Origin of the sequence: Nonomuraea terrae (genome assembly GCF_044465245.1) — a bacterium.
GTDB lineage: Bacteria > Actinomycetota > Actinomycetes > Streptosporangiales > Streptosporangiaceae > Nonomuraea > Nonomuraea terrae.
In genome coordinates this window covers 55,550-170,892 of the sequence record NZ_JBITLL010000007.1, presented here as the reverse complement: position 1 = coordinate 170,892, position 115,343 = coordinate 55,550, and the positions used below count along the sequence as shown (strand labels likewise).

The window sequence follows — 115,343 nt, the reverse complement described above, 5'->3', positions numbered from 1 at the left end:
TCGGGGATGCTGAGCCTGGTCATGATCATCTCGACCCTGGCCGAGTTGAACAGACGCATGAGGTCGTCGCCGAGCGACAGGTAGAAGCGCGACTCGCCGGGGTCGCCCTGACGGCCGGAACGACCGCGCAGCTGGTTGTCGATGCGACGCGACTCGTGCCGCTCGGTGCCGAGGACGTAGAGGCCGCCGAGCTGGGTGACCTCGTCGTGCTCGGCCTTGACCGCCGCGCGCGCCTTCTCCAGCGCCTCGGGGTAGGCCTTCTCGTACTCCTCCGGCGTCTCGACCGGGTCGAGGCCGCGCTGGCGCAGCTCCTGGTCGGCGCGGAACTCGGAGTTGCCGCCGAGCATGATGTCGGTGCCTCGACCGGCCATGTTGGTGGCCACGGTGACGGCGCCCTTGCGGCCCGCCTCGGCGATGATGGAGGCCTCACGCTCGTGGTTCTTCGCGTTGAGCACCTCGTGCGGCACGCCGCGTCCCTTGAGGGCCCTCGACAGCCGCTCGGACTTCGCCACCGAGGTCGTGCCGACGAGCACCGGCTGGCCGCGCTCGTAGCGCTCCTTGATGTCCTCCACGACCGCGTCGAACTTGGCGTCCTCGGTCTTGTAGACGACGTCGGGCTGGTCCTTGCGGATCATCGGCCGGTTGGTCGGGATCGGCACGACGCCCAGCTTGTACGTCTTGTGGAACTCGTTGGCCTCGGTGACCGCCGTACCGGTCATGCCGGCCAGCTTCTCGTAGAGGCGGAAGTAGTTCTGCAGGGTGACCGTGGCGAGCGTCTGGTTCTCGTCCTTGATCTTGACGCCCTCTTTGGCCTCGATGGCCTGGTGCATGCCCTCGTTGTAGCGGCGGCCGTGCAGGATGCGGCCGGTGAACTCGTCGACGATCAGGACCTCGCCGTCGGCGACGATGTAGTCCTTGTCCTTCTTGAACAGCTCCTTGGCCTTGAGAGCGTTGTTCAGGAAGCCGACGAGGTGGGTGTGCTCGGGCTTGTAGAGGTTGTCGATGCCGAGCCAGTCCTCGACCTTCTCGACGCCCGCCTCGAGGATGCCGACCGTGCGCTTCTTCTCGTCGACGACGTAGTCGCCGGTGCTCTCCTCGCCGGGGTTCCTCGCCTCGACGCCCCTGCGCAGGCGCGGCACGATCTTGGCGAACTCGGTGTACCACTTGCCCGACTGCTCGCCCGGACCGGAGATGATCAACGGGGTGCGGGCCTCGTCGATGAGGATCGAGTCGACCTCGTCGACGACCGCGAAGAAGTGGCCGCGCTGCACGCACTCTTCGAGCGACCAGGCCATGTTGTCGCGCAGGTAGTCGAAGCCGAACTCGTTGTTCGTGCCGTAGGTGATGTCGGCCTGGTACTGCTTGCGCCGTTCGTCGGGCTGCTGGCCGGAGATGATGCAGCCGACCTCGAGGCCCAGGAAGCGGTGGACGCGGCCCATCGTCTCCGCGTCGCGCTTGGCCAGGTAGTCGTTGACCGTGATGACGTGGACGCCCTCGCCGGCCAGCGCGTTGAGGTAGGCGGGCAGAGTACAGGTCAGCGTCTTGCCCTCACCGGTCTTCATCTCGGAGATGTTGCCCAGGTGGAGGTTGGCCCCGCCCATGATCTGCACGTCGTAGGGCCGCTGGCCGAGCACGCGGCGGGCGGCCTCGCGCACGGTCGCGAACGCCTCGGGAAGCAGATCGTCGAGGGTTTCGCCGTCCTTGTAGCGCTGCTTGAACTCGTCCGTCAGCGCTCGCAACTCCGCGTCGGACAGGCTCGTGAAGTCGTCCTCGATGGAGTTGACCTGGTCTGCGATCCGCCTGAGCTTGCGCAGGATCTTGCCTTCGCCGGCACGTAGGATCTTGTCGAGAATGGCTGCCACTTTATGTAAAGCTCCTCGCAGGTCTACCCCGGCGGCGCCGCCAGGAGGAGAGGCCGAGACAAACTTCCCCGCCTGCCATCGTAGGCGGTTCTGCAACCAGACACAGCCACCGTGCCGACGAGGGCACGAGCCCTGTCTGGGAGAATGGGTTTCAGGCAGAGGGTATGCCGGTTGAGAGCCGGCTCGCACGGGTAAGCGGGATAACCGGCAAAGGAAGGATGAGTCATGGTTGAGGGGAAGAAGTCGGAGCAGACCGAGAATCTCGGCAGCCACGGAGGGCGCGCGTCCTCGTGGCTCGCGGTGACGGTGATGCTGGTGGGCACCATCGTGGCGGGCTTCGGCCTCACGGCCGCCAACTGGACGCTCGTCTGGATCGGCGCCGGTGTGTTCGTCGTCGGCGGAATCCTCGCCCTCGTCTTCGATATCTTCACCGACGTCGTGATCGACGCGCCCCGCGTGGGGATGCACGCGGAAGATCACCGCTGAAACGGTTTCACCGGCGGGCGCCCGACATCCGGGTCGCCCGCCGTTTCCATGTCCGGCAGTCGAATGTCCGCGTTCGGCCACGTAATGTCCATGCTCCGGTCGGGAATGTCCTGTCGTGACCTCCGGGCGTGTCGCCCCGGGCATACGACCGCACAACGGCGCCGCCTTACGGAACGTGCGCCCATTCTCGCGGAATGCGATTCGCTCGTCTTTCACGGATGAAACGCCGGCGCCTCCCGCACGACGACCGCCTGGCGATACCGACCGGTTACTCGTTCGACCTGGACGGCGCCACCCTGTATCTGTCGATCTGCGTCCTTTTCCTCGCCCAGGCGCTCGGGGTCGGCCTCAGCGTCGGGGAACAGATCACCGCCTGCCCGTCCTGATGCCGACGTCCACGAGCATGGCGGGTGTGCCGGAGCCGTCGTTCCTGGCCCTGTCGGCGACGGTGAGCGCCATCGGCCACGCCCTCCCGGTCGCGGCCGTGGCGCTGCTGCTCGGCGCCGACCGGATCACGGACTCGATGCGGGTCTCGGTGAAGATGCGCGTCACGGACTCGATGCGGGTCTCGGTGAAGATGCGCGTCACGGACTCGATGCGGGTCTCGGTGAAGATGCGGGTCACGGACTCGATGCGCGGCTCGGACTCGATGCGCGGCTCGGTGAAGACGCGGGTCTCGGTGAACATGATCGGCCGCTGCGTCGCAGCCCTCGTCGTCGCGAACCGGGAGGGCCGCCTCGACCCACGCGGTTCTCTCCGGCACCTCCCGTACCACAGCTCTTCTCCCGCGAGATAGGGCTCCAGCCGGGCGTGGATCAGGCGCAGCATGCGTCGCCCGGAGGCCGGGGTGCTGCCCGCGACGTGGAAGGGAGTCTGGGCCATGTCGCGGGAGTCCATGCGGGGTGATCAGCACGCCGGGAGCGCTCCACAGCGGGTGATCCTCGGGCAGCGGCTCGGGCGCCGTCACGTCGAGCGCGGCCCGCAGCCTGCCGGTCTTGAGCTCCGCGACCAGGGCGTCGGTGTCGACGACGCCGCCCCGCGCGGCGTTGACCAGCACGGCGCCGTCCTTCATCCGGGCGAGGAACTTGGCGTCCACCATCCCCGCCGTGTCAGGCGTGGCCGGCACACCAGCAGCTCCGTCTCGAGCCGGACCCGCACCTTCACCGAACCCCGGACGGCCCCGACAGCCCGGCCCGACCACCCGCCTGACCCACCTGGGCCCCGACGCACGACCGGTCCCAAGCCGATCCCGCCCGCGACGCGGCGTGCCGCCCCTGGAGGTCCAGCAGCCGGAGGCGTCGTGCCGGGATGTCCCGGGGCGTTCGGCCCCGACGCGGGCGCGTTTATTGTCGGTGGGCGCCGTTAGATTGCTCGCATGCATCGCCGTACGGAAACGCCGTCATGATCGACCTGACCGCCGACGAGGCGCGCCGCGTCATCCTGCGGGCGCAAGGGCTGATCGGCGCCGACGCCCGCAAGGGCGGAGTGCAGGGCATGCTGCGCCGCCTGGGCGCCGTGCAGCTCGACACCATCTCCGTCCTGGCCCGCTCCCACGAGCTGGTCGCCTACGCCCGGCTGGGCGCGGTGGGCCGGCCGACGGTCGAGCGCGCCTACTGGCACAATCCCGCGCGCAGCTTCGAATACTGGTGCCACGCCGCCTGCATCCTGCCCATCGAGCACTGGCCCCTCTACTCGTTCCGCCGCCGCGCCTACCGCGAGCGGCGCTACCGCTGGCACGAGGTCCCCGACGGGGTGGAGAAGCTGCTCGACCAGGTCCGCGACTCCGGCCCGCTGACGACCTCCGACGTCGGCGGCGCCAAGAACGGCGGCCCCTGGTGGGACTGGTCCGACGCCAAGATCGGCCTGGAGTGGCTGCTCGACATCGGCGAGCTGGTCTGCACCCGCCGGGTCGGCTGGCGCCGCGTCTACGACCTGGCCGACCGCGCGGTCCCCGCCGGCCTGCTGGCCGAGGACCCGTCCGACGAGGAGTGCATCACCCGCCTGGCCGCCATCGCCGGTCGCTCGCTGGGCGTGGCCAACCGCAGCGACCTGCTCGACTTCCTGCGCCTCAAGGGCCGCTACGCGGCGATCCTCGACGAGGTGCTGCTCAGCGGGGCCGCCGGGCTCGTTCCCGTGACCGTCTCCGGCTGGCCTGCCGGCAAGAAGGGCCAGGGCAACGCGTGGGCCGACCCCGCCGCCGTCGCGTCCGAGCCGCGCGGGCGTCACCGCACGACGCTGGTGTCGCCGTTCGACTCGCTCATCTGGCATCGGGGCCGCACCGAGCGGGTGTTCGGGTTCACCTACACGCTGGAGCTCTACGTCCCCAAGCACAAGCGGGTGCACGGCTACTTCACGATGCCGGTGCTGGCCGGAGGCCGCCTGATCGGCCGCGTCGACCCGGCGCGTGAGGGCTCCACCCTGGTGGCCCGGCAGGTCCACCTGGAGCAGGGCCTGTCCCCCGCCCGGTGGGCCGACGCCGTGCGCGAGGCGCTGTGGTCGGCCGCCGACTGGGTGGGCTGCGACGCCGTACGCGTCGAGCGCGCCGACCCGCCGGAGCTGATCCCTCTGCTCAACGCATGAGAGCGGCGGCCGACGCCGGCCGCCGCTCCCGGGGGGCGGTCAGGTGATCTCGAGCATGCGCTCCCTGACCGCGTAGACCACGGCTTCCATCCGCGAGTGCAGCTGCAGCTTGTCGAGAATGTTGCGGACGTGGTTCTTCACGGTGTTCTCGGAGATGAAGAGCTGCTTGGCGATCTCACGGTTGTTCATGCCCTTCGCCACCAGCCGCAGGACCTCCATCTCCCGTTCGGTCAGACGGGGGACGGGAAGTTGGGGCGGGCGTTCGGACTCCTTGCGGCTCATGGAGGCGAACTCGTTGATGAGCTTCGCCGCCATCGCCGGGTTGATTAACGACTGGCCTTCGTGCACGCCGCGGACCGCGGCGGGGACGTCGTTGATCTGGACGTCCTTCAGCAGATAGCCGGTCGCTCCCGCCTTGATGGCCTCGAAAAGATCCTCTTCCTCGTCGCTCACCGTCAGCATGATGATGCGGGTGCTGGGGACGGAGGCCTTGATGCCCTTCGCCGCCTCGATCCCGTCCTGCCGGGGCATGCGCACATCCATGAGGGCGACGTCCGGCATGAGGCGGTCGGCCAGTTCGACCGCCTCCTGCCCGTCGCTCGCCTCACCGACCACCTCGATGTCGGGCTCGGCGGCCAGCGCCAACGCCAGGCTCCGCCGGATCAGCTCGTGATCGTCAACGATCAGCACGCGGATCGGCTCGTCAGCTGACGTGCGGGACTCGCCAGACTCTGTCACGAGGCCTCCTTGATGCGCCTCGCGACCGTCTTTCCCTCGCTTCGCTCGCTCACCTGAACCTGACTGAGCTCGCTCACGTCTCCTCCTCGTCGGGGGCCAGAGCCGTTGAACCGCCATGATGGCACGTACCCGCGGTTCTCGGGTGGTCGAGAAGATCTTTTAGCGCGCGATCAGGGCTCTACGAGCCGCAACACGCCGTAGTTGTACCCGCGTCTGTTGTAGACGACGCAGGGCTGGCCGCTCTCCTTGTCACGGAAGAGATAGAAGTCGTGGCCGACCAGCTCCATCTCCAGCAGGGCCTGGTCGATCGTCATGGGTTCGGCTCGGTGGAACTTCTCCCTGACGACGAGCGGACCCTCGCCGTCCATCTCGATGGGGACGATGTCGTCGTAGAGCTGGTCGTTCTTCTGCTGGTACTCGTCCTCGTCAGGCTCTGCCTGCTTGGGGACGGCGGGTTCGGTGCGGGGCTCGGGGCCGGCGGCGGCCGGAAGCGTCGCGGTGATCTCCGCCAGCGAGGGCGGGCAGTGGTTGCCGTGGTGGACCTTGCGCCGGTCGGCCAGCCTGCGCAGGCGGCCTTCCAGCTTGTCGAGGGCGAGGTCGAGGGCTGCGAACCGGTCATCGGCCGAGGCTTCGGCGCGGATGGCCGGCCCTCGGGAGTGAATGGTGAGCTCTACGCGCTCGCGCTGGTCGGCGAGTCGCGGGTTACGTTCCTTCGAAACCTCCACGTCGACTCGGATGAGTTTGTTGTCCAGACGTTCGATCCTGGCCAGCTTGGTCGTCACGTGGTCTCGGAACCGATCACTCACACCTGTGTGCCGGCCCTTGACGATGATGTCCATGCAACAGCCCCCCTTCGTCTAACGACTGAGCAAGAGCGCCCGACCACCTGCGCGCCGGGCGGGGTCTTCTGTCTGCCTTTCTCTCACCGTTCCCCTCTTCCGACTCGGGGTCACCGGGATCTCTGATGGCACCCGTCCGGCCGACCTGGTCTTCGACCCCACATCCGCCTGCTGAGGATTTCGCGGCTCTGATGCCACTACTGCCCTTCTCTTCTGACGGGGGACATCTGGACCCCCGGGAAGGCAGGACTTACCCCTAAGCCGCACCGTGATCGGTCGACAAAGAGTCGCCTTACGTGGACCGTTTTGCCTGCGGCTGGCATCGGCTAGCAGAGTCGGGGACCCCGACCCTGCGCAACCACGGACCCGAACGGGTGCCATGTCAGAACGCTATCCGCATCCAGGACGAATGTCAGCCGGAGGATCGGCCGAAGGATCACTTTCCGTGGTTTCCCTCAGGGTGGTAAGCGCCTTCCCATGCCGGGTTCAACCGGTCGGCACCTCTTGCCGGGGCCTGTTTCCCGTACGCCACCAGGCGCGAAACATGTACGGGGATAGAGACATGTGACCAGTGGGCCAGTGTCGCGGGCGCAGCCCGTTTTCACGCACGGTCACCGTAATGTCTTAGCAGATCTTCGGCGTGTCGCTGCGACGGTGACGGCGAGCGGGACCGCGGCGCCCGTCGCGCGCAGCACCCCGGCGGCCTCGGCCAGGGTGACCCCGGTCGTGACAATGTCATCCAGAAGCAGCACAACCGGCGCTGGAGGGACTTTCACGGCGTGGCGCACCTGGAGTGACCCCGCGAGATTGGCGACTCTCTCCGCGGAGCTCAGCCCCGCCTGGTCGGCCACGCCCCGCACCTGCCGTAGCGCGGGCCACAGCACGGCTTCCAGCCCCAGCCTCCGCAGCCGTCGCGTGACCATCACCGCCAACCGCCCCACGGGATCATGCCCTCGCGCCCGCACCCGACGCCCGCCACTCGGCACCGGCACGACAGCGAACCGCCCGCCGACATATGCAGCCGCGTGCGCGTCGGCCCCCACCGCCGTGACGGCCGCGCTCACCACAGCCTCGGCCAGCACACCGGCGAGCGCGACGGCACCCCGCTCCTTGTAAGCCACGATCGCCGTACGCACCACCCCCTCGTAAGGGGCAGCGGACCAGCAGTCGGGCAGGCCGGCCAACACCGGAACGGGCCTGCGCCTGGCAGGCGCGCCCATCAAGGCGACACGACACCCCGCACACCACGACGCCCCCTTGCTCCCGCACCCCACGCAGGACGCCGGCAGAACGAGATCGAGAACAGCACCCAGCACACCCCCACCATGCCGCCGCCCACCGACAATTCCCGGCCACCCACCCCGCTCGACGACCACCGACGCCCCCTGCCGACCAATTGGGCCTGTCGCGGGGTGAGACCCGCGGCAACGCGGCACGAACCGCGCCGTCCCCACCGCGAGGGCTGAGGCGGACTCGGATCGTTCGCCTGAGGACAGCCGACGCACACGGGCCAGGGCCGCTCACCCGGCAAAGGCGCGCGGGCCAGGGCCGCTCGACTGAGAAGCGCTGAGGCGAACTGGGGCCGTTCGGATGAAGGTGGTGGACGCGGACTGAGGCCGTACACGGGCGGGCGAGTCGGCCTCGGAGGGGCCGTACGGCTGGGGGCTGTGGAGGCGGGCTGGGCCGTCGAAGTGGCCGGGGTGTTCGCTGGTGGGCGGGAACGGGGCAGGGCGTTCAGGCGCGCGTTGACAGGCCCGGTCGCCCCCGGCCAACCGGCCGGCCAGGGCTCGTTGACACGCGGGTGGGCCGCTGTCGGGCCCGAGGGGAGCCCCGGTCGTTGGGGCTGAGGCGAGTACCCGGCGTGCGGAGCCCCCAGCGAGTACCCCGCTCGTGGAGCCCCCAGCGAGTACCCCGCTCGTGGAGCCCGCAGCGAGTGCCCCGCTCGTGGAGCCGGGTGAGTTGCGCCGTCGGAGCCGGAGGGCCGGTTGGGTCAGCCGAGGGGGAAGAGGGGGGCGCCGGCGTCGGTTTCGAGCTTGGTGGCCCAGGTTTGGCGGTCCTGGTTGAGTTCGAGGAGTTTGGTGCCTTTTTCGGTTTCGGCCTCGGCCAGGATGCGGTCGTCCAGCGCCGCCACCGATTCGAGGCGGTCCTTCAGCGGCACCCCCGTCGTCTCCCCGTCGCCGACGTTGATCTCGTTGAGGATCTGTCCCGCCTTGGTCTGCACGAGCACGAGCAGGTGCTCGTCGTCGCCCCACGCCACGTCGGTGATCTCGGAGCCCATCTCGATGGTGGTCAGCAGCTGCAGGTTGCCCAGCATCGTGCCGCCGCCGGTGAGGGCGCCGATCTGGACGGTGTTCTTCCCGGTCGTCACCGCCACCCGGACGCCGTCCCTGGCGATCCGCAGCCGTGTCACGTCGAGTTTCTCCACCTCGGGCGCCGACACGCGCTCCGGCGCCTGCCCGTGGGCCGGGTCGTAGCGCAGCAGGACGGCGTTGTCGCGGTCGTACGTCCAGAGGGACCCGTCCCGATGCCAGGTCGGCGGCGTCAGGGACTCGCCGTGGATGACCTCCTGCCAGCGGCCGTCCGGCGTCAGCGAGGCCACCGAGATGCCGGTGGTGGTCAGCGCCGCGACCTGCGGGGGGCCGTCCTTGGACAGGGACATCGCGAAGTCGGAGTACCCCTCGCGCGGCTCGCCGGCCGCGCCCGGCACCACGCCCTCGGGGCGGTCCTTGCCGAGGTGGCGGACGGCGCCCCGGCTGACGTAGTAGGCGTGGTCGCCGCTGTCGTCGAGCCAGTGCTCGTCGGAGTTGGGCCGGTCGACGGCGTACGGCTCGCCGTTCACCTGGATCTCGATGATGCGGCCCTTGGCCACGTCGTTGTTGTTCAGGGTGTAGCGAATCTGCGCCCTGAGCGCGTCCTCGGCGCTCAGGTCGAGCGGGTCGAGCGGGCTGGCGAGGTCGATGACCACGCGTTCCTCGCCCGACCTCACCGACTCGATCGCGGTGCCCGGCGGGAAGCTGGTGGACACCGCGCCCTGCAGGGCCGCGGTCGGCTGCTGCAGCAGGCGTTCGAGCACGGTCTGGGCGAAGCGCTCGGTGGTCTTCATCCGCAGGCGTACGCGGTCGACGACCAGCCGGTCCTGGGTGCTGCGGTTGAGGTAGTAGAGATTCGTCGGCCGGTAGGCCCGGTCGACGTCGGAGGCGGTGAGCAGCAGCCCGGGGGGCAGCGCGTTGACACGGTAGCCGCCGCCGGGCGCCTTGACCAGCTCGTACGGACGCTCCCACGCCCCGGCCGTGGGCACGTACGAGTCGTCCTCCTTGATGGAGGCCACCGAGCTGCCCTTGAGCGTCACGGTCTGCACGGTCTCGGTGCCGTCGCCCGGCGGGGGCGCGACGATCTCGAAGGCGTCGTCGATCACCGTCACCGGTCCGGAGGCGTTCCACGTGGCCTTGGCCTCGGGTGTCAGGTACTGCTGCAGGACCGACGGGTCGTCGGGGTAGGCGGCCATGGCGGCCTGCATGCCCTTGATCGTCTCCTCCGGTCCCCATTCGCGCTGCGGCCCGATGGCGATCATGCGCTGGAACGGCCTGCCCAGCGGATCGCCCGCGCCGACGTCGCTCACCGCGATCGGGCCGCTCAGCGGTATGACGGTGCACCCGGAGCCCGCGCACGTCACGGCGGCCATGATCGCCGTCACCGCGGCGAAGCGTCTAGTCCTCGTCATAACCGCCCCCGTCGGCGACCGCCGGCAGCAGGACCGGCGTCATGGACGTACGCCAGGTGCGCCGCATCTCGATCTCCGGCGGCACCAGTGGCAGCGGCGAGCCCTTGAGGTCGGCCCCTGCGGTGCGCGGCAGCGTCAGCCGGAACTGCGAGCCCTCGCCGGGCTGGCCCCACGCCTGGAGCCAGCCGCCGTGCAGGGCGGCGTCCTCGCGGGAGATCGCCAGCCCGAGCCCGGTGCCGCCGATGGTGCGCGCCCGTGACGGGTCGGCCCGCCAGAACCGGTCGAAGACCAGGGTGTCCTCGCCGGGTTTGAGGCCGATCCCGTGGTCGCGTACGGCCACCGCCACCGCGTCGCGGTCGCCGCCCACGGTGACCACGACGTCGCGGCCCTCGCCGTGCTCGATGGCGTTGAACAGCAGGTTGCGCAGGATGCGCTCGACCCGCCGGTTGTCGACCTCGGCCATGCAGGGCTCGTTGGGCAGCCGCAGCTCGAAGCGGGTGGAGTGACGCTCGGCCAGCGCCTCGGAGTCGGCGATGGCGCGCAGCACCAGGTCGCGCACGTCGACGGGGTCGAGGTCGAGCGTGGCGGCGCCGGCGTCGTAACGGCTGATCTCCAGCAGGTCGGCCAGCATCGACTCGAACCGCTCCAGCTGCGCCTGCATGAGCTCGGCCGAACGGGAGGCCATCGGGTCGAAGTCCTCGCGAGCGTCGTACAGCAGGTCGGCGGCCATGCGGACGGTGGTCAGCGGCGTGCGCAGCTCGTGGGAGACGTCGGAGACGAACTGGCGTTGGACCTGCGACAACTCCTCCAGCTGGTGGATCTTCAGCGCGAGGTTGGCGGCCATCTCGTTGAACGAGTTGGCCAGCCGGGCCAGGTCGTCCTCGCCGCGCACCTTGAGCCGTTCGTCGAGCTTGCCCGCGGCCAGGCGCTCGGCGGCCTGGCGGGCCAGGCGTACGGGGGTGACGACCTGGCGGGTGACGAGGTAGGCGATGGCGGCGAGCAGCAGCACGAGCCCGAGACCCACCACGACGATGGCGAGCCGGACGTTGACCAGCAGCTGTTCTTCCTCGTCGAGCGGGAAGAAGTGGTAGACCTCGTAGCTCTCGCCGCTGGTCGGCACGTGGACGACGCCGCCGATGACGTACGTCAGCCGCGACTGCCCCTCCTCGGCGAACCGGATCTTTCCCGTGATCGCCAAGGGCTCGTCGTACTGCTGGTCGCGGATGTTGCGCTGCAGGCCCAGCTGGAGGTTGGCCGGCACGTCGCCGGGCACGACCGTCCCCGACCCCCGCGAGGCGCCGGGGAGGTGCCGGTTGAGCACCAGCATGTCGTAGCGCTTCTCGGTGCCGCCCTCGCCGGAGCCCGTGATGGTGTCCATCACCTCGTCGAGCGGGTTGGCCGAGCCCTGCTTGCCGCTGTCGGTGGTCTTGTCCTGGTCGTCGGTCTCGGGGGCGAGCGCGTCGGCGATCTGCAGCCGGTCGGCGAACGCCTCACTGTTCGAGGACTCCTGGGTGCTGTCGACGACCGACTTGCTGATCTGCCCGAACAGGAACGTGCCGAGCACCACCACGACGATGACCGAGATCACCATCGTGCTGGTGACCACCTGGAGCTGCAGCGAGCGCCGCCACGTGCTGCGCGCCTTGCCCGCCGCACGACGCACCCGCCGGCGGACGCCGCCGAGAATCTGGCGGAACGTCCGTCGGGAGCGGCGCTGGGTCGTCGGGGGCATGGCGGGGTGTCGGAAGCTCAGGCAGGGCCGGCTTTGTAGCCCACGCCGCGGACCGTGACGACGATCTCAGGGTGCTCGGGGTCCTTCTCGATCTTCGCCCGGAGCCGCTGCACATGCACGTTGACCAGGCGCGTGTCGGCGGCGTGGCGGTAGCCCCACACCTGCTCGAGCAGGACCTCGCGGGTGAAGACCTGGCGCGGCTTGCGGGCCAGCGCCACCAGCAGGTCGAACTCCAGCGGCGTCAGGTTGATGGTCTCGTCGCCGCGCTTGACCGAGTGGCCGGCCACGTCGATGGTGATGTCGCCGATCTGCAGGATCTCGGGGGTCGGCTCGTCGGTGCGGCGCAGCCGCGCCCGCACCCGCGCCACGAGCTCCTTCGGCTTGAACGGCTTGACGATGTAGTCGTCGGCGCCCGACTCCAGCCCCAGCACCACGTCGATCGTGTCGCTCTTGGCGGTGAGCATGACGATGGGAACCCCCGACTCAGCCCTGATCCTGCGGGCGACGTCGATGCCGTCGGCTCCCGGCAGCATCAGGTCGAGCAGGACCAGGTCCGGGCGTGTATCCCGGAACGCGTCGAGGGCCTTGTCGCCGTCGGAGACAAATGACGGCTCGAAGCCCTCTCCCCGCAGCACGATCCCGAGCATCTCGGCGAGAGCGGCGTCGTCGTCAACGACCAGCACGCGACCTTTCATGGCCCCTCATTCGTTTCTACGCATTGTGGGACATACCCGCACGATCACTGAAGGTTACCCTTGGTAGGCCCATGTGCGACACATGAACCTGACGAGCGGCGAACGTGCCGCCCGCCCCCGCGACCGCCTTCCCAGTCTGCGGTAACAGAGCAGCTTTCGGCCATCCCTGGATGTCAACCGCGCCCGGATTCGCCGGAGAATGCGGGCGAGATCGGGCGACGAATCTCCTCCGTGACACCAAGCTCCCGCCCAGCATGCCAGGATTGGGATATGTCAGACGGTCACGGTCCCATGCCCGAGACGCCATCAGGCTGGTCGGCCGAACAGCCCCCGCCGTACAGCGCCCCGCCGGCCTCCCCATGGACCGCGCCCGGCTCGCAGCAGCAGGTGCCCTACGGCGGCCAGCCGCACGGCCAGCCGCACGGGCAGCCGCCCTATCAGCAGGCGCCCGCCGGCCACGGGCCGGGAACACCCTATCCCCCCTATCCAGGCCAGGGTCCCGGATACGGCTACATGCCGCCTCCGCCGGCGCTGCGGCCCGGCATCATCCCCCTGCACCCGCTGCGCCTCGGCGACGTCCTCGACGGCACGATCAAGCTGATCCGCTCCAACCCCAAGTCGGTGCTGGGCCTGTCGGCCGCGGCCGCGCTCGTGGTCTCCGTGCCGGTCGCACTGGGGCAGGCGTACGTGTTCGACTCCGCGGCGAGCATCGCCGCCGACCCCGGCAGCGTGACCACCGGCGACCTGTACGGCAGCCTCGCCGTCCAGTACGGCGGCACCCTGATCTCGCTCGCCGTGCAGTTCGTCGTCGTCACCATGCTGACCGGCGTGCTGACCCGCATCCTCGGCCGGGCCGTCTTCGGCGGCACGGTGAGCGCGGGCGAGGCCTGGCGGCTGGTCAAGGGCCGGGTGGGGGCGCTGTTCGGCGTGGTGGCGCTGATGGCCGTCATCATGGTCGTGCCGTTGATCGTCTTCGTGCTGCTCATGGCGGCGCTCGCGACGACGGGTGAGTTCACCCTGGTGGCCGTCGCGACGCTGCTGTTCATCGTCGCCTACTTCGTCTACTACCTGTTCTTCAAGACGCGCTTCGCGTTCGCCCCGGCCGCCGTGGTGCTGGAGGGCAGGGGGCCGATCGACGCCATGCGGCGCTCGTGGCAGCTGGTGACGGGCGACTTCTGGCGGGTGCTCGGCATCCTGCTGCTCACCTGGATCCTCGTGGGCATCGTCTCGACCGTCCTCGCCTTCCCGTTCTCGCTCGCCGGCACGATGTTCAGCGCGATGGGCGCGGGCACGGCCGCCACCGCCATCGTCTCGGCGCTGTTCCTCACCATCGGCTACACGATCGGCTCGATGCTCACCTACCCGTTCGAGGCGGGTGTGGCCGGCCTGCTCTACGCCGACCGGCGCATGCGTGCCGAGGCCTTCGACCTCGTGCTCCAGACGGCCGCCATCGAACAGCAGCGCCAGGGCTGGGTGCACTCCTCGGCCGACGACCTGTGGCACCCGTCCAACTCCGCCAGACCGTGAGCCCGATCGGCAGGGACGAGGCCGCCCAGAGGGCCGCGACCGAGCTCCTCGACCCCCAGTACGCGAAGGAGTCGCTGCTCGACCTGATCTACCGGCGGGTCATGCAGTTCCTCGGCGACCTCATCGACGCGGCCACCGGCGGCGGCACGGCCGGCGGCGTCATCGCCGCCGCGGCGATCGTTCTCATCCTCCTCAGCGTGATCACCCTGGTGGGCTGGCAGCTGCGCAGGACGACTCGCAGGAAGGCGCTCTTGACGGGCGGGCTGTTCGGCGAGCAGGCGATGACCGCGGCCGAGCACCGGCGGGCCGCCGAGGGCCTCGCCTCGGAGGGCCGCTGGGCGGAGGCCGTCCGCGAGCGTTTCCGTGCCATCGCCCGCGACATGGAGGAACGCGCGCTGGTCAGCGGCATGCCGGGGCGTACGGCCGGCGAGCTCGCGGCGGAGGCGGCGGTGTCGCTGCCGGCGTTCGCGGCGGAGCTGTCGGCCGGGGCGCGGTCGTTCGACGACGTGACCTACGGCGGGGTGCCGGGCACCAGGGCGGCGTACGACGCGATGACCTCGCTCGACACCCGCCTCCAGCAGGCCCGGCCGGTCCTCGCGACCGTGGGGACGGCCGGGTACGGCGGAGGTGCGGAGTGAGCGTGGGGACGCCCGGCTACGGCGGAGGTGCGCGGTGACCGTGGAGACGCGTCCGCCGCAGGCCGGGGAGTCGTACGCGACCTCACCCACCGTGCGCTCGGTCTGGCGCTCCGGGCGCGGCATCGCGCTGGTGGGCGTCCTGGCCGTGATCGCCGCCGTCATCGGGCTGCTGATCGGCCCCGACCGCGGGCCTGCGCGCCCGCTCGATCCCGACGACGTCTCGCTCTCGGGCTCCAAGGCGCTGGCCGAGCTGCTGCGCGACCGCGGCGTCACCGTCGACAGGGTCGACTCGGTGGCGGCCGCCGCCGCCAAGGCCGCCATCGGCGACCGTGTGCTGGTGATCACCGACACCGCCTACCACGACGAGTTCGCCCTGACCGCGATCCCCGGTGACCGCCTGATCGTCGGCGACCTGCTGGGGCTGCCGGTCCTCGCCCCCGGCGTCCGCATGGAGCCGGACTTCGCACGTCCGCGCTCCCGCGAGCCCGCGTGCGGGCTGCCCGCCGCGACGGCCGCGGGAAGCGCGTACCTCGGCGGGCCGGTCATGCGCGGGCCCGCGGGCGCGACCGCCTGCTACCCGGCCGGCGACGGGCACCTGCTGGTCAGGTTCACCCACGGCGGCGGCGTCACCACGGTCGTCGGCGACGGCGGCTTCATGACCAACCAGCGCCTGGCCGAAGACGGCAACGCGGCCCTGGCACTCAATCTCATCGGCACCGGCAAGCCCGTCACCTGGCTGGTGCGCCCCGACGAGCCGCCGGCCCTCGACCTGCCGGGCGAGCAGGGCCGGTCGATGCACGACCTGATGCCCGACAACATCCGGTGGGCCGTCTACATGGCGATCACCGCCCTGGCCGTCACCGCGTTCTGGCGGGGCAGACGGCTCGGGCCCGTGGTGGCCGAGCGGCTGCCCGTCATCGTCAGGGCGGCCGAGACCGTCGAGGGGCGGGGCCGCCTCTACCGGGCCAGGCGTGCCAGGGGACGCGCGGCCGACGCGCTGCGCGAGGGCACGATCGACCGGCTCGTCCCCCGGCTCGGGCTCGCTTCGGGCGCCGGGCGGCACGAGGTCGTCGCCGCGCTCGCGGCGCGTACCGGCCAGGACCCCCAGCAGCTCGGCGCCGTGCTCTACGGGCCGCCGCCGGACCACGACGCGGGGCTCGTCGCGCTGGCCGGACACTTGGACGCGATCGAAAGGCAGGTCATTGAACCCTGAGGAGACGTACCACGCGACGGTCCCGGCCGACTCGGCGAGGGAGGCCCTGGCGGCGCTGCGCGCGGAGGTGTCCAAGGCCGTGGTCGGCCAGGACTCCGTGGTGACGGGGCTGGTCATCGCGCTGCTGTGCAGGGGGCACGTGCTGCTGGAGGGCGTGCCCGGCGTGGCCAAGACGCTGATGGTCCGCACGCTCTCGGCGGCGCTGTCGCTCGACTTCAAGCGGGTGCAGTTCACCCCCGACCTGATGCCGGGCGACGTGACCGGGTCGCTGATCTACGACTCGAAGACGGCGGAGTTCGAGTTCCGCGAGGGGCCGGTGTTCACGAACCTGCTGCTGGCCGACGAGATCAACCGCACCCCGCCGAAGACCCAGGCGGCGCTGCTGGAGGCGATGGAGGAGCGGCAGGTCACCGTGGAGGGCTCGGCCCGGCCGCTGCCCGACCCGTTCGTGGTGTGCGCGACGCAGAACCCCGTCGAGTACGAGGGCACCTACCAGCTGCCCGAGGCCCAGCTCGACCGGTTCCTGCTCAAGCTGACCGTGCCGCTGCCGCCGCGCGAGCACGAGATCGCGGTGCTCGACCGGCACGCCCGCGGCTTCGACCCGCGCGACCTGTCGCAGGTCAAGGCCGTGGCCTCGGCGCGGGACCTGGCAGCGGCGCGGGAGGCGGCGGCCACGGTGCACATCGCGCCCGAGGTGCTCGGCTACATCGTCGACGTGGCCCGCGCCACCAGGAACTCCCCGTCGCTGCAGCTCGGCGTCTCGCCGCGTGGGGCCACGGCGCTGCTCGCGGCCTCGCGGGCGTGGGCGTGGCTGTCCGGGCGGCCGTACGTCACGCCTGACGACGTGAAAGCGGTGGCCAGGCCGGCGCTGCGGCACCGGATCCAGCTGCGGCCGGAGGCCGAGCTGGAGGGCGCCACCGCCGACGGCCTGCTCGACGGCATCCTCGCCTCGGTCCCGGTCCCGCGCTGATGGCTCTGACGGGACGTGCAGGGCTGCTCGCGGCGCTCGGGATCGCGGTGGTGCTGTTCGCGCCGCGGCCCGGAGCCGCGCTGGCCGGGGTCTGCCTGCTGCTGGCCGCCGGGATCCTCGTGGACCTGGCGTTCGCCGGCGCGGTTCGGCCACTGCGCTTCCACCGCTCCGGCGACACCCTGATACGCCTCGGCCAGCGGGCCACGGTGGAGCTGGTGGTGGAGAACCCGGGCGGCAGGCGTGTGCGCGGCCTGCTGCGCGACGCCTGGCCGCCCTCGGCGGGCGCGACCCCGCGCACGGCCGCCATCGACCTGCCCGCCGGGGAACGCCGCAGGATCGTCGTGACACTCGCCCCCACGCGGCGCGGCGACCGCTCGTCCGCGGGGGTCACCGTGCGCTCGGTCGGGCCGCTGGGGCTGGCCGCCCGCCAGGGCAGCCATCAGGCGCCGTGGACGGTGCGCGTGCTGCCGCCGTTCCTGTCCCGCAAGCACCTGCCCTCCCGCCTGGCCCGGCTGCGCGAGCTGGACGGCCGGCACCCCGCTCTGGTCCGCGGCCAGGGCACCGAGTTCGATTCCCTGCGCGAGTACGTGGTCGGCGACGACGTGCGGTCCATCGACTGGCGGGCCACCGCGCGCCGCAACGACGTGGTGGTGCGCACGTGGCGGCCCGAGCGCGACCGCCGGGTGCTGATCGTGCTCGACACCGGCCGCACGTCCGCGGGCCGGGTGGGCGAGGCGCCGATCCCCATGGCGGGGGCCGCTCCCACGGGCGGCGGCCTGCTGGCCGGGCCGGACGCGCTGCCCACGCCGGGCTGGCCGCGGCTCGACTGGTCGATGGACGCCGCGCTGCTGCTGGCCGCGCTGGCGGCCAGGGCCGGCGACCGGGTCGACTTCCTCGCCCACGACCGGGCCGTACGCGCCTGGGTGAGCGGCGCCTCGCGCACCGAGCTGCTGTCGTCACTGGTCAGCGCGATGGCGCCGATCGAGGCGGAGCTGGTCGAGGCCGACGCGCAGGGCATGGTGGCCGCCGTCCTGTCGCGCGCCAAGCGGCGCTGCCTGGTCGTGCTGCTGACCGACCTCAACGCGGCGGCCCTGGACGAGGGGCTCATGCCGGTCCTGCCGCAGCTCTCCTCGCGCCACCTGGTGCTGGTGGCGGGGGTGTCCGACCCGCGGGTGGCCGCCATGGCGGGCCGCCGGGGCACGGCCGAGGAGGTGTACGACGCCGCGGCGGCCGAGCAGGCCCAGCTCGGGCGCAGGCGCATCACGGCCAGGCTGCGGCGGCACGGCGTGGAGGTCGTGGACGCGCCGCCGGACGACATCGCGCCCGCGCTCGCGGACGCCTACCTCGCCCTGAAGGCCGCCGGCCGCCTCTGAGGCAGGCCCCCTGAGGCAGGCCCCCTGAGGCGGGCGCTGAGGCGGGCGTTGTGTCAGGCGCTGGGGGCGACGTCGGGGGCGCGTTCGAGGTCTCCGGTCTCGTTCCTGGCCACCGCGCGGCGGCCGAAGACGATCACGTACGCGAGGAAGGCGACCTCGGCGAGCACCCCGATGCCGACGCGCGCCCACGTCGGCAGCCCGGAGGGCGTCACGAACGCCTCGATCAGCCCCGACAGGAACAGCACCACGACGAGCCCCAGGGCCACGCTCATCACGGCCCGGCCCTGCTCGGCCAGCACCTCGACGCGCCTGCGCGGGCCGGGGTCGATGACCGTCCAGCCGAGCCGCATGCCGACGGCCGCCGCCAGGAACACGGCGGTCAGCTCCAGCAGCCCGTGCGGCAGGATCAGGCCGAAGAAGATGTCGAGCTTGTCGCGGGAGGCCATGAGCCCGGCGGAGACGGCGACGTTCTCGGCGTTGGCGTAGAGCACGTACGGGATGGGCAGGCCCAGCACCACCGCGTAGCCGATCGTCTGAACCGCCAGCCAGGCGTTGTTGGTCCACACGCGCCCGGCGAAGGAGGCGGCCGGGTGCTCGGAGTAGTAGTCGGCGAAGTCCTCCTCGACAAGCTGGGTGATCTGCTCGGGGCTGGCGATCGACGCCTGCACGTCGGGGTTGGCCGCCACCCACGCCCCGATCACCCAGGCGACCGCCACGAACGCCAGCGAGCTGGCCAGCCACCACCACCGCGCCCGGTAGGCCACCACGGGGAACGACACCGTGAAGAAGCGCACCAGCTCACGCCAGGCCGGCGCGTGCGCGCCCGTCACCGCCGAACGAGCCCTGGCCACCAGCGCCGACAGCCGTCCGACCAGCATGGGGTCGGACGAGGACGAGCGCACGATGGACAGATGCGTGGACACCCGCTGGTACAGCTCCACCAGCTCGTCCACCTCGGTGCCCGTCAGTGACGAGCGGTGCTTGACGAGATGGTCGAGCCGGTCCCACACAGGGCGGTGTGCCGTGACGAATGCATCGATGTCCACCCGAACATTCTGGCCGCTCGAACACCCACGGTTAGCCGTTAGGCTCCACATATGTCAGAGGTTGTGACGGGCGACGCGGTAGTCGTCGAGGTGCGCGTGGCCCAGATGCCCTCGCGCGCGCTGGCGATCCTCATCGACCTCGCCGTCCAGTTCGCCGTGCTGATCGGCGCGTACGCCCTGTTGAACGCGTTCGCCCCGATCACGGACGCGGCCATGTTCAGCACGGTCATGGTGGTGTTCGTCGTGCTGGTGATGGTCGGCTACCCGGTGGTCTTCGAGTCCCTCAGCAGGGGCCGCAGCCTCGGCAAGCTGGCGCTCGGCCTGCGCGTGGTCGGCGACGACGGCAGCCCCGAGCGTTTCCGTCAGGCGTTGTTCCGCGGGGTCGCCGGAGTGGTGGAGTTCTGGCTGCTGTGGGGGGCGCCGGCGCTGATCGCGTCGCTGGTCTCGCAGCGCGGCAAGCGGGTCGGCGACGTCTTCGCCGGCACCATCGTGATCTCCGACCGGGCGCCGCGCGACTCGTCCCCGCCGGTCGTGATGCCGCCGCAGCTCGCGGGGTGGGCGGCCACACTGGAGCTCTCCCAGCTGCCCGCCGAGGTGGCGCAGGCCGCCCGGCAGTACCTGTCGCGCTGGCACGACCTGTCGCCGCTGGTCCAGCACGAGATGGGGGTGCGCATCGCGAACCAGGTGGCGGGATACGTCTCGCCGGCCGCGCCGGCCGGGGTGCCGCCGCACGCGTACCTGAGCGCGGTCCTGGCCGAGCGCCGCCGCCGGGAGGAGGCCCGCTTCGCCCAGCAGCTCGGCCTCGCCACTCCGCCCCCGCCGGCCCCGCGCACGCAGCCGTTCCCCCATCCCCCGCCCGGCCCTTCGGCCCAACCCGGCGAACACCCCCAGCCCGGCCCGTACACCCGACCTGACCAGCACACCCAGCCCGGCCCGTACACGCAGCCAGGGCCTTTCACGCAGGAGGCCCCGCCGCGGCAACAGCCGCGGCAGGGCCCCTATCCCCCGCCGGAGCCGCCGCAGGCGACTCCGGGCGGGTTCGCACCACCTCGCTGACGCGGAGGAGTCAGTGACGGCCTCGGCCGTACGACTCCTGCGTCTGCACGTTCAGGTGGTCCATGCGGACGCCCTTGGCGCCGTCCGTCAGCCGGTCCTTGATCTGGACGATGTCGAACCCTTCGTTGAAGTCGGCCGCGTAGATGTAGCCGTTGTAGTAGTACGCCGACCAGATGCCGCCGCCGGAGCCGTCCGAGCGCGGGCCGCGCTCGAAGTAGCCGATCTCCCGCGGGTTGGCGGAGTCGGTGAAGTCCCAGACCGACAGGCCGCCCATGTACCAGGCCTGGACCATGATGTCCTTGCCCTTGACCGGGATCAGCGAGCCGTTGTGGGCGACGCAGTTCTCGGTGTCGGCCTGGTGGCGCGGGATCTTGAAGTAGCTCTTGAACACGAACTCGCCGTCCACGATGTCGTAGATGGCGTCCGCGCCGCGGTTGGGGCCGACCGTCGCGTTGCAGGTCGCCGCGCCGCCGCCGCCGAGCTCGTCGGTGAAGACGACCTTGGTGGCGTCGTTGTTGAACGTGGCGGAGTGCCAGAACGCGAAGTTCGGGTCCGTGGTCCGCGCCGTGACGACGGGGTTCATCCGGTCGGAGATGTCGAACAGCACGCCGTCACCCATGCACGCGCCCGCCGCGATGTCCTTCTCGGCGTAGACGGTGATGTCGTGGCAGCCGCTGGTCGGCAGGAGCAGGCCGGGCTGGGTCTCGTTGCCGCCGTCGGGGAAGACGACCGGCGTGGCCGCGACCTGCGCGGAGGCCGGGCTCTTCAACGGCACCTTGATGACCGAGATCTTGTCGTGCGGCGGCTGGCAGTCGGGGAAGTTCGCCGACGGCGAGTACGAGGAGACGTAGACGTAGACGTTCTCCCGGGCGTCGCGGCCCTTGCCCGGCACGACGGTCAGGGTGTGGGAGCCGCAGTTCGTCTCGACCGACTTGATGTAGCGCGGGTGCGCCTTGTCGGAAATGTCGAAGATGCGGACGCCCTCCCAGGATTCCTCCTCGGTGGCGGGCAGGCCGGTGCTGTTGCAGGAGTCGTCGCTGCGGGGATTGTCCACGGCGCCGAACAGCAGGTTGCCGTAGACGCTGACGTCCATCTGGGAGCCCGGGCAGACGACGGAGCTGACGACCTTCGTCTTCTTGGGGTTCTTGATGTCGTAGATCGAGAACCCGCCGTAGTTGCCGACGTAGGCGTAGTCGCCCTGGAAGGCGATGTCGGTGTTGATCGTGGCGGCGATCGAGGCGGGCTTCGGGACGTTCTGCACGTGGGTCACGTTGGGGCTGGTGACCACGGTGTCGGCGGGCGGGATGTCGGCGGCCAGCGCCGGCATGCCGACCAGCGCTAACGCGGCGGTGGCTGCCGCCGCGACGGCGACGGCACGACGAGTGAGGGACACTCGGGATCCTCCTTGATCACGGTTGGACTTCCGGAGAACGACTGCGGTGAGGGCCGGGTCACGGCCCTCACCGCGGGGGGGGAACGGTCAGCGACCGCGCTCGGGGTACGAGCCCTGCGTCTGCGTGTTGAGGATGTCCATCTTCACGCTGTTCGCCTGGTTCGTACGCGGGTCGTTGATCTTCAGCACGTCGAGGCCCAGGTTGAAGTCCGAGCCGTAGATGTAGCCGTTGTAGTAGTACGCCGACCAGAAGCCGCCATCCAGCGGGGGCGCGGTGTTGTCCGGGCCGCGCTCGAAGAAGGCGATCTCCTGCGGGTTGGCCGAGTCGGTGAAGTCGACGACCGAGATGCCACCCTGGTACCACGCCTGGACCATGATGTCGCGGCCCTTGACCGGGATCAGGGAGCCGTTGTGAGCGACACAGTTCTCGCTGTCGGCCTGGTGACGGGCGATCTTGAAGTAGCTCTTGAACACCATCTGCCCGTCGACGATGTCGTAGTAGGCGTTGGCGCCCTTGTCCGGCCCGATGGCCTCGTTGCAGGTGGCCCGGGTGCCGCCGCCGAGCTCGTCGGTGAAGATCACCTTCGTGCCGTCGTTGTTGAACGTGGCGGAGTGCCAGAAGGCGAAGTTCACCTCGTCGCGGACGGTCGCGGTGACCTTCGGCTGCTCCGGGTCGCGGATGTCCATGAGGATGCCCTCACCCATGCAGGCGCCCGCCGCGATGCCCTTCTCCGGGTAGGAGGTGATGTCGTGGCAGCCCGTCGTCGCCGACTTGCCGACCGGGTACGACCCGGGCACGCCCGGGAACCCGCCGTCGGGGAACAGGTTCGGCGTGGCGATGACCGAGGCCGCCGTGGGGTCGGCCAGCGGCACCTTGATGATCGAGATCAGGTCGTGCGGCGGCTGGCAGTCGGGGAAGTTCGCCGACGGCGAGTAGGAGGAGACGTAGATGTAGACGTTCTCGCCACTGCTGTCGGGCACCAGCGTGTGGGTGTGCGAGCCGCAGTTCGTCTCGACCGACTTGATGTACCTCGGGTTGGCCTTGTCGGAGACGTCGAAGATGCGGACGCCCTCCCACGAGTTCTTGTCGGAGGCCGGCTGCGAGGTGGCGCTGCACGAGTCGTTGTTCAGCGACGCGTCGACGGACCCGAACAGGAGGTTCCCGTAGACGCTCATGTCCATCTGCCCGCCGGGGCAGACGACCGAGCTGACCACGGACGTCTTCTTCGGGTTCTTGATGTCGTAGATCGAGAACCCGGAGTAGTTGCCCACATAGGCGTAGTCGCCCTGGAAGGCCATGTCGGTGTTGATGTCGGCCAGCGCCCCGGGCTTGGGAACGTTCGTGACGTGGCTGATGTTGGGGCTCATGACGATCTCGCCAGGAGCCGGGATGTCAGCCGCCTGCGCGGCCGGCACGGTAGTGCCGGCGAAGGCGACGAGGGCCGCGACGAGAACGGCGGCCCTTCGGGGGGTGAACACTCGGAACCTCCGATAAAGGGGGCATAAACCTACGCAATCCTTACCTCCTTCGCGTTCGCAGGCCAGCGTCCAACGTGTCAATTTTTGTTCCGATTCGACCCCTTTCAATTGCGGCGTTCTTCACCTAAAGTTCCCATTCCCACCGAGTCAGCAGGGAGGTTGAGTGCGCGCCGCGCTCATCGTCATCGTGGGCACGGTCGTTGCCCTCTCCGGTTGCAGCTCCAGCGCGACGCCGCAGACGCCCCGGGCCGACTCGACCGCGCCCGTCATCGCTCCCGGACGTCCTGGCGAAGAGGCCAGGACGCTGTCTCCCAGCGAGGCCGCGACCGCCGTGCCCTCGCCGACCGCCAACGCGGCCGACATCACGTACGTCCAGGACATGATCGTCCACCACCGGCAGGCCCTCGACATGGCGCTGCTCGCCCCCAACCGGGCGGAGTCGGCCAAGCTGAAGAGCCTGGCCGACCGGATCCAGGCCGCCCAGGGCCCGGAGATCCAGTTCATGACGACCTGGCTGCGCGAGCAGGGTCAGCAGGCGCCCGAACACCACGCCGCGCACGAGGGCATGCCGGGAATGGCCACGCCGGAGCAGCTGGAGGCGCTCAAGGCGGCCAAGGGCAAGGACTTCGACCGGATGTTCCTGGAGCTGATGATCAACCACCACCTCGGCGCGATCAAGATGTCCGAGCAGGTCCTGATGAGCGGCACGCACATCCGGGTCGAGGAGCTAGCCGGCGACGTCAACGTCACCCAGACGGCCGAGATCCGCCGCATGCAGGAGATGCAGGCCGAGCTCTGACCGGCCCCGCCTACATCGGCACGCCGTGCGCCGAGTCCAGCTCGGCCTGGAGCCGGGCCGCGTCCCGGGCGGGCGGCAGCCCGTACATGCGCCGGTATTCGCGGCTGAACTGCGAGGCGCTGTCGTACCCCCGCCGTATCCGACCGTCACCACGTCGTGCGGCGCCGAGATCAGCGTGATCCGCGCCTCCTGGAGCCGGAGCTGTTCTCTGGCACCGCCGCGGGCTCATCGCCGTGACCGCCAGGAAGTGCCCGCTGCGTCGGCCAGGACCTTCACCCGGTTGCAGCGCGGCCGAATCCATCTGATGGCGCGGGCGACGAGGCCCACGCGGCTGTCGGCCGAGCCGATCTGCCGGACCATGTCGCCCCGCGGTCCGTTCGAGCGCCCTCCCGAACGCCTGGAACGACGGGCCGCGCTGCGCTTGCCGACCGGCGCTGGGCGACGGCCGGCGCCTCGGTCACCAGGAGTTGATGGACACCGAACGAGTTCTAGGAGCCCACTCTCCAGGAGTGCAGGTAGGCCTCCTGGTCGGCGGTGAGGGTGTCGATGCCGATGCCGGCGGCCTCCAGCTTGAGCCGGGCCACCTCATGGTCGATCTCCTCCGGCACGTCGTACACGCCGGGCGCGAGGCCCGCCCGCTCCCCCGCCAGCCAGGCCACGGCGAGGGCCTGCGCGGAGAACGACATGTCCATGACGGCCGCCGGATGCCCCTCGGCGGCGGTCAGGTTGACCAGGCGGCCCTCGGCCAGCAGCAGCAGGCGGCGGCCGTCGGGCATGACGTACTCGTCGGTGTTGGGCCGCACGCCCCGGTGCACCTCGTGGGTCAGCTCGTCCAGCGCCCGCACGTCGATCTCGACGTCGAAGTGGCCGGCGTTGGCCAGGATCGCGCCGTCCTTCATGACGGCCAGGTGCTCGGCCCTGATCACGTCGCGGTTGCCCGTCACGGTGACGAACAGGTCGCCGATCATGGCGGCCTGGGCCATCGGGCGCACCTCGTAGCCCTGCAGGGTGGCGTCGAGCGCCTTGACGGCGTCGATCTCGGTGACGATCACCCGGGCGCCGAACCCCTTGGCCCGCTCGGCCACCCCGCGCCCGCAGAACCCGAACCCGGCCACGACCACCGTCCGGCCGGCCAGCAGGGTGTTGGTGGCCCGCATGATGCCGTCGAGCGTCGACTGGCCGGTGCCGTACCGGTTGTCGAACATGCGCTTGGTCCGGGTGTCGTTCACCGCCACGACGGGGAACCGCAGGGCGCCCTCCGCCGCCATCTGCCGCAGCCGGATGATGCCGGTGGTCGTCTCCTCGCACCCGCCGCCGACGCCTTCCAGCAGGTCGGTACGTTCGGTGTGCAGGATGTTCACCAGGTCACAGCCGTCGTCCAGCACCAGGTCGGGCCCGACGTCGAGCGCCTGGTGGATGTGGCGGTAGTAGGTGGCCCGGTCGACCCCCGCGCGGGCGTGCACCGCGATGCCGTAGCCGCGCAGCGCCTCGGCCACGTCGTCCTGCGTCGACAGGGGATTCGACGCGGCCAGCGCGATCTCGGCCCCGCCCGCCTTCAGCGCCCCCATGAGCACGGCCGTCTCGGCGGTGACGTGCAGGCAGGCCGCGATGCGCAGCCCGTCGAGCGGCCGTTCGAGCGCGAACCGCTCGCTGATCGCCGTCAGCACCGGCATCGAACGCGCGGCCCAGGAGATCTGCCGCTCACCGCTGTCACTCAGATCCATGGGGTGCCTCAACCGAAGAACGCGGCCAAGAACCCGCTCCGTCACGGCGCCCGGCCCGTGAGCCTTCACGACCGGCCAGGACCGACGGCAAGGGGCTACGGCGCGTGCGGGTGACTTGGCCTGCCGTAAAGGATGGACAGGGGAAAGCCCCGTGAGACGGGAACCCCGGGAACGGGGAGCCTCCCTGCCGTGAAGGGAAAGCTCCGGAAGGAGAGCACCCCTCCCGGAGCTCTTCGATCGATCAGTACCGGTACTGGTCGGACTTGTACGGGCCCTCGACGTGGACGCCGATGTAGGCGGCCTGCTCCTTGGTCAGCTCCGTGAGCTTGACGCCCAGAGCGTCGAGGTGGAGCCGGGCGACCTTCTCGTCGAGGTGCTTCGGCAGCGTGTAGACGCCGAGCGGGTACTCGGAGGTCTTGGTGAACAGCTCGATCTGCGCGATCACCTGGTTGGTGAACGAGTTGGACATCACGAAGCTGGGGTGACCGGTGGCGCAGCCCAGGTTCATCAGGCGGCCCTCGGCGAGCACCAGGATCGAGTGGCCGTCGGCGAAGACCCACTCGTCGACCTGCGGCTTGATGTTGCGCCGCTCGATGCCCGGCAGCTTGGCGAGGCCGGCCATGTCGATCTCGTTGTCGAAGTGGCCGATGTTGGAGACGATCGCCTGGTGCTTCATCCTCGCCATGTGCCCGGCGGTGATGATGTTGAAGTTGCCGGTGGCGGTGACGAAGATGTCGGCGATGCCGACGACCTCGTCGAGCGTGGTCACCTGGAAGCCGTCCATGGCCGCCTGGAGCGCGCAGATCGGGTCGATCTCGGTCACGATGACCCGGGCGCCCTGGCCGCGCAGCGCGTCGGCGCAGCCCTTGCCGACGTCGCCGTAGCCGCAGACCACGGCCACCTTGCCGCCGATCAGGACGTCGGTGGCGCGGTTGAGGCCGTCGATGACGGAGTGGCGGCAGCCGTACTTGTTGTCGAACTTCGACTTGGTGACCGAGTCGTTGACGTTGATCGCCGGGAAGAGGAGCTGGCCGTTCTTGTGCATCTCGTAGAGGCGGTGCACGCCGGTGGTCGTCTCCTCGGTGACGCCCTTGATGCTCTCGGCGATCCTGGTCCACTTCTTGTCGGCGCCGACCGTGCGGGTGAGCAGGTCGATGATGACGTGCCACTCCTCCGGGTCGTCGGCGGTGGCGGGCGGCACGGCGCCGGCCTTCTCGTACTCGGCGCCCTTGTGGACCAGCAGCGTGGCGTCGCCGCCGTCGTCGAGGATCATGTTGGGAGCGTCGCCGTTCGGCCAGGTCAGGGCCTGCTCGGTGCACCACCAGTATTCCTCGAGCGTCTCGCCCTTCCACGCGAACACCGGCACGCCCTTCGGGTCGTCGGGCGTCCCGTCGGGGCCGACGACGACCGCGGCGGCGGCGTGGTCCTGCGTGGAGAAGATGTTGCAGCTCACCCAGCGGACCTCGGCTCCGAGCGCCACCAGCGTCTCGATGAGCACGGCGGTCTGGATGGTCATGTGGAGCGAGCCCATGATCTTCGCGCCGCGGAGGGGCTGAGAGGCCGCGTATTCCTTGCGGACCGCCATGAGGCCGGGCATCTCGTGCTCGGCGAGCCGGATCTCCTTGCGGCCGAAGTCGGCAAGTGAAAGGTCTGCGACCTTGAAGTCCATCGGGTTTCCCCTCGCGTCACTGATGTTGTCTGCGACGAGTGTAGGCGCCGCTCGCGCGGAGTCGCATCTCAAGCAGGCCGAAACTGACGTAAGAATGTAAGGATGCGCATCACGGAAGCGGCGAAACGGCTCGGCATGTCCCCGCGGATGCTCCGATACCGGGAAGCCCTGGGTTTGCTGCCGCCGGTCAGGGAGCAGGGGGCGCACCGGCGCTTCGGCCCCGACGAGCTGGCGGCCGTGGCCCAGGGCGTGGAGCTGGAGAAGCGGTTCGACGTGTCGCCGGCCGAGCTGGCGTTCGCGCTGCGGGTGCTGACCGAGCCGGCGGTGGCGGCGGCCGTACGCGACCTCGGGGTGCGGATCGGCCGCATCCAGGTGCCCCGCAGGGCCCTGGATTTCGAGAAGGAGAAGGCGCTGCGCCTCCTGCGCCCCTCGGACGGCCCCCGCCGCCCCGCCTAGGACGCCGGAGTGCGCGACCTGTCGAGGTCGGGCTCCAGGTAGATCACCCGCGCGATCGGCACGGCCTCACGGATGCGCCGCTCGGCCTCGTCGATGCTGCGCGCCACTTCGGCGGCGGTCTCGTCGTGGGCGACCGCGATCTTGGCGCCCACGAGCAGCTCCTCCGGCCCGAGGTGCAGCGTGCGCATGTGGATGATCCGCTCGACCTCGGGCGCGTTCGCCAGCGCCCCGCGGATCTGCTCCTCCACGTCGGGCGAGGCGCCCTCACCGACGAGCAGCGACTTGGTCTCGATGGCCAGCACGATCGCGATCACGGCCAGCAGCACGCCGATCATCAGGGTGCCGATGCCGTCCCAGACGCCGTCGCCGGTGAGCACCGCCATCGTGACGCCGAACAGCGCGAAGATCAGGCCGAGCAGCGCGCCCAGGTCCTCCAGCAGGATGACCGGCAGCTCGGGCGACTTGGAGCGGCGGATGAAGGCCCACCACGACTGCTGCCCCCGGACGGCGTTCGACTCCCTGATCGCCGTACGGAACGAGAACGCCTCGGCGATGATCGCGAAGATCAGCACGCTGAACGCCCAGATCGGCGCCTCCACCGGGTGGGGGTCGGAGAGCTTGTGCACGCCCTCGTAGATGGAGAACGCGGCACCGATCGTGAAGAGCACCACCGCCACCACGAAGGCGTAGAAGTAGCGCTCGCGCCCGTAGCCGAACGGGTGCTCCCGGGTGCTCGCCCGGGCCGCCCGCTTGCCGCCGACCAGCAGCAGGATCTGGTTGCCCGAGTCGGCGACCGAGTGGATGCCCTCCGCCAGCATCGAGGAGGACCCGGTGAAGAACGCCGCCACGAACTTGGCCACCGCAATGGCCAGGTTCGCGGTCAGGGCCGCAATGATTGCCTTGGTACCGCCGCTCGCGCTCACCGATCTACTCCACTCAACATGATCACGATAAAGGCCTGATAAGCGATACTATGGGGAAGTTCGGGCCTTCATCTCCGTGATCGCTGACACAGCCGTCGGGTCTGTCCCATATCCCAGCGCGAGATACGTGCTCGCGTAGTCGCCCAGCATGATGAGCGAGGCCATCCGCTCCAGCGGGTGCTCGCCCTCGGCCGCGAGCTCAGTGACCGGGATGTCGCGATCGCCCGCCAGCCTCAGCGCCGCCTTGCGCTGCCGCGTGACTTGCGGGTGCTCCTCGACGTCGCGCATGACGACCAGCCTGAGCGTACGCCCGGCGGCGTCGGCGAAGATGTCGCGCTCGGCCAGCGGCCCGTCGAAGGCCGCGACCTGGTGGTGCGCGGCCTCGGGCAGCTCACCGTGGACGGCGGGGTATTTGGCGTTCGCGGCGAGCTGACACACCAGCCGGTAGGCCGCGACCGATGTCGGCGCCGACGCCCCCCACACCATCGGCACGCTCTCGGCGAGGTCCATCGCCAGCGACTTGCCCGGGTTGATGAACGAGTCGCTGGACGGACGGCAGCGGTTCGCCAGGTCCTCCAGCGACTTGGCCACCCGCTCGAACAGGCCGGCGTCGGCCGGCACCAGCCGCAGCGCCGCCGCCGCCTCGATCACCGGCACGGCCAGCAGCCACAGGCCGGCCCGCGACTGCCCGGTCACCGGCACCGGCACGTAGCCGGCCGACGCCTGCGTGGCGATCGCGTGCAGCGGGGAACCGGCCGGGCCCACGCCGAGCAGCGTGCAGCCCCTGCGGACGGCCTGCGTGGCGACGGCCAGCGTCTCCTCGGTGCGACCGGAGCCGGAGACGGCGACCACCAGGTCGGTGGCGCCCACCCAGCCGGGCAGCTGGTAGGAGCGCAAGGTCACGATCGGCAGCGGCGCGCCGTTGCCGGCGACCGCGGCGAGCATGTCGCCGACGATGCCCGAGGCGCCCATGCCCGCCACCACGATGGCGCGCGGGCGGCCATGGCCGGCCAGCCGGTCGAGGCCGGCCTCGACGGCGGCGCGGTGGCCGGTGCGTACGTGGGCCGCCGAGGCGGCGACCGCGGGCAGCATGCCCTCGGGGTCGGCCTCGCTGAGATGACGCTGGTCGTCGAGCCTCTCCGGCTCCCAGGTCACGGCTTCCTGGCCTCGTCGACGAGCAGGACGGGGATGTCGTCTCGGACCGGGTAGACCAGGCCGCAGCCCGTGCAGGCCAGCTCGTCGGCCTCGGCCTCGGCGCGCAGCGGGGCCTTGCAGGCCGGGCAGGCCAGGATCTCCAGCAGCCAGTCGTCGATCTTCACTCTGACACCTTTCCCACGATCGTGAGGACCTCGTCCCTGATCGCCGTCATCTTGGCTTCGTCGGCCGCCTCGGCGTTGAGCCGGAGCAGCGGCTCGGTGTTGGACGGCCGCAGGTTGAACCACCAGCCTTGACCGGTCACGGTGAGCCCGTCCGTCTCGTCGAACTCCCCGCGCGCGGCGAACGCCTCGCGCACCCGGCGCAGCGCCTCGCCCTGGTCGGAGACTGTGCTGTTGACCTCGCCCGAGGCGTGGTAGCGCGAATAGGCCGACACGACCTGTGACAGCGGCCGATCCTGCTCGCCCAGCGCGGCCAGCACGTGCATCGCGGCCAGCATGCCGGAGTCGGCGAACCAGAAATCCCTGAAGTAGTAGTGGGCCGAGTGCTCGCCCCCGAACACCGCGCCCGTGCGCGCCATCTCGGCCTTGATGAACGAATGCCCCACCCGGGTGCGCACGGGGACGCCGCCGTGCTCGCGGACGATCTCGGGCACCCCGAGCGAGGTGATCAGATTGTGGATGATCGTCGCGCCGGGGTATTTGGCCAGCTCACGCGCCGCGACCAGGGCCGTGATCACCGACGGCGAGACCGACGCGCCGCGCTCGTCGATCACCCAGCACCGGTCGGCGTCGCCGTCGAAGGCGAGACCCAGGTCAGCGCCGCTGTCGAGGACGGCGCGCTGCAGGTCGACGAGGTTCTGCGGCTCCAGCGGGTTGGCCTCGTGGTGGGGGAAGCTGCCGTCGAGCTCGAAGTAGAGCGGCACCAGCTCGATCGGCAACCCCTCGAACACGGCCGGCACGGTGTGGCCGCCCATGCCGTTGCCCGCGTCGACGACGACCTTCAGCGGCCGGCCGCCGCTCAGGTCGACCAGGGTGCGCAGGTGGTGGGCGTAGCCGCTGAGCAGGTCTTTCTCGATCAGGGAGCCGCTGGGCGTGGCGGTCACGCCGACCAGCTCGGCCGCGCGGTCGCGGATCTCGGTCAGGCCCGTGTCACCGCCGATCGGCACCGCGCCGGCCCGGCACATCTTCATGCCGTTGTAGCGCGCCGGGTTGTGGCTGGCGGTGAACATGACGCCGGGCAGCCCGAGGCTGCCGCTGGCGTAGTAGAGCAGGTCGGTCGAGCCCAGACCGGCGTGCACGACGTCGGCGCGGCGCGAGCGGGCGCCGCGGATGAACGCGGCGGCCAGCGGCGGCGACGACTCGCGCATGTCGTGTGCGACCACGACCGACCGGGCGCCGGTCACCTCGACGAAGGCCGCCCCCACGGCCTCGGCGGTCGGCTCGTCGAGCTCGTCGGGCACAACCCCGCGAACGTCGTACGCTTTGAAGATCTTGGCGAGGTCGCCCACTCTCCAGCTCCGCCCTTAGGTCGTTCTCCTCCGTGTAAAACGAGCCTACCGGTCGCGGTGCTGCTGGGCCGACCTCAGAACGCGCAGGTGCCCGCGGCGGCCGACCTCGACCCCCTGACCGACCGGCTCCCCGCTGCCGGACGTCGTGGGACGCGCGGCCTCCCTGACCGCGTTGGCCAGTGCCTCGAGATCGTCGGAACTGGGTGAAGCGCCGTCGGTCGGCAGGCGGACCACCTCCCAGCCGCGGGGGGCGGTCAGTCGCTCGGCGTGTTCGGCGCACAGGTCATAACAGTGTGGCTCCGCGTACGTCGCCAGGGGGCCGAGAACAGCGGTCGAGTCGGCGTATACGTACGTGAGCGTGAAGACGGCAGGCTGGCTGCAAGCGGTGCGGGAACAACGGCGGACGGGGCTCACGGAGGGACCGTATCCGGTAAGAGTGCGAGGCGCCACTATCTGAGCGCTCTTAACGAGCGTGTCGCCACAATTCGGACACCTGTCGCAGCCTTTCCACCCACATGCCCCGAAGTCACCGGGCCTCGTGCCGGCCGTCCCACCCCGGGCTTGCCCATCTCACCACCTGCCCAATCACCCGAACCCCACCGATCTTGCCCCAGAACCGCGGCTCCGCTCCCGGTGACGCGGGAGGCGGGCCCGTACACTTGCTGGCGTGACAAACAAGCGCGGTCCCCGACGGCGCGATCGGCACGGTCGCGGCCTGCGCGGCCCGCTCGCTCCCTCCCACGTCCCGGTGGCCAAGTCGCGCAGCGAACGTTTCGACGACCTGGTGCTCGACGCCGTCGACCGGCTCCGGCCGCGGTGGGAGAAACAGCTGTCGGTGGTGGAGTTCGCGGTGGAGGAGGTGCCGCCGCTGAGCGAGCTGGGCGACGGGCCGCAGCTGAGCTCCGACCCGATCCCGTTCGGCCGCGCCGACGCCGCCACCGGCCAGTCGCCGGCGTCGGTGGTGGTCTACCGCCGCCCGCTGGAGGCCAGGGCCCGCGACCGCGAGACGCTGGGCGCCCTCGTCCACGACACGGTGGTGGAGCAGGTCGCCACCCTGCTCGGCCTCTCCCCGGAGACCGTCGACCCGGGTTACGACGACCGCCGCTGAGGCGGCGCCGGACTCCACGCTCCCCGACGGCAACGCGCTGGAGGCCGTCGGGTGACGCCTCAGGGCGCGACGACCCTGGGGGTGTCGGTGAGGGGCGGCAGCAGGGTCCACGAACGCGCCGGCGCGAGCGGCTGGACGGTGAGCAGCACGGCGTTCCCCGCGCGTTCCTCCACCACGCGGGCGCCGTAGACCTCGCCGGCCACGGGAGTGACGGACACCGCGAAGTCGCCCTTCGCCGCCAGCTTGACGTTCTTGGTGCGCCCGGCGGGGATGTCCACCTCGAACGGCTCCGCCGCCTCGCCCCCCGCCGGCAGCACCTGCACCCGCACCTTGCCCGGCTTGCCGAGCGCCGTCAGCACGAGCCGGGAGCCGGCGCCGTTGCGGGCCACCGCGCTGCCCAGCTCCAGGGACGGGGTGCCGGCCGTGAAGGCGACGTCCCCCGGCTGGCCCGTGCTGGTGACGACCAGGCCGGCCACGACGGGCGTCGGCGACGAGAGCACCAGCGCGGCGGACGAGCCGGCCAGCGTGGTGGTGACGTCGAGGGCGACGACGCTGCCCGCCGGCACGGACACCGTCTCGCGGCCGCGCATCGCGTACTCGGCGTCCTCGCTGACGGCCGTGAGCCGCACGAGGGCGTCCGTCTCGCCGGGCGCCGCCACCAGCAGCCTGCGCTGACCGCCGCCCCCGGGGATGCCGGGGACGACCACGCGGGTGGCCGGGGGCCCGGCCGACGGCAGCCAGTCCACTCCCCCGGTCTCCATCGTGGTCCTGGCGAAGGCGGCGACGCGGCCGAAGATCGTGGTGACGCTGACGGCCATGATGTCGGCCGACGGGGCCAGCGTCCGCAGGTCGATCTCGCGGTGCTGGCCGGGGGCGATCTCCAGGCCGACGCCCTTGTCGCCCGAGACCGGGCCCTCGGCCGCGTACACCTGCACGTCGGCCAGCGCCGGCGCCTTGTCGGCGTTGACCAGGTGCAGGCGCACGTCTGCGTGCACCGGCCCCGGGCCCACGAGCCAGGTCTCTGGGACCGGCTCCGTGCAGCGGACCCCGGCCAGGCCGCGGGACTCCCCTGCCGTGGCGCGGACGAGGTAACCGGCCTCCAGGCCGCCGGGGCCCTTGGTGACGTACGGGTCGCCGTTCTCCAGGGTCTCGGCGTTCAGGGTGCCGGGCAGGTAGACGTTGACCTGCTGGCCCTTCGCCCCTGGGCAGACCGCGGTGACCGACTCGACGGCGACCCGCTTCGGGGTCTGCGCGGGCGGGGACGGCGGCGTGGGGCGGGTGACGAGCGCGACGCCGTACAGGGCGAGCAGGGACACCACGACGAGCACGAGCAGGCCGAACCTGTGCTCCACGAACCTGCTCATCGCGCCACCGCCACGGCCGGCTCGGTGCCCTCGGCCTGGCGCCGGCCCGGCGAGGCCAGGATCACGATCACGATCACGAGCGCGCCCTGCACCCACAACCACGGCGTGTGCAGCACGCTCGCCGGCTGGGCGGGCACGCGGGTGACCGGTTCGGTCAGCAGCCACAGGCCGCCCGCGTCCGACAGGCTGAGGCGCTGCAACGACGGCTGCGAGTCGAGCGTCCTAGCCAGGGCCGGTGAGATGGGCGGAGCGACGGCGACCATCGCGATGCCGTTGCTCGCCAGCGTGGCCGCGTCGCCGCCGCGCCCGCCGACCAGGCCCTGCACCGCCGCCTCCACCCGGGAGCGGGCCTCTGAGGCCACGGGCAGCTCCGCTTCGCCGATCACCGGTGTACGCCCGTGCAGGATGGTGAAGGACGAGCCCTCGATCACGAGAGTGCGTTCTCCGTTCGTGGTCCTGGCCGCTGCCAGGGCGGGCAGCACGTCGGGGGCGTCGCCGACGAGCGGCCCCCGCACGCCGGTGGCCATCCAGTGGCCGGCGGCCAGCAGCGGCGTGCTGAACGCCACCGCCACCACCGCCGTCGCCCCCACCCGGCGCAGGCCGCCCCCGGCGCGGATCTCGCTCAGCCGGTGGGCGGTCAGGCCCACGAGGACCACCAGCCCCGCGCCCGCGAACGCCAGCGGCACTCCCGGCCAGACCCGCACGCCGTCGACGGCGACCCGGCTGACCAGGATGGCCGCGCCGACGCCGTAGAGCGCGACGCCCCAGCCGATGGCGACGATCACGCGCTGGCGGCGCATGGACAGCGCGGCCAGCGCCGCCGCCACCAGCCCGGCCGTCACCCAGAACGGCGGCAGGCCGGGCCCTCCGGGGCTGAGCGCCAGCAGCGATTCGGGGCCGAGTGACGGGTCCACCAGGGCCGGATCGTGCAGGCCGGCCTCCAGGAGGAACCTGCCCGGGTCCGTGACCAGGCTCGCCAGCCAGGGCATGAGCAGCACGAGCGGCACGGCGAGCGCGATGCCCATCGAGGCCGCCACCCCGTCACTGACGTCCGCCCCGCTCTGGGCGTTGCCGCCGGTGCTGGCATCCCCGTTGCTGCGGGAATGACCACCGTGCTGCGGGTCCTCCGCGTTCCGGGCGTCGGTGCCTTTCCGGCCACGACGCCCGCCGCGGCCGGTTTCCCGCTCCTGGGCTCCGTTCGCCGCGGCCTCGTGTCCGGGTGCCCGCCGTCTGCCGGCGCGGCGGCCGCGGGGTCCCTGCCCGGCATCCGCTCGCTCAGCGGGGCCGTCCGACCCCGGGCGAAGCGCCACGGCACTGACCACATCCCGACCCGCCGGTCCCTCGCCGAGAGCGACCGCACCCCTGCCGGCCGCTGGTTCGAAGAAACCGGCGGCCCCCTGGCCGGAGGCGACCCCGGCGGTGGCCTGGACGGCCGTTCCTGGGCTGAAGAGACCGGCGGCGGCCTGGTCGGCGGTTCCCGGGTCGCCTGCGCCGGCGGCGCCTTGACCCTCGCCGAAGAGGTCCTGGCCGAGCTCCCCGGCCGTCTCCTGCCCGGACGCGACGGCGCGCCGGGAACGGACGTGGTGGACGCCGACCGCGCCCAGGATGCCGACGATCGCGAAGAGCGGGTAGACCAGCGGCACGAACGCCGTACCGACGGTCAGAAGCAGACCGAGACCCCAGGCGGCGCGGCGGGCGCGGCGGGGTTCGGCGCGCAGCATGGTGGTGAGGAGCCAGGCGTAGACGGGGACCAGCACGAACGCCACCGCCGTCCCCAGCCGTCCCGCCGCGATGGCGCCCGTCGCGACGGGCAGCAGCGCGTACGTCCCCGCCGCCCACGCCCGTGCCGGCACCGCCGGGATGACGTGCCGGGTGGCCAGGTACGCCGTTGCCCCCGCCAGCGGCACCGAGCCGAGCAGCAGCACCGACACCGCCACCCACGTCTTGCCGAACGCCAGCGTGGACAGGGCGGCCAGCACGGCCACGTACGGCGGCGCGGGAGCGGTGGAGCCGAGCCCGACGTCGTGGAAGCCCTCGGTGTAGAACGCCCACAGGTCGGACGCGCCTCCGGTCACCGGGACGAGCGCGCCTCCGCCGAGCCGTTCCCCGGCGAGCAGCGACCGTTCGGCCACCAGCGCGACCACGGTGAGCGCGAACATGAGGATGACGCCGGGCCGCCCGGCGAAGCGCTTGACCGACCCGGTGTCCGGCGGCGGGGCGATCTCCTGCTCGTCACCCGTGGCCGCGTGGTGGTGCCGGCCGGCCGAGTCGAGCGGGGCCTCCCCGGCGAGGAAGCTCTGCACCATGTCGGTGAGCCGCCGGTACGCCGCCCACCGAGGGGTCATCAACCGCTTTATGCGGATATATCCCTTCTTGCGGCCATGACGGCGAGCCTTCCGCGCCCGTCTCAGCCGCCCCGGGTGCGCCAGGACCGACCCCATGGCCACCACCTCGTCCAGCGCGTTCGCCGGCTGCTTGCTCACGATGAACAGCAGCGTGCGCACGGCCGCGCCGACGACGTTCCGCAGCAGCGCCCAGAGCAGCGCGCCGAACGGCAGGTTCGCCATGATCGCGAAAAGCGCGTTGCGCCGGTCGAGGCGGCGCGGGTGGTCGCCGCTGACCGCGATGCGCCGCCGCCTGCGGGCCGCCGCCTCGGCGTGCCAGGCCACGGCGGAGGTCACGTTCAGGACCTTGTGACCGGCGTTGCGCACCCGCCAGCACAGGTCGAGGTCGTCGCGGAACAGCGCGAAGTACGGATCGAGGCCGCCGACCTTCTCCCACACGTCGCGCCGGATGAGCATGCCGGCCGTCGACACCGACAGCACGTCGCGCACCCCGTCGTGCTGCCCCTGGTCGTACTCGCCCGGTTCCAGCCCGGTGTCCCTGCGCCCGGTGCGGCCCACGGTCACGCCGATCTCCAGCAGCCGCCGCCGGTCGATCCAGTCGCGCAGCTTGGGCCCGAGCACGGCCGCCTTGGGATCGTGCTCGGCCGCGGCGAGCAGTGCCTCCAGCGCATGCCGATCGGGCGCGCAGTCGTCGTGGAGCAGCCAGATCCACTCGTCCGGGCCGGCGGGCGGCAGCTTCGCGAGCGCCGCGGCGACGGATTCGCCGAAGCCGGAGGAACGGTGCAGGGAGACCAGGTTGCCGGTGCCGAGCGTCTGGGCCAGCAGGTCGGCCGAGGCGTCCCTGCTGCCGTTGTCGACGCCGGCCACGCGGTCCGGCCTGCGGCTCTGGCTGACCAGAGCGCGCAGCGTCTCCCCGAGCCAGCGCGCGCCGTCATGGGCGACGACGATCGCGGTGACGAAGGGACGTGACATCGGTGGGCGACTCCTGAGGGGGAAGATCAGGCGCGCCCACCATACCGGTGAAAGTGTGTCAGGAGATGCGAAAAGGGTCACACGGCTACCCGCGTGACCCTTTCCCCCCTTATACCTATACGGCCTGGCGCTTGATCCGTCTGCGCTCCCGCTCGGACAGCCCACCCCAGATGCCGAAGCGCTCGTCGTGCTCGAGTGCGTATTCCAAGCACTCCGCACGAACCTCGCACGATCGGCACACCTTCTTGGCCTCTCGGGTGGAGCCGCCCTTCTCCGGGAAGAACGCCTCCGGATCAGTCTGCGCGCACAACGCGCGCTCCTGCCAGCCGAGTTCTTCAGCGTCAAGCTGTTCCTGTGCGATGACCGGATCGGTCACTGCACACCTCCCTGCCGCCCGCCCGCAATGGAGCCCCCCATGGACGCCTTCCTTATTACCCACCCACTGGAAGGCGTAACAACATGGTTGTAATTACACGCGTGTGCTGTACGCGGCGTCAAGCGGCATGCAGGTATCCGGGGAAAGACCAGATCTCGCCCCGGTGTGCTCGGCATGTGATGTTCTCACCGGCCGACACCTCTCGCGCATGGCATCGGCCTGGCTTGTGCAACGCTGTCAGCGGTCGGAACCGTACCAGGGCGGGATAGACGCCCGCCCGTGGCCCACCTTCTCTCTAGCCGTTCATTGCCGGTCCGTTACCTGCGTGGCTCGTTGGGTGTGTATATGGCGGTTGGGTCGATGGGGTCGTCCCCGGGGCGGCGGTGGTCACCGTCGAACGCCGCCGGATCGATCCGCATCGTCGACTCGCCCTGAGTTTCCGGCCAGCCCGGCTGGGCCTGGTGGGCGGGCCGGTACTGGCCCTGCTGGGGCTCGTACCCGCCGCCGTGCTGCGGTGGCTGCTGCTGCGGGTGGCCCAGCGGGTCGTCGTACGGCCGGCCCGTCTGACCCGAGTAGTCGGGCACGTGGAGCTCCGGCCGGGTGCCCCCGGCGTTCGAGTGCTGGTACGACTCCGCCTGCTGGTAGGCGTCGAGCAGCTGCTGCGAGCGCGGGTCGACCGGCGGGTCGGGCTCCTGGTACCCGGCCGAGGCGGCGTACTCCTGGCCCGAGTAGCCGGTGAACGGCTGGCTGCCCTGCTGGTCGAAGGCGTTCTGCCCGTACTGCTGCTGCCCGTACTGCTGCTGGCCGTAGGAGGGCTGCTCGGCCGACGGGTACGGCATGCTCGGGGCCGTCTCGCCCCCCGGGTACGCCGGCTCGCCGGGGGCGGCGAAGGCGTTGGGCAGGGTCTCGCCCGGGGGCACGTACGCACCGGGCTGGTCGGCGGGCGGGGCGTACGGGTTCTGACCGTAGGCGTCCGGCTGGCTGTCGGCCGGGACGTACGGCGCGGGGGTGTACTCGCCGACGAGCGAACCCGGCGCCGAAGGGGCGGTGTCGGCGGGGGCGTAGGACTGCTGGCCGAAGTAGCCCTGGTCCTGCTGCTCCGGCTGGCGCTGGTCCGAGGGGGCGGCGGGCAGCGCGCCCCTGATCGGCTGGTACGGCGCCGGCTGCGAAGGCTGGGGGCTCTGGGGCTCGGGCTGCTGCGGAGCGTAGGCGGCCTGGTCGGGCTGACCGCCGAAGCTCGGCGGCTGCTGACCGTAACCCTGCTGCCCGTAGTCCTGCTGACCGTAACCGGGCTGCTGGCCGTAACCGGGCTGCTGACCCGACGGAGGCTGCTGACCGTAACCGGGCTGCTGACCGTAACCGGGCTGCTGGGCGGACGGGGGCTGCTGCCCGTAACCCTGGCCCGACGCGGGCTGCTGACCGTAGCCCGGCTCCTGGCCCGAGGGAGGCTGCTGCCCATAGCCGGGCTCCTGACCCGACGGAGGCTGCTGACCGTAACCAGGCTGCCCGTAACCGGGCTGCTGACCCGACGGAGGCTGCTGACCGTAGCCGGGCTGCTGACCCGACGGAGGCTGCTGACCGTAACCAGGCTGCCCGTAGGCAGGCTCCTGACCCGACGGAGGCTGCTGACCGTAACCAGGCTGGCCGTAACCCGGCTGCTGGCCGGACGGGGGCTGCTGGCCGTGGTCGACGCCCGGGGCGGAGGGCTGGTTCGGCATGGAGTGCTGGCCGTAGGCGCCGGGGGGCTGCTCCTGCTGGCCGTGCGCGGCGGGCTGCTCCTGGGGGCCGCCGTAGCCGGGCTGCTGACCGTAACCCTGCTGGGCCTGCTCCCCGTACGGCTGCTGCTGCCCGCCGAAGAAGCCGGGCTGCTGGCCGAACTGGCCTTGGTAGACCTGCGCGGCCGGTCGCTCGGGCATGACCTGCGGGAGCAGGTAGACCAGGGCGACGGCGGTGAGCGCGAGCGTGGGCAGGCCGAGGAAGAAGTGCTCGATCGTCGCCCGGGCCCCGGCTCCTGCGGCCAGGCCGGCCAGGAGCGCGATCAGGCCGAAGACCGTGGCGATCGCCAGCCCGGCCGCCGCGCCGTACGCGAGCGGCTTGGCCTTGGACGACGGCCGGCCGACCTTGGTGGCCAGCAGCACCGCGCCCAGCAGCAGCGCCGTCACGATTGGGCTCGTCAGGCTCGAGAAGTACGTCATCGAGCGTTCCGCGAAGGACGACGAGCCTGCGAACGGCGACGAGCCGGACGAGCCGATGACGATGTGTCCGACCGCCAGCACCACGTTCATCAACCCGGTGACGAGCATGATCCAGGCAGCCGGCTCCTTCAGCCGGGCGACGTCAAGTTTGTTCACAAGAACCCCCATCGGACCCTTTGGTCCGAAGGGAGTTTGCCACAACACTGACTCGCCCGGCGGAAGTCCCAGAAACCTCGTGCGCACCAAATCGCCACATACTGGGACTTCTTCGCCGACAAATGCGGCGAAAACCACTCCCAGATCTGGGGTGTCAGCGCCCGGTGAAAGACTGGGCCGCATGCACATCGTGTCACTCGCCGGCGGTATCGGCGGCGCCCGGTTCCTTCGCGGCCTGCGCGCCACCGCGCCGGACTCCTCCATCACCGTCATCGGCAACACGGGTGACGACATCACCCTGTTCGGCCTGCGGATCTGCCCCGACCTCGACACCGTGATGTACACCCTGGGCCACGGCATCGACGAGCAGCAGGGCTGGGGCCGGGCCAAGGAGACCCACGTGGTCAAGGAGGAGCTGGCCGCGTACGGCGTCGAGCCGCAGTGGTTCGGGCTCGGCGACCGCGACCTCGCCACCCACATCGTGCGCTCGCAGATGCTGGAGGCCGGCTTCCCGCTCTCGCAGATCACGCAGGCGCTGTGCACCCGCTGGCAGCCCGGCGTGCAGCTGCTGCCGATGACCGACGACCGCTGCGAGACCCACGTCGTGATCGACGACGAGCACGGCCGGCGGGGCGTGCACTTCCAGGAGTGGTGGATCCGGCTGCGCGCCTCCGTCCCGGCGCGGTCGTTCGCGCTGGTGGGGGTCGACACCGCCAAGCCCGCGCCCGGCGTGCTGGAGGCGATCGAGCGGGCCGACGTGGTGATCCTGCCGCCGTCCAACCCGGTGGTGAGCATCGGTACGATCCTGCAGATCCCCGGCATCCGTGCGGCCCTGTTGCCCAAGACCGTGGTGGGCGTCTCCCCCATCATCGGCGGCGCGCCCGTGCGCGGCATGGCCGACGCGTGCCTCACGGCCATCGGCGTGGAGACCACCGCGCAGGCCGTCCTGGAGCTGTACGGCTCGGAGCTGATCGACGGCTGGCTGGTCGCCGAGGAGGACTCTGCCGTCGCGCTCGACGGCGTCCGGGTGGTGGCGCGCCCGATCCTCATGCACGACGCCGAGGCCGCCGCCGACATCGCCCGCACCGCCCTCGACCTCGCCCTGGAGCTCGCCCGATGACCGCAGAAGACCACCGCCCGACCCCCGCGGGAGCCGATGCGACGACCACGCCGGCAGCCGCCCGGGTCGAGGTGATCGCCGTGACCGGCATCGGCGAGGTGCGGCCCGGCGACGACGTGGCGGCGCTGCTGAGCCACGCCGGCCTGCGCGACGGCGACATCGTCGTCGTCACTTCCAAGATCGTCAGCAAGGCCGAGGGCCGGGTGCGCCACGCGCCCGACCGCACCCTCGCCATCGAGGAGGAGACCGAGCGCGTGGTCGCCAGGCGCGGCGACACCGTCATCTCCCAGACCCGCCACGGCTTCGTCATGGCCGCCGCCGGGGTCGACGCCTCCAACACCGCGCCCGGCACCGTTCTCCTCCTGCCCGAAGACCCCGACGCCTCGGCGCGGCGGATCAGGGCGGGGCTGGGCGGGCGCGTGGGCGTGATCCTCTCCGACACGTTCGGGCGGCCGTGGCGCAACGGCCTCACCGACGTGGCCATCGGCGCGGCCGGGGTGCGCCCGCTCGACGACTTCCGCGGCACGTCCGACACGTACGGCAACCCGCTGAGCGCCACGGTGACGGCGCTGGCCGACGAGATCGCGAGCGCGGCCGAGCTGGTCAAGGGCAAGCTCGCCGGGGTTCCTGTGGCGATCGTGCGCGGCCTCGCCCACCTGGTGACCGACGACGACGGGCCCGGGGTCAGGCCGCTGGTGCGCCCTGCCGACGAAGACCTGTTCCGCTACGGCTCGCGTGACGTCGTCTTCGCCCGCCGGACGATCAGGGAGTTCTCCGACCGGCCGGTCGATCCGCAGGCGGTGCGCCGGGCGGTGGCGGCGGGCATCGCGGCGCCCGCGCCGCACCACACGACGCCGTGGCGGTTCGTGCTGCTGGAGTCGGCCGCGACCCGCACGAAGCTGCTCGACGCGATGCGCGAGGCGTGGATCACCGACCTGCGCGGCGACGGGTTCTCCGAGGAGTCGATCGCCAAGCGGGTCAGGCGCGGCGACGTGCTGCGCAACGCCCCCTACCTGGTCGTGCCGTGCCTGGTCATGGAGGGCTCCCACACCTACCGCGACGACCGGCGCAACGCCTCGGAGCGGGAGATGTTCGTGGTGGCCACCGGCGCGGGCGTCCAGAACTTCCTCGTCCAGCTCGCGGTCGAGGGGCTCGGGTCGGCGTGGGTGTCGTCCACGATGTTCTGCCGCCCGGTCGTCCGTCAGGTGCTCGACCTGCCCGAGACGTGGGACCCGATGGGCTGCGTGGCCGTGGGGCACGCCGCCGCGCCGCCACGCGATCGGGCGCCCCGCGACGCGGCCGACTTCATCGTCACGCGCTGACGCGCAGTCAGATGGGCATTTACCGTTAGGAAACTTTCCTTTACATTTGGGGCATCCCCCCATGTGAAGGAGCCGCTTCAATGAGAAGGACTCTGACGTTGGCCGCCGTGGCGGTGATCGCGTTCGCCACCACGGTGTTCAACACGACGCCGGCGTTCGCCCACGGCTACGTCAACGCGCCCGCGAGCCGGCAGGCCAACTGCGCGGCGGGCAAGGTGCCCGACTGCGGCAACATCGTCTACGAGCCGCAGAGCGTCGAAGGGCCCAAGGGGCTGCGCAACTGCCACGCCAACATCCCGCAGTTCGCCCAGCTCAGCGACGAGAGCAAGCCGTGGCCGGCCGCGTCGGTGGGCAACCGGGTGACCTTCACCTGGACGTTCACCGCCCGGCACGCGACGCTCAACTACGAGTACTACATCGGCAACACGCGGGTGGCCGTCTTCAACGGCAACGGCCAGCAGCCGCCGCAGACGGTCTCCCACACGGTCGACCTCTCCGGCTACTCGGGCCGGCAGAAGGTGCTCGCGATCTGGAACATCTCCGACACCGCCAACGCCTTCTACTCCTGCATCGACCTGCAGGTCGGTGGCAGCGGCAACCCGAACCCGACCCCCACGCCCACCCCGACCCCCACGCCGACGCCCACCCCGACCCCGACGCCCACCCCGACCACCCCGTCGGGCACGTGGCGGACCGGCACGGCGTACGCGGCGGGCAGCACGGTCACCTACAACGGCGTGACCTACCGCTGCCTCCAGGCCCACACCGCCCTCGCCGGGTGGGAGCCGCCGAACGTCCCGGCGCTCTGGCAGCGCGCCTGACCTGACGACCTGAAGGGGGCGTCCCCGGCGTGGGGCGTCCCCTTCAGGCGTCGCAGGTCGGATGGCACAGGCGGCGGGCCAGGGCGGCGAGGAAGACGTCGATGATCTCCTCCGGCTTCCCGGCCTCGTGCAGCGAGCCGTTGGTGGCCGCGGCGACCTGCGACAGGGCCGCGCGGTCGACGTCCTCGCCGAACGCGATGACGATGATCTGGACCGGCCGCTCAGGGTCCCATTCGCGCCGCAGCGTGTCGAGGAGCCGCGTCAGGCTCGCGCCGCGGCCGTCGTCGCGGCCCGCCGTGATCACCAGGAGCGTGTTGTTCATCTCCGGGCGATAGTCGCCGGAGACCGCGCGGAAACCGCTGAGCACGGCGTCGTGGAGCGAGCTGTCCCGCTCGGCGTGGGCGCGCAGCGTGCCGAGCGCCTGCTCGACGAGGGCCCGGCGCTCCGGCTCGGCGACCGGGCCGAGGGCGACGTGCTGCCGGTGGTCCCTGATCCCGCCCGCCTTGTCGGCGAACTCCCACAGGCCCATGCGGGTGGAGTCGGGGAACAGCCGCAGGCCGATCCTGGCCGCGTCCAGCGCGACGCCCAGCGGCTTCGCCATGTGCCTGGAGGTGTCGACCAGCGCGAGTATGTTGGTCGGCGGGGCCAGGCGGCTCCACACCCGCAGCGCCTGGTCGATGTCCTGCGGCGTCACGGACGTCCTGGTCCTCGGCGGCTGGGCGGGGATCCGCGGGCCGGGCGAGAGCGGCCCCAGCCGGCCGTCGCCCGACCGGAAGCCCGCCCGCCGGACGATCTCCTGGGCCTGCGGCCCGGTCAGCCAGTCGGCGAAGGCCGCCGACGCCTCGGCGACGCGGGGATCGGCGGCGGTGACGACGTACGGGTAGTCGAGGGTGATCGTGCCCTCGCGGGGGTGCAGGGCCACCACCGGGTCGTCCGAGGGCCGCAGGGCGTGCTGCCACACCGACTGCTCGGGCACGATGACGACCGGCCGCCGCCAGAACGTGTGGTCGTCCACCGCGGCCAGCATGCTGCGGTAGTCGGGCGCCGACCCGGCCTGCGCCCACCGGACGAACGCGGTCAGCGCCTTGTCGGCGTCCGGCCCGGCGCCGACGACGTCGCGGGCGGCGGCCACGGTGGCGATGCCCGCCCCGGCCAGCGACGGGTCCGGCACGCGGACGACGTCGGGCTCGTCCTCGGTGGGCGTCAGCCGCCCGCGCACGGTCGAGGGGAAGACCATCCGCCAGTTCATCTCGGTGCCGCCCACGGAGAAGCGCCGGGCCAGCGACGAGCGGGTGGCGAAGACCAGCGGCGAGGTGGCCACCACGCTCTCCCGCGCCGGCAGCGCGCTCGCGCCCCGCCGGCGGGCCAGCCGGATCCACGCCGACGAGTCGGCGATCCACCCGTCGGGCCGCTCGCTCAGCACGCCCGCCCGCTCGCCGATCAGCGTGCGTAACACCGTTGCGGGCGGCTGCTCAGTCACCTGGACGAGCACGCACCGGCCGCCCACGGCGGTGTCCGTCGCGTTGAACCGGTCCGCCGCCTCCATGACCGCGGGGGCCACGTCGACGGCGGCGGCCACGTCCACCAGAACGGGCTCTCGCGTGCCGCAGAGCACCCCGCCGCCACCGGCGACCACGAAGGCGCCGGCCGCGACGATCGCCACGGACGCGAGGCCCGCCAGCATGCCGCGCCCCAGCGCCTTCCTGCGTCGCCGCTCAGGGGACGGCGCGGCACGGTGCTGACCCAACCGCAAGAGCGAACCCTCCCATGCCTCTCATACCGGACGCGAGTCCGGCGAGAACCCAGGTTACGGCCGAGCCAGCGGCAGCACCCGCCTGACGCTCTGGCAGACGCCGTCGCTGGCCGCGGAGGCGCGCAGCCGCTCTTCACCCGGGACGCCGTACTCGGTGGTGCGCTGGCGGACCGGCCTGCCGGTCACCTCGACCATCGCGCGCAGCTCGCTGATGGTCTTGTACGAGCCGTTCTCCGATCCGGCCATCCGGCTGATGGTCTCCTCCATCAGCGTGCCGCCGAGGTCGTTCACGCCACCCTGGAGCACCTGGTGGCACAGGTCGTCCTGGAGCTTGACCCACGAGCACTGGATGTTCTTGATCGCGCCGTGCAGCAGGATCCTGGACAGGGCGTGCACGGCACGGTTCTCCTGCGCCGTCGGGCCCGGCCTGGCCACGCCGGCCAGGTAGATCGGCGCGCTGGTGTGCACGAACGGCAGCAGCACGAACTCCGAGAAACCGCCGGTCTGCTCCTGCAGCCGCCTGATGAGCTTGATGTGCCTGACCCAGTGCAGGTGGTTGTCCACGTGGCCGTACATCATCGTGGACGTCGTCGGGATGCCGACCTCGTGGGCCGTGGTAATGACCTCGATCCACTCCTTGGCCGGCAGCTTGCCCTTGGTCAGCACCCACCGCACGTCGTCGTCCAGGATCTCGGCCGCGGTGCCGGGCAACGAGTCGACGCCGGCCTCCTTGGCCGCCTCCAGCCAGTCGCGGATCGACAGGTTCGTCCTGGACGCGCCGTTGATGACCTCCATCGGGGAGAACGCGTGCACGTGCATGCCCGGAGTCCGCTCCTTGACGGCCCTGGCGATGTCGAAGTACGCCGTCCCCGGCAGGTCGGGGTGGATGCCGCCCTGCATGCACACCTCGGTGGCGCCCGCCGCCCACGCCTCCTCGGCCCGGTCGGCGACCTGGTCGAGGCTCAGCGTGTACGCGTCGGCGTCCGTCCTGCGCTGGGCGAAGGCACAGAAGCGGCAGCCGGTGTAGCAGACGTTGGTGAAGTTGATGTTCCGGTTGACGACGTACGTCACGTCGTCGCCCACGGCCTCCTTGCGCAGCGCGTCGGCGATGGCGGCCAGCTCGTCCAGCGCCTGGCCCTCGGCCCCGAGCAGGGCGACGGCCTCGGCGTCCGTCAGGCCGGCCGGGTCGGCCTCGGCCCGCCTGAGCGCCTGGCGCACGTCGCTCGGGGTGGCGGCGGCCACCGTGCCGAGGCGTTCGCGCAGCGCGTCCCAGTCGCCGTAGACGTGGTCGAAGTCGTCGCGGCGGTCGTTCGTCCGGCCCGTGGTGTCGACCTCGACGTGCAGGTCCACGCGGCCGGACGCGCTGAAGCCGCCGTCGGGCTCCTGCCAGGGACGGCCCTCCAGGACGGCGTCCTCGCGGGCCAGGCCGGTGCGCGGGTCGGCCAGGGCGGTGACGTGGGCGAACAGGCGGGGGTCGAGCCAGGGCTCACCGGCCAGCACATATTCCGGATATATCGTCAAACGCTCCCGAAGCTGGAACCCCGCCTCGCCCGTCCGCGCCGCGAGGTCGTCGATCTGCGGCCAGGGCCGCTCGGGGTTGACGTGGTCGGGGGTCAGCGGCGACACCCCGCCCCAGTCGTCGATGCCGGCCCGGATCATCAGCGCGTACTCGGAGTCGACCAGGTTGGGCGGAGCCTGGATGCGTGTGCGGGGGCCGAGCACCAGGCGGGCGACCGCGATGGTGGCGGCCAGCTCCTGCAGGTCGGCGTCCGGCAGGCCGCGCATGGCCGTGTCGGGCTTGGCGCGGAAGTTCTGGACGATGACCTCCTGGATGCCGCCGTACTCGCGGGCCACCCGCCGGATGGCGAAGATCGACTCGGCGCGGTCCTGCACGGTCTCGCCGATGCCGATGAGGATGCCCGTGGTGAACGGCACGTTCGTGCGCCCGGCGTCCTCCAGCACGCGCAGCCGCACGGCCGGATCCTTGTCCGGCGAGCCGTAGTGGGGCTGCCCCTTCTCCTCGAACAACCGCCGCGACGTCGTCTCCAGCATCATCCCCATGGACGGCGCCACCGGCTTGAGCCGCTGGAAGTCACGCCAGCCCAGCACCCCCGGATTGAGGTGCGGCAGCAGCCCGGTCTCCTCCAGCACCCTGATCGCCATGGCCCGCACGTACGACAGCGTGTCGTCGTAACCGTGGGCGTCGAGCCACTCCCTGGCCTGGTGCCAGCGGTCCTCCGGCCGGTCGCCCAGCGTGAACAACGCCTCCTTGCACCCCATCGCCGCCCCCTGCCGGGCGATCTCCAGCACCTCGTCCGGGCTCAGGAACGGCGCCTGCAGCTTGTGCGGCGCGGTCGCGAACGTGCAGTAACCACAACGGTCCCGGCAGAGCCGGGTCAACGGGATGAACACCTTCCTGCTGTAGGTGATGATCCCTTCGCGCCCGGCGGCGTTCAGACCGGCGTCGCGCACGCGGGAGGCGTGGTCGAGAAGCGTGTCGAGGTGCTCACCGCGCGCCCCCAGCAGCACGGTGGCCTCAGTGACGTCGAGGGTCTTGCCGTCCCTGGCACGGGCGAGCGCGCGGCGGAGCGCGGAGTCAGAACTCATAAACGCACACTACAAAGGGCTGAGTTCGCCGCTCGCACCCAGTCCCCGCACCTCAGAAGGACCGGTAGTCACGGACGGCCATGCGAGGACCGCGCGCGGGCGGCCGGCGGCCGCTCAGCCAGACCAGGACCGTCGCCCGGTGCCGATGCCCCGCGTACGGCTCCAGCAGCCGCAGCATGCCCTCGTCGTCGGTCTTCTCCCCCGTCAGCGCGTAACCGACGAGCTTGGCCAGGTGGAAGTCGCCCACACTCACGGCGTCGGGGTCGCCGAAGGCACGCTGGCGCACCTCGGCCGAGGTCCAGACGCCGACCCCGGGCAGCGCGCGCAGCAGCCGGTCGAGCTCCTCGGTGGTCGCGGCGGCCTCCAGCTTGGCGGCGTGCCAGGCGGCGGTGGCGATCGTCCGCGCGCGTACGGCCTCGGCCCCGGCGCGGTGCCAGTGCCAGGTCGGGATCTGCCGCCACACGGCGGGCTCGGGCACGACCCGCATGCCCGCGGGCGCGGGGCCGGGGGCCGGCTCGCCGTAGCGGGCGAGCAGCCAGCGCCAGGCCCGCCACGCCTCCCGGCCGACGACCTTCTGCTCCAGCACGGCGGGGACGAGCGCCTCCATGACCCGGCCGGTACGCCCGATCCGCAGACCGGGATGGCGCCGCGCGACCTCGGCGAGCAGGTCGTGCCTGAGGCTGAACCCGGACAGGTCGTCGTCGGCGCCCAGCAGCGCCGGCAGCGTCTCCAGGGCCCACCCGGCCCCCGGCCCCCATGCCTGCCCGTGCACGGCGCCGCCGCCGACGGTCACGCGGAGGGTGCTGGGCCCGTCAGGGGTGCGGCAGGTGCGCCACACGGCGCCGTCGGCGCCCAGGCGCCAGGTGGGGTCGCCGCTGCCGCGCCTGAGAGGCTGCAGCGCCAGCCCTACGTCGAGCGGCCCGTCCGGGACCCACCTGCGCTCTTCCACCCGTCAAGTGTGCCGCCTGCCCGGGACTGGAAAGAGTCAGACGTCGCTGGAGTAACGCAGCGCCCGCTCCGGCAGCTCGACCCCCGGCCAGATGCGTACGCCGTTCTGGAGCTCGTTGCCCGGCCCCACGATCGCCCCGTCCCCGATCACCGCGTCGCGCACCACCGTGCCGGCGCAGACGCGCGCCCCCTGGCCGACCACAGCGTCGATCACCGAGGCCCCCGCCTCGATCACGCTGTCGTCGCTCAGCACCGAACCGACCACCGAGGCCCCCGCCTCGACGACGCACCGGGCGCCCACGGTCGTGCCCCCCTGCACCTTGGCCTCGGGTGAGATCCGGGCGCCGTCGAGCGCCAGGTATTCGCCGGTCGGCCCGGGCAGCGCCGGCGAGGCCAGCCGGCCCAGCACCAGGTCGCGCGAGCCCTGCACGAACGCGGCGGGCGTGCCGACGTCGAGCCAGTAGGTGCGGGTGGCGTAGCCCAGGACGAGCTGCCCCGACTCGATCAGCCCGGGGAACGTCTCGCGCTCCACCGACACGACCTCGCCGCTCGGGATCGAGTCGATCACCGACCGGGTGAAGACGTAACAGCCGGCGTTGATGCGGTTGGTGACCGGGTTGGGGGTCTTTTCCAGGAACGCGGTCACCCGGCCGCTCTCGTCGGTCGGCACACAGCCGAACCGGGTGGGATCGTCCACTTCTGTCAGGTGGAGCGTTACAGCGGCCTCGCGCGAGCGGTGAAGGCTCACCTGCTCGCCGATGTCGTGGCCGCTCAGGATGTCGCCGTTGAGGATCAGCACCGGGTCGTCGGGGCCGGACGTCAGCGCCTCGGCCGCGTTGCGGATCGCCCCGCCGGTGCCGAGCGGCGTCTGCTCGGTGATGTATTCGAGGGAGAGCCCGAACGCCGCCCCGTCTCCGAAGACCGGCTCGAACATCGACGCCTTGTACGACGTCGCGAACACGATCCGGCGCACGCCGAACGATCGCGCGCGGGCCAGCTGGTGGGCCAGGAACGGCACCCCGGCGGTCGGCAGCAGCGGCTTGGGCGTGCCCAGTGTCAGCGGACGCAGGCGCGTGCCCTGCCCCCCGACCAGGAGGATCGCCTCGAGGCCTGGCAAAGAGCTCTCCATCACTCCGTGAGGTTACCGAACTATTCGATCGCGCGTTGATAGGAGCTGAGATGCGCTTCGGCCGATGCGGCCCACGTGAACTCGCGAGCCCTGGCCAGCCCCGCCTCCCGCAGCTGCTTCCTGCGCTCGGGTGAGGCCAGGAGTTGCCCGAGCGCCGTGGCGATGCTGTCGGCGTCGGGCTCGGTGTAGGCGACGGCGTCGCCGCCGACCTCGGGCAGCGAGGTGCGGTGGGTGGTGAGCACCGGCGCGCCGCAGGCCATCGCCTCCAGCACCGGCAGCCCGAACCCCTCGCCGTGCGACGGGAAGGCCACGACGAGCGCCCCGCCGAGGAACCCGGGCAGGTCGGAGGCCCCGAGATAGCCGGGCCGCACCACCTTGACCGTCGCCTCGACCTCGCGGCAGGCCACGTCGACGTCGTACTGGTGCACGCCGCCGCCGATCACCAGCGCGGGCGGGTTCTCCAGCGTCTTGACCGCGGCGGCGAAGCCGCGGATGAGGTTCGGAACGTTCTTACGGGGGTCGAGCGCGCCCAGGAAGGCCACGTACGGCCGGCCGTGCAGCCCGCAGCGCGTCGAGGCGCGGCGGACCTCCTCCTCGCTCGGCGGGTGGAACTGCGCCAGGTCGACGCCGTGGTAGGCGACGTCGATGCGGGTGGGATCGGCGGCGAGCACGCGGATGAGCTCGTCGCGGGTGGCCTTGGACGGCACGATGACCCGCCGGGCGTGTCGCACGGCCGTACGGGTGGCCGAGCGGAAGAACGAGGCCCGCGGGCTGCGCTGGTCGGGCTCGGTGAACCAGGTGACGTCGTGCACCGTCACCACGGTCGGCAGGCCGGAGCCGAGCGGGATGGAGTAGTAGGGGGCGTGGATCACGCCGGCGCCCGCACGCCGGGCGAGCAGCGGCAGCCCCGTCTGCTCCCAGGCGAGCCTGGCGGCCCTGTTGGTGAGCGCGACCGGGCCTGGGATGACGTCGGCCGAGGGCGCGAGCCGCCGGTAGAGCTCGGCCTCCGCACGCTGGCAGACCACGGCCAGGTCGGCTCCGGCCCTGTGGAGCCCGGCGACCAGTCCGTGCACATATCGCGTCAAGGCGCCGCGGTCGGCGGGGACCGCCGCCGCGTCGACGAGCACTCGAGGCATACGAAGATCTCTCCCCTCAAGATCAACGCGGGACCGGACGTCCCCCTCTGATGTTCAGCTTATGACCAGCCTCCCCTAAAACGTGCGCCAAATCACACTCAGTCGCGACGTGCTGCAATTCCGGCCAATCCGGCGCAGATCAGATCTCCCACGATGATGACGATGCGGGAGGAAAGGGCCACCGCGATCGCGGCTCCTTGATCGAGCTGAGGGGCCAGCACGGCCACCATGGCGACCTCCCGCACACCCGCGCCCGCCGGGACGACGAACGTCAGGATGCCGAGGCACCACGACAGCGCGAACGCCCCGACGGCGAACAGCAGCCCGACCTGGGGCGCGACGAAGTAGAGGTGCACGCCGTACGCCGCCCAGCCGGTCAGCGCCCAGCCGAGCGCGGTGAGCATGCCGCGCCGGGTGAGGGGGCGTTCGAGCGGCTCGCGCCTGAGCCGGCGCAGGGCCTGGTCGATCACGGCGTTGATCACCCGGGGCTCCAGCAGCACCAGGAGCAGGGGGATGAACAACAGCAGCCAGCCGTACCGGTTCCAGCCGAGGGTGACGAGCGTGACCAGCAGGCCGGTGGCCAGCTGGATGGGCATCATCAGGAAGAACGCCGCCGCGCTGCGCGAACGCGGCACGCCGAGGTCGCGGCCCATCTCCATCTGGGCGAGGACCGGCCATACCGCGCCGGGGATGTACTTGCCGAGCTGGCCCACGAAGAAAACCTTGGCGGCGGGGCGCGGCGGGAGCGGAGAGCCGAGGTCGGCCAGCAGGGTGCGCCACGTGAGCATGGCCCCGAGCAGCGCGGCGACCACGGCGGCGAGCGACCCGGCCAGCGCGGGCCATGACAGCCGGGCGAACCCGGCCGCCACGGCGTCCCACTCCCTGGCCACCGCCCACCCGCCGAAGCCGAGCGCGACCGCCAGGAACGCGCCCCGCAAGACCCCGCGCACACCCTTGCGCCGCCCGACCGCCGAAGCGCCCACAGGCTCGCTCACAGGGCCGCTCACAGGGCCGCTCGTGGGGTCGCTCGACGGGCCGCTCGTGGGGTCGCCGGTGCTTCCGTGGGGGTCCGCCGTGCCGGAGGAGCCGGTGCTCACAGCGGGCGCACCCGTTCGGGCGGCTGCGGCAGCGCCGCGCCCACCGGCCGCCGCGGCGTCTTCGTCGCCACCCACAGGTACGTCGGCACGAGCGGCAGCAGCAGCCGCAGCACCCCGCGCGGCATGCGTCCCAGCACGGCCTTGACCACCTTCCCCACCACCCCGGGGAACAGCTCTCCGCCGGCGAACCTCGTCGGCGTGGCCAGCACAGGGAACGTGTAGTCCCACACGTGGAAGGCCCGCAACATCTCGCGCAGCCCGCGCCGCGTACGGAACCGCTCGTAGTAGTGGTCGGCCCGCCCGAAGGCCCGCACGTAGCGGTCGGCCGCCGCCGGCGGCAGGTACGACAGGAACGGCAGCTTGTAGTGCGGCTCCATGATCCCGAGCCGGTTGCCGAGCCCCAGGTAGAGCACGCCGTCGTCGGCCAGCACCCGGTGCATCTCGGCCACCACCGCGTCGGGGTCGACCACGTGCTCGTAGATGTGGTTGAACACGAGCACGTCGATCGAGCCGTCGGGGAACGGCAGCGCCGTGCCGTCGCCGCAGACGAACGCCACCCGGTCGCCGAACCGGTCGGCGGCCCTGCGCAGCCCCGGCACGTCGATGTCGACGCCCAGCGTGTGCCCGGCCCCGGCCCGCGCCAGCTCGTCGGCGATGAACCCGGCCGAGCAGCCGACGTCGCCCACGGTCAGACCGGCCAGCGGGCCGCAAAAGTGTTCGAGCACCGCGATGATCTTGGCTGCCTTCCGCCTGCGCTTGTCCTCGTCGAGCATGGCGGACTGGAACTCGGAGTATTCGAGCTGCGCGACCCGTTGCTTCACCACGGCCCCCACCGTACCGACCCCGAAGCCGATCCGATGTCAATCGCTCTTCGGTAGCCTGGCGCAATGCTGCGTCGGCTGTTGCGCGTCGTCCTCGCCCTGGTCGCCCTGGGGTTCCTCGGCTACGGCCTGGCGAGCAACTGGCACGAGACCACCGCCGCGGTGGGCGCGATGTCGCCGTGGGCGCTGCTCGGCGCGTTCGCCGCGGTGCTGCTCGGGCAGTTCTTCATGCTGGTCGCCTGGCGCGAGATCCTCGCCGGGCTCGGCACGCGGGTGCCGCTGCGGGGCGCCGGCCGGATCATGTTCGTGGGCCAGCTGGGGAAGTACATCCCGGGCGTGGTGTGGGCGTACGCGGCCACGATGGACCTCGGCCGCGACCACGGCAGCCCGCCGCGACGGACGTTCGCGACGATGTCGCTCGGCCTGGTGATCAGCCTCGCGGTGGCGATCTCGCTCGCCGCCGCCACCCTGGGACAGCTGGATGCGGTGCGCGAGGCGTGGTATCTCGTGCTGCTCGTCCCCGTGATCATCGTCGGCCTGCACCCCAAGGTGCTCGCCTGGGGGCTCAACCTGGCGCTGCGCGTGGCGCGCAGGGAGCCGCTGGAGAGCGTGCTGCCCGGCCGTACGGTCGTCGTCGCGGTCGTCTGGACGGCGCTCGGCTGGCTCGTGTACGGCGCGCACATCGTGCTGCTCGCCGGCCAGGCCGACCTGTACGTCATCGCCATCGGCGCCTACGCCTTCGCCTGGGCCACCGGCATCCTCACGGTCGTGGTCCCGGCCGGGGTCGGCGTCAGGGAGGGGGCGCTGGTGCTCGTGCTCAGCCCGGTCATCGGCACACCCGCCGCCCTGGCCGTGGCGATCGTGTCGCGCGTGGCGTTCACGCTGGCCGACGCGGCGGCCGCGGGCATCGCGTTCCTGCTCGGCCGTCAGAGACCGAGCAGCGCCTCGGTGTACGCCGACCAGAACGGCTCGGGATCGACCGCCTTGACCCCCGACCGCAACCTCTCCGGCTCCCCGGAGGCGTAGAACCGCTCGATGGCCGCGCGCAGGGCGCCGACGTCGCCCGGCTCGACCAGCAGCCCGTCGACGCCGTCGGTGACGTGGTCGGCCAGCGCGCCGACGCGGGTGGCGATCACCGGCACGCCGTGCTCGTGGCCGAGCCAGACGTTCTGGCTGGCCGTGGCGTCGCGGTAGGGCAGCACGAGCGCGTCGGCCGCGGCGAACAACTTCGGCACCTCGCCGGCCGGCACGTAGCCGGGCCGCAGCTCCACCCGGTCGCCGAGGCCCAGCTCGTCGATCAGCGCCTTCGTCTCGTCGAGCCCGCCCCAGAACTCACCGGCGACCGTCAGGCAGACCCCGTCGGGCAGCGCCCGCATCAGCAGGTCGAGCCCCTTGTACGGCCGCACGATGCCGAAGAACAACAACCGCCGGTGCACCGCGTGAGCGGCCCGCTCGCCCGAGGTCGAGGGCAGGTGCGGCGGCAGCGCGGCCACGCCGACCGGCTCGCGGGTGAGCCCGCGGGCGAGTGCGGCCTGCTGCTCGGAGTGGGTCAGCACGCCGTCGACCCGCTTGAGCAGCGCCTTCATCAGCGGCTCGTCGTACGGCTTGCGCTCGTGCGGCAGCACGTTGTGGCAGAGCGCGACCGTCCGGGCGCGGCGGCCGAGGCCGTACAGGACGCCGAGATACGCGGGGACCTGCACCGGGCTCAGAACGGCCAGGATCGCCAGGTCGGCCGCGCGCATCCGCCGCCCGGCCGCCACCCACCCGTCGGGCCGCCGCCAGTCGAGCCGGCGCACGGTCTTCGGGTACGGCGTGCCCTCGGGCGCGGAGATCGTCTGCTGCCCCGGGTAGAGGAACGACGGGTACTGCGCCCGCCACGACTCGATGACCACGTCGTGGCCCTGTGCCGCGAGCCGGTGGGCCAGCTCGGTGGTGTGCTGCGCCCCGCCGCCCTTGTACGGATAGGTCGGGCCGACGATCGCGACGCGCATCGTCAGTCTCCCCGCGAGCGCACGATCAGGTCGGCGAGCAGCGCGACCGACCCGATGAGCAGCCCGGACAGGAAGATCATGACGGTGTTGGCGGGGAAGTAGAACGGCGTCCTGACCATGTCGTAGACGCCCTTGGCGAGCCCGATCCCGACCAGCCAGAGCGCGGGCGGCATGAGCACCTTGAGCGGGTTGAAGTACATGATCATCCGCAGCACCTGCAGGATGTAGCGGTAGGCGTCGGAGACGAAGCTGAACTTCGACTTGCCGGCCCGCTTGGCGTAGCCGATCGGCAGGTAGTAGACGTCGTGCTGGTTCATCAGGAACGACAGCGTGATCGTCGTGACGCAGGAGAAGCCGGGGGGCAGCAGCCGCAGGTAGGGGCGGGCCACCGGCTTGCGGAACGCGCGCAGCCCGGAGTTGAGGTCGGGGATCTTCTGCCCGGCCAGCATCTCGGCGATCTTCCTGATCATCCACTTGGCCGGCACCCGCAGGAGCTTGTGGGAGCCCTCCTCGCTGGTGCGCGCCCCGACGACCTGGTCGATCGACTGGTCCTTCTCCAGGATCTGCACCAGCTCGGGGATGCGCTCGTTGGGGTAGGACATGTCAGCGTCGGTCCAGACGACGATCTCGCCCCTGGCCTCCTGCGTGCCGATCCGGCGCACGGTGCCGGAGCCGCCGTTGCGGTGGAAGGCGCGGATGCGCAGGCGGGGGTAGCGGGGTGCGGCCTCCTTGAGCCTGGCCAGCGTGTCGTCGGTCGAGCAGTCGTCGACGGCCACCAGCTCGTAGGTGTAGCCGCTCGAGTCCATCGCCTTCGTGATGCGCTCCACCTCGTCGATGACGTGGTCCTGCTCGTTGTAGCAGGGCAGGACGATCGTGACGTACGGGGCTTCTTCCACGTCGGGTCCACTCTTGGAGGTCTCAAGCGTGCTCACGGGGGTCGAGGGTACTCTGCCCGGCCGCGTACCGGGCTCACATCGTCTCCCTTGAGGCTACCCGGCCCTGCTATTCGACTGGGGCCATCCAGACGTTCATCCGCAGCGTCCAGGTGCCGTTCGGGGCCTCCAGCAGGGAACGCTCGTCCTGGCGGGTGACCAGCGCCATGACCTGGGTCGCCCGCCCGTACGGCGCGACCTGGTCCTCCTCGGCGGCCAGCACGACCGGGACGCGGCCGGCGGCGCGCACCCGCTGGGCCAGGCGGCGCACCTGGTCCTCGGGCGCGGTGTCGGAGCCCACGCGCTTGACCTCCGCCGCCGGACGGCCGCACATGCCGCGCACGACCTGGGTGAACCGGTCGCCGGTGACCCGCTCGACGAACAGCACGGACGCGTCGCGCGGCAGCCGGTCGCACATCGCCCGGACCGCCGCCATCTCCCCGCGCTCGATCGGCGTGAACGCGGTGCCGATCGACGTCACGGCCGGCGGGACGAGCACCAGCAGGACGGCCGCCGTCATCCCCCACTTCCGGGACCTCGTGCCGCGCCGCCGCAGCCGGTCGCGGAGCATCGCCAGCCCCTGCACGGCCAGCAGCACCATCCCCGGGATCACGATGGGCACCAGGCGGCGGGCGGCCCACGGGTGGTCGGGGGTGATCTCCGGGCGGAGGAGCGTGGTCACGGTCGTCCAGCCGACGACCGCCAGCGGCAGCAGCCAGGCGAACGGCGTGCCGTCGCGCAGCAGCCGGCGCAGCAGCACGGCGGCGGCGATCGTGGCCAGCACGACGGCGGGCAGGCCGACGTACCAGACGACCCAGTGCAGGGAGTTCTCGAAGTACAGGCGGTCGCCGTCGATGGGCAGGCCGTTCGCGCGCTGGATCTGCCGGATCATCTCGGCCGTGCGGATGTCGCCGGGGTTGTCCGCCACGCGGATCACGGTCTGGAACCACGGACGGGCGTACAGGCCGGCCATGAGCACGACCACCAGGCCCACGCCCGCCGCCGGGGCCCAGGCGGGCGGCCGGATCCGGGCCAGCCACGGCGCGGCGAGCGTGCCGACGAGGGTGAGCACCAGGACGCCGGCGCAGATGAACAGCAGCGGCCGGACCGACCCCGACAGGTACATCAGGTACGGGCGGGCCAGCTCGTAAGCCCCCACCAGCCCGAGCCCGGCCCCGGCGAGCAGGCCCGCCAGCAGTGGCGGCCCCACCGTGCCCTCCGGCCGGGCGAAGCGGCGCATCGCGATCAGCAGCCCGGCGAACGCCAGAGCGGGCAGCACGTCGCGCAGCCCGTCGATCCTGACCAGCACCGCGAGGCCCAGCACCAGCCCGGCCAGCAGCCCGCGCAGCCGCCGGCCCGACGTGCCGGTGAGCGCGTCGTAGGCCAGCGCCAGCCCGCCGAACAGCAGGATCAGCGACGGGATCTCGCTGAACGTCGTACGCGAGGTGTAGAGGACCGGCTGGCTCACGGCGACCGCCACGGCGGCGACCACCGCCCAGCGCGCCCCCACCAGCCGCGCCACGACGCCCGCCACGGTCAGGACGGCCAGCCCGCCGAGCACCGCCGGCATCACGAAGGGCGCGCCCAGCCAGTGGCCGATCGCGAACAACATCGGCGAGCCCGGCATGAACTGCGGCAGCACCGAGCCGTTGACGTCGTAGAAGCCGATGCTGACGAAGTCCAGCCAGCGGTCGGGGCCGCCGAACGCCTCGGCCTGCGGCGGGATGGGCAGTGAGCCGTGGGCGGCGATCCAGGCGGCGTACTGGGTGTACGTCGCGGGATCGCGCCGGATGGCGACTTGTTCGCTGTACATGACGCCGTTGAACACGCCCGACGCCACGGCCACCGCCACGAGGCCCGCGACCTGCGGGGACGTCGCCTCGACGACCTTGCCGAGCCGCCGCGTGCCGAGCACGCCCAGCACGGCCGCGGCCGCCACCCCGAGCAGCGCGACCGGCACGGCCCCGAACCGGCCGAGCATCAACAGCGGCAGCCCCGCCAGCAACCACCCCGCCACGGCCAACGCCGGCAGCACGGTGATGGCGGCGAGTATCCGGCCGGATCGATCCACTTCCATCGATCAGCGAGCGTATCCAACCCAACGCCTCACCCCCACCGGCCCGAAGTCATGGGTTGGCGAAAATCGGCGGTACCGTACGCGACGTGACGGGAGCCTGCGCCGCGAAGAGCCCACCCACCGGAGAGCCGCCCCACCACCTCGCCTCCGGGACCGGACGGGGAGGAGCGGTGGGTTACGTGGCGGTCAGGCGGACGGTGTGCGGGTGAGGCAGACGGCTGAGGCCGGCGACCCGGACAGCGCACGCGGACGGCGGCGCCTGCCGCGGGACGCGGCCGGGGTGGCGCGGCGGCACGGCTGGTTCCTCGCCCTGTTCGCGGCGGGTGCCGCCCTGCGCGTGCTGGCGATGCTCGGCTACCGCCCGGCCCTGTGGTTCCCCGACACCTACACCTACGTCGTCACGGTCTTCCACCCCCGCCCCGACCTGGTGCGGCCGGCCGGCTACTCGATGTTCCTCACGCTGCTGGAGCCGCTGCACTCCTTCGGCGCCGTCACGGTGGCCCAGCACCTGCTCGGCCTGGCGACCGGGCTACTGGTGTACCGGGCGGCGCGGCGGGCGCCGAGGTGGGCGGCGACGTCGGCCGCGGCGCCGGTGCTGCTCGACCCGTACCAGGTCGAGCTGGAGCACCTGCTGGTCTCCGACACCCTGTTCATGTTCCTGATCGTGCTGGCCGTGGCGCTGTGCGTGACGCGGCGCACGTCCACCGTCGTGCTGATCGGGTTGCTGCTGGCCGCCGCGACCCTCACCAGGACGGTCGGCCAGCCGCTCATCGTCGTGCTGGCGGCATGGTTCCTGCTGCGCCGGCGGATCAAACCGGCCGGGGTGCTGCTGGCCGCCGCGCTGGTCCCGATCGTCGCGTACGGCGCCTGGTTCTACGCCACCTACGAGCGCGTCGGCATCGTGGGCGCCAACGGCGTCTTCCTGTACGCCCGCACGATGTCGTTCGCCGACTGCGAGCGCATGGACCCGCCGCCCGACCTGCGGGTGCTGTGCGATCCGCGCCCGCCCGGGCAGCGCCCGCCGTCGCAGGAGTACATCTGGGCCAAGGACTCCCCGCTGGTGCTGCTGCCGGACATCACGTTCGCGAAGGCGAACGACGACCTCGCGGCCAGGTTCGCGATGCGGGCGATCACCGCCCAGCCGCTCGACTACGCCGCCTCGGTGCTGACGGAGCTGGGCCGTACGTTCGTCTGGGGCCGCCCGGTATACCCCGACGCCGAGGTCTACGGCTACTACCAGTTCCCGGAGACCCCGCCGGGGCCGCCGGGCCGCTATCCGGCACAGGTCGGTGCAGAATATGCCAAGCTCTACGAACAGGGCGCGATCGGCACAGAGATCGTCGAACCCTACGCCGGGGTGCTGCGGGCCTACCAGGGTTTCGTGCGGCTGCCCGGCACGGTGCTCCTCGCCGTCCTGCTGGTGCCGCCCGCGGCGGCGGCCGTGCGCAGGTGGCGCGGGAGGCGCCGCACCGGGGTTCCGGTCTGGCCGGTCTCGTGGTCGGCGGCCGTTGTGCTGTTGATCACACCGGCCGCGACCGCCGAGTTCGACTACCGGTACGTCCTGCCGGCTGTGCCCTTGGCCTGTTTGGCGGCGGCCCTGAGCCTACGTCCCGACGTGCTAAGACAGTCCGGCAGCGAGAAAGAGTTTGGCGATGATATTCCACCCAATGTCCGGGTCTGAGTATGCTTTGCCGCGGAAACATCACGCCCTGGTCACGGTCGTTCCCCGCGGTCGTTGCTCGAGGCACGCCGTACGTGACCTGGTCTCGTGGCGCGTAGCGACCGGGCCGGCGCACCAGGTGCGAGGAAAGAGGCTAGGGGCGTATGAGTGACTACAGGGGCGTGCCGGTAGTCGATCATGAGCTGGGCCGCCGAGTGGCCCCCACTCAGCCAGGCAGCAGGATGGCCCGCAGAGCGGCCGCCGCGACTCCTCCGCCGCCCGGCGACCACCCACCGCGCGGCCACCGCTCCGGCAAGGGCGGGGGCGGCGGCCAGACGAAGATGCGCGTGCTGGCCTGGGTCAGCATCGGCATGACCACGGTCATGGTGGCGGGCGCGCTCACCGCGTACACGGCCTACCGCGACGCCTTCGGCAACATCAACGAGAAGAGCGTCAAAGAGGACATCCTCAACCCGCGGCCGCCGGACACGGGGGCGCTCAACGTGCTGCTCGTCGGCTCCGACACACGCGCCGGCGAGGGCAACGCCAAGTACGGCCAGCAGCTGGCCCGAACGGCCGACGCGGGCGGCAAGCGCACGGACACGATCATCCTGATGCACATCTCGCCCGACCGCGACAAGGCCCGCCTGATCAGCTTCCCCCGCGACTCCATGGTGCAGATCCCGCGGTGCAAGAACGAGGCCACCAAGCAGGAGATGGCCCCGCGCCGCGACATGATCAACTCGGCGTACAACTCCGGCGGCATCGCCTGCACGATGACCACCATCGAGCAGCTCACCGGCATCCGCGTCAACCACTTCGTCGAGGTCGACTTCAGCGGCTTCAAGAACATCGTCGACGCGCTCGGCGGCATCGAGATCTGCCTGAAGTCGGGCGTCAACGACAAGGCCTCCAAGCTGGTGCTCCCGCCCGGCAAGAGCCTGCTGAACGGCGAGAAGGCCCTCGGCTACGTACGCCTGCGCCACTACGGCGACGGCAGCGACATCCAGCGCATCAAGCGCCAGCAGATCTTCCTCAGCAAGGTCGTCGCCAAGGCCACCAGCAGCGAGCTGCTCACCGACGTCGGGCGCCTGCGCGAGTTCATCGCCGCCGCGGCCGGCTCGGTCACCATGGACCCCGAGCTGGCCAACGACACCGAGCAGCTCATCCAGATCGCGACGAGCGCCCGCGAGATGACCGCCAACGGCGTGCAGTTCACCACGGTGCCGTGGGTGCCCGACCCCAAGGACACCAACCGCGTCATCTGGAAGGAACCCGACGCCACCGAGCTGTTCACCGCCATCAAGACCGACACGGAAGAGGCCAAGCCGACGCCGGCCGCCAGCGCGAGCGCGAGCGCCAAGCCGAAGGTCACCGTCAAGCCCGAGCAGGTGAAGGTCCAGGTGCTCAACGGCACCAAGACCCCCGGCAGGGCCGCCGAGGTCGCCGACATGCTCGCCAAGCAGGGCTTCAACGTCGTCGGGGTGGGGAACTACGAGGCGCCCGACGGCCAGAGCCTGGCCAAGACCGCCGTCCACTACGCCAAGCCGACCGACATGGCGACCGCCGGCGCGGACACGCTGGCCGGGTCGGTGCTGCCCAAGCCCGCCGCCGAGCAGGGCAAGGTCGCGGCGATCGGCGCGCAGGCGTACGCGGCCACGGCCGGTGTCGCGGCCACGGGCACGACCGCCAAGAGCACTCCGGTGACGCAGCTCGTGATCGGCGAGGACTTCGACTCGGTCAAGGTGACCAAGCTTCCCGACAGCGTCCAGAACAGCACCATCACCGCGTCGGAGCAGAAGAACGTCTGCACCTGAGCCTCAAAGTTCCCTGTGTAACCGGGCGTTCCGGGCCGAGGGGGACGGCGGACGCACTAATCTGTTGCAGGTCGGCGACGCAGCGCGACACGGGTCGGCAAGACCCGCTGGGCGTGTTTGCCGTCGTGTTCCCCGGCCCCCGAGCGAAGCTGAGCGACTCCCCCAGTGTCTGACATCAGATCCTCCCCACCGGTCACGACTCCGCGGAGGCCCGCCGACGACGGGCCCGACGTCACGGGGACGAGCTGGCCATTACCGCAAGGGGCGTACTGGGGTGCGTCCACCGACCCCCATGGGGTCGGCCCCGGCGAGCTCACCGCGCCCCAGCCCGCGGTGGGCCAGGGCGCCGCGCCCGGTGGGCAGCCGGAGCCGGAGCCGGAGTCGGGCCCGCGCAAGCGCGACCCGTTCCTCGACAACGTCAAGTTCCTCCTGATCGCCCTGGTGCCGCTCGGCCACTCGCTGGTGCCCACGCTCACGGCCGACTCCTCCAGGTCGCTCTACATCTTCATCTACACGTTCCACATGCCGCTGTTCGTGCTGATCAGCGGCTATCTGTCGCGAAACTTCTGGGTCCAGAACTCGACCGCCAAGGTCAACAAGCTGGTCGACACGCTGCTCATCCCGTACGTCGTGGTCGAGGTCGGCTACGCGACGCTGCGGTGGGCGCTGGGCCACAAGTGGAGCCTGTCGATCGACGACCCGGCGTGGCTCAACTGGTACCTGGTGGCGCTGCTGTTCTGGCGGCTGTCCACACCGGTGTGGAAGCGGATGAAACACCCCGTGCCGGTGGCCATCGCGATCTACCTGTTCGCCGGGTTCTCCGACATCAACGGCGACTTCAGCCTCGACCGCTTCTTCGGTCTCATGCCGTTCTTCGTGATCGGCCTGGTGCTGCAGCCCGAGCACTTCGAGCGGCTCGACCGGCTGTGGATCAAGATCGTCGGCGTGGGCGTGATCCTGGCCGCGGCGGCGGTGGCGATCTTCGTCGCGTCCACGCGCACGCCTGTCGCGCCGTTCTACTTCAAGGGCAGCTACGCGAACCTCGACCTCACCTGGTACGAAGGCCTCGGCCTGCGCACCGGCCTGCTGGTGTGCGCGCTCGCGCTGTCCGTCGCGGTGCTGGCGCTGGTGCCCAGGAAGGAGACCTGGTACACCGACCTCGGCACCCGCACGCTCTACTGCTACCTGCTCCACGGCATCCCCGTCATGATCGCCAAGGAGATGGGCTGGCTGAAGTTCCCGTGGCTGTTCGGGCCGCTCGGCGTGCTGGCGATCAGCTCGGCCTGCTTCGCGCTGGCCATCGTGCTGTGCCTGCCGCAGACCCGCGCGATCTTCAAGTGGGTGCTGGAGCCGCGCCTGACCTGGCTCTATCGGCGCCCCGCGCGAAGTTAAGCGACCGTTCCACCCGCATTAACGCCTTTGACCTGGTAGGCACGGACCATCGACACATGCGCGCATGTGTCGCCACGACCGTCCATCACCCCGAGGACGCCCGGATCATGCACCGGCAGATCAGGGCACTGCTCGACGCCGGTCACGAGGTGACCTACGTCGCGCCGTTCACGTTCTTCAACGTGACCCCCGCCATGAGGCTGACCGCGGTGGACGTGGCCCACGAGGCCTCGTACGGCAAGGCGCGCGGCGCGCTGCGACGCGGCGTCCGCGACGCGGACCTGCTGATCGTCCACGACCACCGGCTGCTGCGCGCCCTGCCCCACCGGCGCCCTCCGGTCGTCTGGGACGTACGCGAGCCCGTCGCCCCCCGGCACCTCGCCCGCGCCGCGCGGCGTCACCAGGTGATCGACCCCGAGGTGGTGCCGGAGGGGACCCTGGTGTCGCCCAGCCCGCCCCTCCCCGGCGACACCAGGGTCGTGCACATCGGCCGCCTGTCGGCCGAGCGCGGGGTGCACGAGCTGGTCGGCCTGGCCGAGCGCCTGATCCCGTACGGCGTGCGGATGGACGTGATCGGCGCGGCGGCCCCCGGCGTGCGCCCCCTGCTGCGCGACGCCCAGCGCGTGGGCCTGCTCGACTGGTTCGGCTACGTACCCAACCGCCATGCCCTGCGCATGGCCGAGGGCGCGCTGGCCGGGCTGTCGCTGGCCCGCGACACCGTTCGGACGCCGCCCACGAAGATCATGGACTACATGGGCCGCGGCCTGCCGGTCATCACGACCCCGCCGGGCGCCCCACTGGTCGAGCCCGTCGGTTGCGGGCTCGTCGTGCCCCTCGACGTGGACGCCGTGCTGAACGCCGTTCTCGACCTCAAGGAGAACCCCGCGCGGCGGGTCAAGCTCGGGGCGCTCGGCCACGCCGAGGCCCGGCTGCGCCACCACTGGCCCGACCAGGCCGCCGCCTTCGCCCGCCAGGCGGAGTCCTGGGCCGGTCTGGCCGCCCACGCCCTGGCCGTCTGACGCGCCGGCTCAGGAGTGCCGGTCCGGCGACAGCGCCGCCGCGGTGAGGCTCAGATGCCGGACGAGAACCGCGGCCGCGGCGGCGGGATCGCGGGCGAGAGCGGCCTCCTCAAGGCGACGGTGCTCGTCGAGGGGCGCACGGCTGGGCGTGCGGTGGCCGGACCAGCGGCGGGCCAGCTCGCTCGCCGTCCACATCCGGTCGAAGGTGTCGAGCAGGACGGAGTTGCCGCAGCCCTCCAGCAGGGTGCGGTGGAAGCCGTGGTGGGCCTCGGCCCAGGCGTCGCTGTAGTACTCGCCCTCCTCGGGCGCGAACGCCGGGGTGCGCGCCAGCCTGTGGTGCGCGGCGCGTACGCGGGCCTCCCACTCGACGTCGCCACGCTCGACCGACATGCGCAGCATGGGCTCTTCGATGGTCAGCCGGGCCTCGGTGAGCTCCTGCCAGCGGCGATCGGAGCAGGCCGGCACGGCGAAGCCGCGATTGGGCAGCCGGTCGGCGAGCCCCTCCCCCACCAGCCGCACCAGGGCCTCGCGCACCACGGCGAGGCTGACCCCTTGGTCCTTGGCCAACTCCTGCGGCTTGAGCGCGTCTCCGGGAGCGTGGGCCCCGTGCAGGATGGCCGCCCGAAGCCGGGCGTGAACCTGCTCCGAAAGCATCTGCTTGCCCGACAAGGCAGGGCCGCGGACCGTCTGAGTCACGGCCACATACTAACGGCGCGACAAAATAATCGATTATGTCTGTTATGATCGATCACTGTAGCCAGCCGTTCCACGGAAAGAAGTACGTCATGACCGGCAACAACCCCTTCGCTCGCCTCCCCGAGGCGGCGGCCTTCACCGTCACCAGCACGACCGTGGCCGACGGCGCGCCCCTGCCCCTTGAGCAGATGTCCGCCGGTGTCCCCGGCGGCAAGGACGTCTCCCCGCACCTGTCCTGGAGCGGAGCCCCCGAGGGCACCAAGAGCTACGCCGTGACCGTCTACGACCCGGACGCCCCCACCGGCTCCGGCTTCTGGCACTGGGCCGTGGCCGACATCCCCGCCACCGTCACCGAGCTGCCGGAGGGCGCCGGCGACGATGCCGGCTCCGGCCTGCCGGAAGACGCCTTCCAGCTGCCCAACGACGTCCGCGTGGCCCGGTTCACCGGCGCCGCACCGCCCGCCGGCCACGGCCCCCACCGCTACTTCATCGTGGTGCACGCCCTGGACGTCGAGCACATCGGCGTCCCGGCCGAAGCCACTCCTGCCTACCTGGGCTTCACCATGTCCGGCCACATCCTCGCCCGCGCGGTCCTGACCGCCACCGCCGAGATCCCGCGCTGAGCCGTGGCACCCGCCGAAGGAGCGGCCCACTCCTTCGGCCGCTAGGGGCGGTCGAGGTCGAAGGCGACGTCGGCGAGCCGGACGGTGCGCACGCGCGGGTCCTCGAGGATCCGGCGCAGCTTCTCGATCGCGACGAGATCAGCCACGTACGCGTAGGCCAGACCGTCGCGCGCGGCCGTGCGCAGCCGGTCGAGGGACAGGTCGAACCGGCGCAGGTTCGCGTCGTCGTGCTCGCGGAGGAGCCCGGTCCACTCCCGGAGATTGCCCAGCTCCACGCCGCACCCTTCCTTCCCCTCGGCGAGTTCCCCGCGGTCCCACGTGCCCGTGCCCCACGTGATCGGCAGCGCGCTCGTCCTGCGTTCGTAGACGACCTTGTCCGCGCACGTGTCGTACGCCTCCAGGAAGCCTTTCAGCGCGTCCGGCGCGAGGGGCGCGGCGAACTCCACCACCGCCAGCGCGTTGAGCCCGTCGGGCAGCCTGGCCAGCACCTTGCGCACCTCGTCCTTGGGGGCGAGCGCGCCCCCGACGTCGAACAGCGCGAGCGAGAGCCTGGTGCCCGCCGTGTGGCCCAGCGGCAGGCGCCCCACGCGCCCGAAGAGGTCCTGACTGATCGTGTACGCGCCGCCGCCCGCCCAGGGCCCGGTGGCGGCGCGCAGCGGGGCGGCGGTGACCTCGAACGACATCGACGCCGGCGTGGTCGCGCAGCACGCGCCGACGACGACCTGGTAGGCCGGGTTGTACAGCTTGAAGGCGGTGCCGAGCACGTCCGTCATCCGCTGCTCCCGGTCGCCGCGCGTCTGCACCAGGCTCGACCCCACCGTGGCGGCGAGGGCGAGCGCCAGCAGGACCGCGAGCACGACGGACGCCGTCCTGAAGAGCCCCCGCCGGACCGCCCGCCTGGTCAGCTTCACATCAAAGTCCGGCATTTCTGGAAAATCATCAGTCATTCTGATCTCCGTAGATCTCGGCGAAGGCGGTCCTGGCGCGCCACACGGCGGTCTTGATCGAGGCGTGGTTCCTGCCGGTCATCGCGGCCACCTCCGCCAGCGAGAAACCCTCGAAGTAGACGAGCACGAGCAGCCGGCGATGACGCTCCGGCAGCCGTTCCAGCGCGTCGCGCACGTCGAGCGAGGCCACGTGCAACGGCGGCACCCCGAGTTCCTCCGGGGCGGGCAGGGCGAGCTCACGACGCGCGCGGCGGACGTGGTCGATGAGGACGTTGCGGGCGATCCTGAGCAGCCACGCGGCCGGGTTCTCCCCGCGCCAGCCCAGCAGCGCCCTGGTCGCCTTGACGAACGTCTCCTGGGCCAGGTCCTCCGCGAGATGGGGGTCACGGGTCCTGCGCAGGAGGAACCCGCACACGAGCGGCCAGTGCTCGCGATACAGCTCCTCGATGATGGCGCCCCCCGTGTTCTTCCAATGGTCACATCACCTAGACGGCACCCGGGGGGAGATGGTCACAGGCCGGACCGGTTGATGTACTGGTGCCATGGCATCGCATCTGATCCAAGGCAGGACGGTGGGCATGCCGGTGCGGGTGCGGGACGCCGAGGTCTGCGGCGCCTTCTATCCGGTACGCGCCGACGCCGCCCGAGCGGTGATCGCGTACTCGGGGCTCGACGTGGCCGAGGTGCTGCCCGGCAAGGCCGTCTGCGTGCTGTTGTTCATCGACTACCGCGACGGCGACCTCGACGCCTACCACGAGTTCGGCATGGCCTTCCTGATCCGCCCGCCCGGGACGACCGGTTCCAAGGGGCCGGCCGACCTGCGGCATGCGGGGTTGTTCGTGCACTGGCTGCCGGTCGACCAGGCGTTCACCCTGGAGGCCGGCCGTACGCTGTGGGGGTTCCCGAAGGAGCTGGCCGACATCGAGCTGCGGCTGAACTCACCGTACAAACGGTGCGTGCTGCGCAAGGACGGCCGGCTGGTGCTCGACATGCTGGTCAAGCCGGGCGTGCCCGTGCCGGGTGGCGCGGTCGTGGCGCCGTTCGCCGCCTACACCCACCGCGAAGGGGTCACGAGGCGCGTGCCGTGGTCCGTACGCGTGCGCGGCGCCCGGCTGCGGGCCGGCGGCGCGCTGATCCGCCTGGGCAACCACCCCATCGCCAAGGAGCTGAGCGAGCTCGGGCTGCCCCGGCGGGCGACGTTCACCACGACCGTCTCGCATGCCCAGCTGACCTTCGGGGAGGCGCTCGAGACCTAGACGATCGGCGGGCGGCCCAGCTTGACCATGCGCCAGGCGGTGCGCCAGGCCATGGGACGGCGCTCACCGGCCGGCGTGCGCAGCCCCTCGAAGAAGCCGGCGAACCAGGCCTTGAGCGCCCCGCTGGTGCCGCGCTCGCGGATGAGCGTGAGCACGATCCAGTTGGTCAGATACAGGACGGCCAGCGGCCACGGCAGATTGCGGCGGGCCAGCCAGACGCGGTTGCGGGCGTTGAGCCGGTAGAAGTCGGCGTGCCGGGTCGGCGGCACCTGCGGGTGGTACATCACCGTCTCGGCGTCGTACTCGATGCGGTAGCCTTCGCCCAGCAGCCGCCAGGCCAGGTCGGTCTCCTCGTGGGCGTAGAAGAACTTCTCCGGCAGCCCGCCCACCTGGAGGAACGCCGAGCGCCTGATCGCCGAGGCGCCGCCGAGGAACGTGGTGACCGGCGACGAGCGCTGCGGGTCGCCGGCCCGCAGCCGCGGGACGTGGCGGCGCTGGCCGATGCCGCCTTCCGGGTCCATCACCCGGAAGGAGAGCACCGCGAGATCAGGCTCGGTGGCGAAGCGGTCGCGCACGTGCGCGACGACCTTCTGGCTGGCATACCAGCCGTCGTCGTCGAGGAACAGCACGACGTCTCCCGAGCACTCCTCGACGCCCCGGTTGCGGCCGGCGGGGATGCCCGTGTTCTGCTCCAGCCTGATCGCCTTCACGACCGCGGCCGAGCCCTCGGGTGGCGTCGCCGACACCTCGGGCACGTCGGCTCCGTTACCAACGATCACCACCTCGACGTCGCCGTCGACCTGGTTGAGCGCTGACTCGACCGCCCGGTTCAGCTCCGCGACCCGGTTGCCCATGGTGAGGATGACGCACGAAATCTTCAACGAATCATCGTCCTGACGCGTTGAGGACACGAGCGGAGCATTCTTTCATGATCACCGAGTCTGCTGGTCTGCATGGTCTGGATGGTGAAGCTAAGCGTATCGGAACCGGCAGTGAACCCCCACCGAACGGCGAACGTCCGATCAATACGACGGACGAGGGCCGCCTGCGGTTCCGCCATGATCAGGCCAGCCGCCGCGAAGCCAGGATGCTGACCAGATGCAGCACCGCCTGCACCCCGGCGGCGACCACGCAGGCGACCACCAGAACGCGGGTCGCCGTCAGGTCGCCGAGCACCGCGTCGATCACCGCCGCGACCACCGCGAGCAGCGACAACTCGATGGGCTGCATGATGCGGTGGAACTTCGTGGCCGCCACGATCCGCCGGGCGAGGCTGAGCAGCCCGGAGCGGAACTGCGCCACGGACGCCTCGCTCGCGGCCGGCAGCCCGCCCTTGGCCCGCGCGACGTCGACCAGGTCGGTCTCGGCCTTGATCAGGATGGCGCCGAGCGCGGCCGCGAAGCCGAGCACGGTATACCAATCCGGTAGAACGGCGGACGCCCGCCAGCCGAGCCCGGCCAGCAGCGCCGCCTCGGTGAAGTAGGCGCCGACGCGGTCGAGGTAGACCCCGGTCAGCGAGGTCTTGCCCGTCCACCGGGCCAGCTCGCCGTCGGAGCAGTCGAGCAGGAGGTAGACCTGCACGAGCAGGGCGGCCAGCACGACCGCCCACAGCCCCGGCAGCGCCAGGACGACCCCGGCGACGACGCCCGCCACCGTCATGACCCAGGTCAGCTGGTTGGGCGTGACCGGCGTCTTGGCCATCAGCCAGGTGACGTAGATGGACAGGCGCCGCATGTAGAGCACGCCCGCCCAGTGCTCGCCGTTCTTGCGTTCGAGGTGGCCCGCCGGCTGGGCCACCTGCCGCAGCTCAGCTACCGAAGGCCCGGACATAGTCCCCTACCCGATCGCGGATCTCGGAGTCCTGCATGCGCAGGTGCTCCAGGATCGTGTAACGGCCGGGACGCGTGGCCGGGGCCAGCGCGACGACCTCGGCGAACTGCTCGCCGGTCAGCCCGATGTCGCCGGGGACGACCGGCAGCCGGTGCTGCCGCAGGCAGTCGACGACCTGCTTGACCCGGGCCTCGTCCTCCCTGAGGAAGAAGCAGAAGGCGGCACCGATGCCGGCGAGCTCGCCGTGGTTGGAGGTGCCGGGGAAGAGCTGATCCACGGCATGAAGGATCTCATGATCTCCACCGCTCGCGGGCCGCGACGAGCCCGCGACGACCATCGACATGCCCGACAGGATCAGGGACTCGGCCAGCACGGTGAGGAACGCGTCGGACTCGATGGAGTCGGTGCGCCCGATGAGCGCCTCGGCCGCGGTGCGGGCCATCGAGCAGGCCAGCCCGTCGATGGGCTCGCCGCGCTCGACGTTGCCGAGCTGCCAGTCCTCGATGGCCGACAGGTTGCTCACCACGTCGCCGACCCCGGCCCTGACCAGCGACTCGGGCGCGTTGTGCACGAAGTCGAGGTCGACCAGGATGGCCAGCGGCATCGGCACCCCGAACGTGCCCTTGCCGCCCTCGTACACGAGGGAGGCCGTGGGCGAGCAGATGCCGTCGTGGGAGAGGTTGGTGGCCACGGCGACCATGGGGATGCCGGCGAGCGAGGCGGCGTATTTCGTCGCGTCGATGGTCTTGCCGCCGCCGACGCCGACCACGACCTCGTAGGCGCCCTTGCGCAGGTCGGCGCCGAGCGAGACGGCGGCGTCGACCGTGCCGTCGGCCACCCGGAACACCTCCGCCTCGCCCAGCGTGGGGGCGATGAGGCTCTCGATGTGGTCGCCCTGGCCCGGCCCGACGGCCACGGCGACCCGGCCGGAGGTCGCCACGCGGCTGTCGGCGAGCAGTGCGCCGAGCTGCGCGACCGCGCCCCTCCTGACGTCCATGGTCAGGGGGGCCGGCAGCATCCTGGCTAGAAGCGGCATGCGCGCCCCTCAGTAACGGACGGCGATCGTGCGGGCCTTGGCCAGGTCGTCGTGGTTGTCCACCTCGACCCAGTCGACCTCCCCGATGGGCGCGGCGTGGATGACCTCCCCGCGCGCGACCATCTCCTGGTAGCCGTCCTCGTAGTAGAGCTGGGGGTCGCGTTCGTAGGTGGCCTTGAGCGCGTCGGCCAGGCGCTCGGCCGCGCCGGGGCGGATGAGCGTGGCGCCGATGTACTCGCCGTAGGCGGCGGCCGGGTCCATCAGCTTGGTGATGCGCCGCAGCGAGCCCTCGGGCGAGAGCGTGACCTTCATCTCCTCGTCGGCCAGCTTCTTGACGTTGTCGACGGCCAGCAGGATGTCGCTCGTCTCGGGGGCCGACAGCAACGTCTTCTCGACCGAGACCGGGTGCACGGTGTCGCCGTTGACCAGCAGCGCCCCCTGGGCGAAGTAGTCGCGGGCGCACCACAGGGAGTAGGCGTTGTTCCACTCCTCGGCCTTGTCGTTGTGCACGAGGGTGAGCTTGACGCCGTGCCGCTTCTCCAGGTCGTCCTTACGCTCGTGTACGGCCTGGGCCGCGTAACCGACGACGACCACGACCTCCCGCAGGTCCACCTCGGCCAGGTTGCGCAGCGAGATGTCCATGATCGTGGTCTCTCCGTCGACCGGCACGAGCGCCTTGGGCAGCGTGTCGGTGTACGGCCGCAGGCGTCGTCCGGCCCCAGCGGCCAGCACCATTCCCAGCAACGTGCACTCCTCAGTCGAGCGTCTCTGTAGGCCCAAAGAGTATTCGCCTTTGGCACTTCTGCGGGTAATCCGCCGTTAGTCTTGCGTTCCCGCTTCGGCGGTCTCGGTGCCGACCCGGGGCGCGGCGAGCCAGCAGGTCAGGCTCTCCCAGCCGAACAACGCCCACAGGTAGAGCGCGAGCAGCACGTAGCCGCCGGTCAGCCAGCCGGCCAGGGCGAACAACGAGACGATCATCATCCTGCCATCCCAGCCGAGCCCGGCGGTCGCCAGCCACTGCGGCGGGTAGACGCGCTGGCGCAGCCGGTAGACGAGGTCGTAGTGGCGGAAGGCGAGCGCGCCGAGCAGCAGGAAGATCAGCACGGGATGCACGCCGTTGGCGAAGCCGCAGGCCGTGAGGAAGGCGTACTCGATGAGCCGCAGGATCGGCGGCACGAGCCAGTCGAGCCTGCCGTCGTGGGCGTGCGAGCTGCCGGGTCCGGCCAGCAGCAGCGTCACGGTGGGGGCGAACACCGCGAGGCCGTCGGCCCCGGCCACGCCGATGAGCAGCAGCACGCCGGTGACGAACATGCCGGCCAGCACCGGCGGCAGCGGCGGGAGCTGCCCGGCCACGAGCAGGCCCATGGCGCGCGAGAGCGGCCCGTCGTCGCGGTAGGCCACCACCGTGCTGGCGGGGACGGGCGTCATCTGGACCGATATCACCGTGCCGACCTCGCGATCCGTCCGGAGAGCTGGTAGAGGGCCGCCACGCCGCCCCAGCCGAGCAGGGCGAGGAACGTGACCCGGGCGTTCCAGCCCGCCGCGGTGACGGCGATCAGCGCCATGCGTTCCCCGATGGGCAGCACGATGATCTTCTTCAGCCAGCGCGCGACCGTGTCGCGTTCGAGCCGCTGGGCGAGCCCGAGCACGCCCGACGCGGTGCCGCGGGTGTCACGCGTCTCCAGCAGGGAGCGCGCGGGCCTGCCCCACGCGGCCCCGACCCGGACGGCGTCGGCGGCGGCCCCGGCGTAGGTGTAGTCGAGGGCGTGCCGGACGACCTGCAGGATCATCGCGGCCACCGCGAGGTACCAGATCCCCGAGCCGCCGAATCCGGCCGCCAGGCCCACGTAGACGGCGTACTCCTTGAGCCGGTCGCCCATGCCGTCGGCCCACGCGCCGAGCGGCGAGAAGGTCCGGGTGTAGCGGGCGAGCTGGCCGTCGAGGCAGTCGAGCGCGAACGACAGGTAGAGCAGCACCGCCCCGGTCAGCCGACCGCCGTGGGTGCCGGCGGAGAACCAGACGGCCGCCAGCAGGGCGACGGCGACCGAGATGCCGGTGACGGTGTTCGGCGTGACCCTGAGCCGGACGAGGGGCTTGATCAGATGGCGGGTCCAGGAGGAGACGAAGAAGGTGGCGAAGAAGCCGTCGTCCTCCTTGACCGAGGCGTCGAGCTTGACCTGGGCCTCGTCGACCTCGGTCAGCCGGGTGACGGCGGCGTCGGCGGCGTTCTGGCCGGTCACCCGGTCGGCGTGCAGCCGCCCGATGCCGGCCGCCCGCACGGGCACGCCCGACCTGACCAGCCCGACCAGCAGCAGGTCGACCGCCTCGACCGGGGTGACCGGCCCGAGCTTGCCCGTGTCGGCCAGCTCCGCCAGCTCCTCGGCGACGTCGGCGAGCGAGGCCAGGTCGGCCTCGCCGGCCTGCAGCACGCCCCTGAACGTGCCGTTCGCCTCGGGCACGAGGTGGAAGGAGCTGCCCGCGGCGACGACCTTGCCTCCCTCGACGCGTACGGGCGGCCGCATGGGCGCGGCGGCGGCGTCGTGGGAGACCAGCGCGCAGGTGTCGCGCGCGGGGTGTTCGAGCACGGTCGCGAGCGCCTCGGTGTGCGCCACCAGGTCGGCGGGCAGCACGGCGAGCGCGCCCCCGGCCGCACGGGCGATCTCGGCGACGCCGCGCAGGTCGGCCCCGAGGCCACCGCCCGGGCTCACCACCTGGACGTCGCGGACGGGCAGCGCGGCGAGCTGGTCGCCGAGCCGGTCGAGCAGGGTGCCGTCGCCGCTGAGGAGCCTGCAGGCGGGAGTCGTGGCGAGCAGCACGGCCGAGGTGGTCGTGCTCCCGTGGATCAGTGAGTCGGGCAAAGCGCAGATCTCCTCCCGGTCGGGGTGGAGTGCGTGGACGTGGGGGGTGCGTAGCCAGCGTAGCGACCGGTCAACGCGATATCACGGAACAGCACCGTTACGCTGCCGGTATGGATTCACGGCTGCGGTCGGTAGGAGTGCTCCTCGCGGGCGGCGTGGGGCGGCGGGTCGGGCTGGCGACGCCCAAACAGCTGGTCGAGGTGGCCGGTCGGTCGATCATCGAGCATTCGCTGGCCGTGTTCGAGGCGGCGCCCGAGATCGACGAGATCGTCGTGCTGATGACTCCCGGCTACGCCGACCAGGTGCGCGAGATCGTGGCCAGGGGCGGCTACCGCAAGGTCAGCAAGGTCGTCGACGGCGGCGAGAGCCGCACGGAGAGCACGTGGCGGGCGCTGCGGGCCCTGGGCGACGAGGAGTGCAACGTGCTGTTGCACGACGCCGTACGCCCCCTCGTGGAGCCGCGGATCATCACCGAGTGCGTGCGGGCCCTGGCCACCCATACGGCTGTCAACGTGGCGATCCCGAGCTCCGACACGGTCCTGGTGGCCGAGCCGGTCGCCGACGGCGAGGTGATCGGCGAGGTGCTCGACCGCTCGCGGCTGCGGCGCAGCCAGACACCGCAGTGCTTCCGGCTGTCGGTGATCCGCGAGGCGTACGAGCGGGCGATGGCCGACCCGGGGTTCGCGTCGCGGCCCGCGACCGACGACTGCGGCGTGGTGCTGCGCTACCTGCCGGAGGTGCCGATCCACCTGGTGCCGGGCAGCGAGCACAACATCAAGGTCACCCACCCCGCCGACCTGCACATCGCGGAGCTGCTGTTCGGGCTGCCCGCGCCCGTCCCGCCGGGCGACAGGGGCGCGCTCGCGGTCAGCTCCCTCGTGGTGCTCGGCGGGTCCGAGGTCGCGGCGGAGGTCGCCCGGCAGGCCGCGGGCTGCGGCGCCGGCGTGCGCGCGCTGACGGCGGCCGACGGCGTACGGGTGGCGGACTACACGTCGGTGGCCAAGGCGCTCGACGACGGGGGCGCGGTCGACCACGTGGTCGTCGCGGCGGGCGCGGGTCACACGGACGGCCTGACGCGGGCGGGCGGCGAGCTCCTCGCCGACGTCGTGGGCTCCGCCCACCTGGGTGCGCTCAACGCGGCCCGCGCCGCCCGGCCTCATCTGCGCGGCAGTCTGCTGCTGCTGGTGCCGCCCGGCTCCGGCGCGGTGCACGAGTCGTGCGCCGCCGCGGTGGCCGCGCTGACCAGGGCACTGGCCCGCGAATGGGCCGCCGACGGCATCCGGGTCAACTGCGTCAATACCGGCTCCTCTCCCCACCACGCCGCTCAGACCTCACTTGACATCCTCATCTCCGACCTATCGGGGCAAGTGATAGACGGTGGCGTGGACGCCACTTGACCCGCGGGTTGTTACCGTGCGATCACATGAGGAGACTCATCGTGATCGCGGCCTTGCTCGCCTGCTATCCCGTGCTGCTGGTGGCGGCGCTCTGGCCGGCCCCGGTGGTGTTCGGGGCGGTCGCGGCGATCTCGTACGCCGTCGAATACGTCGCGCCCCGGGCCGGCCGCCCGCTGCCCGAGCTGCTCGCCAAGGTGCACCTCGGCACGACGCTGCGCTTCGCGGTCCGCGAGACGCTGGCGCTGCTGCTGGTGGCCAGGACGGCCGGGCCCGACTCGCCGTGGTTCGTGGCGCTGGCGGCCGGCGTGCTCGCGATCCACGGGGTGCGGGCCGCGCACACGGGCCTGGCCATGCGGCTGCGGCAGATGCTCAGCCGGATGCCGGTGACCACCCGCAACCTCGACGTCTCCGCCCTGCGCATCCCCAGGATGCCGCCGTGGCCGCTGCGCAGCTCGGCCAGCCTGCCGTTCCTCTACCTCGATGCGCTGCCGGTACTCGGCGCGGTCTTCGGGGCCGTGCCGGCCACGCTCGGCGCGGGCCTGGCGATCGTGGCCGGTGCGGCGGGCGCGCTCGCGATGATCCCGTACGTACGCCGGGCCGTGCCGCTCACCGACAAGGCGCGCGTGATGGAGGTCATCGGCGAGCAGGTCGAGAAGTACCGTCCCGAGGTCGTCCTGTACTTCTCGGGCGCCACCCAGGCCGCCTACCAGGCCCGGATGTGGCTGCCCACGCTGGAGCGGATCGACCGGCGGGCCATCGTCATCCTGCGCGAGCGCGGCATGGCCGCCCACCTGGAGGACACCACGCTGCCGATGCTCTGCATCCCCTCCTCGGCCGACCTGATGAGCTTCCGCGCCCTGTCCCGCGCCAAGCTCTGCTTCTACGTCGCCAACGTCGGCAGGAACGTCCACATGCTGCGCATCCCGACCCTGCGCAGCGTGTTCCTCAACCACGGCGACAGCGACAAGGAGGCGTCGTTCAACCCGTTCTCGCGGGTGTACGACGAGGTGTGGGTGGCCGGGCCCGCGGGCCGCGACCGCTACCGGCGGGCCAAGGTCGGGGTGCGCGACGAGAACATCCACGAGGTCGGCCGGCCGCAGCTGGAGGGCATCTCGACGGAGGGCCCGGGGCTGCCGTACCGCACCGTCCTGTACGCCCCCACGTGGGAGGGCTGGAACGACGACCTGTTCCACACCTCGCTGATCACCATGGGGCCGCGCATCGTGCGGGCGCTGCTCGACCACCGGCCGGCCGTGCGCGTGGTCTACAAGCCGCACCCGCTGACCGGCCACCGCGACAAGAGCGCGCTGCGGGCGCACCGGAAGATCGTCTCGATGATCGAGGCGGCCGAGCTGGCCAAGTCGAAGGCCCGTCACCCCTCCCGGGCGGAGGGCGACACGCCGCGCATCAGGCATCTGATCGTCACCGGCGACGAGCCCACGCTGTACGACTGCTTCAACGAGAGCGACCTGCTGATCAGCGACATCTCCAGCGTCGTCACCGACTTCCTGGCCAGCGAGAAGCCGTACGCGGTGACGAACGTGGCGGGGCTGTCCGAGCGCGCCTTCCACGAGCGCTACCCCAGCACCGAGGCGGGCGCGCTGATCGGCCCCGACCTGTCGGGACTCGCCGACTTCCTCGACGGCGAGGACACCCTGGCCAGAGCCCGCGTCAAGCTGCGCAACCACCTGCTCGGGCCGGAGTATCCCGATGCGATGACCCGCTTCAACGCGGCGATCGAGCGGGTCTTCGCGGGGTCCTAGCCCGACGGGCGGGCGAGTTTGCGTGGGCTGGTGAGGAAGCCCCAGCCCCAGGAGCAGTGCATGGTCGCGTACACGAGGGGCAGCCGCAGCCACGCCGACGCGGGCAGCCCGCGGCCGGTCAGCACCGAGCCGGCCACGATCGCGACGGCGTAGCCGCCCGGGACGATCAGGCCGAGCGGGAAGAACGGCGAGACGACCAGCCCGAGCAGCATCGCCAGCACGGCGGCGGGCGGCGCGAGGTAGCGCAGGTTGATCGTGCCCTCGTGGGTGCGGGCGACCACCCGGCGCCAGCGGCCGTAGTGGAAGTACTGCTTGGCCAGCGCCTTGACGTTGGGCCGCGGGCGGTAGGTGACCCGCATGCGCGGCTGGAACCACACCAGGCCGCCCGTCTGGCGGATGCGGTGGTTCATCTCCCAGTCCTGGGCACGCTGGAAGTGCTCGTCGTAGCCGCCCACCCGGTCGAGCGCCGAGCGGCGGAAGACGCCGAGGTAGACGGTGTCGGCCGGGCCGGCGGTGCCGCCCACGTGGAAGGCCGCCGCGCCCACGCCGATCTTGGAGGTCATCGCGCAGGCGACGGCCTTCTCGAACGGCGTGACGCCCTCGGCCGCCATGATGCCGCCCACGTTGTCGGCGCCGGTCTCGGCCAGCGTCTCGACGGCGACGCGCAGGTAGTCGGGGGGCAGCATGGCGTGCCCGTCGACCCTGGCGATGACGCCGTTGCGGGAGGCGGCGATCGCCGCGTTGAGCGCGTTGGGCGTGCGCCCGGTGGGATTGGGCACGACGACCACCCGCGGGTCGGCCGCCGCGATGGCGTCGGCGACCTCCTGGGTGCGGTCTCGGGAAGGACCCACGGCGAGGACGACCTCGATCTCGCCTGGGTAGTTCTGGGCGAGGACCTGATCGACGGCCTCGCGAAGGTGCCGCTCCTCGTTGAGGACCGGCATGACGACGGAAATGGGGGGCCAGCCGCGCGTCTGCGCGGGCGCGTGCGGCGAGTCGGGGAACTGCTTCATGGCGGGGCTCACGCTACTGTACGGGCAGGGGAGGAGGGCAATCGAAAGCCTGATCCTCCGGGGTGACATGAGGGGGATTGCATGCGCGACCCGGACGGGGAGGACGACGGTGTGCTCGTGGGCGGCGACGCCTACGGCGGCGTCAAAGTCGCACCCGTCCGCGCCCGCAGGCCGCGCAGGAGCGCCCGGGCGCGCCGCCGCAACGTGCTGGTGGCCGGGTTCCTGTCGGCGGCCATCCTGGTCGCCACGGGCGTGGTGTGGGCGACCCCGCGCCAGATCGGCACGGTCGACGCCGGCGTGACGGCCGTCTCGCGCGGCGCCGAGAACATCCTGCTGGTCGGCGTCGACAAGCGCGACGACCTCACCCGCGAGCAGCAGAACCGCCTCAAGCTGGGCCGCGAGTCCGGCCAGCGCACCGACACCATGATGGTCGTCCACCTGTCGGAGGACCACAAGAAGGTGACCGTGGTGAGCCTGCCGCGCGACACCTGGACGACGATCCCCGGCAAGGGCGAGCACAAGATCAACTCGGCGTACCAGTTCGGCGGGCCCAAGCTGGCGAAGGAAGCCGTCGAGGCGGCCACCGGGCTGGAGATCAACCGCTACATCGAGGTAAACATCCTCGGCTTCATCGACGTGGTCGACTCGCTGGGCGGGGTCACGGTGTGCACGCCCGTGCCGATCAACGACACGAAGATCGCGCTCAACCTGCCGGCCGGCACCCACCAGCTCGACGGCGTGCAGGCGCTCTACTACGCCCGCACCCGCGCCACCGCCCGTTCCGACCTCGACCGCATCGACCGGCAGCAGCAGGTCATCTCGGCGCTGCTCAACCGGGCGCTGAGCGCCGACACGCTGGCCAACCCGGCCAAGCTGGCCTCGTTCGTCAACAGCACGCTCGGCACGGTCAAGGTCGATCCCGACGACGGCCTGCTGGGGCTGGCCACGCAGCTGCGCGACGTCTCCCTCGACGACGTGACGTTCGCCGACGTGCCGCTGGCCGACGTCGACTTCCGCACCCCGACCGGCGAGTCGGCGGTGTTGTGGGACAAGCGGGCGGCCCGCGACATGTTCGCCAAGATCGACGCCGACCAGGACCCGGCGCGGCCCACGCCGACCGCCGTGGCCTCGCCGCCGACGGCGGCGTCGGCCAAGCCGTCACCGCCCGCGCCGGGGCAGATCTCGCTCAAGGTCAAGAACGGCACTCTCATCACGGGCCTGGCCGCGCGCATGAAGACGGCGCTGGTCGCGTACGGGTTCAAGGTGCCGGGGCAGCCCGGAAACACAAATCAGAAGGATTACCGCAAAACGGTCATCCGTTATGGCGCGGGTTTGGAACAATCGGCGAAAGTCGTGGCCGAGGCCATTCCAGGCGCCGAGCTCCGCGAAGTGGACATCGACGGCATCGAGCTCGTTCTCGGCTCCGACCAGCTGAAAGTTCGCCAGCAAAAGCCCAGTTCCGCACCAACCGCCAAGCCGAGTGTTACACCAACGACTAAAACGGCAATGCAGAACATATGTAAGAAATGAGCATAACTTTCGGCGGGTCGGGCAGGTGAGTCCCATGGTGGTCAGGTGCTGGCGAGAGGACCCCTGTACGGTGATCCATGTCGTGGGCGACCTCGACGTGGCCGGAGCCCCCCGGTTGCGGGCCGAGCTCGAACAGGTGCTGACCGCCGCCGATCCGCTCAAGGTGGTGCTCGACCTCACCGAGGTGCCGTTCTGCGACTCGGTCGGGCTCGGGGTGCTCGTGGCCACGCTCAACCAGGTCCGGCGCCAGCGCGGCCGGATGATCCTGGTGCTCGCGCCCGGCATGATCCGCCACCTGCTGACGATCACCAACCTCGACCGCCACTTCGAGACGAGCGATTCCCTCCGCGAGGCGCACGCGTCACTGGCCGACGCCGCCTGACCCGGCGCGAGATGTGCCGAACCTGCGAGAGCATGGTCAGGTCATCGCGGGCACTCGCGGGAGCGCCCCCTCACGCGCGGAGGGCTTCACGTTGATCGACCGGTTCCCCGAGCCTGCGCGCGCCCAGCTGCGGGCGGCCTGCGAAGGCGGCCGGACCCGCCCCGAGTGGTGCTTCGCCGAAGGGCGGGCCCACCTGGCCTACTGGGCCCCCTACCAAGGCGCGGACCCGGTGCTCGTCTGGCAGTTCGACCCCGGCCCCGATCCCGAGGCCGCCGCCGCGCTGCTGCGCCGGAGCCTCCAGGAGATGGGGGTGGCCAAGACGATCCACGACATCTCACTCAAGCCGGGGCTCACCCCCGCCGCCGATCGCGCCGTCGCGCACCAGGCCCTGATCGGGGCCGGGTTCGTCATGGAGGTCGAGCGGCTGCTGCTCGCATGGGCGGCCGGCGGCGACCTGCCCGACGACCTGCCCGACGACCTGCCCGACGACCTGCCCGACGACCTGCCCGACGACCGGGGCCGGCTGACGTACCGGCCGGCGCGCCGGATGGACCCGTCCGAGGTGATCGACCTCCTCGTCCGCATCTCCGAGGGCTCGCTCGACCACGACACGCGCACCGAGGTCGCCAGGGTCGGCGCCGAGCACGAGGCCCGCTGGGTGTACGACGACCTGGTCAACCGCAAGGCCGAGCCCGACTGGTTCGTCATCGGCTACCTCGGCGACTCCCCCGTCGGACTGGTCGCCCCCGACGACCGCTCCATCGCCTACATCGGCGTCGTCCCCGAGCACCGCGGTCACGGCTACGTCGACGACCTCCTGGCCAGGGGCACCCGCACGCTCGCCGAGGCCGGCGTCGAACGCGTCATCGCCGGCACCGACGTCGGCAACGTGCCGACCGCCGCCGCTTTCCTGCGCGCCGGGTACTCGGAGACCGGGCGGCTGTTCCGCTACTACTGCAGGGCACCATGAGGCTGGGAGTCATGTTCGACCGCGATCTGCCGCCCGAGCGGCTGGTCCCGTTCGCGCGGGCGCTCGACGAGACGGTCGTGGACGATCTGTGGGTGGTCGAGGACCTCGGCTGGACGGGCGGCATCTCGGCGGCGGCCACGGCGCTGGCCGTCACCTCGCGGCTGCGCGTCGGCATCGGCATCACGCCCGCGCCGCTGCGCAACCCCATGCTGCTGGCGATGGAGCTGGCCAACCTGGCCCGCCTGCACCCCGGCCGGCTGGCCGCCGGCATCGGGCACGGCGTTCCGGAGTGGATGCGCCAGGTGGGCGCGGCCGTGCCGTCGCCGCTGACCCTCCTGGAGGAGACGATCACGTCCGTACGGGCGTTGCTGCGCGGTGAGACGGTCACCCTCGACGGCAGGGCGGTGCGGCTCGACGGGGTGTCGCTCGTGCATCCGCCGGCGGTGCCGCCGCCCGTGCTGGCCGGGGTGAAGGGGCCGCGTTCGCTGGCGCTGTCCGGCCGCGTGGCGCAGGGCACGATCGTGCCCGAGGGCGTGGGGCCCGCCGATCTGCCCGGCATCGTCGAGCGGATCGGCGCGGACGGCGACCACGAGCTGGTGGTCTTCACCTACCTGCACACCGGCGGCGAGGTCGACAGATCGCTGGTGGAGGGGCAGGCGGGCTTCCTGGGCATCGCGCCGGAGGACGTGGCGACGGCCTCCGGCACTCCTCAGGAGGCGGCCGCGCAGGTGAAGGCGCTGTGGGCGGCCGGCGCGAGCACGGTCGCGGTGCGCCCGATCGGCCAGGAGCCGCTGGAGCAGGTGACGGCACTGCTGTCGGCCCTGTAGGCGGCGGACCGCGACCATGAGGCGGATCGAGGAGGCCGGCCACCGACCACCCCGCCTGGTGGTCCCGGCCGTCCCCGCGGGCCAAGGCCACACCTCGGCAAGGCCGCTCGATCGGCCGGAAACATCCCAAGCAGCGCGACTTCGGTGATCGGTTACGATACCCCCTGGCAAGACGTTGCGAGGTGCCTCGCGGTCGCGAGGAGAATCGGGAAGCCGGTGTGATTCCGGCACGGGCCCGCCGCGGTGACCGGGAAGCCGCCGCCCACGTGCGCAGCACAGCCACTGGCCCGCGAGGGCTGGGAAGGCGGGCGGTCAGGCGTTGATCCGGGAGTCCGAAGACCGGCCTCGCGCCCACCGCCCCACCAGGGGCGCGACGCAGCGGGAGCCTGCCTTGAACAGCCAGCTTTACGATGTCATCCACCGCCGTCGCGACGTGCGCGGCCAGTTCACCGGCGAGCCCGTGCCGGACGAGGTGCTGCACCGCGTGTTGTCGGCGGCGCACGCCGCACCCAGCGTCGGGCTGTCCCAGCCATGGGACTTTCTCGTGGTGCGCGACGTCCGGCTCCGCGGCACCTTCCACGACCACGTACAGCACGAGCGGGCCACCTTCGCCGCCACCCTCGACGGCGAGGCCGCCCAGCGGTTCGCCCGGATCAAGATCGATGGGGTGCTCGAATCGACGCTGTCCGTCGTGGTCACCTATGACGCGGACAGGGGCGGCCCCGCGGTGCTCGGCCGTCACGCCATCGCGGACGCCGGCCTGTACTCGGTGTGCCTGGCCATCCAGAACCTGTGGCTGGCCGCGACCGCCGAACGGCTCGGCGTCGGCTGGGTGTCGTTCTACCGCGAGCCCTTCGTCCAGGACCTGCTCGGCATCCCCACCGGGATCCGCCCGGTCGCCTGGCTGTGCCTCGGCCCGGTCACCCACCTCGAAGAGACCCCTGACCTGGAACGGCACGGCTGGCGACGACGGCGCCCGCTGGCCGCCGTCCTCCATCAGGACCGATGGGGTGCGCACCCGGCCTGACGCCGCGTTTCTACGGCGGCGGCGGCCCACGACGATCGTCGCCCGTGGCACGACGGGCGACGATCATCCTGGAGAGGTGACGGGCGGGGGAACGCGAGCTCGCGGGCCGCCTGCGCACCGCCGGTCAGGCCATCGCCCACGCCGCCGACGCGACGGCGGACAGGGCGACGAAACGCTGAGCCCGCGTTACTGCCAGATCGCGGCGTACGTGCCGTTCTCGGCGTTGACCTGCACGGGGGCCAGGCCCTTGGACTTCAGGGCGTCGAAGCGCTTCTGGTAGCCGGAGCCGTTCATGCCGACGTAGTGCGCCCACGACTGGACGCCGTCCTTGCGCCACACGGCGGTGTACGTGCCGTCGGGCGCCACGGCGATCGTGACCGGCCGGAAACCCTTCTCCTTCCTGGCGTAGAACTCGGCCTCGTGCTGCTGCCGCGACTTGCCGTAGGTGTAGTACCAGGCGCCGCCGGTGTTGGCGCTCCACACGGCCGCGTACCGGATGTCGCCCGGGGTGCCGTACGCGTCCACGGAGGTCAGCGCGAGCCCCTGGTCGGCGGCCTTCTCGGTGGCGGCGGCGAATGCGGACGCAGTGAGGCCGAACTTCGAGACGAACTTGCTGCTCTTCTTCTCGAAGACGGCGGCGAACACCGGCGAGCTCGCCGGCCCGGTGGCCGAGACGGAGACCGGCTGCAGGCCGTTCTTCAGCTCGGCGTCGAACCGCTTCTGGAACCCGCTCGCCGACATGCCCTGCCACATGCCCCACGCGGCGGACGAACCGTCCTTGACCCACACGGCGGCGTACCGCTGCCCGTCGGAGACGTTCACCGTGATCGGCCGGTAGCCCTGGTCCCTGAGCTGGTGGAAACGCTTGACGCTGTCGGCCGCGCTGACGCCGTGATAGGCGACCCAGGCCGGCGCGGCCTGCGCACCGGCCGCGGGCGCCGTCACCGCCATCGGGACGGCGGCCCCGGCCAGCACGGAGGCAACGATCGCGATCTTCGCGGTGGCCCTCATGACCCTCCCTTTACCTGAACTTGAGGATTGAGGGACGACCTTAACAAGATTTATGACAGACCGCTAAGGCTTCGGATCACCCCTTCACGAACGGCGTCGGCGTCTGGCCGGTCCAGCGGTAGAGCTCGGCGACGCCGGTGTGCTTGGAGACGCCGTCCTCGGTCACCGTCCCGGCCTTGGCGACGTAGTAGCGGCCGTCGCCGAGCGAGACCAGGCCGTACTCGCCGGTGAACTCCCAGCCCCTGACGCCGGTGGCCGCGTCCTCCAGCCCGCCGGGGGCCAGGGTGAGGAGCTCGCCCTGCTCGGGCTCCGGCTGGCCGACGATCTCGCCCGTCCTGGGCTTCTCACCGCTTTCCACCATGAAGAAGGAGTAGTTGGGGAACTGCGGCTTGACACCCCGGTAGACGGCCATCATCCAGTTTCCGGTGTGCTCGTCGAACTCGAGGTTCTGCACGCCGTACCTGGTGTTGCCGGTGTAGGCGAAGTACTTGCCGTCCACGCGCTCGGGGCCGCTCTTGTGCGGGTCGCTCTCGGTGAGCGGCCGCTCGTACTTCTTCCACTGCTGGACGTCGTACTGCAGGAGGACCTGGTGGTCGTTGTCCTGCCGGTTCACGTTGGAGTAGATGCCGTACGCGACGGTCAGCTTCTGCTTGCCGTGCCGCTTTCCGAACTCGGGGCCGAAGGCCACGCCGTCGATGCCGCTGCAGCCGTAACGGTGGTCGGGGGTGTTGCCGACGTTGCCGTCGAACCTGCCGTCCCCGTTCATGTCGGCGACGTAGTCGTCCACGACCTCCTTGAGGTAGACCGTCCTGACGACGTCGCTGGTCTGGGCGTCCATGTTCATGCTGGTGATGCGGTCGACGTCGAAGATCGCGATGTAGAACGACTCCTGCTCCTTGTACTCCAGGGAGCCGTACACGCGGCCGTCCTGGGAGTTGAAGTCCAGGTCGCCCAGGTGGCCGGTGAAGCCCGTCACCGAGCCGACCGGGTTGCCCCCCAGGTCCGTCTTGACCAGGACGTTGGTGAAGGAGAAGTACATGTAGCCGTTGCGCCGGTCGATGGCCATGCCCTGGACGTGCCCCTCGGACCAGGCGCCACCGTCGATCTGCGCGGGGAGGTCCCGGGGGCGGTCGGCAGGGGTGGCGGAGACCGACGACCCGAACAGGCCGAGGGAGGCGGAGGCAGCGAGGGTGAGCGTCAGGATCTTTCGCATGAAGCAATGCCCTTCCATTACGGATCTACCAAAACCCGACGCTATCCCGATCATCCGCTCATATCTAACGAAGCACCGAACTCCCCGCGAAGTCCCCTGAAACGCCCCGTAACAGGCCTTATCTCTCCGGCCATAGATCGGCGTTCGTGGATCGAGCGACGAGCTCGACCTCGAACCCGTCCCGGTCCTCCAGGTAGGCGGCGTAGTGCTGGTCGCCGCCCGCGTACGGGTGGCGGTCGGGGAAGAGCAGCGTCCAGCCGTACGCGGGAGCCTCCTTGACCAGGGCGTCCACCTCTGCGCGGGGGCCCGCGTGGAACGCCAGGTGGTTCAGGCCGGGGCGGCGGCGCTCGTGCCGGTCGGCGCTGAGCGCCGGCGACTGCTCCAACACGATGTACGTCTCCCCCAGCCGCCAGCTGCGCCCGTCGCTCCACTCCTGGTAGAGCGTGTAACCGAGCGCCCCCAGCAACCACTCCCAACTACCGACGGCGCGCGGCAGGTCGGGAACCCAGATCTCGACATGGTGCAACGCACCGCGGACCCTCTCGTGTGCCATGGCGGGACCCTACGCCGTTCGCCACGGGAGCCAGGTCATCTCCTCCACGATCACGGGACCGCCGTCAGCTCTGCCAGGACGGTGACGAGGTGGCGGCGTTCCTCCTCGTCCTGCCGAACCTGGTGGCCGTAGCTGCCGATCCCGCCTGTCGCGGCGTCGCCGTACGCCAGTTCCCGCAGCTCCGGCAGGAGCGGAGCGGCGTCAGGGCCGAGCTCGCAGAGCGCCTCCACCAACCAGTTCCCGGCTCCCATCCGCGGGAGCCGGCGCCGTACGGCGTCGACGAGCGGCGCGGCCTCGCCGGTCACGCGCCGGATCGCCAGCGCCACGTCGGCGTGGTCATGACGGTCGTCGAGCAACTCCCGCAGCCGCGGTACGAGGTCGGCGGCGTGCGGCCCGATCAGACCGGCGAGCTCGGCCGCCTGCGCCACACGCCTGCCGCTGTCGAGCGCACCCGCGGCGGCGACGAGCGGCGCACGGGCGTCGCCGGCCTCCAGCAGCAGGCGGCCGGCATCGATCCTGGCCTGGACATCGGACGCGTCGTCTCCTCGGTCGACCGTGGCGAGATCGCGCAGCGCGGGAAGCAGATCGTCCAGCGGCAGCCCGTGCCGCAGCGCCGCCCGCGCCGCGAGCACGGGTTCGCCGCCGGAGGCCTCGGCGACGCAGCAGCTCAACTGGGCGACGTCCCCGGTGACAGCGACGAGGGCCTGAGCGCATTCAAGGCGATGCCGCCAGGACACCCCCGCATCATCGCGAGCCCGGGTAAGCGCGGGCACCGCCGCCGAGGCCGCCGGGCCGATCGCGGCGATCGCCGAAACGGCCCACCAGCCCTCGTACGGGACGAGACGGATCAGTTCCGGCACCGCGTCGGCAGCGCCCGGACCCCAGTGGCGCAGCAGCCGGGTCAGGGCGCTCAGCTCGTTGCTCCATCGGTTCCTGGCGAGCAGTTCGTCGTACCCGCCGCCCTGCTCCTGCCACTCGAGAGGCGACGCCGCGAGCCGTCGCCGCACCACCGCGAGCAACGCGGAGTCGACGGCCACGTCGCTGTCGACGAGCAGCCCCACGAGGTGGGGGACGATCCCGCCCGAGACGAGCGCGGCCACGAACGGCTCACGCCAGCGCGGGTCGTCGAGCACGACCAAAATCTCCAACGCCGCCGCGAACAACCGGCCCTCGGACGAGTTCGCGTCCTCGACGGCGACGGGCGGCGGGTCGGCGACGTAGGCCGCCAGAGCGTCGGCCGCCGCCGGAGCCGCGCAGGGCACGTCACAGATGGCCCGGGCGGCGGCGACACGTACGCCGAGGTCAGGGTGGTGGACGCCAGCGGCGAGCAGCGGCGCGCACTCCGCGCGGGCGGAACGCGACCGCGTGCACCGCTCGTATGCCGCGTCGACCGCCTTCCCCGCGGCCTCAGGCGTTCCCCGCTCCAGCAGCGTGCGGCAGAGCTCGGCGAACGCGGCGCTGTCGCTGCGCGCGACGATCTCGCCGAACGGGTCGTCCGACCAGATCCAGTTCGTCAGCGGGGAGCCGTCCAGCCAGCAGTCGAGGACCACCGCCGAGGCTGCGTCCGGCCACGGCAGCCCGGCGTGCACGATCGCCCACAGCGCGCCGGCCCGGACGGCGGCCGGCTTGCCCGGCGCCAGCTCCTCGGCCAGCCAGCCGGCGCTGCCCGACGGGTCGAGCCGGCCGGCGGCGGCCAGCAGGCCCGCCACCACGCGCGGCGACCGCTCACGCCGCCGCCGCGCCCGCAGCGTCGGCACGACCTCGGCCGCGCACTCCCGCGGCAGATTGCCCAGCAGGTGGGTGGCGAGATGACGGAGCTCGGCATCCGGGTCGTCCAGCAGCGGCAGCAGCCGGCCGGCCTCGCGGGCCAGGGCCGCGTCCACGTCAGCGAGCACCTCGGGGCCGGCGTCCCCGGTCGAGGCGATCGCCCCGAGCAACCCCACGAACGCCGCCCGCCTGGGCGTGCCGGGGCCGGCGGCGAACCCGGCCAGGTAGGGCACCGCGTGCGGCGTCGCCGGGTACAGCGTGCCCTGGTGATAAATGCTGCTGAACAGGTGCTCGATGGCCTCCGCGGCCCGCTCCGGGTCCTCGCCGACGGCGTCCCGTAACGCCTGCGGTATGTCTCCCGCCGAGCCGTACGCGTGCTTCAGGGCAGCCCAGTCGAGGGTCATCCGGCTCGCTCCTTCCCCGCATGATCAGCTGTCGCAGCCTAGCCCCTGGCCGAGGCGCACGCGGGGATCGGCGAGCAGCTCGTCACCCGGGCCCGACAGGGTGGTGCGGCCGAGGTCGATCAGGTTGCCGTGGTCGGCCAGGGTGAGCGCCGCGAGGGCGTTCTGCGCGACCATGAGGGTCGTCGTCCCCTGGTCGCGCAGTACGGCGATGGTGTCGACGATCTGCTGGATCATGATCGGCGACAGGCCCATGGTGGGCTCGTCGAACATGAGCACCGTCGGGTCCCCGGCCAGCGCTGGTCGCCGTACGACAGGCTGCTCGCCGGGGCGGCCGTCGATTTCCGGAAAGCGTACGGATACGCCCGGAGACGCTGGTCACATCTCCGGGCGCGTACGACGCACCTCGGGGTTCCCCGGGCTTGGACTACAGGGCGCTCAGGTCCCAGACGCGCACCATCCCGTCGTCGCCTCCGGTGACGGCGATGGCCTTGCCGTTCAGCTTCCCCATCGCCACCCCGTTCACCGCGCCGAGGTGCCCCTCCAGCGGCTTGCCCACCGGCTCACCCTTGGCCAGATCCCACACCCGCACGGTCCCGTCGTCGCCGCCGGTGACGGCGACGGTCCTCCCGTTCAGTTCTCCCATCGCCACCGCGTTCACCGCGCCGAGGTGGCCCTCCAGCGGCTCGCCCACCGGCTCACCCTTGGCCAGATCCCACACCCACACCGCCCCGTCGGAGCGGCCGCTGACGGCGACGGTCCTCTCGTTCAGTTCTCCCATCGCCACCGCGTTCACCGCCACCCCATTCACCGCGTCGGTGCGCCCCCCGGTCAACGGTTGGCGCACCGGCTCGCCCGTGACCAGATCCCGCACCCACACCACCCCGTCGGGGCTGCTGGTGACGGCGACGGTCCTCCCGTCCAGCTCTCCCACCGCCCCGAGGTACACCGCACTGGTGTGGCCGGTCAGCGGTTGGCGCACCAGCTCCCCCGTGGCCAGGTCCCACACCGTTCCGTAGCCGTTGTCGGTGACGGCGACGGTCCTCCCGTCCTTTCCCACCGCCACCGCCCACACCAGGTCATCGTGGTTGATCAGCGGTCTGCCCAACGGCTGCCCCGTGGTCAGATCCCACACCCGCGCCCCGTCGTCGCTTTCGGTGACCGCGACGCTTTTCCCGCTGAGCTCGCCCAACGCCACCCTGTACACCATGTCCTTGTGGCCGATCAGCGGTCGGCGCGCCGGCTCGCCTGTGGTCAGGTCCCACACCCGCGTCCCGTCGTCACCTCCGGTGACGGCGACGGTCTTCCCGCCCAGCTCTCCCACCGCGACCGCGTTCACCTCTCCGACGTGGCCGATCAATGTGGCTTGCGACCGATCGTCCGGGAGGCTGCCGATAGTGGACCTGGCGACGACGGCGACGAGGACGGCCACGATCGCGGTCAGGACGACACCGCGGTGTTTCACCGCCTGGAACACGTTCCTTTTCGGCGTGCCGGGCGACTCGGGCTGCTGCGTGGCCAGCCATTCCTGCAGGCGGATGTGCCGGAATTGATACGTCCCTCCTGACTCACGGAGCAGCTCTTGCTCCCGCGCATCCGAGAGGAACGCCATGAGACGCCAAGGCAGGAGTCCGCGCCCCGCCAGCATGTGCCGTGCCAGCAAGAACCTCGGCCAGGCGCGTGTCAGCAGGATCAGGAGGGCGAAGACCGTCCCGGGCAGAAGCACGACCCACCCGAGCAGAACAGGGAGGCTTTCATCGCCGAAAAGCATCGCGCTGTGCACCGCGATGGTGTCGCCCAGGCCCCCGACTCCCTGGAACCACCCGTCGCGAGGCCATCGGGTGACGGCTGTCTGGGTCATGGCCGCGACCACCTTGCCGGCGATCAGAGCGGGGAGCATCCCTATACCCAGTACCGTCCCCGCGGCCAGCGCCCCCACGAGGGACGAACGGCGATCCTGACGGATGAAGCGGAGCGGACTGGCTTGGGCCGAGCGTCTCGGCGGAGCGTCGAGCCAGTTGTGAACCGCCATCGCGAGGCCGACCGTCACCGCCAGGGCCCCGCCCATCAGGGCCAGCGCCCAATACTCCGGTAAATCCGTGAGGGCCCAGCCCTCCGAACTGATGGATATGGCGGCTGCGCCCAGCACGGGCAAGACAACCATCGCGGTCACGGCGAGGCCGGTGGTGAACCCGCGAAGCAGCCGGTCCATCGATCCACGCAGTCTCAGCGACAACCGGCCTGGAGCGCGGTCGGCGCCGGCGGACCACGTCATCATGGCCAGAATCGCGAAACCGGCCCCTGTCCCGGTACCGACGGCGAGCGCGTCGAAAAAGTCGGTGCGCACGTCACGCGCGCCGATTGCAGGTGTGCCCGAAACACCGGCGACTTCGACGAAGTCCTGAGGCCCCAAAAAGAACGTCCACAGGAACGCCGCGATCATCAAGATCGCCCCGATGGCGAGCCCGATCAGCGGAGCGGCCCACGGCGACAGCAGTCGCCGGCTCAGCAGCCACCAGGCCAGGTCGCGCTCCCGATGCTGGTGGAGATATTTGGCCAGGAACGTCAGCCAACCGCGCGCCTTGGCCGCCGGCCACTTGCTGACGGATCCCGGAACGATCTGGCCCGAAGGCAGCTTGTCCGGGGCGTAGGCCGCGTCGATCACCCGATCGAGCAGGTAGTCCTCGACCGCGTGCCGGGAGTCGAAGCGCACGGGATCCAGCAGTTCGGCCGGCGAGCCGCCGAGGCGCTGGTAGACGCGGCGCGCCATCGACACCATGAGCGGGGTGGACAACGCCATGGCCAGCGGGCTGTCCGGCGTGGCGCGCAGATGGTCGTACACCCGGCGCCAGTCCGTGCCGTCCGGCCAGTCCACCGCCTCCAGGTAGGCGATGATCTCCGTGCTCGTCACCGCGGCCACCTCGATGACCGGAGCCCGGCGAAGAGGCTGTCCACCGCCGTCGATCACGTCCTGGTACTCGGCCGACCGGCACGTGACGACCACCGCGCGGTCCTGCCCGATCGCCTGGTTGATCGACCGTACGGCGCTCCGGCGGGCCGACTCGGGAATCTCGTCCAGCCCGTCGAGGATCGGCAGGAGCAGCCCCCGGTCGTACAGGAGTTGGGGGATCTCCCTGCGGCCGTTGTAGTAGGAGGTGGCCAGGCTGTGCACGATCCAGGCGTCCATCGAGTCGGCCACCGGATCCCACGAGGAGGCGGTCAGCAGCACAGGCACCGGGCCGCCGTCGGCACGGACTTCGCTGTCCAGCAGGCCGAGGGTCAGCAGCACCGCCAACACGGTCTTGCCCGAACCCGGCTCTCCCAGGACGAGCAGCCGTCCGCTGTGAATCGCCCGGTAGTCGGTGGCCAGCCGGCGGGTCACCGTGTCGAACTCTCCTTCCAGCCGGCCTTCCAGGCGAAGCTTGACCACCCGTCCGACCTGCTGCCCCGTGATGAGCTCGAAATCGTCGCTGACGTCGCGTTCGGTGGCGGCCCAGGACAGGGGCAGCACGCCCGGGTCGCGGAGTTTGCGAGCCTTGGTCTCCTCCAGCCACTGGGCCTGGACGGTGGCGGCCAGGTCGTCGGCCAGTGCGTTCGGCCTGAGGGGCTCTGACGGCTCTACGCGCACAAGACTCGTCACCGTGACCGTCAGGGCCGCGAGCCCCACGAACATGCTGATCACGCTGGCGCGTGCGTCGTTTGCCGAAGGGTCGGAATTGGCCATCCATACCGCCAATACCACGAACCCTGCTACTAAAAGAAGAAGCAAGCCATTGCGGACAAATCGTCGTCTTGATCGGGAACGGCTGGGCACACGAAGAATCGTAGGTCTCCCAGTGGCCCGGGACGCATTTTTGAGCATAAAGCTCAACGAGTCGCCCTAAAGCGGATGTTTGTGCAGATTCCCATGGTTTGTTCTGTCACGGAAACTCAACCGGCGACAGCTGGGTACCGCGCTGTTGCGAGATCTTCGGCGAGATCCGCCAGAAGAAGGTGGGGTTGAGCGCGGTGACCACCGCCCGCGTCAGCGGGCGAAGCGCGTGGACGTGCCGCACCGCGTCGAGGCCCACCGCGACGTCGAAGGAGTCCTCGGCGTACCGCTGGAACGCCTCCGGCCTCGGGTCGACGAGCCGCTCGAACACGTACGCCGCTCCGTCGGGATCGCTCGCGCCATCGGGGTAGTCGATCTCCCCCACGCTCCAGCGATCGTCACCGTTCTGACGCCACAAACAGGCGGTCACGACGGGCATGCCGCCCTCGTCACAGGACGCGGGCTCCTCCACCCAAGGACGGAAGACCTCGGGAACGGAGTCGACCACCCCTGTCCACGGCCCGTCATGACCGTACGGGCTCATCGCAGATTCGTGGGCGAAGCCGCGAATGTACGCACCCGCCGCGGAGAAGACGATGGCGTACTCATCCCCCGAGCCGTTGCGCATCGAGGCCATATCCTCCGCCGGCCCCCAGCTCGTGTCGTGGGAGTGAAAGCGGCTTGACCACTCGGGGCTCAGGATGGCGTCGAGCACGGCCATGGACCGGCACAGGTCGCGTAGCACCGGGATGTCAGGCAACAGCCGGGCTGCTTCATGAGCAGTCATGCCGACATCCAAGCGGACACCACTGACATCCACAGCACCCCCGCTTCCCGCGGAAGCCGTCGAACGAGCCGGAGCCGAACACAGGTCGATGATGTACCCGCGGTTCTCGGCGAGTACGCGGGGTCCAGACCTCCTCGAGGTCCCACGACCATGCGACCCGACCGCTGCGGAACAGAGCCGCGTCCCTTCCGGCACATGTTCGACGGAGTCCTGTTCGGCGTCGTCGCCGAGAGCCTCACAGGCCAGGAGCATGCCGAGTTCTTCCCGAAAGGCATCAACTTCGACGACACCTGACGCCGCGCGGATCCACGGACCATCGAGGCGGACGAGCGATCTTGTCGTAGGCGATCGGTAGCATCCCGCCCATGTTGCGGGTCGGAGATGTAGCGGCCATGCCCCTTCCGCTGGGCGGTTACGGCGCATGCCAGGTGAGCGGGGTCAGCGGAGATTGTGCGACGGTATGCGCGCTCGACTGGCACTCCGACGAGCTGCCCACACTCGACGACCTCGCCTCCGCCGCACCGTTGGTCCTTGACCATCACGGCTGGTCAGGACGACCGGACGCCCTCATGGTCGACAGCTCGGATCCGCCGCCGCCCGACTTCGTCCGGCTCGGGCAACGACCGGTCCACCCTGACACGCCACCCGAGACCAACGCCCTCGGCGCCTGGGAGAGCATCCCGCGAAGCGTCGCCTTCCAGCGGCGCTGGGATCTCCATGTGCCCGCCGGGGCCAAGGCGGCCTACCGCGACGCCACCCACGGCCCGGTCATGGTCGATCTCGGCGACGTGCCGCGGACGATGTACGCCACCGCGTCGTCGCTCACCCTCCCGGCTCATCTCGCTAACGTCCGCTGGCCGGCCTTGGACGCGCTGCCCCAGCTGACCACCGTGAGATGCTCAGGTCCGGATCGCGGCCTCGCCGAGGCTCTCACCGCTCGCCCGATCATCCAAAGCCTTGTCTGGGACGATCCGCCGCACACGGTCGACCTGAGCACGACACACCTGACCACATTGACGATCTCAGGCACCGGGCCACGGCTGTTGCGCCTGCCGCCCGAACTCATCGACCTCCACGTGGAGGGGGAACCACCCGCAGCAGTCGAGGCGGCCGGGGAGGGGCGATGGATCCATCTGAGCATCGCCGCATTCTCCAGGGGCGTTTCGAACGGTCTCCATGGAGTCCGCCGTCTCGACCTCCGCGCATCCGGTGACCTGTCCCTGACCGCTCTCGAAGCCCTGACGGACCTGGAGTGGCTGCACATCCGCTGGAACCACCCGCACGGCGGTCTCCTCGACGACTCCCGTCTGAGCGGCGTCTCCCGGCTGCATACCTTACGACTCACCGACGCCTACGGCGTCGATGCGTCGTCTCTGTCCCATGCGCCCACCTCCGTACGGCGTCTGGACGTCAACGGCATCCGGCGCAGCCAGTCCGAGCTCCTCATGGCACGCCACCGAGGCACCCCTGTGCGGGTGACCGTGTGGGGCGCCAAATCCGACGCCTGGCTCGCGTCCAACATCGACAACCCGCTGCGCGACTGGGTCGATGACGACGAACAAGCCGGCGCCGCGGCATGCGAGGCCTACGCCTCCGCCCTCCGCGCCATCGACCACCTGCCCGCCGACGACCCCGCCACGGCCACCAGGGCGCAGCCGATCCTGCGGCATCTGATCGAGCAGCTCAACGCGATAGAAGAACGTTCCGAGATCATCGACACCCTCCGAAGGGAAGAGGCCGCGGACGCCTTCTTCGATCTGGCGCAACGTGCCGGCATCACGGATTCCGAGGCAGCCGACTGGTTCGACGAGTGGCGCGACTTCTGAGCGAACCACCGACGTCCAGCAGGGGTCAACGCCTACTTCAACAGCTGGCGGGCGATGACCATGCGCTGGATCTGGTTGGTGCCCTCGTAGATCTGGGTGATCTTGGCGTCGCGCATCATGCGTTCCACCGGGAAGTCCTTCGTGTAGCCGTAGCCGCCGAGCAGCTGGACCGCGTCCGTGGTGATCTGCATGGCGGCGTCCGAGGCGGCGCACTTGGCGGCGCTCGACAGGTACGTCAGATCGGCCTGCCGTTCGCCGTTCATGGCGCGTTCGGACTTGGCCGCCGCGTGGTACGTGAGCTGCCGGGCCGCCTCCAGTTTCATCGCCATGTCGGCGATCATGAACTGCACGCCCTGGAAGTCCGCCACCGGCCGGCCGAACTGCTGGCGTTCCTTGACGTAGCCGATCGCGTAGTCGAGCGCCCCCTGCGCGATGCCGAGCGCCTGGGCGGCGATCGTGACGCGGGTGTGGTCGAGCGTGGCCAGGGCGGTCTTGAAGCCGGTGCCCGGTTCGCCGATCATTCGCGAGGCCGGGATGCGGACGTTGTCGAAGATGACCTGCCGCGTGGGCGAGCCCTTGATGCCGAGCTTCTTCTCCTTCGGCCCGAACGAGACCCCCTCGTCCGACTTCTCCACCACGAAGGCGGAGATGCCGCGTGCCCCGGCGGACGGGTCGGTGACGGCCATCACCGTGTAGAACTCCGACACCCCGGCGTTGGTGATCCACATCTTGGTGCCGTTGAGCACGTACGCGTCGCCGTCGGCCACCGCCCGCGTCTTCATGGCCGCCGCGTCGGAGCCGGCCTCCGGCTCCGAGAGCGCGTACGAGAACATCGCCTCGCCCCTCGCGACCGGCTTCAGGTAGCGGAACTTGAGCTCCTCCGAGGCGGACAGAAGCAGCGGCACCGTGCCGAGCTTGTTGACGGCGGGGATCAGGGAGGAGGACGCGCACGCGCGGGCCACCTCCTCGATGACGATCACGGTCGCCAGCGCGTCGGCCCCGGCGCCGCCGTACTGCTCAGGGACGTGAACGGCGTGCAGGTCGGCCGCGACGAGCGCCTTGTAGACGTCCCACGAGAACTCCTCGGTCTCGTCGATCTCGGCGGCGTGCGGTGCGATCTTCTCGTCAGCCAGGGCGCGAACGGTCTCCCTGAGCATGTCGTGCTCTTCGGCGGGCGCGTACAGAGGGAAGCTCATGCGTCAAATACTAGGACGTCCGAGCATCTTGTTACCAGCGGGTACGGTTTGCGAAGAATTGCACGTGGCACGTAGCAGGTAGCGGAAGGCCCGGTAACATGCCTCCGCGATCGAAAGGAGCTCACACGTGCCATATCGCCTCACGGTGATCGGGACCGGATATCTGGGCATCACTCATGCGGCGTGCATGGCTGACCTGGGGTTCGAAGTCCTGGGCCTCGACGTGGACCCTGACAAGATCGCCCGCCTCAACGCCGGTGAGCTTCCCATCCACGAGCCCGGCCTCGAGCCGGTGCTCCAGCGCGGCCTCGCGTCCGGCCGCCTGCGCTTCACCACCTCCTTCGAGGAGGTCGCCGCCTTCGGCGACGTGCACTTCGTCTGCGTGGGCACCCCGCAGAAACGCGGCGAGTACGCCGCCGACGTGACGTACATGGACAACGCCATCGAGAGCCTCGCCCCGCTCCTCGACCGCGAGTGCCTGGTGGTGGGCAAGTCGACCGTGCCCGTCGGCACCGCCGAGCGGCTGGCCGACAAGCTGGCCCGGCTCTCACCGGCCGGCGCGGAGGCCGAGCTGGCCTGGAACCCCGAGTTTCTGCGCGAAGGCTTCGCCGTCCACGACACGCTCAACCCCGACCGCATCGTGCTCGGCGTCCGCACCGAGCGGGCCGAGAAGGTGCTGCGCGAGGTGTACGAACCGCTCGGCGACGTGCCGATCGTGGTGAGCGACTATGCGACGGCCGAGCTGGTCAAGACGGCCGCGAACGCGTTCCTGGCCACGAAGATCTCGTTCATCAACGCGATGGCCGAGGTCTGCGAGGCCGCGCACGCCGACGTCGAGCTGCTGTCGAAGGCCCTGTCGTACGACGACCGCATCGGCGGGCGCTACCTGAGCGCCGGGCTGGGGTTCGGCGGCGGCTGCCTGCCGAAGGACATCCGGGCGTTCATGGCGCGGGCCGGCGAGCTGGGGGCCGACCAGGCGCTGACGTTCCTGCGCGAGGTGGACGCCATCAACATGCGCCGCCGGGCCCGCATGGTCGACCTGGCCAGGGAGCTGGCCGGCGGCTCGTTCCACGGGTGCACGCTGGGCGTGCTGGGGGCGGCGTTCAAGCCCAACTCCGACGACATCCGCGACTCCCCCGCTCTCGCCGTCGCCGTCGCCATCGGCCACCAGGGCGGCAAGGTCACCATCTACGACCCCATCGCGCTCGACAACGCCCGCAAGGCCCACCCGGAGCTCAACTACGGCGAGTCGGCCGTCGAGGCGGTCCGCGGGGCCCACGTGGTCCTGCTGCTGACGGAGTGGCAGGATTTCGTGGAGCTCGACCCGGAGCAGCTCGGCGGGGTGGTCGCCGCCCGGCGCATCGTCGACGGCCGCAACGCCCTCGACGCCGAGACCTGGCGCTCGGCCGGCTGGCACTACCGCGCCCTCGGCCGCCCCTGACCGCAGGTCACCATGACTTTCGTCATGGCGGTCTCTATCTCCGGCTCGATGCGCGCGACACCCGCGCCTTCATAGCGTTCCCGGCGTGAGAACTCTCTGGTCCGTCGTCCTGACCGTCGCCGTCATGTTCGCCCAGATCTTCATCGGCGCGGCCCCCGCGTATTTGCTCCTCGACCGGACGAACCCGTTACAGGGACCTCTCGGCGCGCTCGGTGTCACGCTCACCGCGCTCCTGCTCGTCCACCTCGTTCGCCGCTTCCTCGACCGGCGGCCGTGGCAGGCACTGGGCTGGCGCGATCCCTCACACGTCGTGCTCGGCGTGATCGCGGGCGCCGTGCCCGTGCTCGCCGCGCACGGGATCTCCCTCGCCGTCGGAGCGTCCGTCTGGGTGCCGATCGATCTCGCCGTCTATGCCTGGCTGCCGCTGGTGGCCGTCACCGTCCTGCTCAATCAGGCCTTCCCGGAGGAGCTGCTCTGGCGCGGCCACCTCTTCGACACCCTGTCGGTACGGCTGCCGCCACGAGCGGTCGTGCTCATCGTCTCCGCGGGATTCGGCGCCCTGCACATCGTCTCCCAGAGCCAGGCGACCACCCTCGTGGAACGGCTGCTCTACGTGGTCATGGCCGTGGCGCTCGGCTTCGCGTGCACCGCGGCGCGGGTACGCGGCGGCGGGCTCTGGATAGCGGTCGGCGTGCACTGGGGGTTCCACCTGGGCATGCGCGTGCTGCCTCTCCAGCACGTGCGCTTCGGGGTCACGCTCGTGCTGCTGACCATCACGCTCACGCTGGCAGGAGCCGTGCTGCTGAGGCGATCAAGCAGTACGTGGCGTTCACCAGGCAGGGCTTCGTCCGCCGCCTGAGGGCGTACCGCCGCGGCCCGGGCTCCGCGTCAGAGCCCGGCGGCCTCGGCGCGCAGGCGTTCGCCCTTGGCGTGCGCCTGCTCCTTCAGCCGCTCCTGGAACTCCTCCATGCGCGCCCGCAGGCCGGCGTCGGAGGCGGCCAGGATGCGTACGGCCAGCAACCCCGCGTTGCGGGCGCCGCCCACCGCGACCGTGGCGACCGGCACCCCGGCCGGCATCTGGACGATCGACAGCAGGGAGTCCATTCCGTCGAGGTATTTCAGCGGCACCGGCACCCCGATCACCGGCAGCGGCGTGACCGAGGCCAGCATGCCGGGCAGGTGGGCGGCCCCGCCGGCGCCCGCGATGATCACCTGGATGCCGTGGGAGGCCGCCTGCCGACCGTAGTCGATCATCTCGACGGGCATGCGGTGCGCCGACATCACGTCGGCCTCGAACGGCACGCCGAACTCGGCGACCGCCTCGGCGGCCTGCTTCATCACCGGCCAGTCCGAGTCGCTGCCCATGACGATGCCGATGCTCACGTGTACTCCCCGGTGGTGAGGTAGACGACGGCGTGGCGGGCGCGGGCGCGCACCTCGTCGAGGTTGGAGCCGAGCGCCGTCACGTGGCCGATCTTGCGGCCAGGACGCACCTGCTTGCCGTAGAAGTGCAGCTTGATGCCGGGGTCATGGGCGAGCACGTGTTCGTAGCGCTTGAACAGGTCGGGCTCGTCGCCGCCGAGCAGGTTGGCCATGACGACGACCTGGGCCGTCATCTTGGGCGAGCCGAGCGGCAGGTCGAGCACGGCCCGGAGGTGCTGCTCGAACTGCGAGGTCGTGGCGCCCTCGATCGTCCAGTGGCCGCTGTTGTGGGGACGCATGGCCAGCTCGTTGACCACCAGCCCGCGGGCCGTCTTGAACATCTCGACCGCCAGCAGCCCGGTCACCCCGAGCTCCTCGGCGATCCTCAGGCCGATGCGCTGGGCCTGCGCGGCCTCCTCGGGGTCGAGGTCGGGCGCGGGCGCGAGCACCTCGACGCAGATGCCGTTCTCCTGCACGGTCTCGACGACCGGGTAGCTCACGCCCTGGCCGTGCGGCGAGCGGGCCACCAGCACCGCGAGCTCCCGCTCGAACGGCACGAACGCCTCGGCCATGAGCTCGGCCCCGGACGCGAACGCCTCCGCGACCTCCTCCGGCGTGCGGCACACCCACACACCGCGCCCGTCGTAACCGCCGCGCACCGCCTTGAGCACCACCGGCCAGCCGTGCTCGCCGGCGAACCGGGCGACGTCGTCGGCCGACGACACCCGCGCCCAGGCCGGGCAGGGCACGTCGATCGCGGACAGCCGCTCGCGCATGACCGCCTTGTCCTGGGCGTGCACGAGCGCGTCGGCGCCCGGGCGCACGATGTGGCCGCTCGCCGCGAGCGCCCTGATGTGCTCGGTCGGCACGTGCTCGTGGTCGAACGTGACCACGTCGCATCCCTTCGCGAAATCACGGAGGTCGTCGAGGTCGCGGTAGTCTCCGACGCGCGTGTCGACGATCACCCGCGCGGCGCTCTCGTCACGGTTGCCGGCCAGCACCCGCAGCTCGACGCCGAGCGCGATGGCGGGGGGCTGTGACATCCGGGCCAGCTGGCCCGCGCCGACGATGCCGACGACCGGTCCGATCGGGCTGTATGCACTCACGCCAGGTGAGCTTACCCGGCGGCGGCGGGTCGCTCCGCCGCACCTCCGCTGCTCGTGCGGCTGGGCTGGACGGCCGTTCCGGGTCGCCCTGTGTCAAGGCACGGCCGTCCAGCGCCCCGCAGCGTAATGCCCGTCTAAGCCGGATGTTGGGCATAGGACGATATTTCTACAGACGTTCTTTGCGGGCTATGTCCACCCGTCTGACACCCCGTCCGTACCGTGCCCGGTACGCTGAGGTGGTCCGGCTCGACGATGGAAGGGACCGAGCAGAGACGTGAAATTCGTCAGACGCCTCTACCAGCGGTTCTCGTCCCTCGTGCACGAGTTGGCCAAGTTCGGCAGCATCGGGGCCATCGCGTTCCTGATCGACCTGGGGCTGCTCAACCTCTGCAACGTCGTGCTCGACCAGGGCCCTCTGACCTCCAAGGTCGCGGCCACGTCCGTCTCCACGACCTTCGCCTACTTCGGCAACCGCTTCTGGACGTTCCGCCACCGCGAGCAGAGCGGCCTCGGGCGCGAATACTTCCTGTTCTTCCTGCTGAACGGCATCGCGCTGCTGTTCGGCATGCTGACGATCGGCTTCACCACCTACACGCTCGGCCTGCACGACCCGCTCAGCGTCAACATCGCCAACATCATCGGCGTCGGCCTCGGCACCCTCTTCCGCTACTGGTCGTACCGGAAGTGGGTGTTCCTGGAGGCCACCGAGCCGATCCCGATGGAGCTGCCCGAGGCCGGCATCAGGCAGGACCGCTGACGACACGGTTGCGGCCGTCGTCCTCCGCCGGGCGCAGGAAGACGGCGAACGTCGCCGGGCGGCGCCGGACGAGCTCCAGCCGACCCCCGTCGGCGGCGGCCAGCGCGCGGGCGAGCGTCAGCCCGAGACCCGTGCCCCCGCCTCCGCTGACGTTCCGCTCGAAGATCTTGGGGGCGATCTCGTCGGCGATGCCCGGACCCTCGTCGGCGACCTCGACGACCACGTAGCTGTCGCCGCAGCTGGTGGTCACGGTGACGGCCCCGCCGCCGTGACGCAGGGAGTTCTCCAGCAGAGAGGCGATCACCTGGCCGAAACCCCCGGTGGTGGCCATCGCCTTCAGCCCGCGGGCGCCGTCGAGTTGCAGCGTGCGATCGGCCTCGCGGAAGACCGGCTCCCACTCGGTGATCTGCTGGATCAGCACCTCGTCGATCGCGACCGGCTCGGCCTGGGCATGCCGCTGACGCCGCGCGGCGGCCAGCAGCTCGTCGATCACGGCGGTGAGCCGCTCGGCCTGGACGATCGCCGCCTCGCCCTCCTCGCGCACGACGTCCGGCTGGTCGGCGGAGGCCACGATCTCCTCCAGCCGCATGGTGAGGCCGGTCAGCGGAGTGCGCAGCTGGTGGGAGGCGTCGGTGGCGAACTCGCGCTCGCGGGTGAGCAGGTCGGAAATACGGGTGGCGCTGCGGTCGAGGACCTGGGCCACGCGGTCGAGCTCGGGGATGCCGTAGCGGTGTTTACTGGGCCGCGCGTCGCCGGAGCCCAGCCGGTCGGCGATTTTCGCCAAGTCCTGCAAGGGCAGGGTCAACCGGCGTGACTGGACGACGGCGAGGCTCACCGCCACCGCCATGGCCGCCACGGCCAGGGCGACGATGAGAAGCAGGCGGGCGCGTACATCCTGCTCAACCTGGTCACGGTCACGACTTATCCGAACATAGACGCCCGTGTTGGTCTGGGCGTCCTCCGTCATCAGGTGACCGGACGGCGGGGGGTCGCCGACGACGGTCAACCTGGGGGGAGCTCCGCGTTCCCAGATCTGTATGAACCGTTTCGGATATTTCTGCTCCAGTTGCTGGGGGTCTAGCGGCGTCTCCTGGATGCGGGCATATTCCACCTCTCCCACGAGACGCTTGGCCTCCGCCCCGAGCTCTTGAGCCGCCTCGTCAACGATCAGACGACTGACGACGACGCCCAGGGGGACCCCCAGCAGCAGGACCGCGATTACCGCGACGACCAGGGTGGAGGAGAGCAGTCGGCGGCGCATCTCCTACTCGCGCTCGAACCGGAAGCCGACTCCCCTGACGGTGGTGATGTATCGCGGTTTCGCGGCGTCGTCGCCCAGCTTGCGGCGCAGCCAGGAGATGTGCATGTCGAGTGTCTTGGTCGAGCCCCACCAGTTCGTGTCCCACACCTCGCGCATGATCTGCTCGCGGGTGACGACCTTGCCGGCGTCGCGGACCAGGACCCTCAACAGGTCGAACTCCTTCGTGGTCAAGTGCAGCTCCTTGTCGCCCATCCAGGCACGCCGGGAGTCGGCGTCGATCCGCACTCCCTGGACGACCGGCGTCTCGGAGGTGCCGCGGCGCAGCAGCGCACGGACCCTCGCGAGTAGCTCGGCCAGCCTGAACGGCTTCGTCACGTAGTCATCGGCGCCGGCGTCGAGGCCGACGACGGTGTCCACCTCGTCGACGCGTGCCGTGAGAATCAGGACCGGAGTTCCGTGCCCTTCGGCGCGGATCCGGCGAGCGACCTCCAGCCCATCCATCTCTGGTAGGCCTAGGTCAAGAACGATGAGGTCTATTCCGCCCGACAGTGCCCTCTCCAGGGCCTGCGGGCCGTCCGGGCTCACCTCAACCTGATAGCCCTCACGGCGCAGCGCACGCGCGAGTGGCTCGGAGATCGAGGTGTCATCCTCGGCGAGAAGTACGCAGGTCATGAACCGATCGTAGGACCTTAGGCGATCGTTTCCCGGGCACAGCGCGCGGTTTGACTTGTCGTTGACCTATCCATTGACCAGGGCAAACACGACTAAAAGACGCTTCGTCGTGATTAAAGTACCGCGCTTTCGCACCCGAAAGTCATCGGGTGATCATGCCCAAGCGCCAATTCCTCAATCCTCCGGCGGAATTCCGGCACCACGCGCACTCCATCCGGAGCCTCCACAATCCCGTACGCGTGCCGCACCTTCCCCGAAGTACCCGCGACACGCCGACGCCACTCTCAGGGCACGACACGACGCGTCGGCGTGTCGCCGGACCGGAGGACAGAGACGGACAGACCCTTCTCATACGGATAGGTCGGATGTTGAGGGTTGTTGCACCGATATTTCAGTGATATTTCATGGTTCTGAGCCCGTAGTGATCGGAGCACTCTCGTGAACGCACCCCCCACCATTCGCGCCATCCTCACCCTCCTGTTAGCCACGTCCCTCACGGCTGCCCTGCCGTCCACCCCCGCCTCCGCCGAAGCGGCCCTCGATACACCCGATGACCTGACCCTCTGGTACGACAAACCGGCCACCGACTGGGAGACGCAGGCGCTGCCGATCGGGAACGGCGCCCTCGGCGCCATGGTGTTCGGCGGCACGTCCACCGAGCAGATCCAGTTCAACGAGAAGACCCTGTGGACCGGCGGTCCCGGCTCGCGGCAGGGCTACGACTTCGGCAACTGGACCACGCCCCGGCCGAACGCCATCGCGGAGGTTCAGGAGCGACTCGACCGCGACGGGAAGATGTCGCCGGAGGCGGTCGCCGCCAAGCTCGGGCAGCCGAAGCGCGGCTTCGGGGCGTACCAGACGTTCGGCGACCTGTGGCTGGACATGGCGCAGGAGGGCACGCCCACCGGCTACCGGCGGGAGCTGAGCCTGCGCGAGGCCGTGGCGAGGGTCGGCTACACGGCGGACGGCGTGCGGTACTCCCGCGAGTACTTCGCCAGTTACCCGGCCGGCGCGATCGTCGGCCGGATCTCGGCCGACGAGGCGGGCAAGGTCTCCTTCACCCTGCGCACATCCTCGCCGCGCGACGACAAGCAGGTCAGCGTCGAGGACGGCCGGCTGACGATCCGCGGGACGCTGCAGGACAACGGGATGCGGTTCGAGGCCCAGGTGCAGGTCGTCACGGAGGGCGGCACGCGTACGGACGGGGGCGACCGGGTCACGGTCACCGGGGCCGACAGCGCGATGTTCGTCCTGTCGGCCGGGACGGACTACGCCGCCGAGTACCCGGCCTACCGGGGCGAGGACCCGCACGCCGCCGTCACGGCCGCCGTGGACCGGGCGGCCGGACAGGGCTACGACGCGCTGAAACGGGCACACCAGGACGACTACCGCACGCTGTTCGACCGGGTGAAGCTGGACATCGGGCAGAAGGCGCCCGCCATCCCGACGGACCGGCTGCGGGCGAGCTACACCGGCGGCGCGTCGGCCGACGACCGGGCGCTGGAGGCGATGTTCTTCGCGTACGGGCGTTACCTGCTCATCGCCTCCTCGCGGGACGGGTCGTTGCCCGCCAACCTGCAGGGCGTGTGGAACAACTCCACCAGCCCACCGTGGTCGGCGGACTACCACGTCAACATCAACCTGCAGATGAACTACTGGCTGGCCGACCAGACGAACCTGGCCGAGACCACGAAGCCGTACGACGACTACGTGCGGTCGATGGTGCCGGCGGGTGAGCGGACGGCGCGGGAGATGTTCGGGGCCGACGGCTGGCTGGTGCACAACGAGACGAACCCGTTCGGGTTCACCGGCGTGCACGACTGGGCCACCTCGTTCTGGTTCCCGGAGGCGGCCGCGTGGCTGACCCAGCAGATGTACGACCACTACCGCTTCGGCGGCGACGAGACGTACCTGCGCGAGACCGCGTACCCGGTGATGAAGGGGGCGGCGGAGTTCTGGCTGGACACGCTGCACACCGACCCGCGTGACGGGAAGCTGGTCGTCTCGCCGAGCTACTCCCCCGAGCAGGGCGACTTCTCCGCCGGGGCGTCGATGTCGCAGCAGATCGTCTGGGACCTGTTCACGAACGTCGCCGAGGCGTCCGAGACGCTCGGGGTGGACGCCGAGTTCCGTACGCGGGTGCGCGAGGCCCTGAAGAAGCTCGACCCGGGCCTGCGGATCGGGTCGTGGGGGCAGCTCCAGGAGTGGAAGGAGGACTGGGACGACCCGAACAACACACACCGGCACGTGTCGCACCTGTTCGCGCTGCACCCGGGGCGGCAGATCACCGCGGACGGCCCGGAGGGCCGGGCGGCCGAGGTGTCGCTGACCGCGCGCGGCGACGGGGGCACCGGCTGGAGCAAGGCATGGAAGGTCAACTTCTGGGCGCGGCTGCTCGACGGCGACCACGCGCACAAGATGCTGAGCGAGCAGCTGAAGTTCTCCACGCTGGAGAACCTGTGGGACACGCACCCGCCGTTCCAGATTGACGGAAATTTTGGTGCTTCTGCTGGTATTTCGGAAATGCTGGTGCAGAGCCAGCACGACGAGATCCACGTGCTGCCCGCCCTGCCCTCCGCCTGGCCCACCGGCTCGGTGAGCGGGCTGCGCGCCCGCGGCGACGTCACGGTGGACGCCTCCTGGCACGACGGCGCCGCCGAGAAGATCACCGTGCACCCCGGCCGCACCGGCCAGATCAAGGTACGGGCCGCCGCCGTCGCCGGACGTTACCGGGTGTACGACGAGGAGGGCCACGAGGTGGGCCCGCACCGCGTGGGCGACACGCTGAGCTGGAACGCGCGGGCCGGGAAGTCGTACACGATCGTCAACGAGGTCGCGGTCTCCGTTAAGGCCCCGGCCTCGGTGGGCGCCGGTGAGTCGTTCGAGGTCGAGGCGACGGTCACCGCCCCGGGCCGGCGCGCGGTGCCGGCCGGGACGCTGGCGCTGGAGCTGCCCGAGGGCTGGAGCGGCGAGCCCGCCTCCGTACGGGTGCCCGCCGTGCCCCGCGGGGAGACGCGCTCGGCGACGTTCACGGTCACGGCCGGGCCCGCTGACGGGAGTCGCAGCGCGCGGCTGACGGCGGTGCTCACGGCTGATTCGTGGCGTTCGTCCGGATCCGCCACGGTGGGCCTGTCGCCCTGCGCGACGCCGCCCGCCGACGAGGTCCTGGTCGCCTGGGACCCGACGACCGGCTCGACGGTCGCCGACTCCTCCGGCAACGGGCGCCCGGCCTCCGTCGTGGGCGCCGCGGCGTACGACGACGGGGCACCGACGGGCAGCGGGCTGGTGCTGGACGGGTCCGCGTACCTGTCGACGGCGGCCACGACGCTCGGCTACCTGCCGGAGGCCACGTTCGCCGCCGAGGTGAAGATCGCGGGCAGCGGGTATCGGCGGCTGTTCGACTTCCAGCCCTCCGGCGACCCGGGCACGGACGGCGTGCTGATGGACGTCACGCCCGACAACCGGCTGCGGTTCATCGGCGCGGGGCAGAACGTCACGACCGACGCCACGCTGCCGACCGGCCGCTACCTCAGCCTCGTCGTCACGCTGTCCCGCACGGGCGCGGTCACCGTCTACGTGGACGGAGTGCGCGCGGGCGGCGGCACGGTCTCGTCCGACGGGATCGTCGGCTGCGCCACCCGGCCGCTCCGGTTCGCCGCCGACCAGGGCGGCGGGCAGCGCCTGACGGGCGCCGTGGACCGCATGGCCATCTGGCCGCGCGCCCTGCCGGAGTCGGACCTGCGCTCCTGGCAGGAGCTGGCCTTCTCCTGACGCGGGCCTCCACGCGGGCGGGGGCCTGACAAGCGACGCGCCTCTGGGACCGGACAAGCGACGGCTCTACGCCTCTGGGACCGCGCAAGCGACGGCCCTGCGCCTCTGAAGCCTGACAAGCGACGGCCCCCGCCACGCTCGTGCGTGCGGGGGCCTTGCGGGCGGCCGGACGCGGTCAGTCGTCGTCGGACGAGGGCGGCTCGGCGTAGCGGGCAAGGTAGAGCTGTTCACCGAGGCTGCGGATCAGGCCGAGCTCGGTCTCCAGGTAGTCGATGTGCTTCTCCTCGTCCTCGAGGATCTGCTCGAAGATGCGCGCCGAGGTGATGTCGCCCTTCTCACGCATGAGCTGGATCGCCGGCCGCAACCGCTGCACCACCGCCAACTCGACGTCCAGGTCCGCCTGGAGCTGCTCCGGCACGGTCTGGCCGATGTGCAGGGTGCCGAGACGCTGGTAGTTGGGCAGTCCCTCGAGGAACAGGATGCGCTCGGTCAGCCATTCGGCGTGGCGCATCTCCTCGATCGACTCGTCGCGCGTGTGCTCGGCGAGCTTGGTGTACCCCCAGTTCTCCTGCATCTTGGCGTGCAAGAAGTACTGGTTGATCGCGGTCAGCTCCGCGGTCAGCTGTTCGTTGAGCAACTCGATGATCTGCTTGTCGCCCTGCATGAACGGGCCCCTCGCTGCTATCCCGGCTATGCCGTCGTGAGTTCTTCAGACCTTTTCAGGATTGCACAGATCTTCCGTACACATCGGGCACAGTCCCCACCGGCACCTGTGGTGTCGCGAATCTGCTTGGCGCTGGTGGCCCCGGCGGCGATGCAGTCGTGCACTTCGTTCTCGGTCACAGCACGACAAACGCATACGTACATCCGGGGACATGCCTCTCACGCGGGGGAACAGGGGACACCTTTAGGTTAGGCACACCTAAGCTAGCTCACTTTGGTTAGGCTTGCCTATGTTGGCTCGGTCACAGTCCCGTGTCCCCCGGTGTCAGTGCCCCCGGGTGATCCATTCCTCCAGGTGGGGCGCCTCCGCGCCGATCGAGGTCGACTCGCCGTGGCCGGTGTGCACCACCGTCTCGGGCGGCAACGTCAGCAGCCGTTCCCTGATCGACTCGATGATCGTGTCGAACGAGCTGTAGGACCGGCCGGTGGCCCCAGGACCGCCCTTGAACAACGTGTCGCCGCTGAACAGCGCCCCGAGGTCGGGAGCGTGGACGCAGACCGCGCCCGGCGCGTGGCCGGGAGTGTGCAGGACCTGCAGCGTGATCCCGCCGACCGTCAGCTTCTCGCCGTCGGCCAGCGGCTCGTAGGCCACCTCAGCCCCGTAGACCTGCTCCCACAGCACCTGGTCGGCCGGGTGCAGCCGGATCGGCGCACCGGTCAGCTCGGCCAGCTCGCGGGCGGCGTTGATGTGGTCGTTGTGCGCGTGGGTGCAGACGATGGCCTTCACCGTGCGCCCGCCGACCCGCGCGGCGATCGGCCCTGCGGTGTGGGCGGCGTCGACGATCACGACCTCTCGGGCGTCGCCGACCAGCCACACGTTGTTGTCGACGTCCCACGTGCCGCCGTCGAGAGAGAACGTGCCCGAGGTGATGACGCGGTCGATCACAGTGCCTCCTGCCGAGCTGCGCCCGCAAGGCCGTAACGGATGTCCTCGCTACGCTGCGGATCCATCACCGTGCCTCCCTGCCGAGCTGCGCTCGGAAGGCTGTAACGGATGTCCTCGCTACGCTGCGGATCCATTACAGCACCACCACCGAGCGCAGCACCTCGCCGCGGTGCATCTTCCCGAACGCCTCCTCGACCTGGTCGAGGGCGATCGTCTCGCTGACGAACTTGTCGAGCGGCAGGCGGTTCTGCAGGAACAGGTCGATGAGCATCGGGAAGTCGCGCGAGGGCAGGCAGTCCCCGTACCAGGAGGACTTCAGGGAGCCGCCGCGGCCGAACACCTCCAGCAGGGGCAGCTCGATGTTCATCTCCGGCGTCGGCACGCCGACCAGGACGACCGTGCCGGCCAGGTCGCGGGCGTAGAACGCCTGCGTGTACGTCTCGGGCCGGCCCACCGCCTCCACGACCACGTCGGCGCCGAACCCGCCGGTCAGCTCCTTGACCGCCTCGACCGGGTCGCTCTCGCGCGAGTTGACCGTGTGGGTGGCGCCGAAGCCGCGGGCCCACTCCAGCTTGCGGTCGTCCACGTCGACCGCGATGATCGTCGCCGCGCCGGCCAGCGAGGCGCCCAGGATCGCCGCGTCGCCGACGCCGCCGCAGCCGATGACCGCCACACTGTCGCCGCGCGTCACGCCGCCGGTGTTGATGGCCGCGCCGATGCCGGCCATGACGCCGCACCCCAGCAGGCCGGCGACCTGCGCCGGCGCCTCGGCCGAGACCTTCGTGCACTGACCCGCCGCCACCAGCGTCTTCTCCAGGAACGCGCCGATGCCGAGCGCGGGCGACAGCTCGGTGCCGTCCTTGAGGGTCATCTTCTGCTTGGCGTTGTGGGTGTTGAAGCAGTACCACGGGCGGCCGCGCAGGCAGGCCCGGCACTGGCCGCAGATCGCGCGCCAGTTGAGGATCACGAAGTCGCCCGGGGACACCTCCGTGACACCGGGACCGACCGCCTCCACCACGCCCGCCGCCTCGTGCCCCAGCAGGAAGGGGTAGTCGTCGCTGATGCCGCCCTCGCGGTAGTGCAGGTCGGTGTGGCAGACCCCGCAGGCCTGAACGTTCACCACCGCCTCGCCCGGACCCGGGTCCGGGACGACTACCGTCTCGAGCGAAACTTCCTGACCCTTGCCTCGGGCGATGACGCCCTGCACTTCATACGGCATGCCAGCCATCTTGTGTCAGGAGGATGATCTCCGCAAGACATAGGGCTGCACCACGCCGAGCCCTCTGGCGGGACGGCGCCGGATCTTGTGCAACGCGTAGCCCTCGCGCCCGTCGAGACCGTCGGCCAACTCGGCGTCGACCAGGATCGTGCCAGGCCGGGCGATGGCGGTCAGACGGGCGGCGAGATTGACCGTGGTGCCGAAGACGTCGCCCATCATGGGGACCACGGGCCCGTACGCCATGCCGATGCGCAGCTCGCAGGTCTCGGCCAGATCGAGCGCGATCGCCCCGGCCTGCTCCGCCGTCCGGGCGGTGAACAGCACCTCGTCGCCCAGCGTCTTGACCAGCCGGGCGCCGTGGCAGGCGACGACGTCGGAGGCCCGCGCCTCGAACCCCTCCACCAGCTCGGCCAGCTCCTTCTCGTCGAGCTCGCGGGCCCGCCGGGTGAACGACACCAGGTCGGCGAACCCCACGGCCAGCGGCACGCGGGTCGGCGCCAGCTCGTCGTGCACGTCGGCCATGGCCAGCAGCCGGGTGCCGGCCGCGGCGAGCTGGGCCCGCCAGACGTGCACGAGAACGTGCTGGAAGTCGGGCAGCAGCTCCTGCGCCGTGCCGAGCAGCGCGGCCAGGTCGCCCTCCGCGCGCTCCTCCGGCAGTGTCGCGCCGACGAAAATCTCCGCCTGCCACTGGGCGAGCCGCGCGGTGGTCTGGCCGAGCGCGCGGGCCATGCGGATCACGGTCTGCTCGTCGAGGCCGCCGTCGAGCATGCGGCGCACCCGGCGCAGCGCGGCGACGTCGGCGTCGGTGAACGCCACGGCGTCGTCGGCCCGCTGCGCGAACCCCAGAGCACGCCAGATGCGGGCCGCCAGGTCCTGCGACACGCCGGCCTCGGTCGCGACCTCGGCCCGCGTGTGGCGGGGCGGAAGGCCGACCAGCAGCCGCTCGATGTCCTCAGCCGTCGGCCGACGCTGTTCGCTCACCCGTAGGAGGGTATGTCAGCGACCGTCGAGCTCACCGTCGGTGGCGTCCTCCACCAGCCGGAACAGGTCGGTGCGGACGTCCTGGATCTTCGGGATGTCGCGCAGCACGATCTCGCCCCGGTCGCCGGCCGACTCGACCGTCAGGGTGCCGCAGCCGAGCAACCGCTCGGGGAACGACTGGTCGGAGCTGACGGTGTTGACCTTGGTGATCGGGATCTCGTCGGTCGACTTGTTGAGCACGCCGGTGCTGATCGTGAAGCGGTGGGTGGTGAGCACGTACGCCGTGTTCTTCCACTGCAGGTAGGGCACGAACGACCAGATCGTCAGCAGGATGAGCGCGATGACGACGACCGCGATCCTGGCGTAGGTCGCGTAGGCGAAGTCGGCCGGGATGAAATAGAGCGCCGCGGCCGAGGCCAGGGCGATGAGGACCAGCGCGAGGAACGGGCCGACGAGCCGCTTCCAGTGGGGGTGGAAGGATCGTACGCGCCGCTCTCCCTGCGTCAGATGATGGTCGGGAAGGGCCATGGGCACATGCTGCCACCATCGCTCACGCCACGGCTACGACGCCGGGACAACCGGCAGAGCCGGTCAGCCGGCCGGGCGGACGTGGACGACGTCGCCCGCACTGAGCGTGTGCCGCTCGCCCGCCGCGTCGACCAGCAGGTGGCCGAAGTGGTCGATGCCGGTGGCCTGCCCGGTCAGCGTCGCCTCCCCCGGCAGCTGCACCCTGACCCGCTGCCCGACCGTGGCGCTCGACGCGAGGTAGGCCGAGCGCAGCCCGGACGCCTCCGCGTCGCCCTTCGCCTCGGTCCAGTCGTGGTAGTGGCCCTCGACCTCGCGCAGCACCGCCCTGATGAGCGGGTCACGGTCGACGCAGGCCGCCTCCTCGATGCCGAGGGACGTGGCCGTCTGGACCGGCAGCTCGTCGGGCCTGAGCGTGACGTTCAAGCCCATGCCGATGACGACGGCGTCGTCCACCCGCTCGGCCAGCACCCCGGCCAGCTTGCGCTCACCGATCAGCAGGTCGTTGGGCCACTTGAGGCGTACGTCGACCTCGGCCAGGCGGCGTACGGCCGAGGCGGCGGCGACGCCGTACATGAGGGTGAGCCAGCCGTGGGCGGCGACCGGCACGCCGGGCCGCAGCAGGATCGAGAACGTCAGCCCGGAGCGGGGCGGCGCCGACCAGGGGCGGCCCAGCCGGCCGCGGCCCGCCCGCTGCTCCTCCGCCACCAGCACCGTGCCCTCGGGAGCGCCGCCGCGGGCGGCGTCGGCGAGGTCGGCGTTGGTGGAGCCGGTGCTGTCGACGACCGTGACGCCGGTCCACAGCGAGCCGGGGCGCACGAGGGCGCGGTTGAGCGCCGCCTCCGACAGGGGCGGGCGGTCGAGGTCGGAGTAGCGGGACTCGGGCATCTCCCCATCTTCCCCGACGGCGGTGGGTGCCGAGGCCTCGGGGCCCCGGGTCTCCGGCATTCCTGACCAGGAGTGATGATGAAGTATGAGCATATTTCTGCACCCTGCGGGCCGGGAGACCCCCTGGCCGGAGGGTGACGTACCGCTGGAGGACGGCCGCCGCGAACCCGGCGCGCCTGTCACGGTGGGGGCGCGGTGAAGGTGCGCCCGGGTCCGACGACCCCTGTTCGGATCAGGCAGTTCTCCGGCTCGACGGCCAGGGACCGCCGCGACGACCTGGCCACGGAGGAGCCGCTGGAGATCCGCATATCCGCCCCCGACGGCTCGCGCCGTACGGCGGCCATCACCATGCGCACGCCGGGGCACGACTTCGAGCTGGCCGCCGGCTTCCTGAGCGGGGAGGGCCTGGCGGGGCCGGGGGACATCGCCGCGATCGCGTACTGCACCGACGACGACATCCCGCCCGAGGCCCGCTACAACACGGTGACCGTGCACCTGAAGGGGCCCATCCCCGACCTGCCCGCGCTCGACCGCCACTTCCTCACCTCCAGCGCGTGCGGCGTCTGCGGCTCGGCCAGCCTGGAGTCGCTGCACGACCGTTGCCGCCCCCTGCCTCGGGGCGAGCTGGAGCTCACCCCCGAGCTGCTGTACGGGCTGCCCGGCGCGCTGCGTGACGCCCAGGGCGTGTTCGGCAAGACGGGCGGGCTGCACGCCGCCGGGCTGTTCTCGGCCTCGGGGACGCTCGTGGCGGCGCGCGAGGACGTCGGCCGGCACAACGCCGTCGACAAGCTGGTCGGCTGGGCGGCGATGAGCGACCGGCTGCCGCTGAGCGACCACGTGCTCATGGTGAGCGGCCGGACCAGCTACGAGATCATGCAGAAGGCCCTGTCGGCAGGCATCCCGGCGGTGTGCGCGGTGTCGGCGCCGTCCTCCCTGGCGGTCGACCTCGCCAGGGAGTTCGGCATCACGCTGGTCGGCTTCCTGCGCGGCGAACGCTGCAACGTCTACGCGGGCGCCGAGCGGGTGGCCGCGTGAGACTCAGCCGCGTGAGACTCAGCCGTGGGTCAGCCGGTGTTCTGCAGGCCGGCCGCCACGCCGTTGACCGACAGGAGCAGGAGGGTGGACAGGCGTTCGCGCTCCCGCTCCGACGGGGCGCCGGTGCGCAGCTCGCGCAGCGCCCGCAGCTGCAGGTGTGACAGGGCGTCGACGTACGGGTCGCGCAGCTGGACGGCCCGCGAGAGGACCTTGCGGTTCTCCAGCAGCCGCGTGTGGCCGGTGACGCGCAGCACCAGGTCGCGGGTGCGGTCGTACTCCTCCAGCACCCGGCGGGTGAAGTCTTCCCTGCCGCCCAGCGCGAGGTAACGCTCGGCGATCGAGCGGTCGGTCTTGGCCAGCGACATCTCGGCGTTGTCGAGCAGCGCGTTGAACAGCGGCCACTCCGCGTACGCCGCCCGCAGCTCCTCCAGGGTGCCGACGGCGGCCAGGCCGGTGCCGAGGCCGTACCAGCCGGGGAGGTTGACCCGGGTCTGCGCCCAGGCGAACACCCACGGGATGGCGCGCAGGTCGTCGAGCGAGCGCGGCGCGCCCAGGCCGCGGCGGGCCGGGCGCGAGCCCAGGCGCAGCGTGCCGATCTCTTCCAGCGGGCTGACCAGGCCGAACCATTCGGGGAAGCCCGGCGCCTCGGTCAGCGCGCGGTAGGCGCCTTCTGAGGCCGTGGCCACCTGCTCGGCCAGGCCGCGGAAGCGCTCGGCGGCGGCCGCCGTGCGCTCCCCCACCGTGGGCGAGGACGCCATCAGCACGGCGTTGGCCACCTGCTCCAGGTGGCGGCGGGCGATGGCGATGTGGCCGTAGCGGGCGAAGATGACCTCGCCCTGCTCGGTGACCTTGAAGCGGCCCGCGACCGAGCCGGGGGCCTGCGCCAGCACCGCCCTGTTGGCCGGGCCGCCGCCGCGGCCGAGTGCGCCGCCCCGGCCGTGGAACATGCGCAGCTTCACGTCGTGCTCGGCGGCCCAGGCGGTGAGCGCCTCCTGCGCTTCGTACAGCCGCAGTGTGGCCGCCGCCGGGCCGAGCTCCTTGGCCGAGTCGGAGTAGCCGAGCATGATCTCCATGCGCCGGCCGGTGTCGGCCAGCCGCCGCTGGACCTCCGGGATGTCGAGCATGCCGGTCAGCACGCGCGGCGAGTTGGCGAGGTCCTCGCCCGACTCGAACAGCGGCACCACGTCGAGCACCGGCGCGCGGTCGCCGAGGGCGCGCCTGGCCAGCTCGTGGACCGCCGCGATGTCGTCGGCGGAGCGGGTGAAGGAGACGACGTAGCGGGAGCAGGCCCTCACGCCGTAGCGCTCCTGGATCCAGCCGATCACCCGGATCGTGGCGAGGACCTCCTCGGTGCGCTCGGACAGCTCGCCGCCGGCCCGCAGCTCCTCCAGGGCCGCGGCGTGCACCTGGGAGTGCTGGCGCACCTCCAGCTCGGCCAGGTGGAAGCCGAACGTCTCGACCTGCCAGATGAGGTGCTGCAGCTCGCCGTACGCCTGCCGCGGCGCCGAGGCGGCCAGGGACTCCTGGGCCAGCCGCAGGTCGGCCAGCAGCTCGGCCGGCGAGCGATAGGCGAGGTCGAGGTCACGGCGGCGGGTGGCGGCGATGCGTGTCGCCACGAACAGCAGCCACTGCCGGTGGGGCTCGCGCGGCGAGCGGGTGGCCAGCTCGGAGACCACGTCGGGGTAGGCGTCGACGGCCGCGGCCAGCGCGGAGCGCAGCCCGGGCGAGCAGGGCGCCAGCGGGGCCGACGCGGTGAGCGTGCGGCCGATGCGCGAGCAGGCGGTCTCCAGGGCCGACAGCACGTGCTCCGACTGGATCTGCATGGTCTCGCGGGTGACGCGGGCGGTGACGTTGGGGTTGCCGTCGCGGTCGCCGCCGATCCAGCTGCCGTAACGGATGAACGGCCTGGCCCGCGGCGGCCGGGTGCCGGTGCGCTCGTCGAGCGCCGCGTCCAGCGAACGGTAGACCTGCGGCACCATGCGGAACAGGGTCTCGTCGAAGGCGGCCATGGCGGTGCGCACCTCGTCGAGCGGGTCGAGCTTGGTGGAGCGCAGCTGGGCCGTACGCCACAGCAGGTCGATCTCCTCCAGCATGCGGCGCTCGCTCTCGGCGCGCTCGGAGGCGCCGCGGCCGGGGGTGTTGTACTCGGTGAGCTGACCGCTGATGCGCTGGATCGCGGTGACGACGGCGCGCCGGCGCGCTTCGGTGGGGTGCGCGGTGAGCACGGGATGCAGCTCCAGGTCCTCCACCAGCTCGGTGACGCGCTCGTGGCCGAGCTCATGAACGGCCTGCGCCAGCGACTCGCGCTGCACCCGGCCCTCGGCGTCACGCTCGCGCAGCGTGCGGATCCGGTAGTGCTCCTCGGCCAGGTTGGCCAGATGGAAGTAACAGGTGAACGCGCGGGCGACCTGCACCCCGCGCTCGATCTCCCACCCCTCCACCATTTCGGTGATCTCGTCTGCCGAGACCTCTCCTCTGCGCGCGGCGATGACCGCCTTGCGCAACCGTTCGACGTCGGCCAGCAGGTCTTCGCCGCCCTGCTCCGCCAGCACCTGGCCGAGCAGCCGGCCGAGCATGCGCACGTCGTGGCGCAGCTCCTGCGGCATCTCGGTCGCGGCCGCACTGCGTCGCTCGAGCCCCTGGTCAATCATGGTTCGAAGATATCGACTCACCTTCCGCCGCCGTAGACCGGTCTCGCCCATTGGACTAGACCACTGTCGGAGCCGCGTGCGGCGCCGGCTGGTCGCGGGGTGGTCAGGTGGGTTTCGAGACCGCGGCCAGCAGCTCGGGCATGCGGCGGTGGGCGACTCCGGCGGCCAGGCGGCGGCCGAGGGCGGCGATGAGCAGGCCGTAGAACGGCGCCGCCGGCGACACCCAGAGCATGCCCAGCATCATCGGCAGCACGAACGGCACCGACAGCGCGATCATCGCGACCGCGGCGGCCACCGCCCCGGCGAACGCCTGCCCGCCCTGGCCCGGGGCCGCGCCGGTGAAGGCGTTCATCCGGTCGGGCACGGTGTACGGCAGCAGCACGCTGGTGACCGAGCCGACGCCGAGGCCGACGCCGAGGACGCCCCACGAGGCCAGCAGGGCGGGCAGGATCCTCGCGGACTGGCCGGTGTACAGGCCGCTGCCGACGGCGATCACGGTCAGCACCGGCACCGCGATCATCGCGTTGGCCAGGTGCCGGCCGGCCAGGTCGGTGCGCAGGTCGCGCTCGGTGCCGAAGACGACGGCGTTCATCCACAACGAGCGGCCGTCGATGCCGAACACGTTGCCCGCCATCAGGGCGATCATCAGCGCGCCCAGCATGGCCAGGAAGACGGCCTGCCCGTCGGACGGCTGGTCGCCGCCCATCGAGACACCGAGCACGACCGTGAGGAACAGGGCGCTGCCCCAGTTCACCCGGAAGCGCGGGTCGCGCCGGATGTACTTCAGCTCCTTGGTCACCACCGCCGCCAGCGGGCCGTCGGGCAGCAGCCGGTCGACGAGGCCCCGCTCCCTGCGTACGGAGGCCGACTTCCCGGCGGCCTCGGGCGTGACGAGGGCGCGGCTGAGCGCCTTGATCCACAACCAGCCGCACAGCACCACGAGCACGGCCAGGACCGCGATCTCGGCCAGCCCGGCGAGCCCGCCGTCGGCGATCGCGTGCGCGGCCATGCCGGGCGGGGTCCAGCGCAGCGCAGCGGCCATCTGGTGCAGCATCGTCGTGGGGTCGGCGAGGCCGCGGTTCATCATCAGGTTGGGCACCTGCGCGAGCAGCAGGACCAGGATCATGGAGACGGCCAGCAGGTCGCGCCCGCGCCGGCTGCGCAGCGCCCCGGAGAGCACCGTGGTGACCAGCCGGGACGCCACCACGCAGAGCGCGAACTGCAGCAGCACGGCCGGCACCCCGAGGAGCACGCCGCCGGGGCCGGTGGCGAGCGCGGTGACCGCGCCGAACGTGACGACGAGCGTGGCCAGCGGCCAGACGCCGGTCACGGACGCGGTGAACAGGCCGAGCGCGAGGTCGCGCGTACGCAGCGGGAACAGCGCCAGCTTCGCCGGGTCGAGCGTGTCGTCCAGGCCGAAGGCCAGCAGCGGCATGACCATCCAGCTGACCAGCAGCGACGCGTACGCCACGACCGTGACCGAGAGGGCGATGTCGTCGGGCGCCAGCCTCAGCAGGCTCATCAGGAAGAAGCCGAGGGCGCC

General features: G+C 71.2%; 98 protein-coding genes, 1 pseudogene and 1 riboswitch (2 of these 100 running past the window's edge). Of the genes and pseudogenes, 35 read left to right on the top strand and 64 right to left on the bottom strand.

All coding sequences use genetic code 11. The features are described from left to right. Positions 1 to 1,862: the 5' portion of a preprotein translocase subunit SecA gene (secA, locus tag ACIBP6_RS34865; protein ID WP_397058072.1), read on the bottom strand. The gene continues 928 nt to the left of window position 1, outside the view; the window shows 1,862 of its 2,790 coding nt (coding positions 1–1,862); its start codon is at positions 1,860 to 1,862; its stop codon lies off the left edge, out of view. A gap of 225 nt (positions 1,863 to 2,087) precedes the next feature. Between secA and ACIBP6_RS34860 the strand changes: the two genes are divergently transcribed. Then, the gene (locus tag ACIBP6_RS34860; RefSeq protein WP_132623617.1) at positions 2,088 to 2,348 is read left to right on the top strand and encodes an HGxxPAAW family protein; all 261 of its coding nucleotides are present in this window, start codon (positions 2,088 to 2,090) and stop codon (positions 2,346 to 2,348) included. A gap of 218 nt (positions 2,349 to 2,566) precedes the next feature. Beyond that, a complete protein-coding gene (locus tag ACIBP6_RS34855) occupies positions 2,567 to 2,734 on the top strand; it encodes a cation:dicarboxylate symporter family transporter (RefSeq protein WP_397058071.1) in 168 nt (55 codons plus the stop codon). Here the strand turns inward: ACIBP6_RS34855 and ACIBP6_RS34850 are convergent. Together ACIBP6_RS34850 and ACIBP6_RS34845 are read right to left on the bottom strand one after the other, a co-directional pair. Next, entirely contained in the window at positions 2,715 to 3,230 is a 516-nt protein-coding gene (locus ACIBP6_RS34850; protein ID WP_397058958.1) for a hypothetical protein, read from the bottom strand. The genes ACIBP6_RS34855 and ACIBP6_RS34850 overlap by 20 nt on opposite strands. 13 nt (positions 3,231 to 3,243) lie before the next feature. Continuing rightward, positions 3,244 to 3,471, bottom strand: a pseudogene (locus ACIBP6_RS34845) (NAD(P)-dependent oxidoreductase); the annotation flags it as partial. 278 nt (positions 3,472 to 3,749) lie between these two features. Between ACIBP6_RS34845 and ACIBP6_RS34840 the strand changes: the two are divergent. Further along, positions 3,750 to 4,928, top strand: a complete 1,179-nt coding sequence (locus ACIBP6_RS34840) for a winged helix-turn-helix domain-containing protein (protein WP_397058070.1) — start codon at positions 3,750 to 3,752, stop codon at positions 4,926 to 4,928. Positions 4,929 to 4,967: 39 nt separating this feature from the next. Here the strand turns inward: ACIBP6_RS34840 and ACIBP6_RS34835 are convergent, their stop codons facing one another. The 6 genes from ACIBP6_RS34835 to mtrA form a co-directional block, all read right to left on the bottom strand. Then, the gene (locus ACIBP6_RS34835) at positions 4,968 to 5,666 is read right to left on the bottom strand and encodes a response regulator (protein WP_132620779.1); all 699 of its coding nucleotides are present in this window, start codon (positions 5,664 to 5,666) and stop codon (positions 4,968 to 4,970) included. Between the two features lie 170 nt (positions 5,667 to 5,836). Then, positions 5,837 to 6,505, bottom strand: a complete 669-nt coding sequence (gene hpf, locus ACIBP6_RS34830; RefSeq protein ID WP_397058069.1) for a ribosome hibernation-promoting factor, HPF/YfiA family — start codon at positions 6,503 to 6,505, stop codon at positions 5,837 to 5,839. Positions 6,506 to 7,116: 611 nt separating this feature from the next. After that, positions 7,117 to 7,641, bottom strand: a complete 525-nt coding sequence (locus ACIBP6_RS34825; RefSeq protein WP_397058068.1) for a ComF family protein — start codon at positions 7,639 to 7,641, stop codon at positions 7,117 to 7,119. Positions 7,642 to 8,495: 854 nt separating this feature from the next. Then, positions 8,496 to 10,226: an LpqB family beta-propeller domain-containing protein gene (locus ACIBP6_RS34820; RefSeq protein ID WP_397058067.1), complete on the bottom strand. Its 1,731-nt coding sequence runs from the start codon at positions 10,224 to 10,226 to the stop codon at positions 8,496 to 8,498. Next, positions 10,213 to 11,958 carry an MtrAB system histidine kinase MtrB gene (mtrB, locus tag ACIBP6_RS34815; protein ID WP_397058066.1) on the bottom strand — a complete coding sequence of 582 codons (1,746 nt, stop codon included), beginning with the start codon at positions 11,956 to 11,958 and terminating at the stop codon, positions 10,213 to 10,215. The genes ACIBP6_RS34820 and mtrB overlap by 14 nt, the downstream gene beginning before the upstream one ends. Positions 11,959 to 11,975: 17 nt before the next feature. Next, a complete protein-coding gene (gene mtrA, locus ACIBP6_RS34810; protein WP_090763607.1) occupies positions 11,976 to 12,653 on the bottom strand; it encodes an MtrAB system response regulator MtrA in 678 nt (225 codons plus the stop codon). A 270-nt stretch (positions 12,654 to 12,923) separates the two neighbouring features. On the opposite strand from mtrA, the gene ACIBP6_RS34805 reads away from it, so the two are divergent. From ACIBP6_RS34805 to ACIBP6_RS34785, 5 genes are read left to right on the top strand one after another with little or no spacing between them, the layout of a single operon-like run. Then, positions 12,924 to 14,180, top strand: a complete 1,257-nt coding sequence (locus tag ACIBP6_RS34805) for a glycerophosphoryl diester phosphodiesterase membrane domain-containing protein (protein ID WP_397058065.1) — start codon at positions 12,924 to 12,926, stop codon at positions 14,178 to 14,180. Continuing rightward, on the top strand, positions 14,177 to 14,818 hold the full coding sequence (locus ACIBP6_RS34800) for a DUF4129 domain-containing protein (RefSeq protein ID WP_397058064.1): 642 nt from the start codon (positions 14,177 to 14,179) through the stop codon (positions 14,816 to 14,818). The genes ACIBP6_RS34805 and ACIBP6_RS34800 overlap by 4 nt, the downstream gene beginning before the upstream one ends. A gap of 34 nt (positions 14,819 to 14,852) precedes the next feature. Then, positions 14,853 to 16,031 carry a DUF4350 domain-containing protein gene (locus ACIBP6_RS34795; protein WP_397058063.1) on the top strand — a complete coding sequence of 393 codons (1,179 nt, stop codon included), beginning with the start codon at positions 14,853 to 14,855 and terminating at the stop codon, positions 16,029 to 16,031. Continuing rightward, entirely contained in the window at positions 16,021 to 17,001 is a 981-nt protein-coding gene (locus tag ACIBP6_RS34790) for an AAA family ATPase (protein WP_397058062.1), read from the top strand. Before ACIBP6_RS34795 ends, ACIBP6_RS34790 begins: the two co-directional genes overlap by 11 nt. Continuing rightward, a complete protein-coding gene (locus ACIBP6_RS34785) occupies positions 17,001 to 18,374 on the top strand; it encodes a DUF58 domain-containing protein (RefSeq protein ID WP_397058061.1) in 1,374 nt (457 codons plus the stop codon). Before ACIBP6_RS34790 ends, ACIBP6_RS34785 begins: the two co-directional genes overlap by 1 nt. A 53-nt stretch (positions 18,375 to 18,427) precedes the next feature. Here ACIBP6_RS34785 and ACIBP6_RS34780 read toward each other — a convergent pair whose 3' ends face one another. After that, positions 18,428 to 19,420 carry a stage II sporulation protein M gene (locus tag ACIBP6_RS34780; protein WP_132620795.1) on the bottom strand — a complete coding sequence of 331 codons (993 nt, stop codon included), beginning with the start codon at positions 19,418 to 19,420 and terminating at the stop codon, positions 18,428 to 18,430. A 51-nt stretch (positions 19,421 to 19,471) separates the two neighbouring features. Here ACIBP6_RS34780 and ACIBP6_RS34775 point away from each other — a divergent pair, with 51 nt between their 5' ends. Next, on the top strand, positions 19,472 to 20,476 hold the full coding sequence (locus ACIBP6_RS34775; RefSeq protein WP_397058060.1) for an RDD family protein: 1,005 nt from the start codon (positions 19,472 to 19,474) through the stop codon (positions 20,474 to 20,476). Positions 20,477 to 20,486: 10 nt separating this feature from the next. Here the strand turns inward: ACIBP6_RS34775 and ACIBP6_RS34770 are convergent, their stop codons facing one another. Together ACIBP6_RS34770 and ACIBP6_RS34765 are read right to left on the bottom strand one after the other, a co-directional pair. Next, positions 20,487 to 21,869, bottom strand: a complete 1,383-nt coding sequence (locus tag ACIBP6_RS34770; RefSeq protein ID WP_397058059.1) for an LVIVD repeat-containing protein — start codon at positions 21,867 to 21,869, stop codon at positions 20,487 to 20,489. An 87-nt stretch (positions 21,870 to 21,956) separates the two neighbouring features. Continuing rightward, a complete protein-coding gene (locus ACIBP6_RS34765) occupies positions 21,957 to 23,348 on the bottom strand; it encodes an LVIVD repeat-containing protein (RefSeq protein ID WP_397058058.1) in 1,392 nt (463 codons plus the stop codon). Between the two features lie 163 nt (positions 23,349 to 23,511). Between ACIBP6_RS34765 and ACIBP6_RS34760 the strand changes: the two genes are divergently transcribed. Further along, positions 23,512 to 24,147: a DUF305 domain-containing protein gene (locus ACIBP6_RS34760; RefSeq protein ID WP_397058057.1), complete on the top strand. Its 636-nt coding sequence runs from the start codon at positions 23,512 to 23,514 to the stop codon at positions 24,145 to 24,147. A 488-nt stretch (positions 24,148 to 24,635) separates the two neighbouring features. Here the strand turns inward: ACIBP6_RS34760 and ACIBP6_RS34755 are convergent, their stop codons facing one another. Continuing rightward, on the bottom strand, positions 24,636 to 25,871 hold the full coding sequence (locus ACIBP6_RS34755; RefSeq protein WP_397058056.1) for an adenosylhomocysteinase: 1,236 nt from the start codon (positions 25,869 to 25,871) through the stop codon (positions 24,636 to 24,638). A gap of 241 nt (positions 25,872 to 26,112) precedes the next feature. Next, positions 26,113 to 27,540, bottom strand: coding sequence for an adenosylhomocysteinase (gene ahcY, locus ACIBP6_RS34750; protein WP_397058055.1), 1,428 nt, complete (start codon positions 27,538 to 27,540; stop codon positions 26,113 to 26,115). Between the two features lie 102 nt (positions 27,541 to 27,642). Here ahcY and ACIBP6_RS34745 point away from each other — a divergent pair, with 102 nt between their 5' ends. Continuing rightward, the gene (locus ACIBP6_RS34745) at positions 27,643 to 27,996 is read left to right on the top strand and encodes a MerR family transcriptional regulator (RefSeq protein WP_132619327.1); all 354 of its coding nucleotides are present in this window, start codon (positions 27,643 to 27,645) and stop codon (positions 27,994 to 27,996) included. On the opposite strand, the gene ACIBP6_RS34740 is transcribed toward ACIBP6_RS34745, so the two are convergent. From ACIBP6_RS34740 to ACIBP6_RS34720, 5 genes are read right to left on the bottom strand one after another with little or no spacing between them, the layout of a single operon-like run. Then, positions 27,993 to 28,919, bottom strand: coding sequence for a cation diffusion facilitator family transporter (locus ACIBP6_RS34740; RefSeq protein WP_397058054.1), 927 nt, complete (start codon positions 28,917 to 28,919; stop codon positions 27,993 to 27,995). The two genes, ACIBP6_RS34745 and ACIBP6_RS34740, sit on opposite strands and share 4 nt — an antisense overlap. Positions 28,920 to 28,967: 48 nt before the next feature. Further along, the gene (locus tag ACIBP6_RS34735; RefSeq protein ID WP_397058053.1) at positions 28,968 to 30,074 is read right to left on the bottom strand and encodes an SIS domain-containing protein; all 1,107 of its coding nucleotides are present in this window, start codon (positions 30,072 to 30,074) and stop codon (positions 28,968 to 28,970) included. After that, complete coding sequence (locus tag ACIBP6_RS34730; protein ID WP_111181895.1) at positions 30,071 to 30,238, bottom strand: Trm112 family protein; 168 nt, start codon at positions 30,236 to 30,238, stop codon at positions 30,071 to 30,073. The genes ACIBP6_RS34735 and ACIBP6_RS34730 overlap by 4 nt, the downstream gene beginning before the upstream one ends. Further along, positions 30,235 to 31,584, bottom strand: coding sequence for a phosphomannomutase/phosphoglucomutase (locus ACIBP6_RS34725; protein WP_397058052.1), 1,350 nt, complete (start codon positions 31,582 to 31,584; stop codon positions 30,235 to 30,237). Before ACIBP6_RS34725 ends, ACIBP6_RS34730 begins: the two co-directional genes overlap by 4 nt. Before the next feature lie 45 nt (positions 31,585 to 31,629). Then, on the bottom strand, positions 31,630 to 31,998 hold the full coding sequence (locus tag ACIBP6_RS34720) for a DUF3499 domain-containing protein (protein ID WP_090763568.1): 369 nt from the start codon (positions 31,996 to 31,998) through the stop codon (positions 31,630 to 31,632). Between the two features lie 253 nt (positions 31,999 to 32,251). On the opposite strand from ACIBP6_RS34720, the gene ACIBP6_RS34715 reads away from it, so the two are divergent. Next, positions 32,252 to 32,692, top strand: coding sequence for a metallopeptidase family protein (locus ACIBP6_RS34715; protein WP_397058051.1), 441 nt, complete (start codon positions 32,252 to 32,254; stop codon positions 32,690 to 32,692). 59 nt (positions 32,693 to 32,751) lie between these two features. On the opposite strand, the gene ACIBP6_RS34710 is transcribed toward ACIBP6_RS34715, so the two are convergent. From ACIBP6_RS34710 to ACIBP6_RS34695, 4 genes are all read right to left on the bottom strand, one after another. After that, a complete protein-coding gene (locus tag ACIBP6_RS34710; protein ID WP_397058050.1) occupies positions 32,752 to 34,056 on the bottom strand; it encodes a DUF5719 family protein in 1,305 nt (434 codons plus the stop codon). Beyond that, entirely contained in the window at positions 34,053 to 37,373 is a 3,321-nt protein-coding gene (locus ACIBP6_RS34705) for a glycosyltransferase family 2 protein (protein ID WP_397058049.1), read from the bottom strand. Before ACIBP6_RS34705 ends, ACIBP6_RS34710 begins: the two co-directional genes overlap by 4 nt. Positions 37,374 to 37,488: 115 nt before the next feature. Then, positions 37,489 to 37,749 carry a WhiB family transcriptional regulator gene (locus ACIBP6_RS34700; protein WP_176903063.1) on the bottom strand — a complete coding sequence of 87 codons (261 nt, stop codon included), beginning with the start codon at positions 37,747 to 37,749 and terminating at the stop codon, positions 37,489 to 37,491. Between the two features lie 317 nt (positions 37,750 to 38,066). Continuing rightward, positions 38,067 to 40,100: a hypothetical protein gene (locus tag ACIBP6_RS34695; protein WP_397058048.1), complete on the bottom strand. Its 2,034-nt coding sequence runs from the start codon at positions 40,098 to 40,100 to the stop codon at positions 38,067 to 38,069. Positions 40,101 to 40,281: 181 nt separating this feature from the next. On the opposite strand from ACIBP6_RS34695, the gene cofD reads away from it, so the two are divergent. From cofD to ACIBP6_RS34680, 3 genes are all read left to right on the top strand, one after another. Beyond that, a complete protein-coding gene (gene cofD / locus ACIBP6_RS34690) occupies positions 40,282 to 41,220 on the top strand; it encodes a 2-phospho-L-lactate transferase (protein ID WP_397058047.1) in 939 nt (312 codons plus the stop codon). After that, a complete protein-coding gene (locus ACIBP6_RS34685; RefSeq protein ID WP_397058046.1) occupies positions 41,217 to 42,542 on the top strand; it encodes a coenzyme F420-0:L-glutamate ligase in 1,326 nt (441 codons plus the stop codon). Before cofD ends, ACIBP6_RS34685 begins: the two co-directional genes overlap by 4 nt. A gap of 80 nt (positions 42,543 to 42,622) precedes the next feature. After that, positions 42,623 to 43,363, top strand: coding sequence for a lytic polysaccharide monooxygenase (locus ACIBP6_RS34680; protein WP_397058045.1), 741 nt, complete (start codon positions 42,623 to 42,625; stop codon positions 43,361 to 43,363). A gap of 43 nt (positions 43,364 to 43,406) precedes the next feature. Here ACIBP6_RS34680 and ACIBP6_RS34675 read toward each other — a convergent pair whose 3' ends face one another. From ACIBP6_RS34675 to ACIBP6_RS34645, 7 genes are all read right to left on the bottom strand, one after another. Then, positions 43,407 to 45,110, bottom strand: a complete 1,704-nt coding sequence (locus ACIBP6_RS34675) for a substrate-binding and VWA domain-containing protein (protein ID WP_397058044.1) — start codon at positions 45,108 to 45,110, stop codon at positions 43,407 to 43,409. A 60-nt stretch (positions 45,111 to 45,170) separates the two neighbouring features. Further along, a complete protein-coding gene (locus ACIBP6_RS34670; protein WP_397058043.1) occupies positions 45,171 to 47,723 on the bottom strand; it encodes a bifunctional FO biosynthesis protein CofGH in 2,553 nt (850 codons plus the stop codon). Between the two features lie 52 nt (positions 47,724 to 47,775). Next, entirely contained in the window at positions 47,776 to 48,672 is an 897-nt protein-coding gene (locus ACIBP6_RS34665) for a DNA-3-methyladenine glycosylase family protein (protein ID WP_397058042.1), read from the bottom strand. Positions 48,673 to 48,708: 36 nt separating this feature from the next. Next, positions 48,709 to 49,788, bottom strand: coding sequence for a sugar phosphate nucleotidyltransferase (locus ACIBP6_RS34660; protein ID WP_449595654.1), 1,080 nt, complete (start codon positions 49,786 to 49,788; stop codon positions 48,709 to 48,711). Positions 49,789 to 49,820: 32 nt separating this feature from the next. Continuing rightward, positions 49,821 to 50,936, bottom strand: coding sequence for a glycosyltransferase family 4 protein (locus ACIBP6_RS34655; protein ID WP_397058040.1), 1,116 nt, complete (start codon positions 50,934 to 50,936; stop codon positions 49,821 to 49,823). A 98-nt stretch (positions 50,937 to 51,034) separates the two neighbouring features. Continuing rightward, positions 51,035 to 51,931 carry a lysylphosphatidylglycerol synthase domain-containing protein gene (locus tag ACIBP6_RS34650; RefSeq protein ID WP_397058039.1) on the bottom strand — a complete coding sequence of 299 codons (897 nt, stop codon included), beginning with the start codon at positions 51,929 to 51,931 and terminating at the stop codon, positions 51,035 to 51,037. Between the two features lie 98 nt (positions 51,932 to 52,029). Next, a complete protein-coding gene (locus ACIBP6_RS34645; RefSeq protein WP_397058038.1) occupies positions 52,030 to 52,857 on the bottom strand; it encodes a class I SAM-dependent methyltransferase in 828 nt (275 codons plus the stop codon). Between the two features lie 63 nt (positions 52,858 to 52,920). On the opposite strand from ACIBP6_RS34645, the gene ACIBP6_RS34640 reads away from it, so the two are divergent. Then, positions 52,921 to 53,880 (top strand): lysylphosphatidylglycerol synthase domain-containing protein, encoded by a 960-nt coding sequence (locus tag ACIBP6_RS34640; protein WP_397058037.1) that lies wholly within the window; start codon positions 52,921 to 52,923, stop codon positions 53,878 to 53,880. Here ACIBP6_RS34640 and ACIBP6_RS34635 read toward each other — a convergent pair. The 3 genes from ACIBP6_RS34635 to ACIBP6_RS34625 form a co-directional block, all read right to left on the bottom strand. Next, the gene (locus tag ACIBP6_RS34635; RefSeq protein ID WP_397058036.1) at positions 53,781 to 54,845 is read right to left on the bottom strand and encodes a glycosyltransferase family 4 protein; all 1,065 of its coding nucleotides are present in this window, start codon (positions 54,843 to 54,845) and stop codon (positions 53,781 to 53,783) included. The two genes, ACIBP6_RS34640 and ACIBP6_RS34635, sit on opposite strands and share 100 nt — an antisense overlap. 2 nt (positions 54,846 to 54,847) lie before the next feature. Further along, on the bottom strand, positions 54,848 to 55,777 hold the full coding sequence (locus tag ACIBP6_RS34630; protein WP_132621272.1) for a glycosyltransferase family 2 protein: 930 nt from the start codon (positions 55,775 to 55,777) through the stop codon (positions 54,848 to 54,850). A gap of 70 nt (positions 55,778 to 55,847) precedes the next feature. Beyond that, positions 55,848 to 57,854 carry a hypothetical protein gene (locus tag ACIBP6_RS34625; RefSeq protein WP_397058035.1) on the bottom strand — a complete coding sequence of 669 codons (2,007 nt, stop codon included), beginning with the start codon at positions 57,852 to 57,854 and terminating at the stop codon, positions 55,848 to 55,850. A gap of 205 nt (positions 57,855 to 58,059) precedes the next feature. Between ACIBP6_RS34625 and ACIBP6_RS34620 the strand changes: the two genes are divergently transcribed. From ACIBP6_RS34620 to ACIBP6_RS34605, 4 genes are all read left to right on the top strand, one after another. Next, entirely contained in the window at positions 58,060 to 59,535 is a 1,476-nt protein-coding gene (locus ACIBP6_RS34620) for a hypothetical protein (protein ID WP_397058034.1), read from the top strand. A gap of 221 nt (positions 59,536 to 59,756) precedes the next feature. Next, positions 59,757 to 61,331 (top strand): LCP family protein, encoded by a 1,575-nt coding sequence (locus ACIBP6_RS34615; protein ID WP_397058033.1) that lies wholly within the window; start codon positions 59,757 to 59,759, stop codon positions 61,329 to 61,331. 165 nt (positions 61,332 to 61,496) lie between these two features. Next, complete coding sequence (locus ACIBP6_RS34610; protein WP_397058032.1) at positions 61,497 to 62,723, top strand: acyltransferase family protein; 1,227 nt, start codon at positions 61,497 to 61,499, stop codon at positions 62,721 to 62,723. A 56-nt stretch (positions 62,724 to 62,779) separates the two neighbouring features. Next, entirely contained in the window at positions 62,780 to 63,742 is a 963-nt protein-coding gene (locus ACIBP6_RS34605) for a glycosyltransferase (RefSeq protein WP_397058031.1), read from the top strand. A gap of 9 nt (positions 63,743 to 63,751) precedes the next feature. Here ACIBP6_RS34605 and ACIBP6_RS34600 read toward each other — a convergent pair whose 3' ends face one another. Then, a complete protein-coding gene (locus ACIBP6_RS34600; protein WP_397058030.1) occupies positions 63,752 to 64,438 on the bottom strand; it encodes a GntR family transcriptional regulator in 687 nt (228 codons plus the stop codon). A 44-nt stretch (positions 64,439 to 64,482) separates the two neighbouring features. On the opposite strand from ACIBP6_RS34600, the gene ACIBP6_RS34595 reads away from it, so the two are divergent. Continuing rightward, positions 64,483 to 65,061, top strand: coding sequence for a YbhB/YbcL family Raf kinase inhibitor-like protein (locus tag ACIBP6_RS34595; RefSeq protein ID WP_397058029.1), 579 nt, complete (start codon positions 64,483 to 64,485; stop codon positions 65,059 to 65,061). A 41-nt stretch (positions 65,062 to 65,102) separates the two neighbouring features. On the opposite strand, the gene ACIBP6_RS34590 is transcribed toward ACIBP6_RS34595, so the two are convergent. Then, a complete protein-coding gene (locus tag ACIBP6_RS34590; RefSeq protein WP_397058028.1) occupies positions 65,103 to 65,987 on the bottom strand; it encodes a hypothetical protein in 885 nt (294 codons plus the stop codon). A 13-nt stretch (positions 65,988 to 66,000) separates the two neighbouring features. Next, on the bottom strand, positions 66,001 to 66,447 hold the full coding sequence (locus ACIBP6_RS34585) for an RNA polymerase sigma factor (RefSeq protein ID WP_281282784.1): 447 nt from the start codon (positions 66,445 to 66,447) through the stop codon (positions 66,001 to 66,003). 103 nt (positions 66,448 to 66,550) lie between these two features. On the opposite strand from ACIBP6_RS34585, the gene ACIBP6_RS34580 reads away from it, so the two are divergent. Next, complete coding sequence (locus ACIBP6_RS34580) at positions 66,551 to 67,264, top strand: acetoacetate decarboxylase family protein (protein WP_397058027.1); 714 nt, start codon at positions 66,551 to 66,553, stop codon at positions 67,262 to 67,264. Here ACIBP6_RS34580 and ACIBP6_RS34575 read toward each other — a convergent pair. From ACIBP6_RS34575 to ACIBP6_RS34550, 6 genes are all read right to left on the bottom strand, one after another. Further along, on the bottom strand, positions 67,261 to 68,145 hold the full coding sequence (locus ACIBP6_RS34575) for a glycosyltransferase family 2 protein (RefSeq protein ID WP_397058026.1): 885 nt from the start codon (positions 68,143 to 68,145) through the stop codon (positions 67,261 to 67,263). The two genes, ACIBP6_RS34580 and ACIBP6_RS34575, sit on opposite strands and share 4 nt — an antisense overlap. Before the next feature lie 181 nt (positions 68,146 to 68,326). Continuing rightward, positions 68,327 to 69,094: a CDP-alcohol phosphatidyltransferase family protein gene (locus ACIBP6_RS34570; RefSeq protein WP_397058025.1), complete on the bottom strand. Its 768-nt coding sequence runs from the start codon at positions 69,092 to 69,094 to the stop codon at positions 68,327 to 68,329. After that, the gene (locus ACIBP6_RS34565) at positions 69,072 to 70,112 is read right to left on the bottom strand and encodes an iron-containing alcohol dehydrogenase family protein (protein WP_165969987.1); all 1,041 of its coding nucleotides are present in this window, start codon (positions 70,110 to 70,112) and stop codon (positions 69,072 to 69,074) included. Before ACIBP6_RS34565 ends, ACIBP6_RS34570 begins: the two co-directional genes overlap by 23 nt. A 27-nt stretch (positions 70,113 to 70,139) precedes the next feature. Beyond that, on the bottom strand, positions 70,140 to 70,874 hold the full coding sequence (locus ACIBP6_RS34560) for a phosphocholine cytidylyltransferase family protein (RefSeq protein WP_397058024.1): 735 nt from the start codon (positions 70,872 to 70,874) through the stop codon (positions 70,140 to 70,142). 75 nt (positions 70,875 to 70,949) lie between these two features. After that, positions 70,950 to 71,558, bottom strand: a complete 609-nt coding sequence (locus ACIBP6_RS34555; protein WP_397058023.1) for a DUF5941 domain-containing protein — start codon at positions 71,556 to 71,558, stop codon at positions 70,950 to 70,952. 11 nt (positions 71,559 to 71,569) lie between these two features. Then, positions 71,570 to 72,988 carry a CDP-alcohol phosphatidyltransferase family protein gene (locus ACIBP6_RS34550; RefSeq protein ID WP_397058022.1) on the bottom strand — a complete coding sequence of 473 codons (1,419 nt, stop codon included), beginning with the start codon at positions 72,986 to 72,988 and terminating at the stop codon, positions 71,570 to 71,572. A 110-nt stretch (positions 72,989 to 73,098) separates the two neighbouring features. Here ACIBP6_RS34550 and ACIBP6_RS34545 point away from each other — a divergent pair, with 110 nt between their 5' ends. Beyond that, positions 73,099 to 74,385: an SDR family oxidoreductase gene (locus tag ACIBP6_RS34545; RefSeq protein WP_397058021.1), complete on the top strand. Its 1,287-nt coding sequence runs from the start codon at positions 73,099 to 73,101 to the stop codon at positions 74,383 to 74,385. 26 nt (positions 74,386 to 74,411) lie between these two features. Beyond that, positions 74,412 to 76,148, top strand: coding sequence for a CDP-glycerol glycerophosphotransferase family protein (locus ACIBP6_RS34540; protein ID WP_397058020.1), 1,737 nt, complete (start codon positions 74,412 to 74,414; stop codon positions 76,146 to 76,148). Here ACIBP6_RS34540 and ACIBP6_RS34535 read toward each other — a convergent pair. Beyond that, entirely contained in the window at positions 76,145 to 77,161 is a 1,017-nt protein-coding gene (locus ACIBP6_RS34535; protein ID WP_397058938.1) for a glycosyltransferase family 2 protein, read from the bottom strand. The two genes, ACIBP6_RS34540 and ACIBP6_RS34535, sit on opposite strands and share 4 nt — an antisense overlap. A gap of 81 nt (positions 77,162 to 77,242) precedes the next feature. Here ACIBP6_RS34535 and ACIBP6_RS34530 point away from each other — a divergent pair, with 81 nt between their 5' ends. The 5 genes from ACIBP6_RS34530 (at position 77,243) to bluB (ending at position 81,897) form a co-directional block, all read left to right on the top strand. Beyond that, positions 77,243 to 78,691 (top strand): LCP family protein, encoded by a 1,449-nt coding sequence (locus ACIBP6_RS34530; RefSeq protein ID WP_397058019.1) that lies wholly within the window; start codon positions 77,243 to 77,245, stop codon positions 78,689 to 78,691. 70 nt (positions 78,692 to 78,761) lie between these two features. After that, positions 78,762 to 79,073, top strand: coding sequence for an STAS domain-containing protein (locus tag ACIBP6_RS34525; RefSeq protein ID WP_246075367.1), 312 nt, complete (start codon positions 78,762 to 78,764; stop codon positions 79,071 to 79,073). Between the two features lie 91 nt (positions 79,074 to 79,164). Next, on the top strand, positions 79,165 to 80,043 hold the full coding sequence (locus tag ACIBP6_RS34520; protein ID WP_397058018.1) for a GNAT family N-acetyltransferase: 879 nt from the start codon (positions 79,165 to 79,167) through the stop codon (positions 80,041 to 80,043). An 11-nt stretch (positions 80,044 to 80,054) separates the two neighbouring features. Then, on the top strand, positions 80,055 to 80,870 hold the full coding sequence (locus ACIBP6_RS34515) for an LLM class flavin-dependent oxidoreductase (protein WP_397058017.1): 816 nt from the start codon (positions 80,055 to 80,057) through the stop codon (positions 80,868 to 80,870). Between the two features lie 163 nt (positions 80,871 to 81,033). Then, positions 81,034 to 81,232: riboswitch (cobalamin riboswitch) on the top strand. 29 nt (positions 81,233 to 81,261) lie between these two features. After that, the gene (gene bluB, locus ACIBP6_RS34510; protein ID WP_397058016.1) at positions 81,262 to 81,897 is read left to right on the top strand and encodes a 5,6-dimethylbenzimidazole synthase; all 636 of its coding nucleotides are present in this window, start codon (positions 81,262 to 81,264) and stop codon (positions 81,895 to 81,897) included. Between the two features lie 186 nt (positions 81,898 to 82,083). On the opposite strand, the gene ACIBP6_RS34505 is transcribed toward bluB, so the two are convergent. The 7 genes from ACIBP6_RS34505 to ACIBP6_RS34475 all read right to left on the bottom strand — a co-directional run bounded on the left by ACIBP6_RS34505 (position 82,084) and on the right by ACIBP6_RS34475 (position 91,452). Beyond that, positions 82,084 to 82,908, bottom strand: coding sequence for a hypothetical protein (locus ACIBP6_RS34505; protein ID WP_397058015.1), 825 nt, complete (start codon positions 82,906 to 82,908; stop codon positions 82,084 to 82,086). Positions 82,909 to 82,984: 76 nt separating this feature from the next. Then, positions 82,985 to 84,121: a hypothetical protein gene (locus tag ACIBP6_RS34500; protein ID WP_397058014.1), complete on the bottom strand. Its 1,137-nt coding sequence runs from the start codon at positions 84,119 to 84,121 to the stop codon at positions 82,985 to 82,987. A gap of 118 nt (positions 84,122 to 84,239) precedes the next feature. Continuing rightward, positions 84,240 to 84,674, bottom strand: coding sequence for a VOC family protein (locus tag ACIBP6_RS34495; RefSeq protein WP_397058013.1), 435 nt, complete (start codon positions 84,672 to 84,674; stop codon positions 84,240 to 84,242). Positions 84,675 to 84,724: 50 nt separating this feature from the next. Then, positions 84,725 to 86,845 carry a hypothetical protein gene (locus ACIBP6_RS34490; protein ID WP_397058012.1) on the bottom strand — a complete coding sequence of 707 codons (2,121 nt, stop codon included), beginning with the start codon at positions 86,843 to 86,845 and terminating at the stop codon, positions 84,725 to 84,727. A gap of 24 nt (positions 86,846 to 86,869) precedes the next feature. Next, positions 86,870 to 87,121 (bottom strand): hypothetical protein, encoded by a 252-nt coding sequence (locus tag ACIBP6_RS34485; RefSeq protein WP_397058011.1) that lies wholly within the window; start codon positions 87,119 to 87,121, stop codon positions 86,870 to 86,872. 148 nt (positions 87,122 to 87,269) lie between these two features. Continuing rightward, the gene (locus ACIBP6_RS34480) at positions 87,270 to 90,656 is read right to left on the bottom strand and encodes an NACHT and WD40 repeat domain-containing protein (protein ID WP_397058010.1); all 3,387 of its coding nucleotides are present in this window, start codon (positions 90,654 to 90,656) and stop codon (positions 87,270 to 87,272) included. Between the two features lie 106 nt (positions 90,657 to 90,762). Then, a complete protein-coding gene (locus tag ACIBP6_RS34475; protein ID WP_397058009.1) occupies positions 90,763 to 91,452 on the bottom strand; it encodes a hypothetical protein in 690 nt (229 codons plus the stop codon). 707 nt (positions 91,453 to 92,159) lie between these two features. On the opposite strand from ACIBP6_RS34475, the gene ACIBP6_RS34470 reads away from it, so the two are divergent. After that, complete coding sequence (locus tag ACIBP6_RS34470) at positions 92,160 to 93,266, top strand: hypothetical protein (RefSeq protein WP_397058008.1); 1,107 nt, start codon at positions 92,160 to 92,162, stop codon at positions 93,264 to 93,266. Between the two features lie 32 nt (positions 93,267 to 93,298). On the opposite strand, the gene ACIBP6_RS34465 is transcribed toward ACIBP6_RS34470, so the two are convergent. Further along, a complete protein-coding gene (locus ACIBP6_RS34465; RefSeq protein ID WP_397058007.1) occupies positions 93,299 to 94,462 on the bottom strand; it encodes an acyl-CoA dehydrogenase family protein in 1,164 nt (387 codons plus the stop codon). Positions 94,463 to 94,589: 127 nt separating this feature from the next. Here ACIBP6_RS34465 and ACIBP6_RS34460 point away from each other — a divergent pair, with 127 nt between their 5' ends. Further along, positions 94,590 to 95,903 (top strand): UDP-glucose dehydrogenase family protein, encoded by a 1,314-nt coding sequence (locus ACIBP6_RS34460; RefSeq protein ID WP_397058006.1) that lies wholly within the window; start codon positions 94,590 to 94,592, stop codon positions 95,901 to 95,903. An 85-nt stretch (positions 95,904 to 95,988) separates the two neighbouring features. Then, entirely contained in the window at positions 95,989 to 96,762 is a 774-nt protein-coding gene (locus ACIBP6_RS34455; RefSeq protein WP_397058005.1) for a lysostaphin resistance A-like protein, read from the top strand. Between the two features lie 29 nt (positions 96,763 to 96,791). On the opposite strand, the gene purE is transcribed toward ACIBP6_RS34455, so the two are convergent. Together purE and ACIBP6_RS34445 are read right to left on the bottom strand one after the other, a co-directional pair. After that, positions 96,792 to 97,268 carry a 5-(carboxyamino)imidazole ribonucleotide mutase gene (purE, locus tag ACIBP6_RS34450; protein ID WP_397058936.1) on the bottom strand — a complete coding sequence of 159 codons (477 nt, stop codon included), beginning with the start codon at positions 97,266 to 97,268 and terminating at the stop codon, positions 96,792 to 96,794. 14 nt (positions 97,269 to 97,282) lie between these two features. Beyond that, positions 97,283 to 98,431, bottom strand: a complete 1,149-nt coding sequence (locus ACIBP6_RS34445; RefSeq protein ID WP_132618236.1) for a 5-(carboxyamino)imidazole ribonucleotide synthase — start codon at positions 98,429 to 98,431, stop codon at positions 97,283 to 97,285. Between the two features lie 274 nt (positions 98,432 to 98,705). On the opposite strand from ACIBP6_RS34445, the gene ACIBP6_RS34440 reads away from it, so the two are divergent. Continuing rightward, on the top strand, positions 98,706 to 99,188 hold the full coding sequence (locus tag ACIBP6_RS34440; RefSeq protein ID WP_132618234.1) for a GtrA family protein: 483 nt from the start codon (positions 98,706 to 98,708) through the stop codon (positions 99,186 to 99,188). Here the strand turns inward: ACIBP6_RS34440 and ACIBP6_RS34435 are convergent. Together ACIBP6_RS34435 and ACIBP6_RS34430 are read right to left on the bottom strand one after the other, a co-directional pair. Further along, positions 99,172 to 100,449, bottom strand: a complete 1,278-nt coding sequence (locus ACIBP6_RS34435; RefSeq protein ID WP_397058004.1) for an ATP-binding protein — start codon at positions 100,447 to 100,449, stop codon at positions 99,172 to 99,174. The genes ACIBP6_RS34440 and ACIBP6_RS34435 overlap by 17 nt on opposite strands. A gap of 3 nt (positions 100,450 to 100,452) precedes the next feature. Continuing rightward, positions 100,453 to 101,121, bottom strand: coding sequence for a response regulator transcription factor (locus tag ACIBP6_RS34430; RefSeq protein WP_012888073.1), 669 nt, complete (start codon positions 101,119 to 101,121; stop codon positions 100,453 to 100,455). Positions 101,122 to 101,559: 438 nt separating this feature from the next. Here ACIBP6_RS34430 and ACIBP6_RS34425 point away from each other — a divergent pair, with 438 nt between their 5' ends. Beyond that, positions 101,560 to 104,892: a glycosyl hydrolase family 95 catalytic domain-containing protein gene (locus tag ACIBP6_RS34425; protein ID WP_397058003.1), complete on the top strand. Its 3,333-nt coding sequence runs from the start codon at positions 101,560 to 101,562 to the stop codon at positions 104,890 to 104,892. Positions 104,893 to 105,067: 175 nt separating this feature from the next. Here the strand turns inward: ACIBP6_RS34425 and bfr are convergent, their stop codons facing one another. The 7 genes from bfr to ACIBP6_RS34390 form a co-directional block, all read right to left on the bottom strand. After that, positions 105,068 to 105,556 carry a bacterioferritin gene (gene bfr / locus ACIBP6_RS34420; protein WP_397058002.1) on the bottom strand — a complete coding sequence of 163 codons (489 nt, stop codon included), beginning with the start codon at positions 105,554 to 105,556 and terminating at the stop codon, positions 105,068 to 105,070. Between the two features lie 26 nt (positions 105,557 to 105,582). Beyond that, positions 105,583 to 105,759 (bottom strand): (2Fe-2S)-binding protein, encoded by a 177-nt coding sequence (locus ACIBP6_RS34415; RefSeq protein ID WP_132618226.1) that lies wholly within the window; start codon positions 105,757 to 105,759, stop codon positions 105,583 to 105,585. A 121-nt stretch (positions 105,760 to 105,880) separates the two neighbouring features. Next, positions 105,881 to 106,501 carry an MBL fold metallo-hydrolase gene (locus ACIBP6_RS34410; protein ID WP_132618224.1) on the bottom strand — a complete coding sequence of 207 codons (621 nt, stop codon included), beginning with the start codon at positions 106,499 to 106,501 and terminating at the stop codon, positions 105,881 to 105,883. Between the two features lie 133 nt (positions 106,502 to 106,634). Continuing rightward, positions 106,635 to 107,720: an S-(hydroxymethyl)mycothiol dehydrogenase gene (locus tag ACIBP6_RS34405; protein ID WP_397058001.1), complete on the bottom strand. Its 1,086-nt coding sequence runs from the start codon at positions 107,718 to 107,720 to the stop codon at positions 106,635 to 106,637. Between the two features lie 15 nt (positions 107,721 to 107,735). Further along, positions 107,736 to 108,701 carry an adenylate/guanylate cyclase domain-containing protein gene (locus ACIBP6_RS34400; protein ID WP_397058000.1) on the bottom strand — a complete coding sequence of 322 codons (966 nt, stop codon included), beginning with the start codon at positions 108,699 to 108,701 and terminating at the stop codon, positions 107,736 to 107,738. A 15-nt stretch (positions 108,702 to 108,716) separates the two neighbouring features. Continuing rightward, positions 108,717 to 109,229 (bottom strand): PH domain-containing protein, encoded by a 513-nt coding sequence (locus tag ACIBP6_RS34395; protein WP_132618218.1) that lies wholly within the window; start codon positions 109,227 to 109,229, stop codon positions 108,717 to 108,719. 63 nt (positions 109,230 to 109,292) lie between these two features. Beyond that, a complete protein-coding gene (locus ACIBP6_RS34390; protein WP_397057999.1) occupies positions 109,293 to 110,114 on the bottom strand; it encodes a biotin--[acetyl-CoA-carboxylase] ligase in 822 nt (273 codons plus the stop codon). A gap of 195 nt (positions 110,115 to 110,309) precedes the next feature. On the opposite strand from ACIBP6_RS34390, the gene fdhD reads away from it, so the two are divergent. Continuing rightward, the gene (gene fdhD / locus ACIBP6_RS34385) at positions 110,310 to 111,149 is read left to right on the top strand and encodes a formate dehydrogenase accessory sulfurtransferase FdhD (RefSeq protein WP_397057998.1); all 840 of its coding nucleotides are present in this window, start codon (positions 110,310 to 110,312) and stop codon (positions 111,147 to 111,149) included. A 29-nt stretch (positions 111,150 to 111,178) separates the two neighbouring features. Here fdhD and ACIBP6_RS34380 read toward each other — a convergent pair whose 3' ends face one another. Together ACIBP6_RS34380 and ACIBP6_RS34375 are read right to left on the bottom strand one after the other, a co-directional pair. After that, positions 111,179 to 113,800: a phosphoenolpyruvate carboxylase gene (locus ACIBP6_RS34380; RefSeq protein WP_397057997.1), complete on the bottom strand. Its 2,622-nt coding sequence runs from the start codon at positions 113,798 to 113,800 to the stop codon at positions 111,179 to 111,181. 103 nt (positions 113,801 to 113,903) lie between these two features. Then, a protein-coding gene (locus ACIBP6_RS34375; RefSeq protein WP_397057996.1) for a hypothetical protein crosses the window boundary here: on the bottom strand, positions 113,904 to 115,343 show its 3' portion. Its footprint extends 237 nt past the window's final position; 1,440 of the gene's 1,677 nt are visible here — the last part of the coding sequence; its start codon lies beyond the right edge, outside the window — the gene reads right to left on this strand; it ends in the stop codon at positions 113,904 to 113,906.

Coding starts and splice junctions, on each gene's coding strand:
- ACIBP6_RS34860 (WP_132623617.1), top strand. CDS start 2,088: ATGGTTGAGGGGAAGAAGTCGGAGCAGACCGAGAATCTCGGCAGCCAC.
- ACIBP6_RS34855 (WP_397058071.1), top strand. CDS start 2,567: ATGAAACGCCGGCGCCTCCCGCACGACGACCGCCTGGCGATACCGACC.
- ACIBP6_RS34850 (WP_397058958.1), bottom strand. CDS start 3,230: ATGGCCCAGACTCCCTTCCACGTCGCGGGCAGCACCCCGGCCTCCGGG.
- ACIBP6_RS34840 (WP_397058070.1), top strand. CDS start 3,750: ATGATCGACCTGACCGCCGACGAGGCGCGCCGCGTCATCCTGCGGGCG.
- hpf (WP_397058069.1), bottom strand. CDS start 6,505: ATGGACATCATCGTCAAGGGCCGGCACACAGGTGTGAGTGATCGGTTC.
- ACIBP6_RS34820 (WP_397058067.1), bottom strand. CDS start 10,226: ATGACGAGGACTAGACGCTTCGCCGCGGTGACGGCGATCATGGCCGCC.
- mtrB (WP_397058066.1), bottom strand. CDS start 11,958: ATGCCCCCGACGACCCAGCGCCGCTCCCGACGGACGTTCCGCCAGATT.
- mtrA (WP_090763607.1), bottom strand. CDS start 12,653: ATGAAAGGTCGCGTGCTGGTCGTTGACGACGACGCCGCTCTCGCCGAG.
- ACIBP6_RS34805 (WP_397058065.1), top strand. CDS start 12,924: ATGTCAGACGGTCACGGTCCCATGCCCGAGACGCCATCAGGCTGGTCG.
- ACIBP6_RS34785 (WP_397058061.1), top strand. CDS start 17,001: ATGGCTCTGACGGGACGTGCAGGGCTGCTCGCGGCGCTCGGGATCGCG.
- ACIBP6_RS34775 (WP_397058060.1), top strand. CDS start 19,472: ATGTCAGAGGTTGTGACGGGCGACGCGGTAGTCGTCGAGGTGCGCGTG.
- ACIBP6_RS34755 (WP_397058056.1), bottom strand. CDS start 25,871: ATGGATCTGAGTGACAGCGGTGAGCGGCAGATCTCCTGGGCCGCGCGT.
- ahcY (WP_397058055.1), bottom strand. CDS start 27,540: ATGGACTTCAAGGTCGCAGACCTTTCACTTGCCGACTTCGGCCGCAAG.
- ACIBP6_RS34745 (WP_132619327.1), top strand. CDS start 27,643: ATGCGCATCACGGAAGCGGCGAAACGGCTCGGCATGTCCCCGCGGATG.
- ACIBP6_RS34710 (WP_397058050.1), bottom strand. CDS start 34,056: ATGAGCAGGTTCGTGGAGCACAGGTTCGGCCTGCTCGTGCTCGTCGTG.
- ACIBP6_RS34705 (WP_397058049.1), bottom strand. CDS start 37,373: ATGTCACGTCCCTTCGTCACCGCGATCGTCGTCGCCCATGACGGCGCG.
- cofD (WP_397058047.1), top strand. CDS start 40,282: ATGCACATCGTGTCACTCGCCGGCGGTATCGGCGGCGCCCGGTTCCTT.
- ACIBP6_RS34685 (WP_397058046.1), top strand. CDS start 41,217: ATGACCGCAGAAGACCACCGCCCGACCCCCGCGGGAGCCGATGCGACG.
- ACIBP6_RS34680 (WP_397058045.1), top strand. CDS start 42,623: ATGAGAAGGACTCTGACGTTGGCCGCCGTGGCGGTGATCGCGTTCGCC.
- ACIBP6_RS34670 (WP_397058043.1), bottom strand. CDS start 47,723: ATGAGTTCTGACTCCGCGCTCCGCCGCGCGCTCGCCCGTGCCAGGGAC.
- ACIBP6_RS34655 (WP_397058040.1), bottom strand. CDS start 50,936: ATGCCTCGAGTGCTCGTCGACGCGGCGGCGGTCCCCGCCGACCGCGGC.
- ACIBP6_RS34640 (WP_397058037.1), top strand. CDS start 52,921: ATGCTGCGTCGGCTGTTGCGCGTCGTCCTCGCCCTGGTCGCCCTGGGG.
- ACIBP6_RS34635 (WP_397058036.1), bottom strand. CDS start 54,845: ATGCGCGTCGCGATCGTCGGCCCGACCTATCCGTACAAGGGCGGCGGG.
- ACIBP6_RS34625 (WP_397058035.1), bottom strand. CDS start 57,854: ATGGAAGTGGATCGATCCGGCCGGATACTCGCCGCCATCACCGTGCTG.
- ACIBP6_RS34615 (WP_397058033.1), top strand. CDS start 59,757: ATGGCCCGCAGAGCGGCCGCCGCGACTCCTCCGCCGCCCGGCGACCAC.
- ACIBP6_RS34605 (WP_397058031.1), top strand. CDS start 62,780: ATGCGCGCATGTGTCGCCACGACCGTCCATCACCCCGAGGACGCCCGG.
- ACIBP6_RS34595 (WP_397058029.1), top strand. CDS start 64,483: ATGATCGATCACTGTAGCCAGCCGTTCCACGGAAAGAAGTACGTCATG.
- ACIBP6_RS34590 (WP_397058028.1), bottom strand. CDS start 65,987: ATGCCGGACTTTGATGTGAAGCTGACCAGGCGGGCGGTCCGGCGGGGG.
- ACIBP6_RS34580 (WP_397058027.1), top strand. CDS start 66,551: ATGGCATCGCATCTGATCCAAGGCAGGACGGTGGGCATGCCGGTGCGG.
- ACIBP6_RS34570 (WP_397058025.1), bottom strand. CDS start 69,094: ATGTCCGGGCCTTCGGTAGCTGAGCTGCGGCAGGTGGCCCAGCCGGCG.
- ACIBP6_RS34565 (WP_165969987.1), bottom strand. CDS start 70,112: ATGCTGCCGGCCCCCCTGACCATGGACGTCAGGAGGGGCGCGGTCGCG.
- ACIBP6_RS34555 (WP_397058023.1), bottom strand. CDS start 71,558: ATGACGCCCGTCCCCGCCAGCACGGTGGTGGCCTACCGCGACGACGGG.
- ACIBP6_RS34545 (WP_397058021.1), top strand. CDS start 73,099: ATGGATTCACGGCTGCGGTCGGTAGGAGTGCTCCTCGCGGGCGGCGTG.
- ACIBP6_RS34540 (WP_397058020.1), top strand. CDS start 74,412: ATGAGGAGACTCATCGTGATCGCGGCCTTGCTCGCCTGCTATCCCGTG.
- ACIBP6_RS34535 (WP_397058938.1), bottom strand. CDS start 77,161: ATGAAGCAGTTCCCCGACTCGCCGCACGCGCCCGCGCAGACGCGCGGC.
- ACIBP6_RS34530 (WP_397058019.1), top strand. CDS start 77,243: ATGCGCGACCCGGACGGGGAGGACGACGGTGTGCTCGTGGGCGGCGAC.
- ACIBP6_RS34515 (WP_397058017.1), top strand. CDS start 80,055: ATGTTCGACCGCGATCTGCCGCCCGAGCGGCTGGTCCCGTTCGCGCGG.
- ACIBP6_RS34505 (WP_397058015.1), bottom strand. CDS start 82,908: ATGAGGGCCACCGCGAAGATCGCGATCGTTGCCTCCGTGCTGGCCGGG.
- ACIBP6_RS34500 (WP_397058014.1), bottom strand. CDS start 84,121: ATGCGAAAGATCCTGACGCTCACCCTCGCTGCCTCCGCCTCCCTCGGC.
- ACIBP6_RS34495 (WP_397058013.1), bottom strand. CDS start 84,674: ATGGCACACGAGAGGGTCCGCGGTGCGTTGCACCATGTCGAGATCTGG.
- ACIBP6_RS34490 (WP_397058012.1), bottom strand. CDS start 86,845: ATGACCCTCGACTGGGCTGCCCTGAAGCACGCGTACGGCTCGGCGGGA.
- ACIBP6_RS34465 (WP_397058007.1), bottom strand. CDS start 94,462: ATGAGCTTCCCTCTGTACGCGCCCGCCGAAGAGCACGACATGCTCAGG.
- purE (WP_397058936.1), bottom strand. CDS start 97,268: ATGGGCAGCGACTCGGACTGGCCGGTGATGAAGCAGGCCGCCGAGGCG.
- ACIBP6_RS34435 (WP_397058004.1), bottom strand. CDS start 100,449: ATGCGCCGCCGACTGCTCTCCTCCACCCTGGTCGTCGCGGTAATCGCG.
- ACIBP6_RS34430 (WP_012888073.1), bottom strand. CDS start 101,121: ATGACCTGCGTACTTCTCGCCGAGGATGACACCTCGATCTCCGAGCCA.
- bfr (WP_397058002.1), bottom strand. CDS start 105,556: ATGCAGGGCGACAAGCAGATCATCGAGTTGCTCAACGAACAGCTGACC.
- ACIBP6_RS34415 (WP_132618226.1), bottom strand. CDS start 105,759: ATGTACGTATGCGTTTGTCGTGCTGTGACCGAGAACGAAGTGCACGAC.
- ACIBP6_RS34405 (WP_397058001.1), bottom strand. CDS start 107,720: ATGCCGTATGAAGTGCAGGGCGTCATCGCCCGAGGCAAGGGTCAGGAA.
- ACIBP6_RS34395 (WP_132618218.1), bottom strand. CDS start 109,229: ATGGCCCTTCCCGACCATCATCTGACGCAGGGAGAGCGGCGCGTACGA.
- ACIBP6_RS34390 (WP_397057999.1), bottom strand. CDS start 110,114: ATGCCCGAGTCCCGCTACTCCGACCTCGACCGCCCGCCCCTGTCGGAG.
- ACIBP6_RS34380 (WP_397057997.1), bottom strand. CDS start 113,800: ATGATTGACCAGGGGCTCGAGCGACGCAGTGCGGCCGCGACCGAGATG.